The 113963-nt window shown below is 58.1% G+C and carries 112 protein-coding genes, 5 tRNA genes, 1 pseudogene and 1 riboswitch (1 of these 119 only partly in view); of the genes and pseudogenes, 68 read left to right on the forward strand and 50 right to left on the reverse strand.

All coding sequences use genetic code 11. From position 1 onward, the window contains the following. The 4 genes from recO to mfd all read right to left on the reverse strand — a co-directional run. A protein-coding gene (gene recO / locus BMZ24_RS11570; protein WP_092192439.1) for a DNA repair protein RecO crosses the window boundary here: on the reverse strand, positions 1–486 show its 5' portion. It extends 258 nt beyond the left edge of the window; only the first 486 of its 744 coding nucleotides appear in the window; it begins with the start codon at positions 484–486; its stop codon lies off the left edge, out of view. Between the two features lie 30 nt (positions 487–516). Further along, entirely contained in the window at positions 517–1452 is a 936-nt protein-coding gene (locus BMZ24_RS11575) for a helix-turn-helix domain-containing protein (RefSeq protein ID WP_092192441.1), read from the reverse strand. Positions 1453–1491: 39 nt separating this feature from the next. Beyond that, positions 1492–2409: a peptidylprolyl isomerase gene (locus BMZ24_RS11580; RefSeq protein ID WP_092192443.1), complete on the reverse strand. Its 918-nt coding sequence runs from the start codon at positions 2407–2409 to the stop codon at positions 1492–1494. A gap of 195 nt (positions 2410–2604) precedes the next feature. Continuing rightward, complete coding sequence (gene mfd, locus BMZ24_RS11585) at positions 2605–6045, reverse strand: transcription-repair coupling factor (RefSeq protein ID WP_092192445.1); 3441 nt, start codon at positions 6043–6045, stop codon at positions 2605–2607. 278 nt (positions 6046–6323) lie between these two features. On the opposite strand from mfd, the gene BMZ24_RS11590 reads away from it, so the two are divergent. Next, complete coding sequence (locus BMZ24_RS11590; RefSeq protein WP_092192447.1) at positions 6324–6533, forward strand: hypothetical protein; 210 nt, start codon at positions 6324–6326, stop codon at positions 6531–6533. Between the two features lie 104 nt (positions 6534–6637). On the opposite strand, the gene BMZ24_RS11595 is transcribed toward BMZ24_RS11590, so the two are convergent. The 6 genes from BMZ24_RS11595 to BMZ24_RS11620 form a co-directional block, all read right to left on the reverse strand. Then, positions 6638–6712 (reverse strand) — tRNA-Gly (locus BMZ24_RS11595). Between the two features lie 7 nt (positions 6713–6719). After that, positions 6720–6794: transfer RNA gene (locus BMZ24_RS11600), tRNA-Cys, on the reverse strand. A gap of 9 nt (positions 6795–6803) precedes the next feature. Then, positions 6804–6879 (reverse strand) — tRNA-Gly (locus BMZ24_RS11605). 206 nt (positions 6880–7085) lie between these two features. Next, the gene (locus BMZ24_RS11610) at positions 7086–9020 is read right to left on the reverse strand and encodes a molybdopterin biosynthesis protein (RefSeq protein WP_092192449.1); all 1935 of its coding nucleotides are present in this window, start codon (positions 9018–9020) and stop codon (positions 7086–7088) included. 14 nt (positions 9021–9034) lie between these two features. Beyond that, on the reverse strand, positions 9035–10273 hold the full coding sequence (locus tag BMZ24_RS11615; protein ID WP_092192451.1) for a molybdopterin molybdotransferase MoeA: 1239 nt from the start codon (positions 10271–10273) through the stop codon (positions 9035–9037). A gap of 2 nt (positions 10274–10275) precedes the next feature. After that, complete coding sequence (locus BMZ24_RS11620) at positions 10276–10689, reverse strand: winged helix-turn-helix domain-containing protein (RefSeq protein WP_092192453.1); 414 nt, start codon at positions 10687–10689, stop codon at positions 10276–10278. Between the two features lie 162 nt (positions 10690–10851). Here BMZ24_RS11620 and BMZ24_RS11625 point away from each other — a divergent pair, with 162 nt between their 5' ends. Next, positions 10852–11736: a formate dehydrogenase accessory protein FdhE gene (locus BMZ24_RS11625; RefSeq protein WP_161949137.1), complete on the forward strand. Its 885-nt coding sequence runs from the start codon at positions 10852–10854 to the stop codon at positions 11734–11736. A gap of 437 nt (positions 11737–12173) precedes the next feature. Continuing rightward, entirely contained in the window at positions 12174–12743 is a 570-nt protein-coding gene (locus tag BMZ24_RS11630; RefSeq protein ID WP_092192659.1) for a molybdenum cofactor guanylyltransferase, read from the forward strand. A gap of 6 nt (positions 12744–12749) precedes the next feature. Here the strand turns inward: BMZ24_RS11630 and BMZ24_RS11635 are convergent, their stop codons facing one another. Genes BMZ24_RS11635 through BMZ24_RS11665 form a run of 7 tightly spaced genes read right to left on the reverse strand, consistent with a single transcriptional unit; the run spans position 12750 to position 19728 of the window. Further along, positions 12750–13064 carry a hypothetical protein gene (locus BMZ24_RS11635; RefSeq protein WP_092192457.1) on the reverse strand — a complete coding sequence of 105 codons (315 nt, stop codon included), beginning with the start codon at positions 13062–13064 and terminating at the stop codon, positions 12750–12752. Continuing rightward, the gene (locus BMZ24_RS11640; RefSeq protein WP_092192459.1) at positions 13061–13540 is read right to left on the reverse strand and encodes a MauE/DoxX family redox-associated membrane protein; all 480 of its coding nucleotides are present in this window, start codon (positions 13538–13540) and stop codon (positions 13061–13063) included. Before BMZ24_RS11640 ends, BMZ24_RS11635 begins: the two co-directional genes overlap by 4 nt. Beyond that, entirely contained in the window at positions 13537–15150 is a 1614-nt protein-coding gene (locus BMZ24_RS11645) for a rhodanese-like domain-containing protein (RefSeq protein ID WP_092192461.1), read from the reverse strand. Before BMZ24_RS11645 ends, BMZ24_RS11640 begins: the two co-directional genes overlap by 4 nt. A gap of 14 nt (positions 15151–15164) precedes the next feature. Next, positions 15165–15707, reverse strand: coding sequence for a TlpA family protein disulfide reductase (locus BMZ24_RS11650; RefSeq protein WP_092192463.1), 543 nt, complete (start codon positions 15705–15707; stop codon positions 15165–15167). Positions 15708–15740: 33 nt separating this feature from the next. Further along, positions 15741–16454 (reverse strand): response regulator, encoded by a 714-nt coding sequence (locus BMZ24_RS11655; RefSeq protein ID WP_092192465.1) that lies wholly within the window; start codon positions 16452–16454, stop codon positions 15741–15743. Then, positions 16451–18505 carry an ATP-binding protein gene (locus BMZ24_RS11660; protein ID WP_092192467.1) on the reverse strand — a complete coding sequence of 685 codons (2055 nt, stop codon included), beginning with the start codon at positions 18503–18505 and terminating at the stop codon, positions 16451–16453. The genes BMZ24_RS11655 and BMZ24_RS11660 overlap by 4 nt, the downstream gene beginning before the upstream one ends. After that, positions 18502–19728 (reverse strand): ABC transporter substrate-binding protein, encoded by a 1227-nt coding sequence (locus BMZ24_RS11665; RefSeq protein WP_092192469.1) that lies wholly within the window; start codon positions 19726–19728, stop codon positions 18502–18504. Before BMZ24_RS11665 ends, BMZ24_RS11660 begins: the two co-directional genes overlap by 4 nt. Before the next feature lie 260 nt (positions 19729–19988). On the opposite strand from BMZ24_RS11665, the pseudogene BMZ24_RS20505 reads away from it, so the two are divergent. The 5 genes and pseudogenes from BMZ24_RS20505 to BMZ24_RS11680 all read left to right on the forward strand — a co-directional run. Next, positions 19989–20096: pseudogene (locus tag BMZ24_RS20505) on the forward strand (transposase); the annotation flags it as partial. Positions 20097–20258: 162 nt separating this feature from the next. Beyond that, positions 20259–20849, forward strand: a complete 591-nt coding sequence (locus tag BMZ24_RS11670; protein WP_225940324.1) for a transposase — start codon at positions 20259–20261, stop codon at positions 20847–20849. Between the two features lie 45 nt (positions 20850–20894). Further along, on the forward strand, positions 20895–21146 hold the full coding sequence (locus BMZ24_RS19480; RefSeq protein ID WP_143077895.1) for a hypothetical protein: 252 nt from the start codon (positions 20895–20897) through the stop codon (positions 21144–21146). Positions 21147–21175: 29 nt separating this feature from the next. Next, positions 21176–24211 carry a formate dehydrogenase-N subunit alpha gene (fdnG, locus tag BMZ24_RS11675; protein WP_092192473.1) on the forward strand — a complete coding sequence of 1012 codons (3036 nt, stop codon included), beginning with the start codon at positions 21176–21178 and terminating at the stop codon, positions 24209–24211. Positions 24212–24220: 9 nt separating this feature from the next. Continuing rightward, positions 24221–24955 carry a 4Fe-4S dicluster domain-containing protein gene (locus tag BMZ24_RS11680; protein ID WP_092192475.1) on the forward strand — a complete coding sequence of 245 codons (735 nt, stop codon included), beginning with the start codon at positions 24221–24223 and terminating at the stop codon, positions 24953–24955. Positions 24956–25075: 120 nt separating this feature from the next. Here the strand turns inward: BMZ24_RS11680 and map are convergent, their stop codons facing one another. Beyond that, entirely contained in the window at positions 25076–25855 is a 780-nt protein-coding gene (gene map / locus BMZ24_RS11685; protein WP_244150347.1) for a type I methionyl aminopeptidase, read from the reverse strand. A 176-nt stretch (positions 25856–26031) separates the two neighbouring features. Here map and BMZ24_RS11690 point away from each other — a divergent pair, with 176 nt between their 5' ends. From BMZ24_RS11690 to BMZ24_RS11700, 3 genes are read left to right on the forward strand one after another with little or no spacing between them, the layout of a single operon-like run. Further along, positions 26032–26232 carry a heavy-metal-associated domain-containing protein gene (locus BMZ24_RS11690; protein WP_092192479.1) on the forward strand — a complete coding sequence of 67 codons (201 nt, stop codon included), beginning with the start codon at positions 26032–26034 and terminating at the stop codon, positions 26230–26232. A gap of 3 nt (positions 26233–26235) precedes the next feature. Further along, the gene (locus BMZ24_RS11695; RefSeq protein WP_092192481.1) at positions 26236–26736 is read left to right on the forward strand and encodes a DUF3592 domain-containing protein; all 501 of its coding nucleotides are present in this window, start codon (positions 26236–26238) and stop codon (positions 26734–26736) included. Beyond that, complete coding sequence (locus BMZ24_RS11700) at positions 26733–27038, forward strand: putative quinol monooxygenase (protein WP_092192483.1); 306 nt, start codon at positions 26733–26735, stop codon at positions 27036–27038. Before BMZ24_RS11695 ends, BMZ24_RS11700 begins: the two co-directional genes overlap by 4 nt. A 134-nt stretch (positions 27039–27172) precedes the next feature. Here BMZ24_RS11700 and BMZ24_RS11705 read toward each other — a convergent pair whose 3' ends face one another. After that, on the reverse strand, positions 27173–27814 hold the full coding sequence (locus BMZ24_RS11705) for a precorrin-8X methylmutase (protein ID WP_092192485.1): 642 nt from the start codon (positions 27812–27814) through the stop codon (positions 27173–27175). 65 nt (positions 27815–27879) lie between these two features. Beyond that, positions 27880–28530 (reverse strand): AMIN domain-containing protein, encoded by a 651-nt coding sequence (locus tag BMZ24_RS11710; protein WP_143077896.1) that lies wholly within the window; start codon positions 28528–28530, stop codon positions 27880–27882. A gap of 299 nt (positions 28531–28829) precedes the next feature. On the opposite strand from BMZ24_RS11710, the gene BMZ24_RS11715 reads away from it, so the two are divergent. After that, positions 28830–31106, forward strand: coding sequence for a hybrid sensor histidine kinase/response regulator (locus BMZ24_RS11715; protein ID WP_092192489.1), 2277 nt, complete (start codon positions 28830–28832; stop codon positions 31104–31106). A 10-nt stretch (positions 31107–31116) separates the two neighbouring features. Further along, on the forward strand, positions 31117–31809 hold the full coding sequence (locus BMZ24_RS11720; protein ID WP_092192491.1) for a metal-dependent hydrolase: 693 nt from the start codon (positions 31117–31119) through the stop codon (positions 31807–31809). Between the two features lie 18 nt (positions 31810–31827). Here the strand turns inward: BMZ24_RS11720 and BMZ24_RS19815 are convergent, their stop codons facing one another. Further along, positions 31828–32382, reverse strand: coding sequence for a sensor histidine kinase (locus BMZ24_RS19815; protein ID WP_161949139.1), 555 nt, complete (start codon positions 32380–32382; stop codon positions 31828–31830). On the opposite strand from BMZ24_RS19815, the gene BMZ24_RS19820 reads away from it, so the two are divergent. Then, positions 32371–33048: a hypothetical protein gene (locus tag BMZ24_RS19820; protein WP_161949140.1), complete on the forward strand. Its 678-nt coding sequence runs from the start codon at positions 32371–32373 to the stop codon at positions 33046–33048. The genes BMZ24_RS19815 and BMZ24_RS19820 overlap by 12 nt on opposite strands. Before the next feature lie 118 nt (positions 33049–33166). On the opposite strand, the gene trpB is transcribed toward BMZ24_RS19820, so the two are convergent. Next, positions 33167–34375, reverse strand: coding sequence for a tryptophan synthase subunit beta (trpB, locus tag BMZ24_RS11730; RefSeq protein WP_092192495.1), 1209 nt, complete (start codon positions 34373–34375; stop codon positions 33167–33169). 255 nt (positions 34376–34630) lie between these two features. Between trpB and BMZ24_RS11735 the strand changes: the two genes are divergently transcribed. Next, complete coding sequence (locus BMZ24_RS11735; RefSeq protein ID WP_092192497.1) at positions 34631–34978, forward strand: cupin domain-containing protein; 348 nt, start codon at positions 34631–34633, stop codon at positions 34976–34978. Further along, on the forward strand, positions 34978–35817 hold the full coding sequence (locus BMZ24_RS11740; protein WP_092192499.1) for an RluA family pseudouridine synthase: 840 nt from the start codon (positions 34978–34980) through the stop codon (positions 35815–35817). Before BMZ24_RS11735 ends, BMZ24_RS11740 begins: the two co-directional genes overlap by 1 nt. A 356-nt stretch (positions 35818–36173) precedes the next feature. On the opposite strand, the gene BMZ24_RS11745 is transcribed toward BMZ24_RS11740, so the two are convergent. Next, positions 36174–36590, reverse strand: a complete 417-nt coding sequence (locus tag BMZ24_RS11745; RefSeq protein ID WP_092192501.1) for a rhodanese-like domain-containing protein — start codon at positions 36588–36590, stop codon at positions 36174–36176. A gap of 260 nt (positions 36591–36850) precedes the next feature. Here BMZ24_RS11745 and BMZ24_RS11750 point away from each other — a divergent pair, with 260 nt between their 5' ends. The 7 genes from BMZ24_RS11750 (at position 36851) to BMZ24_RS11780 (ending at position 41732) form a co-directional block, all read left to right on the forward strand. Further along, on the forward strand, positions 36851–37267 hold the full coding sequence (locus BMZ24_RS11750; protein ID WP_092192503.1) for a 6-pyruvoyl trahydropterin synthase family protein: 417 nt from the start codon (positions 36851–36853) through the stop codon (positions 37265–37267). Next, the gene (locus tag BMZ24_RS11755) at positions 37260–37883 is read left to right on the forward strand and encodes a 7-carboxy-7-deazaguanine synthase QueE (protein ID WP_208599842.1); all 624 of its coding nucleotides are present in this window, start codon (positions 37260–37262) and stop codon (positions 37881–37883) included. The genes BMZ24_RS11750 and BMZ24_RS11755 overlap by 8 nt, the downstream gene beginning before the upstream one ends. Further along, positions 37883–38539 carry a 7-cyano-7-deazaguanine synthase QueC gene (gene queC, locus BMZ24_RS11760; protein ID WP_208599843.1) on the forward strand — a complete coding sequence of 219 codons (657 nt, stop codon included), beginning with the start codon at positions 37883–37885 and terminating at the stop codon, positions 38537–38539. The genes BMZ24_RS11755 and queC overlap by 1 nt, the downstream gene beginning before the upstream one ends. A gap of 13 nt (positions 38540–38552) precedes the next feature. Continuing rightward, positions 38553–39374, forward strand: coding sequence for an NADPH-dependent 7-cyano-7-deazaguanine reductase QueF (gene queF, locus BMZ24_RS11765; protein ID WP_092192509.1), 822 nt, complete (start codon positions 38553–38555; stop codon positions 39372–39374). Between the two features lie 306 nt (positions 39375–39680). Beyond that, positions 39681–40067 carry a hypothetical protein gene (locus tag BMZ24_RS11770; RefSeq protein ID WP_092192511.1) on the forward strand — a complete coding sequence of 129 codons (387 nt, stop codon included), beginning with the start codon at positions 39681–39683 and terminating at the stop codon, positions 40065–40067. A gap of 104 nt (positions 40068–40171) precedes the next feature. After that, on the forward strand, positions 40172–41029 hold the full coding sequence (locus tag BMZ24_RS11775; protein ID WP_092192513.1) for a pirin family protein: 858 nt from the start codon (positions 40172–40174) through the stop codon (positions 41027–41029). A 280-nt stretch (positions 41030–41309) separates the two neighbouring features. Then, entirely contained in the window at positions 41310–41732 is a 423-nt protein-coding gene (locus BMZ24_RS11780) for a universal stress protein (protein ID WP_092192515.1), read from the forward strand. A 121-nt stretch (positions 41733–41853) separates the two neighbouring features. Here BMZ24_RS11780 and dxs read toward each other — a convergent pair whose 3' ends face one another. The 15 genes from dxs to ispG all read right to left on the reverse strand — a co-directional run bounded on the left by dxs (position 41854) and on the right by ispG (position 56872). After that, positions 41854–43761 carry a 1-deoxy-D-xylulose-5-phosphate synthase gene (gene dxs / locus BMZ24_RS11785; RefSeq protein ID WP_092192518.1) on the reverse strand — a complete coding sequence of 636 codons (1908 nt, stop codon included), beginning with the start codon at positions 43759–43761 and terminating at the stop codon, positions 41854–41856. 8 nt (positions 43762–43769) lie between these two features. Then, complete coding sequence (locus BMZ24_RS11790; protein ID WP_092192520.1) at positions 43770–44657, reverse strand: polyprenyl synthetase family protein; 888 nt, start codon at positions 44655–44657, stop codon at positions 43770–43772. Beyond that, positions 44654–44881, reverse strand: coding sequence for an exodeoxyribonuclease VII small subunit (gene xseB, locus BMZ24_RS11795; RefSeq protein WP_092192522.1), 228 nt, complete (start codon positions 44879–44881; stop codon positions 44654–44656). The genes BMZ24_RS11790 and xseB overlap by 4 nt, the downstream gene beginning before the upstream one ends. A gap of 11 nt (positions 44882–44892) precedes the next feature. Continuing rightward, positions 44893–45768, reverse strand: a complete 876-nt coding sequence (locus BMZ24_RS11800; protein WP_092192524.1) for a M23 family metallopeptidase — start codon at positions 45766–45768, stop codon at positions 44893–44895. Next, positions 45765–47135, reverse strand: coding sequence for an exodeoxyribonuclease VII large subunit (gene xseA / locus BMZ24_RS11805; protein ID WP_092192526.1), 1371 nt, complete (start codon positions 47133–47135; stop codon positions 45765–45767). The genes BMZ24_RS11800 and xseA overlap by 4 nt, the downstream gene beginning before the upstream one ends. 165 nt (positions 47136–47300) lie before the next feature. After that, positions 47301–47528 (reverse strand): hypothetical protein, encoded by a 228-nt coding sequence (locus BMZ24_RS11810; protein ID WP_092192528.1) that lies wholly within the window; start codon positions 47526–47528, stop codon positions 47301–47303. A gap of 19 nt (positions 47529–47547) precedes the next feature. Continuing rightward, complete coding sequence (locus tag BMZ24_RS11815; RefSeq protein ID WP_092192530.1) at positions 47548–47778, reverse strand: hypothetical protein; 231 nt, start codon at positions 47776–47778, stop codon at positions 47548–47550. 46 nt (positions 47779–47824) lie between these two features. Continuing rightward, positions 47825–48565 carry a PaeR7I family type II restriction endonuclease gene (locus tag BMZ24_RS11820; protein ID WP_092192532.1) on the reverse strand — a complete coding sequence of 247 codons (741 nt, stop codon included), beginning with the start codon at positions 48563–48565 and terminating at the stop codon, positions 47825–47827. Beyond that, positions 48566–50299, reverse strand: a complete 1734-nt coding sequence (locus BMZ24_RS11825) for an Eco57I restriction-modification methylase domain-containing protein (RefSeq protein ID WP_244150348.1) — start codon at positions 50297–50299, stop codon at positions 48566–48568. Between the two features lie 299 nt (positions 50300–50598). Beyond that, positions 50599–50811, reverse strand: coding sequence for a hypothetical protein (locus tag BMZ24_RS19485; protein WP_143077897.1), 213 nt, complete (start codon positions 50809–50811; stop codon positions 50599–50601). Between the two features lie 68 nt (positions 50812–50879). After that, positions 50880–51569, reverse strand: coding sequence for a toll/interleukin-1 receptor domain-containing protein (locus BMZ24_RS11830; protein ID WP_161949141.1), 690 nt, complete (start codon positions 51567–51569; stop codon positions 50880–50882). Positions 51570–51643: 74 nt separating this feature from the next. Then, on the reverse strand, positions 51644–53386 hold the full coding sequence (locus BMZ24_RS11835) for a proline--tRNA ligase (protein WP_092192536.1): 1743 nt from the start codon (positions 53384–53386) through the stop codon (positions 51644–51646). A gap of 67 nt (positions 53387–53453) precedes the next feature. Continuing rightward, the gene (locus BMZ24_RS11840) at positions 53454–54593 is read right to left on the reverse strand and encodes a PDDEXK nuclease domain-containing protein (protein ID WP_092192538.1); all 1140 of its coding nucleotides are present in this window, start codon (positions 54591–54593) and stop codon (positions 53454–53456) included. Then, positions 54590–55678: an ADP-ribosylglycohydrolase family protein gene (locus BMZ24_RS11845; protein ID WP_092192540.1), complete on the reverse strand. Its 1089-nt coding sequence runs from the start codon at positions 55676–55678 to the stop codon at positions 54590–54592. Before BMZ24_RS11845 ends, BMZ24_RS11840 begins: the two co-directional genes overlap by 4 nt. A 54-nt stretch (positions 55679–55732) precedes the next feature. After that, positions 55733–56872 (reverse strand): flavodoxin-dependent (E)-4-hydroxy-3-methylbut-2-enyl-diphosphate synthase, encoded by a 1140-nt coding sequence (gene ispG / locus BMZ24_RS11850; protein WP_244150349.1) that lies wholly within the window; start codon positions 56870–56872, stop codon positions 55733–55735. Positions 56873–57070: 198 nt separating this feature from the next. Between ispG and cooS the strand changes: the two genes are divergently transcribed. The 3 genes from cooS to BMZ24_RS11865 all read left to right on the forward strand — a co-directional run bounded on the left by cooS (position 57071) and on the right by BMZ24_RS11865 (position 60621). After that, on the forward strand, positions 57071–58957 hold the full coding sequence (gene cooS / locus BMZ24_RS11855) for an anaerobic carbon-monoxide dehydrogenase catalytic subunit (RefSeq protein WP_092192544.1): 1887 nt from the start codon (positions 57071–57073) through the stop codon (positions 58955–58957). A 70-nt stretch (positions 58958–59027) separates the two neighbouring features. Then, positions 59028–59804, forward strand: a complete 777-nt coding sequence (locus BMZ24_RS11860) for an ATP-binding protein (RefSeq protein WP_092192546.1) — start codon at positions 59028–59030, stop codon at positions 59802–59804. Between the two features lie 139 nt (positions 59805–59943). Beyond that, entirely contained in the window at positions 59944–60621 is a 678-nt protein-coding gene (locus BMZ24_RS11865; protein ID WP_092192548.1) for a Crp/Fnr family transcriptional regulator, read from the forward strand. 790 nt (positions 60622–61411) lie between these two features. Here the strand turns inward: BMZ24_RS11865 and BMZ24_RS11870 are convergent. Genes BMZ24_RS11870 through BMZ24_RS11880 form a run of 3 tightly spaced genes read right to left on the reverse strand, consistent with a single transcriptional unit; the run spans position 61412 to position 65671 of the window. Further along, complete coding sequence (locus BMZ24_RS11870) at positions 61412–62074, reverse strand: phosphoadenosine phosphosulfate reductase family protein (RefSeq protein WP_092192663.1); 663 nt, start codon at positions 62072–62074, stop codon at positions 61412–61414. Between the two features lie 55 nt (positions 62075–62129). After that, the gene (locus BMZ24_RS11875; protein ID WP_092192550.1) at positions 62130–64445 is read right to left on the reverse strand and encodes a PAS domain S-box protein; all 2316 of its coding nucleotides are present in this window, start codon (positions 64443–64445) and stop codon (positions 62130–62132) included. After that, positions 64442–65671 carry an ABC transporter substrate-binding protein gene (locus BMZ24_RS11880; RefSeq protein WP_092192552.1) on the reverse strand — a complete coding sequence of 410 codons (1230 nt, stop codon included), beginning with the start codon at positions 65669–65671 and terminating at the stop codon, positions 64442–64444. Before BMZ24_RS11880 ends, BMZ24_RS11875 begins: the two co-directional genes overlap by 4 nt. A gap of 260 nt (positions 65672–65931) precedes the next feature. Here BMZ24_RS11880 and siaA point away from each other — a divergent pair, with 260 nt between their 5' ends. The 10 genes from siaA (at position 65932) to BMZ24_RS11930 (ending at position 75064) form a co-directional block, all read left to right on the forward strand. Beyond that, complete coding sequence (siaA, locus tag BMZ24_RS11885) at positions 65932–67992, forward strand: biofilm regulation protein phosphatase SiaA (RefSeq protein ID WP_092192554.1); 2061 nt, start codon at positions 65932–65934, stop codon at positions 67990–67992. Then, the gene (siaB, locus tag BMZ24_RS11890; RefSeq protein ID WP_092192556.1) at positions 67989–68525 is read left to right on the forward strand and encodes a biofilm regulation protein kinase SiaB; all 537 of its coding nucleotides are present in this window, start codon (positions 67989–67991) and stop codon (positions 68523–68525) included. The genes siaA and siaB overlap by 4 nt, the downstream gene beginning before the upstream one ends. A 27-nt stretch (positions 68526–68552) precedes the next feature. Next, positions 68553–68930, forward strand: a complete 378-nt coding sequence (gene siaC / locus BMZ24_RS11895) for a biofilm regulation phosphoprotein SiaC (RefSeq protein ID WP_092192558.1) — start codon at positions 68553–68555, stop codon at positions 68928–68930. Further along, positions 68927–69721: a biofilm regulation diguanylate cyclase SiaD gene (gene siaD / locus BMZ24_RS11900; RefSeq protein WP_208599844.1), complete on the forward strand. Its 795-nt coding sequence runs from the start codon at positions 68927–68929 to the stop codon at positions 69719–69721. The genes siaC and siaD overlap by 4 nt, the downstream gene beginning before the upstream one ends. A 37-nt stretch (positions 69722–69758) precedes the next feature. Continuing rightward, positions 69759–69850: riboswitch (TPP riboswitch) on the forward strand. 67 nt (positions 69851–69917) lie between these two features. Next, the gene (thiM, locus tag BMZ24_RS11905) at positions 69918–70733 is read left to right on the forward strand and encodes a hydroxyethylthiazole kinase (RefSeq protein WP_092192560.1); all 816 of its coding nucleotides are present in this window, start codon (positions 69918–69920) and stop codon (positions 70731–70733) included. Next, on the forward strand, positions 70726–71361 hold the full coding sequence (thiE, locus tag BMZ24_RS11910) for a thiamine phosphate synthase (RefSeq protein WP_092192562.1): 636 nt from the start codon (positions 70726–70728) through the stop codon (positions 71359–71361). The genes thiM and thiE overlap by 8 nt, the downstream gene beginning before the upstream one ends. Beyond that, positions 71358–72173, forward strand: coding sequence for a bifunctional hydroxymethylpyrimidine kinase/phosphomethylpyrimidine kinase (thiD, locus tag BMZ24_RS11915; protein ID WP_092192564.1), 816 nt, complete (start codon positions 71358–71360; stop codon positions 72171–72173). Before thiE ends, thiD begins: the two co-directional genes overlap by 4 nt. Before the next feature lie 2 nt (positions 72174–72175). Further along, positions 72176–72937 carry an ABC transporter ATP-binding protein gene (locus BMZ24_RS11920; RefSeq protein WP_092192566.1) on the forward strand — a complete coding sequence of 254 codons (762 nt, stop codon included), beginning with the start codon at positions 72176–72178 and terminating at the stop codon, positions 72935–72937. Continuing rightward, complete coding sequence (locus tag BMZ24_RS11925) at positions 72934–73683, forward strand: ABC transporter permease (RefSeq protein WP_092192568.1); 750 nt, start codon at positions 72934–72936, stop codon at positions 73681–73683. The genes BMZ24_RS11920 and BMZ24_RS11925 overlap by 4 nt, the downstream gene beginning before the upstream one ends. Positions 73684–74128: 445 nt before the next feature. Beyond that, the gene (locus tag BMZ24_RS11930; protein ID WP_092192570.1) at positions 74129–75064 is read left to right on the forward strand and encodes an ABC transporter substrate-binding protein; all 936 of its coding nucleotides are present in this window, start codon (positions 74129–74131) and stop codon (positions 75062–75064) included. Positions 75065–75169: 105 nt separating this feature from the next. Here BMZ24_RS11930 and BMZ24_RS11935 read toward each other — a convergent pair whose 3' ends face one another. Next, positions 75170–76519 (reverse strand): APC family permease, encoded by a 1350-nt coding sequence (locus tag BMZ24_RS11935; protein WP_092192572.1) that lies wholly within the window; start codon positions 76517–76519, stop codon positions 75170–75172. Between the two features lie 435 nt (positions 76520–76954). Here BMZ24_RS11935 and BMZ24_RS11940 point away from each other — a divergent pair, with 435 nt between their 5' ends. Next, positions 76955–77863 (forward strand): hypothetical protein, encoded by a 909-nt coding sequence (locus BMZ24_RS11940; RefSeq protein ID WP_092192574.1) that lies wholly within the window; start codon positions 76955–76957, stop codon positions 77861–77863. Between the two features lie 293 nt (positions 77864–78156). Beyond that, on the forward strand, positions 78157–78483 hold the full coding sequence (locus tag BMZ24_RS11945) for a hypothetical protein (RefSeq protein ID WP_092192575.1): 327 nt from the start codon (positions 78157–78159) through the stop codon (positions 78481–78483). Between the two features lie 260 nt (positions 78484–78743). On the opposite strand, the gene BMZ24_RS11950 is transcribed toward BMZ24_RS11945, so the two are convergent. Beyond that, positions 78744–79211 (reverse strand): hypothetical protein, encoded by a 468-nt coding sequence (locus BMZ24_RS11950; protein WP_092192577.1) that lies wholly within the window; start codon positions 79209–79211, stop codon positions 78744–78746. 172 nt (positions 79212–79383) lie between these two features. On the opposite strand from BMZ24_RS11950, the gene BMZ24_RS11955 reads away from it, so the two are divergent. After that, positions 79384–80556 (forward strand): multidrug effflux MFS transporter, encoded by a 1173-nt coding sequence (locus BMZ24_RS11955; protein WP_092192579.1) that lies wholly within the window; start codon positions 79384–79386, stop codon positions 80554–80556. A 54-nt stretch (positions 80557–80610) separates the two neighbouring features. Here BMZ24_RS11955 and BMZ24_RS20435 read toward each other — a convergent pair whose 3' ends face one another. From BMZ24_RS20435 to BMZ24_RS11980, 6 genes are all read right to left on the reverse strand, one after another. After that, entirely contained in the window at positions 80611–80787 is a 177-nt protein-coding gene (locus BMZ24_RS20435) for a Fic family protein (RefSeq protein WP_341864729.1), read from the reverse strand. Continuing rightward, entirely contained in the window at positions 80705–81619 is a 915-nt protein-coding gene (locus tag BMZ24_RS11960) for a Fic family protein (protein ID WP_244150350.1), read from the reverse strand. Before BMZ24_RS11960 ends, BMZ24_RS20435 begins: the two co-directional genes overlap by 83 nt. A gap of 56 nt (positions 81620–81675) precedes the next feature. Then, complete coding sequence (locus tag BMZ24_RS11965; protein WP_092192581.1) at positions 81676–85272, reverse strand: PIN domain-containing protein; 3597 nt, start codon at positions 85270–85272, stop codon at positions 81676–81678. A 78-nt stretch (positions 85273–85350) separates the two neighbouring features. Beyond that, entirely contained in the window at positions 85351–85818 is a 468-nt protein-coding gene (locus BMZ24_RS19995; RefSeq protein ID WP_208599845.1) for a hypothetical protein, read from the reverse strand. 410 nt (positions 85819–86228) lie between these two features. Next, positions 86229–86304, reverse strand: a tRNA-Lys gene (locus BMZ24_RS11975). Between the two features lie 293 nt (positions 86305–86597). Then, complete coding sequence (locus tag BMZ24_RS11980) at positions 86598–86852, reverse strand: HP0495 family protein (RefSeq protein ID WP_161949142.1); 255 nt, start codon at positions 86850–86852, stop codon at positions 86598–86600. A gap of 122 nt (positions 86853–86974) precedes the next feature. Here BMZ24_RS11980 and BMZ24_RS11985 point away from each other — a divergent pair, with 122 nt between their 5' ends. The 7 genes from BMZ24_RS11985 to BMZ24_RS12015 all read left to right on the forward strand — a co-directional run bounded on the left by BMZ24_RS11985 (position 86975) and on the right by BMZ24_RS12015 (position 93115). Beyond that, positions 86975–88195, forward strand: a complete 1221-nt coding sequence (locus BMZ24_RS11985; RefSeq protein ID WP_092192585.1) for an L-serine ammonia-lyase — start codon at positions 86975–86977, stop codon at positions 88193–88195. Beyond that, positions 88192–89130, forward strand: a complete 939-nt coding sequence (locus tag BMZ24_RS11990) for a hypothetical protein (RefSeq protein WP_092192587.1) — start codon at positions 88192–88194, stop codon at positions 89128–89130. Before BMZ24_RS11985 ends, BMZ24_RS11990 begins: the two co-directional genes overlap by 4 nt. A 128-nt stretch (positions 89131–89258) precedes the next feature. After that, a complete protein-coding gene (locus BMZ24_RS11995; RefSeq protein ID WP_092192589.1) occupies positions 89259–89729 on the forward strand; it encodes an outer membrane lipoprotein in 471 nt (156 codons plus the stop codon). Positions 89730–89910: 181 nt separating this feature from the next. Beyond that, positions 89911–90393: an adenosine-specific kinase gene (locus tag BMZ24_RS12000; RefSeq protein ID WP_092192591.1), complete on the forward strand. Its 483-nt coding sequence runs from the start codon at positions 89911–89913 to the stop codon at positions 90391–90393. A gap of 1 nt (position 90394) precedes the next feature. Beyond that, positions 90395–92029, forward strand: a complete 1635-nt coding sequence (locus tag BMZ24_RS12005; RefSeq protein ID WP_092192593.1) for a response regulator — start codon at positions 90395–90397, stop codon at positions 92027–92029. Between the two features lie 64 nt (positions 92030–92093). Next, positions 92094–93011: an NAD(P)/FAD-dependent oxidoreductase gene (locus BMZ24_RS12010; protein WP_092192595.1), complete on the forward strand. Its 918-nt coding sequence runs from the start codon at positions 92094–92096 to the stop codon at positions 93009–93011. Between the two features lie 28 nt (positions 93012–93039). After that, positions 93040–93115, forward strand: a tRNA-Ile gene (locus BMZ24_RS12015). Between the two features lie 252 nt (positions 93116–93367). Here the strand turns inward: BMZ24_RS12015 and BMZ24_RS19490 are convergent. Then, positions 93368–93661, reverse strand: a complete 294-nt coding sequence (locus tag BMZ24_RS19490) for a hypothetical protein (protein WP_143077898.1) — start codon at positions 93659–93661, stop codon at positions 93368–93370. Between the two features lie 517 nt (positions 93662–94178). Between BMZ24_RS19490 and fabG the strand changes: the two genes are divergently transcribed. From fabG to BMZ24_RS12125, 22 genes are all read left to right on the forward strand, one after another. Beyond that, positions 94179–94907 carry a 3-oxoacyl-ACP reductase FabG gene (fabG, locus tag BMZ24_RS12020; protein ID WP_092192597.1) on the forward strand — a complete coding sequence of 243 codons (729 nt, stop codon included), beginning with the start codon at positions 94179–94181 and terminating at the stop codon, positions 94905–94907. Between the two features lie 20 nt (positions 94908–94927). Further along, positions 94928–96145 carry a beta-ketoacyl-[acyl-carrier-protein] synthase family protein gene (locus tag BMZ24_RS12025; protein WP_092192599.1) on the forward strand — a complete coding sequence of 406 codons (1218 nt, stop codon included), beginning with the start codon at positions 94928–94930 and terminating at the stop codon, positions 96143–96145. Next, complete coding sequence (locus BMZ24_RS12030; RefSeq protein ID WP_092192601.1) at positions 96145–97614, forward strand: phytoene desaturase family protein; 1470 nt, start codon at positions 96145–96147, stop codon at positions 97612–97614. Before BMZ24_RS12025 ends, BMZ24_RS12030 begins: the two co-directional genes overlap by 1 nt. Continuing rightward, positions 97605–98837: a beta-ketoacyl-[acyl-carrier-protein] synthase family protein gene (locus BMZ24_RS12035; RefSeq protein ID WP_092192603.1), complete on the forward strand. Its 1233-nt coding sequence runs from the start codon at positions 97605–97607 to the stop codon at positions 98835–98837. Before BMZ24_RS12030 ends, BMZ24_RS12035 begins: the two co-directional genes overlap by 10 nt. Further along, the gene (locus tag BMZ24_RS12040) at positions 98834–99091 is read left to right on the forward strand and encodes an acyl carrier protein (protein ID WP_092192606.1); all 258 of its coding nucleotides are present in this window, start codon (positions 98834–98836) and stop codon (positions 99089–99091) included. The genes BMZ24_RS12035 and BMZ24_RS12040 overlap by 4 nt, the downstream gene beginning before the upstream one ends. Before the next feature lie 6 nt (positions 99092–99097). Continuing rightward, positions 99098–99919: a lysophospholipid acyltransferase family protein gene (locus BMZ24_RS12045; RefSeq protein WP_092192608.1), complete on the forward strand. Its 822-nt coding sequence runs from the start codon at positions 99098–99100 to the stop codon at positions 99917–99919. Further along, positions 99916–100335 carry a hypothetical protein gene (locus tag BMZ24_RS12050; protein WP_092192610.1) on the forward strand — a complete coding sequence of 140 codons (420 nt, stop codon included), beginning with the start codon at positions 99916–99918 and terminating at the stop codon, positions 100333–100335. Before BMZ24_RS12045 ends, BMZ24_RS12050 begins: the two co-directional genes overlap by 4 nt. A 59-nt stretch (positions 100336–100394) precedes the next feature. Then, a complete protein-coding gene (locus BMZ24_RS12055; RefSeq protein WP_092192612.1) occupies positions 100395–101438 on the forward strand; it encodes a radical SAM/SPASM domain-containing protein in 1044 nt (347 codons plus the stop codon). Between the two features lie 12 nt (positions 101439–101450). Then, positions 101451–101909 carry a hotdog family protein gene (locus tag BMZ24_RS12060; RefSeq protein ID WP_092192614.1) on the forward strand — a complete coding sequence of 153 codons (459 nt, stop codon included), beginning with the start codon at positions 101451–101453 and terminating at the stop codon, positions 101907–101909. Continuing rightward, a complete protein-coding gene (locus tag BMZ24_RS12065; RefSeq protein ID WP_092192616.1) occupies positions 101909–102544 on the forward strand; it encodes a LolA family protein in 636 nt (211 codons plus the stop codon). Before BMZ24_RS12060 ends, BMZ24_RS12065 begins: the two co-directional genes overlap by 1 nt. A gap of 6 nt (positions 102545–102550) precedes the next feature. Further along, positions 102551–104914: an MMPL family transporter gene (locus BMZ24_RS12070; protein WP_092192618.1), complete on the forward strand. Its 2364-nt coding sequence runs from the start codon at positions 102551–102553 to the stop codon at positions 104912–104914. Continuing rightward, positions 104911–105567 (forward strand): DUF3261 domain-containing protein, encoded by a 657-nt coding sequence (locus BMZ24_RS12075; RefSeq protein WP_092192620.1) that lies wholly within the window; start codon positions 104911–104913, stop codon positions 105565–105567. The genes BMZ24_RS12070 and BMZ24_RS12075 overlap by 4 nt, the downstream gene beginning before the upstream one ends. A gap of 71 nt (positions 105568–105638) precedes the next feature. After that, a complete protein-coding gene (locus BMZ24_RS12080) occupies positions 105639–105941 on the forward strand; it encodes an ApeI family dehydratase (RefSeq protein ID WP_092192622.1) in 303 nt (100 codons plus the stop codon). After that, positions 105938–106396 (forward strand): acyl-CoA thioesterase, encoded by a 459-nt coding sequence (locus tag BMZ24_RS12085; RefSeq protein ID WP_092192624.1) that lies wholly within the window; start codon positions 105938–105940, stop codon positions 106394–106396. Before BMZ24_RS12080 ends, BMZ24_RS12085 begins: the two co-directional genes overlap by 4 nt. A 3-nt stretch (positions 106397–106399) precedes the next feature. Next, on the forward strand, positions 106400–107782 hold the full coding sequence (locus tag BMZ24_RS12090; RefSeq protein WP_092192626.1) for a lipid biosynthesis B12-binding/radical SAM protein: 1383 nt from the start codon (positions 106400–106402) through the stop codon (positions 107780–107782). Positions 107783–107804: 22 nt separating this feature from the next. Then, on the forward strand, positions 107805–108968 hold the full coding sequence (locus BMZ24_RS12095) for a DUF2062 domain-containing protein (RefSeq protein WP_244150352.1): 1164 nt from the start codon (positions 107805–107807) through the stop codon (positions 108966–108968). Next, a complete protein-coding gene (locus tag BMZ24_RS12100) occupies positions 108965–109861 on the forward strand; it encodes a lysophospholipid acyltransferase family protein (RefSeq protein ID WP_092192630.1) in 897 nt (298 codons plus the stop codon). Before BMZ24_RS12095 ends, BMZ24_RS12100 begins: the two co-directional genes overlap by 4 nt. 9 nt (positions 109862–109870) lie before the next feature. Continuing rightward, on the forward strand, positions 109871–110122 hold the full coding sequence (locus BMZ24_RS12105) for a phosphopantetheine-binding protein (protein ID WP_092192632.1): 252 nt from the start codon (positions 109871–109873) through the stop codon (positions 110120–110122). A gap of 1 nt (position 110123) precedes the next feature. Then, on the forward strand, positions 110124–111323 hold the full coding sequence (locus tag BMZ24_RS12110) for a beta-ketoacyl-[acyl-carrier-protein] synthase family protein (RefSeq protein WP_208599846.1): 1200 nt from the start codon (positions 110124–110126) through the stop codon (positions 111321–111323). A gap of 5 nt (positions 111324–111328) precedes the next feature. Next, complete coding sequence (locus BMZ24_RS12115; RefSeq protein ID WP_161949143.1) at positions 111329–112285, forward strand: beta-ketoacyl synthase N-terminal-like domain-containing protein; 957 nt, start codon at positions 111329–111331, stop codon at positions 112283–112285. Continuing rightward, positions 112282–113496, forward strand: a complete 1215-nt coding sequence (locus tag BMZ24_RS12120) for an AMP-binding protein (RefSeq protein WP_161949144.1) — start codon at positions 112282–112284, stop codon at positions 113494–113496. The genes BMZ24_RS12115 and BMZ24_RS12120 overlap by 4 nt, the downstream gene beginning before the upstream one ends. A 50-nt stretch (positions 113497–113546) precedes the next feature. After that, positions 113547–113810: an acyl carrier protein gene (locus BMZ24_RS12125; RefSeq protein ID WP_092192636.1), complete on the forward strand. Its 264-nt coding sequence runs from the start codon at positions 113547–113549 to the stop codon at positions 113808–113810. Positions 113811–113963 lie beyond the last annotated feature (153 nt).

Below are 113963 nucleotides of genomic sequence, written 5' to 3' on the forward strand. Positions count from 1 at the left end.
GTCAAGAGGCCCTCCGCACTGACGGCACCGCTGCAGATCCGGCTGATAGCCCTGGGAGAAGGCCATCTTGGCGCGGAACATGAGCGGGATGAACCATGATCCCGGCCGCTCCTCGTCCAGGGCTTCGAGAGTCTCAAGCAAAAGCTCGTGAGCCGGGGCGTAGCCGTCCGGACTGAATGGCAGGGATTCGAAAAAACGCACGCAGTTGCTGACCATGCCGAGCTTCTTGAGGTCGCGCTTGAGCTCCCCGAAGCCGTTGATGAGCGTGCCCTCCTGCAGACACAAATACTCCTGCCGGCCCTGGCTGACACGAAAATGGACCAGACTGAGCTGATCCAGGCAGCCGCAGAAACGCTTGCGGCTACGGCGTCCGCCAAAGGCGAAAGCGGTCAGGAGGCCGTGCGTGGGAGAAAAAAAACGGACCCAGCAGTCCGCTTCTCGAAAAGTGCCCACCCGCAGCACCAGGACCTTTTCAGAAAATTCCATGTACCATCCCCGGTCCCACGCCTGCCGCGCCTACTCCACAACCAGGGTCTTGACCTCGCCAAGCGCCCCCTCGAAGGGATAGGGCTGGCCGTCGAGCTCAAGCTTGACCCCGCCCGCGTTGCCGAACTTGATGCTCAGGGACTTGCTGAAATTGATGGTGGCCGTTTCGCCCTTGCGCAGGAAATAATCCAGGATCTTGTCGTCGGGCCGCGCCTGCAGCCAACTCGCGGAATGAGCCACGATGCGCAGGTTGCGCTCCCTGACGGGCTCGGCAGCGGCGGGCTGTTCCGTCTTGGCTTCCTGCACCTCTTCGACGACCGTTTCCTTTACGGCAGCCTGCAGCGGCTCCGGGGCGACCTCTTGCTCGGCAGGGGGGGGCGTCTCGGCGGTGGCATTCAGCGCTTCACCAGAGGTGGCGACCGTGTCCGCAGCGGACTCTTCCGCCGGTGTGGCCGCCACTTCCTGCATCTGGGTCATGGGAGCGGGCAGGGAACCCGACGGCAAGACTTCCGCCGGAGGAGCGGGCGGGGTCAGTTCTTCTTCAACCGGGGCGGGAGCCTCGGGAACCTGGGAACGATAGTGATCGAAAACATACCAGCCCAAGGCCCCGAGGAGCAGGATGCCCAGAATCGCGGCGATGCGCACGGTGGTCACGACGCTGCCCGAATCGTGCATCTTTACGTGAATATGGGGCGCATGGGATTCCGACTGGTCGTTGTCCTTGGGCACGGGGTATTCACGACTGAAATGAGCGCACAATTCCTGCGCGTCCAATCCCAGCAGCAAGGCGTAACTCCGCACGAAACCCCTGGCATAGACTGCGTGAGGAAACCTGGCGCTGTTGCCTTCTTCAAGGGCGATAATGACGGAAGGGGCGATCTTGGTCTTCTCTTCGACCGCCTCGACTGTCAGCCCTTTTTGTTCCCGGCCTTCGCGCAGTGCCGTTCCGATCTCAATCAAATCCATATTCTGGAAACTCCATGCATGGTTTGTCGAAACGCAGACCTAAAGCTTCTTCTGGATGATGGCCTTGCCGCGCAAGCCATTCATGTATTCCTTGAAGCGCTCTTCGAGTTTGGGACGCATGATGGCTTCCCGCACCTCTTCATCCATGGCCGCCTGTTCCTGACGCGCCCCGTCCCGACGATTCAGCAGTTTCAGGATGACCCATTTGTCCTCGATCAGAAATGGCTTGCCCATCTCGCCCGCATCCAGATCCCGCAGGCCTTCGCGCCATGGTTCGGCCAATTCCCGCCAGCGCACATCGCTCATGACGCCATTGTCGACCTTGGGGCCGATGGAATATTGCGCCACGGCCTCATCCAGGCTGATTTCTCCGGCGCTGAGCGACTTCCAAAGAGAATTGGCGCGCTCCTCGTCCACGAGCACGAGCATCTGCACGTCCACGATGCGTTCGGTGGTCAGCTCAGCGCTGTTCCGGGCCTTGTAGGCGTCAATCTCTTCCTGGGTGACCACGACCTTGCGGCGCACCATGTAGCCGAGCATCTTGTGCTTGATGATGTCTTCGCGACTGCGCTCCTTGAACTGTTCGGGGGTCAGGCCCTGAAGACGCAACGTGCGCTCGAAATCCTCTTCAGTCAAACGGCGCCTGGCCTTGAACTGGCGGATTTCGTTCTCCACCTCGGAATCGGAGACCTCGATCTTGAGCCGCTGCGCTTCCTGACGCAGGATGATCCCGTCGATCATGTCGTCGAGCACCTGGGGAGCGATTTTTCCGGCCGTTTCGGGATCTGGGGTCTGCCCTATGACAAGACGGATCTGCTGCTGCAAGTCCTGAAAGGTGATGATCTCGCCATTGACCACGGCCACGATGCGATCGACCAGCTGCGCGGCCTGTCCGAGGCCCGCGAGGACAAAGAGAAGAGAAAGCACCAAAACAGCACGAATACCGCATTTTTTCATAAATCAGGTCTCATTTTATTATTTTTGAGGAACATCGCAAGCCCCCATGCCCCGCGCATCATTATCCGGGCCTGTTAAGAAGGCGCCCGAAAAACCGTCCGGCTGCTCGCGACAAAGTTGACAATGCGCCCAACGTACTACCCTTCAGTCCTGACCGAGTCCAGTTCAAACTTGGGAAGCCCCCGGCACGGCCCTTCACAGCTTAATCCGCTCCCTGAGCACCAGCAGCATGTCCTTGAGCGAATGCATGGCCAGGGTCGGCGAGGACCCGGCGACAAGGCGCAGCTCCAGCTTGGCCGGCGGCAGAATCCGGGCGCAGGAGGCATTTTCGCCCACCCAGTCCATGAGCTTGGAGAGGTCCACGTTATGCCGGGTTTCGTCCCAATGGATGAGCGCCCGCTCCTCGAACAGGTCCACCCGCACCGCGCCCAGCCTACGCGCATCGATCTTGATCATGAGCACGGCCACGAAGGTTTTCAGCGCCTCGGGCAGGGAGCCGAAGCGGTCGCGCATGTCGTCCACGATTTCTACGATGGCCCCCTCGTCGTGACAGGAGGACAAAGCCTTGTAGTAATGCAACCGTTCCTTGCCGTCGGCCACGTATTCCTCGGGGATGAGGGCCTGGAAGCCGAGGTTGAGCTCGGGTTCGATCTCCGTCTCGACCTTGCCGCCGCGCAGCCTGGTGACCTCCTCTTCGAGCATCTCCAAAAAGAGGTCCAGACCCACCTTGCCGATGGTCCCGGACTGGGCTTCGCCGAGGATGTTCCCGGCTCCGCGCAGACGCAGGTCCTCCATGGCCACCTTGAATCCGGCCCCGAGGTAATCCATGTCGAGAATGATCTTGAGCCGTTTGCGCGAGGTCTCCTGCAGGCGGTCCAGATCGGGAATGATGAAATAGGCGTAGGCCTGCTCGCTGGAACGCCCCACCCGGCCGCGCAGCTGGTAAAGCTGCCCCAGTCCGAAAAGCTGGGCCTGGTCGACGATGAGGGTGTTGGCGCGGGGAAAATCCAGCCCCGACTCGATGATGGCCGTGCACACGAGCACGTCGAGTTCGCCGTGCCAGAACCTGTGCATGGTTTCTTCAAGGTCCTGGGCCTTCATCTGCCCATGCCCCATGCCGACCCGGGCCCCGGGGACCAGCGACGACACGAACTCCACCACCCGCTCCAGGCCCTGCACCCTGTTGTAAACCCAGAAAACCTGGCCGCCCCGGGCCAGTTCGCGCTCCAGAATGGCCTTGAGCTGGGCCGGATCGCGCTCCAGCAGGGAAGTCTCCACGGGCTTGCGGTCGCGCGGCGGAGTCTCGATGACGCTGAGGCCGCGAATGCCGGACAGGGAGAGCTGCAGGGTACGCGGGATGGGCGTGGCGGTCAGGGTCAGGACGTCGATGGTCGAACGCATCTTCTTGATGCGCTCCTTGTGCTTGACGCCGAAGCGCTGTTCCTCGTCGAGGATCAGCAGGGCCAGGTTGGAGAACTCCACGTCCTTGGAGAGCATGCGGTGGGTGCCGATCAGGACGTCCACCTGCCCGCGCCGCACGGCTTCCAGGGTCCGTTTCTGTCCGGCCGCGGGCACGAAGCGGCTCAGCAGCCCCACGGTGATGGAGAACGGCTCCATGCGCTGCCGGAAGGTCTGGTAGTGCTGCTCGGCCAGGACGGTGGTCGGACAGAGCAAGGCCACCTGCTTGCCGTCCAGGACCGCCCTGAAGGCCGCGCGCAGGGCCACCTCGGTCTTGCCGAAACCCACATCGCCGCAGACCAGCCGGTCCATGGGTTCGGGTTTTTCCATGTCGGCGAGGACATCGGCGATGGCCTTTTCCTGATCGCGGGTCTCCTCGAATCCAAAGCTGGCCTCGAATTCCCAGTAGAGTTCCGAGATGGGATTATACTGAAATCCCTTGGTAATCTTGCGGAAAGCGTACATCTCTACCAGATCGCGCGCGATCTTGGCGATGGACTGGCGGGTGCGCTCGCGAGCCTTGCTCCAGGCCGAACTGCCCAGACGGTCCAGGGCCGGAGCCGCGCCATCGGGCCCCTTGTAGCGCTGCACCTGCCCCAGGCGGTCCACGGGCAGATAGAGCCGATCCTCGCCATCATACTGCAACAGCAGGTAGTCGTTGGCTACATCCCCGAACTTGATGCGGTGCAAGCCTCCAAACCGGCACAGGCCGTAGTCGCGATGGACCAGAAGGTCTCCGCTTTCAAGCTCGTCGAAGGCATCGAGACCCTTGAATGCCTTGCCCGCGCTGCGTTGCGCCTTGGGAGCGCCCGGCTGGAGCACGGACTCTGGCAGGATCTGAATCTCGGCCCAGGGCAGGCGCATGCCGTGTCCCAGGGAGCCGACCAACGCGAAGATCCCCCTGCCCGCAGCCTCGTACTCGGTTTTGAGCACATGATCGTCCTGGGCCGCGAGCTGCAGAAATTTCTTGCGGGACTGCTCGGTATGGAAACAGAAGATGGTCTGGGCGTAGGTTTTGCGCCAGACGGCAAGCTCCTGCATCAGCGCCCGCCATGGCCGGGAGCGGCTTTCCGGAGTCCAGAAAAGATCCTCGAAGGAGTTCACCCCCTCTTCGGGCAGGTCCAGTCCATCCTCGCGCACGCCCATGACCAGGCTTTCGCAGAGGATCTGGCGGTTGTCCTCCCAGGTCTTGCGCACATCGCCAGGGGTCTGGATCAGGCCGTGACGGGGCCATTGCCGCTCGTCGTCGCGAAAAAAATTCTGCCAGGCCCAGCTTGTCTCGTCGAGCTTGGTCCGCAGGTCCTGGGCCTCGGCCATGACAAACACGCTTCCTTCGGGCAGCCAGGCCTCAAGGCCCACGGTCCGGGGATAGTACATGCTCGGCGGCAGGTGCGGATGGACCTGCATAAGCTCCTTTTCAAGTTCCGCCCGCACAGGCTTTGAGATCTCTCCCAGGCGCAGCCATCCGTCGAACATGCTCCGGGCCTCTTCCCTGTAGGTATCGGCGCCAATGCATCCGGCCACGGGCAGGATGGTCAGGGATTTGAGATCGGCGCGCGATCGCTGGGACATGGGTTCAAAGAGCCTGATCCGTTCCAGGGTGTCGCCGAAAAACTCCAGCCGCAGCGGATGGTCATATCCGGGGCAGAAGATATCCATGATATCGCCACGCAGGGAGGTCTCGCCCACGGCGGTGACCATGGAAACGCGCGCATATCCCCAATTGACCAGCGTCTCCAGGAGATCCTCCTGGGAAATCTCCTCGCCCTCCGACAGCTCCAGATGCTCGCGCTGCAGGAGTTCGGGATGCGGCCATTTCTGGATCAGATTTTCAAGCGGCAGCAGCACTCCGCGCCCACGCCTTTTCCGGGCCAGGGCAAAAAGGGCCCGCCATCGTTCCGGCCAGGGAGACCGGCGCGGGTCCTCCACGGTATAATGAGGAAAGCGCAGCCAGCGCCTTTCCCAGAAGGGAAGGTTCCTGTCCTCGGGCGAAAAGAGGCGCGCCAGGGAATCGTAAAGGGGCAGATCCGCGCTCGGCGGCAGCACCAGCACGACATTGTGACCCTTTTCGAGCAGCGCCTGGGCCAGATACATCTGCGAGGCGGGACCGCTCTTGAAGATTCTGGTTTGACGCTCTGCTCCGTCGATAAGCTTCTGCAAGGCTTGGGGAATGATCACGTGACGACCGGTCCGGATTGAAAGCAACGGGGAAAAGCCGCCCCCGGGAAGGAGCGGCTTGGAGCCATGGCCATGTGCGAACAGGCGCTTGACCTCTTTGCACAGAATCGTTTTACGTTGCCCAAAAGAGAGGCAAGGTCAAGCACTTGCGCGCGACGCGGACAGCCTCCCGCAAAGAGTACCGCCAATGCCGGACATTTTGGTGGACAGGTCTGAAGCGGGTGCGTATTGGTCGATCCGTACCTAACCGTTCACCATTCACGTCCAAGGAGCAGTTCATGGCACGATTCCTTCCCAATGAGGATCCCTTCACCCTGGAAGACCAGCTCAAGATCCTCGGCAACGACGAGTTGCTCGATTTCTGGGAAGAAAGCCAGATGCTCGACCGCTATCTCGAACCCACGGAACACGAAGAGCCGCCGTCAATGCACTACGAAAACGCCATCCTGAACGAACTCAGGTTGCGCCACTCCATGGGCGAAATATAAAGTTCCTGCCTTCTGCGCTCCAAAGCTCCCTTCCGGGAGCTTTTTTTTGGCCCCGGACATATTTTGGGCAAAAGAAAGGCCGGTCAGGGACCGGCCGAAAAATCTGGAGCGGGAAACGAGATTTGAACTCGCGACTTCAACCTTGGCAAGGTTGCACTCTACCACTGAGTTACTCCCGCAGGTGCTTGGAGGCGGCATCCAGATTTGAACTGGAGAATGGAGGTTTTGCAGACCTCTGCCTTACCACTTGGCTATGCCGCCATTTTCTCGTGGAGCGGGAAACGGGACTCGAACCCGCAACCCTCAGCTTGGAAGGCTGATGCTCTAGCCATTGAGCTACTCCCGCCCGCGAGGATCATGCAGCTACTTCAACCGCACATGGCCGTCAAGGAAAAAGAAGGGGTTATCAGGTCTACCCCAACCGTCAATCTGCTTCGTCGCTACGTAAAACACTGATCATCGCCATTTCAACTACGTCTGGGACCCGGGTTTTCCCTGTTCCCCGCAGCCCACCATCCCGGAACAGTCCGGTCATTCGTCATTTTTGACCGGTTACCCAAGTCCCTGGCCGGGCTCCATGATGCGGCCGGTCAGGGCAGTCTCGTACCCGCCCAGTTTCTCGATGCGCTCCTTGAAGGATGCCGAGCGAATCAGTTCCAGCGCCACCTCGGTCTTCCAGTCCGCATGTTCGGGCAGGAAGGCCAGATCGTAGCGCTCCCGCGCCAGGGGCACGAAATCCAGACCCAGGGCGCTCGCGGCCGCAAAAATGCCCAGCCCGCAGGAGGCCGTCCCGGTGAGCACGTTGACCGCCACCGCCATGTGCGTGAAATCCTCCTTGTCGTACCCATTCACCTGCTCCGGACTGATCCCGGCCTGCCGCAGGTGATAATCGAGCAGGATGCGCGTCCCGGCCCCTCGCTGGCGGTTGATGAAGCGCACCTCGGGCCGGGCGAGATCCTCCACTTTGCTTATGCCCAGCGGATTGCCCTTGGCCACGATCAGCCCCTGATGCCGGATGGCCAGATTGACGCACGCGACGTTGAGGCCGGACAGATACTTGAGGAAAAAGGGAAAGTTGAAGTCACCGCTCAGCTCGTCGAAGAGATGAGTCCCGGCCATGAGCGCCGAACGGTTCTTGAGGGCCGTGAGTCCACCCATGGAGCCCACATGGCTGGAGGCGATGCGCACCGGCCGGGTCAGGCCCATGAGTTCGTTGCCAAGCACATCGAGGATGTTGTCGTGACTGCCGACCACGACCAGGGTCTGGTCCAGCTCCGCCGCCGGGACAAGCAGCTCGGCCCGGACCTTCGAGGCGGCCTCGGCGCCCTCGCTGTCCACCGGAATGCGGGTCACGCCCTGAGCCCGGATGAGCGTGGTCAGCATGCCCGCGCCGCGTCCCAGAGGCGTGGCCACCAGCTTCTCCCCAACCCGGCCGATGGCCAGTCGGACCAGCTCTTCCGTGCCGAGCTTGGAAGGAACCTTGCGCGCCAGTTCCACGTCCACCACCGGCCGAACCGGAGGCGTCTTGCGGGACAGCCAGGACAAAAGCGGGATGAGCAGCTCCTCGAAGCAGACCACGGCCGAGACCGGATATCCCGGAGCCCCGACGATCAGCTTGCCGTCCACGATGCCGAGGATGGAGGGCTTGCCGGGCATCAGGTCGATGCCATGAACCAGCACCTGGCCCAGGCTGTCGATGATGGAGCGGGAAAAATCCTTGGAGCCGGCCGAGGACCCGGCGCCGATGACGACCACATGGTTTGGTCCGTTCACGGCCTCGCGCACCGCCGCGGTCAGGGCTTCCTCGTTGTCCGGCACGGGATCGACACGGGTGAAGAGGCAGCCCTGGGCGGCCGCCAGACCGGCGAAGACCTGCGAATTGCTCTCGATGACCTGCCCCGGACGCGGACTTGGGCGCTTGGTGAAATCAAGGACCTCATCGCCGGTGGGGATGAAGGTCATGCGCAGCTGTTCCCAGACCGGCACTTCCCAGATCCCGGCGCTCAGGAGGCCGCCCACGTCATAGGGAGAGAGCAGCCTGTTCTGGGGCAGAAGAAGCTCCGTGGCCACGATGTCCTCACCGATGCGGCGCACGTGCTGCATGGGGAAGACCGGGGTTTCTAGCTCGATGAAATCGTCGGTGTCGCGCACGGCCTTCTCGATCATGAGCACCCCGTCCATGCCCTCGGGCAGAGGGTGTCCGGTGTTCACGGGCGCGCATTGGCTGCCCTTGGCCAGCCGCACGGGCCGCCCTTCGCGGGCGGCGAAAGTGGACTCGGCTTTCAGGGCATAGCCGTCCATGGCCGCACTGTGAAACGTCGGGGAGGAACACACCGCATGCACCGCCTGCGCCGTGACCCGGCCACAGGCCTGGTGCGCGGGGATCGTCTCCCTGCCGACCAGGCGGTCCCGGTCAAGGGCGTCCATGGCCAGACGCAGGGCTTCGGCCACGGGCACGGTCTTCAGATATATGTTTCGTTTTTTCATTGATTTTTCGCAGGTTAGAATATCCAGACATCCACGTCCTGTCCGGCCCTCATGCCTTCTAGGGACGCGGGAAGCCGCACCAGGCCGTCGGCATCGAGCATGGTCCGCAGCAGGCCCGACTTGCCGAGCCTCGGCATGGCCACGCACTGCCCATCCTGTTCTTCAAGCCGCACCCGAACATAGTCCTCGCGGCCGGGTTTGGATGACAGGTTGGCCCCGAGCTTGGCCGGACGCATGAGCAGGCGTCCGGGATCAAAGGCCCCCGCATCACCCCCCAGATGCACCAGAAGCGGCTGCCCGAAGACAAGCATGACGATCTGGGCGGAGGTGACTTGACCGGGAAGCCCGAGCACCGGCTTGCCCCCGACGCGCGCAAGGATGGTCGGCTTGCCGGGACTGATGGACACGCCGTGGGCCAGAATTTCGCTGTCCGCGAAGGATTCCAGAACCTCGATGGTCAGATCCCGGGTCCCGATGGAGCTGCCGCCGGAAATGAAGACCACGTCGTTCTCCTCCAGGCAGCGGACCAGGGCTCCCTGCAGGGCTTCACGCACATCGGGGACCAATCCGTGGGCGCGCACCAGGGCCCCGGACTGCCGGGCCATGCAGGCCAGCGTATGGGAGTTGACGTCCCGTATCTGCCCGGGCCTGGGCACGGAATCGACAGGGACAAGTTCATCGCCCGTTGATACGACACCGCAGCGAGGCCGGCGATAAACCCTTGCGGAGGTGCAGCCGATGGCGGCCATGAGCCCCACATCCTGCGGACGCAGACGCCTTCCGGCGGGCACGGCCACCTGCCCCTGCCCCACGTCCTCGCCCTTGAGCATGACATTCTCGCCCGGGGTTACGGTCTTGCGGATCTCGACTGTCGCATCCCCGAGCATCTGGGTATGCTCGACCATGATCACGGCGTCCGCGCCGGGCGGCAGGCTTCCGCCCGTGGCGATGCCCATGCATTCCCCGGAATGGAGGGGACGGCTGACGACCTCATCGATGGCCGCGCTGCGGGCAAGCTCTACATAGGCAGGATTGCCCTCGCTAGCGCCGAAGGTGTCAGCCGCGCGCACGGCGTAGCCGTCCATGCAGGATCGGTCGAGGGCCGGGATGTCCTCCCCGGACAGGATGTCTTCGGCCAGAACGCGGCCAAGACAATCCTCCAGGGGCATAAGCTCGGAATCCACGGGCGCGAAACCACGCAACAACTCGCAAAACCGGGCCGGGGAGATGACCCGGAAAAAACCATGATCCATTCCTAATCCGCCTTGAAGGATGAAAGTTTGGTTTCCGGATAGGCATCGGCGTAGTACTGCACTTCCTCGCCGAAAATATCCTGGGCCTTGCCCTTGGCGTAGGTCTCGATGTCGCTTTGCAGCTGCAGAAACTGCCGAGCCAGCTGACGCCCGACGGGAGTAAGCTCATAGCGCTGGCCCTTGCCCTTGATCTTCTGGACCAGAGGCTTGCCAATGCTTTCCTCGGCGGCCTTGAGCTTGCCCCAGGCGGCCCGATACGACATCTTCATGTCCGTGGCCGCCTGTCTGAGCGACCCGCACTCCTCGATTTTTTCGAGCAGAAGGGCCCGGCCGATGCCCAGAAAAATCTTCTCGTCGCGTTCGAACCAGACATGCAGACGCAAGGTCAAGGTGCCCTCGGTTTTGGATTCGGTCATGGATTCCTCCTCCCGGCTTGAGGATGATGTGATTAAAATTCAAACACATATTTTGCTAAATCAAAGCCAGACACAAAACAAGCATTGTGATGTATCAAAAGACACGTTAGGAACGGACCCGGCCCGGATTCACACCTCGCCCTTCACCAACGGAGAATGCCCATGATCGAAGCTGAAAAAGCCCTGGAATTGCTTGCCAAGAAAATCGACGCGTGCAGAAAACGGGGTTTTCTACCCGTGGAACTGATCGATCTGGTCGAAAAGATCTACACCCGTCAACTCAAGGCCCGGGACAAGGCCCAGGTTCCTGCCGCAGCCACGATCGAAATCGCCGATCCGCTGCAGCACAGCCAGGGAGCTCCTCTGGTCGAAAGAACCAATTTTCCCTTTGACAAAGACCAGAGCATTGAACTTTTCAACGAATTTCTGGAGCTGGCGAAATCGGTCAATCCGGCCCTCGGCGAAGCCGCTGCCGCCATTTCGGCTGCCATAGCGGACAAATCCCTGGACCTGGACCTGGTCATGCAGGCGCATTTGAACGGCGACGAAGGTTTTTTCTCCACCTGGACAGCCGTCACCCCTTCCGCACCGCGCATCCTGCCCATGCTCGCGCAGGCCGCCATGACTCCGTCCCTTGAACGCGCCGCCATCGCGCTGGAAGCCCGGACCGATCTTTCGAATTCCTGGGAACATGGGCACTGCCCCCTGTGCGGCAGCATGCCGATCATGTCCGATTTGCGTGAAAAGGAAGGATTCAGATACAACATCTGCGGATTCTGCCACGCGGAATATCATGCGCCTAGATTGCAGTGTCCCTTCTGTCTTGAAAAGGACGTGGCGAAGCTGGAATACTACGAAGCCGATGAAGAGCCCGGAGTACGCATCAACGCCTGCAAGACCTGCAATCTTTACATCAAGCTCACGGATTTCAGAAACCTCGATCGCAGAACCCTGCCCTTGGTGGACGATCTTGAATCCCTGAGCCTCGATGTGGCGGCCCGGGAAAAGAAATACAAGCGCCCCACCCTTTCAGCCTGGGGATTTTAAAGAATAAAAACTGCCTCCAGACAGGACCGATTGTTGCCATCCATATGACCAAGGGGATGGATTCCCGCCTTCGCGGGAATGACTCGGAGGCGGGAATGACTCGGAGGCGAATGCGAAAATTGCGCATTTCTCCCTGCGGGTGGAATCAGTCAACAGCCTTGCCCCGGCCAGCGCCCGTTCCCAGCGTTCCGGGTCGATCCGGGGTGGGGGCGGCAACTGCCTGACTGAGCCAGGAATCGTTTGTTTTTCCGTCGCCCCTCGCCCGGAGCGCAGACATCTGTTTGGCAGCAACGACGGAAAAACAGCACGAGGCCGGAGAAGGAGTTTTGGCGGCCGCGCCCCGGATCGTCCCGGAATGCGGCCGCACTGAGACGCCTGCAAACCAAAAATACCGTGCCCGCTGCCTTTCGGCTGCGGATCGCGGCACAGGGAAAATCATGATTGGATTGGTGCTTGCCGGAGGAAAATCATCCCGGCTCGGACAAGACAAGACGCGTGTCGTGCACGAGGGACAGACCCTGCTCACGCGCACGGCCACGCTGTTGCAACGCCATCTCGACAAGGTCTATGTCTCCTGCCGGCAGACCCTCGACGTGGGCGGACCCTGGCCCGTCATCACCGACGAGACGGAGCGCATCGGTCCCGCCGGCGGCATCATCACCGCGCTGCGCAAATTCAAGGAGCCAATCTTCGTCCTCGCCTGCGACCTGCCTTTCATGGAGGACGGCATCATCGAAAGACTCATGGCCGCGCGGGAAGAACGCCCGCGGCATTGCGTGCTGACCACCTGGCAACTCAAGGATTCGGGATTCATCGAGAACCTGGTCGCGATCTACGAACCGCAGGCCCTGCCCTTGCTGGAGGCAGGCGTGTCCCAGGGGCTCTTCAAGCTCAGTCGGCTCATCCCGGCCGAACTGCGCCACACGGTGACCTACACGGAAGACGAAAGGCGCATCTTCTTCAACGTCAACTACCCGACCGATCTGGAGCAGCTGCAAGGCCGCTAGAAAAAGCTATTTCCCGCGAACGAAATCAAGCGCGCCGACTCCCGGCACGTCCAGACGGACATTCACGCCCTCGATCACGCCTTCGACCACAGCCCCGTCACGGGTGTGCACGTTGAGCGCACCCTCGCGCACGACCCATGAAAACGGCAGAACCTCCCCCCCTATCTCCCATTTGCCGCTGCCGTCCTCGGCCAGCGTCATGACCGCGTTCACCGGCCCGCTTGGGCCCGTGTGCGACGCCTCGTAGCGTCCGGCAAGATCGGGCCGGGAGGAGCATGACAGACACAGCAGCAGAAGCAGAAGCGGCAGTAATTTGATCACAGCCCAAGTTCCTCCGGTTTGAGCATGAAGAGCCGGTCCAGATGGATCAGCCGGTCATTAAAATAAACATGGGCGGCCATGGCCAGCCAGGCCAGATCCCTGAGCACAGTCCACCAGGAAATGGGTTCGCCCACGGTCTGGAAGCAGCCGCAACCGATGGGCGTATCCTGAATCAGGGCCACCAGCACCGCCACGGTGAACATGGCCAGCATCCCGCCGATCAGCAAAGTCGCCGCCCGTACCCTGACGCCGGCCAGAAGAAAGAGGCCGCAGACCAGTTCCAGCCAGGGCATGAACACGGCCAACGGATTGATCAGCCAATACGGGACGATGAGATAGCCCGCGATGTTGTCCGCGAACTCGGCCGGAAAATTGATCTTGTGCAGACTGGCGTAGATGAAGATCCCGGCCAGATAGAGGCGCAGGATCAGGGCGAGAAGAGGATGGGTCAGGATGAGCTTCAGGCGCGGGATCATGGCATGCCTCCGTCCAGGGCCAGGGGCGGGACGTCCTTGACGATATAGACCCGCTCATGATCCCTGCCCAGAAATTTAGCGGCCACGGTCAGGTCGTAGCGGCGGCTCACGCTACGCCCGAAAACAACGATGGGCCGCTCGGGGTCCTCGGCGGTCATTTGCATCATGTAGACCAGATCGAAAAGCTGAGCCGGAACATTGACCGCTCTTTGCGCATGCTCGCGCTCAAAGAACTCGCGCGGGCGGGCATCGACAAGAAGCGCATCCTCGTTTTCGATGAGCGCTAACGCCTGCTCCAGGGTCACCAATGGAACCTCGGGCCCGGGAGCTTCGATCAGGGGTATCCCGCGCGGGTTTTGCGCGTTGAACGCCAGCGCCATGCCCAGACTGAGCGCGATGATGAGAAAGAAATCGACCAGGCGCACCCGAGTCAGGCTCAACGCCTTGCTGTGCACGATGCCGGCGATGCGTCTGCCCGCGGCCTCCAGCATGCTGATTTGGTCCCTGGCCCGCGTCAGTTCGTCGATGGTGCGGAGCAGCTCCTCGTTCTGCCTGGCCAGATCATCGTTCAGGGCCATGATGGTTCTGAAGGAATCGGCATTCTTGAGATGCAAGACTCCCTGCGAAACAAAGGCCTGCAACAGGCCGTCCTCGGCGGGAACCGTCGGGCCGAGACTCTGCCCCAGAAGCAGCACCCCGTACATGTTCTCGCGCAGCATGAAGAGGTAGCCCCGGTCGGGCGTAAAACCCAACTCGATCCCCGCAGCGCCGCTCATGTCCTCGACAGGTTCGACCTGCAGGGGTTGCAGATGCTTTTCGCGGACACCGGCCAGACACAGGAAAAACAGCCGCTCCACCTTCTGGTCGGTGAGTTCGGGCTTTACCGGCAGGCCGCTGGAAATTTCATGGATTTGTCCCGAGGTGCGGTCGTGCAGCACGAGGAGGCCCTGGGGCCGGGCAAAATGCCCTAGCAGGGTCAAAAGAAAGGTGGACATGACCTCGGCCATGTCCACGCGCAGAATTTCTCCAGAGAGGTCGCGCAAGGCGCTCAGATGATAAATCTGGCGGTCGAGGGTGTCGTTTTGCTTGGTCAACTCGGCGTTGAGCAGTTCGACACGGGTGGCATAGAGCGAGAACCGAAGGCTGGTCTGGAACAGGGTGCCAAGGCCCGCCACAAGCTGCCTGTCGTTTTCGTCATAGGGGCGGCCTGCCAGGCTTTCTTCCAGACCGAGCACTCCATCCCTACCGTCATCGAGAGGGCAGACCAGGAGCAACTCGCATTTTCCGGGGCAGAGTTCGCCCTGCAGGGAAGGCACGAAAAAAGAGGATTTGCGCTCTTCGCCGAGGGCGTCCAGATGTTCGCGCAGCACCCGCGCATATTCCGGAGTCAGGCTTTTGGAGAGGCTAGAGCGGGTCATGAGCTGAAACCCGTCCTGTCCCAGAACGGCCGCAAAACCGCCCCGGGCGCCAATTCCACCCTGGGCCGAGAGCAGAAAAGCTTCCAGTATCCTGTGCGGATAACGCGCCCCGCTCAGCTCCGCGGCCGTATCGAACAGAATCTGAAACTGGTATCTGGCGCGATCGGCATCGCTTTCGGTTTGAGGCGTCATCTGCCGCTCCGCGATCAGTCGAGCAGTGTCTTTATGTGCTGGTAGAGCGCGTCAATGTCCTGAACCACGCCGAGGTGGTCGTAAACCACGCTCCCGTCCGGCCTGCAGACGATTGTGTAGGGAGTGAGCGGCTCGCCCAGCACCTTGTGCAGCACGTAGTCGGGGTCGCTCAGGACCGGAAAAAGGTACTGGCCGGTGCCCAGCAACTGCTTGACCTCGGCGTCCGTTCCTCCGGCGGCCAGCCCGAACATGGCCACTCGCCCCTTGAGCTTGCCCCTGTTCAGGCGGTTGAAAAGGGTCTTGAAACCCGGGGACTGCTTGACGCACTGCGGACAATACACGCCTATGACCTCTATGAAAATGAGATCGGCGCCAAGATCCGCAAGAGTGAAGGTCGTTTTCCCCTGCACGCCAAGCATCTCCTGTCCGGCCGGATCGAAGGGAACGGGCAGAATCAGTTCGGGCATGGCGTCGCCGGTGGCGGGCGGCGCGGCCATGACAGGCTGGGCCACGCAAAAGAGAAAGAGACAAAATGCGATACGAGTGAAAACCGTCATGAACACTCCTTGGCCCCGGGCCGAAAAAAAAACCTAGGTGCAGGCCTCATCCAGACCGTCGAAAATCTGAACCATGCGGGTCAGCCCCACTATACCGAAAACCTTGCGAAAATTCTCGGAAAGACCGGCCATGACAATCTCGACTCCGTCCTTTTCGCTCTCCAGCACCAGTTGCGTCAAAATGGCGATGCCTGCCCCGTTCACGGAGGTGTTGGGATCGAAATGCAGCACAATGCGCTGCACCCCCGCTTCCTGGGCCTTTGAGTAGGCTTCGCGCAGATACGGTTCGCTGTGGGAACTGACGCTGCCCTGAATCTCAATGACCAGCGCCCGGCCCTGCCGGCTGACGCTGACTTCGTTCTGCCGACTCTTGGCCAGCTTGAGCCGCTCCCTGGCCCGTGCCAGGCCCTGTTCAAGGCTCTGCCGCTGGATGGGCTTGTTTATGAAATCGGCGGCATCCAGATTCAGGGCCTGAATGGCCAGGTCCATGTCGCCATGTCCGGTGATGACGATGACCTCCGTGGCGGGCGACCGTTTCTTGATCTGCTGCAGAACCTCGATTCCGTCCATGCCGGGCATCTTGATGTCGGTCAGGACGATGTCGGGTTTTTCCCTGTCGAAAACTTCCAGCCCCTCTTCTCCGGATTCGGCCGTGAGGATGTCGAATCCGTACACGTCCAGAAAAAGCCGGAACATTTTCAGGGTCGCCTTCTCGTCGTCGATGACCAGGATTTTTTCTTGCGTCATAGGGATATCTCGCTGGGTTGTGCCGATTTTTTGTCCACTCGGCCTGCATTGTGCTCAAGCGCCGGATGGCTCTCGGCGCTCGGGAAACTCAAAATGAATGTTGTCCCCTGACCCGGTTGACTGTCAATAGTAATGGTTCCGCCATAATCGCGAACAATCCCGTATGTTATGGCCAGGCCGAGCCCCATGCCCTTTCCGGTCTGTTTGGTGGTGAAAAAGGGCTCGAAGATCTTGTTGCGCACCGAATCAGCTATGCCGGGGCCGTTGTCGGCGAAGGATGCGAAAACCCGGCCTTCCATGGCGTAGGTGCGCACCAGGATGTCTCCCCACATGCCGGGTTCACTCTCCATTTTTTCCTGAATGGCGTCCCGCGCGTTGTTGAGCAGATTGAAAAAGACCTGCTGCAGCCGGTTGTTGTGTCCCTTGATGTACGGCAGATTCTCGCCCAGTTCCAGGCGGATGGTGATGCGCTGGATGGAGAACTGACGGCCGATGATGGACAGCACGCCGCGGATGGGCTCGTTCATGTCCACCCGTTCCATGACCAGGCCCGACTTTTTGCCGAAGGCGCGCAGATTGTTGATGATGTCCGTGGCCCGGTCCACCTGCTGGCTGATCTCCGTAGCCATGTCCCGGATCTGGGTTTCGGTCACCTCGCGGTTCTGCTCAATGAGCAGATTGAGATACTCGCTGCCCATCTTGATGGCGTTGAGCGGCTGGTTGATCTCGTGGGCGATGCCCGCGCTCATTTCGCCAAGGGTCTTCATCTTGGCCGCCTGCACGAGCTGCGCGTCCTTCTCCATCATCTCGGTGATGTCGGTCACGGCCACGATCATGGCATGGGTGCCGCCGTAACTGATGGGACAGGCGTGCATGTTGACGTAAAAGGGCCGCTCGCCCTTCTTGTAATGGAGCACCTTGGGATAATAGACGCAGCCGCTGTTCGTGTTCGCCTCATTGAGAGAGGTCAGACATTCCCGAACCTGGTCGTGACCGAGCACCATGAAGGACACGCCCAGCAATTCGCCCTTGGAATATTCGTAGAGTTCCTCGGCCCTGGGGTTGGCGTCGAGGATCAGGTCCGTGTTGCAGTCCACGACAAAAATGGGATCGGGACCCGAGTCGAACAGGGACCGGTATTTCATCTCCGATTCCTGGAGACGCTTGCGGTAGAGCCGGATGGACCAGACCATGCTCATGAACGAATCGGCCAGCTGGATGACCTCGTCTCCTCCGCGCTTGCGGTAGAAGAGGCAGGTCGAGCAGACCTGACCGGTCTTGCCCTCGGACTTGCGGGACTTGCGTCCCTGTTCGTCAAAATGCCAGCAGGGCATGTTGGTGTCCTTGTAGGCCGGACAGTTGGTCACCGCCCAGTCCAGGCCCTCGCCAAGATCCAGATGCACATCGAAATTCCCTCGGCTGAGCTCGTCCGAAATGTTCGTCAGGCGCGAAATCGGGCTGGTGATATATCGCGAAATACGATGACTGACATAGAAGATAATGATGATGACCGCCGAGATGAATCCCAGGAACATGAAGCGCAGCTTGGCCACCAGCTTGTCGATGTGTTCCTTGCTCAATCCCACGTGCACCGTTCCGATGCGGTACAGGCCCTCGTTCATGGACACCGCGATGTCGTAGGAGGTCTGCGCGCCCACCGCGACAAGGCGCACGCTGTGCATGTTCCCCTCGAGGACAGGGTTGGCGGTGCTCAAGGGACCGGGAAAAGGCACGGTGAAGGTGTGGGAGAGGACCTTTTCACTGCGATCGAGCACATATATGTAATTGATCATGTGCTGACGCTCCCGCAATCGGGCCTCCTCGAAGATGAGACTCAGGAGCTCCGAGTAGTTCTTGTCGAGGACAAACCCGCCGCCGCGCTCGGCAATGGAGTGGGCCACGGCGATGCCGCGCAGCTCAAGCTCCTTGGTCAATCCGGAGATGAGAATCCAGCGGGCCAGGAGCGCGATGGTCACGCTGATCAAGAGGATGACGGCCAGGATGGAGATGAAAATCTTGTTTTTGAGCGATATGCGCGCGTAGGGTTTCATTGGCCCTCCTCCCGGCGCAGCTGTGCCCAGTCATCAAGGAGGATGAAACGGCCTTCCTGCAGACGGGTGAAGTAGACCTTGTCCATGCCCTGATGATCCTGAGGGCCGAACGTCAGTCCGACATCACCGCCCAGAGAAAAGTTTGTCATGGCGGTGATGGCCTCAAGAAAGGATTTGCGGCTCAAATTTCGTCCTGCCCGCCGAAGCCCCTCCACAAGCACCTTGGCGTTGATGTAGCCCTCGAAACCCACGAAATTGGGTTCCTCGCCCGGAAAATACTTTTCCAGCAGCCGGACGAATTCCTGGGCGCTTTCGGCCACGGTTCCGTCACTGCTGACGGGCGGGGGCACGACCTGGGACATGACCACGTCCAAACGATCCGTGTCCGACTGCAGAAGGTTGCGCGACAACTCCTTGGCGCCCACGAAGGAGACCATGTAAAAAATGGGCGAGTAGTCATTTTCCAGGGATTTGCGGATGAAATTCGCGCACGGGTCCGAAGTGCCGATCATGACCACGGCCTCGGCGCCGGATTCGCGGATGCGCTCAAGGCCTTCGCTTATGTCATGCGTGCCGCGCACGTAGCTTCCTCTGGCCACGGGTTCCAGCCCGAAGCGTTTGAGCGCCAGTTCCGTGCCGGTCAGTCCGTCGAAGCCGAAGGCGTCATATTGATAAAAAACCGCGATGCGGGTCAGCTTGAGATCCTTGACCAGGTGCTCCACGGCGGCGTTGGTTTCCTGATAGTACGAGGCGCGCACATTTATGAGGTAAGGCATGAACGGCTCGCGCAGCGCATTGGCCCCGGTGAACATGCCCAGGAGCGGAACCTGGGCCTCTTCCACCAGGGGCAGGATCTTGACCGTGGTCGGGGTGCCCACATAGCAGAACAGCCCGAAGACCTGGTCCTCGATGAGAAAACGCTGGGTGTTGTCCAGACATTTCGGAGGATCGTAGGAATCGTCGCGGGTGATGACCCGGATGGCCCGGCCGTGCACTCCGCCCTGTTCGTTGACGTACTGCAAATAGCTCATGGCTCCGCGCAACGTTTCCTGACCCAGATAACCGGCGTGCCCCTGCAATGCCAGGGAAGACCCGAAGGTGACTTCGGTGTCGGTCACTCCGAGCCCTGCCGGAGCGAGAGGAATCTGGACTTCGGCGTCCTGGCAGGATGCCAGCCACAACGCAAACACCACCAAGAGAAGTACCCGCAAACCTCCGCGCACATCAGCCTCCACTGGGAAATCGTTGCATGCCCAAATGACGAGTAGCTGAAAAAGACATCCTGCGCCACTTAAACTCCGACCCTTGCCCTCCCGGAGCAAGGGCTGTATCTTGTGCAAAAATGTGAGTTTGCCCCCTATGGGAAGCGCGTATTATGTCTTTCATGACAGAATACAACCTAGACATATATTCTCTAAATAAGATGTTTGGAAAAAAGCACAGAAACGCTATTACCCACAATTTTGCACAGGATTTTTTATAAATGAATTTTCAAGAATTTGAAAATATTGTAAAAAATGAAAATTCAGCAAAAAAATTTTTGTTGCAATTTTGCTGGAAAAACCATCAACGTTTTTGCCCCAAATGCCGCAGCCGGAAACTCTATGCCCTGCGGGGAGGAAAGCGGCGCTGCTCCCGCTGTTCGTACACCTTCCATGACTTCAGCCAGCGTTTCATAAACAACGGCAATCTTTGTGCCCAGCAATGGCTGCGCCTCATCAAGCTATTCGAACTGGAGGTGCCGACGGGCCGCATGGCGGAGCAACTTGGCGTCACCTACAACACCGCCTACAAGGCCGTGACCACCCTGCGCATGGCCATACTGACCCACTCGCTGGACGCACGCCTGATCATCCGCTCCATCGAAGGGCTCGATTTCTCGAAATCCGGCAAGTTCCACATGGACATGAGCACCAGAAGCGGGACGCGCATGCCTGTGTTCGGCATCGTGGAGCGAGGCCCGCACGTTTTCGCCGACCTCATTCCCGAGCTTGACGGCGACAGCATCATCCATTTCAAAATGAACTTTCATCTGAAGACCGCCAGCCTGGGCAAGATCATCTACACCGACCGCTTCAAACAATACGCCGCACTTCTGGTCGGAGGAAGCCACCTGTCCGCGCTCTACAACATCCGCCACAACGACAAGGGACTTTTCATCGACTCGTCCAAGGGCTTCTGGTCCTTTTCCAAGGACTGGTTCCGGCGTCTCAAGGGCATCTCGCCCAGAAATTTCCCGCTTTACATCAAGGAACTTGAATTCCGCTACAATCACAGAAACGACGACATCTTCCCCATCCTGGCGGAATATCTCTGCGCCATGGTGCCAGACTTTGAGGATTAAAGATCTCCTTGCATAACCTTCTTTTTTTCATGCATAGCGTTGAGCATGAAAAAATCGGAAAACGTATCGAAAACCCCCATAGCTTTCTCGCAAAAATCAGAGTCATCCGGAATGCAAGGCATGTTGCCTTTTTCCGGCCTCGGCTTTGACCTGCGTCCGGTCCTGACCAGACGCATCAGCGTGAAACTCATTGGACGCGAAGAGGCTCGGCCTGCCGAGTCAGCGCAGGTTGATTTCGTTCTCCCGTCGGGCCGTCGGCTGCAATTGCGCCTCGGCCAAGAAATTCGTGGAAGGTAAACACCAGAAACATTGTCAGGAGGATCTGCATGAAACTGGGAAGAAGAGAATTCGTCAAACTCACGGCCGCGGCTACAGCGGTCACGGCCTTTGGAGGCCTGGGGTTTGACCTGGCACCCACCAAGGCCCACGCACAGCTCCTTAGCTTGCGCAAAGGCAAGGAAACCACCTCGGTCTGCTGTTACTGTTCGGTAGGCTGCGGGCTCATCGTCACCACCGACGAGAAAACCAAACGCGCCATCAACATCGAAGGCGACCCGGATCATCCCATCAATGAAGGCGCTCTCTGCGCCAAAGGCGCGGCCATCTATCAGCTGGCCGAAAACCCCCAGCGCATCACCAAGGTCCAGTACCGGGCTCCCGGCAGCGACAAATGGCAAGAGAAGAGCTGGGACTGGGCCCTCACGGAAATCGCCAAGCGAGTCAAAAAAGTCCGTGACGATTCCTTCACCACCAAAAACGCCAAGGGCGAAGTCGTCAACCGTACCGAAGGGCTCGCCTCCGTCGGTTCGGCCGCCTTGGACAACGAGGAGTGCTGGATCTACCAGGCTTTCCTGCGTAGCCTCGGCCTGACGTACATAGAGCACCAAGCACGTATTTGACACAGCGCAACTGTTGCGGCTCTGGCAGAGTCGTTCGGACGCGGCGCGATGACCAACCACTGGATCGACTTCAAGAACAGTGATTGCATTTTGATAATGGGCAGCAACGCTGCCGAAAACCACCCTATCTGTTGGAAATGGGTCACCAGGGCGCAGGAAGCAGGCGCGACGGTAATTCACGTCGATCCCCGCTACACCCGCACCTCCTCCAAGGCGGACATGTACGTTCCCCTGCGTTCAGGCTCCGATATCGGCGTCCTGGGCGGCATGATCAAGTACATCCTGGACAATGACCTGACTCAGAAGGAATACGTTCTCCATTATACCAACGCTCCTTTCATCGTCTCCAAGGACTTTGACTTCAAAGACGGCCTGTTCTCCGGTTTCGACGAAGCCGGGCGCAAGTACGACAAGAAGTCCTGGAGCTTCGAAATGGACGAGAACGGCGTACCCAAGCGGGACATGACCCTGAAGGATCCCCGCTGCGTGTACCAGATCCTGAAAAAACACTACGATCGTTACGACTCCAAGAAAGTTTCCTCCATTTCCGGTTCACCCGAAGACCAGCTGCTGGCCTTCTACAAGGCCTACACCGCCACGGGCAAACCGGACAAGGCCGGCACCATCCTTTATGCCATGGGCTGGACCCAGCACACCGTCGGCGTGCAGAACATCCGCGCCATGAGCATCATCCAGCTGCTGCTGGGCAACATGGGCGTGGCCGGCGGCGGCGTGAACGCGCTGCGCGGCGAATCCAACGTTCAGGGCTCCACGGACCAGGCCCTGCTCTTCCACATCATCCCCGGTTACATGGCGACCCCTCGCTCCAACTGGGCGACCCTGGAAGACTACAACAAGGCCAACACTCCGGTCAGCAAGGACCCCAAGAGCGTCAACTGGTGGCAGCACAAACCCAAGTACTTCGCCAGCCTGCTTAAGTCCTTCTACAAGGAAGCCGACCTGCCCACAGCCTACAGCTGGATGCCCAAGCTCGATGCCGGGCAGAACGCCTCCTGGCTGGTGCTCTTCGACAAGATGCTCAAAGGCCAGTTCAAGGGCTTCTTCTCCTGGGGCATGAACCCTGCCGCCAGCGGCGCGGACTCTAACAAGACCCGCGAAGCCCTGTCCAAGCTGGACTGGATGGTCAACGTCAACATGTTCGAGAACGAGACCGGCTCCTTCTGGAAGGGCCCGGGCGTCGATCCCAAGAAGGTCAAGACCGAAGTCTTCTTCCTCCCCTGCGCGGTCTCCGTCGAGAAGGAAGGTTCCATCACCAACTCAGGCCGCTGGATGCAGTGGCGCTACGCAGGCCCGAGCCCCATGGGCGAATCGAAGCCGGACGGCGACATCATCTATGAACTCGCTCTCAAGATTCGCGAACTGTACAAAAAGGACAAGGGCGCGTTCCCGGATCCGATCCTCGGCCTCAACGTCGACGACTGGGGCGATGGCCATGTCTTCGATCCGCACAAGGTCGCCAAGCTGATCAACGGCTACTACCTCAAGGACACAGTCCTCAAGGCTCCAGACGGCACGGAAACGGTCATGAAAGCCGGCACCCAGGTGGCATCTTTCGCTCACCTGAAAGACGACGGATCGACCTGTTCCGGCAACTGGATCTACACAGCGTCCTACACCGAGAAAGGCAACATGTCCGCACGCCGCGACAAGACCCAGACTCCGGAACAGGCCAAGGTCGGCCTCTATCCCAACTGGACCTGGTCTTGGCCGGTCAACCGCCGCGTCATCTACAACCGGGCTTCCGTCGACATGAACGGCAAACCCTGGGCACCCCAGAAGCCTGTTCTGGCGTGGGACGAAGCGGGCAAGAAATGGCTCATCGACGTGGTCGACGGCGGCGGCGCTCCCGGAGCCAAGCATCCCTTCATCATGCGCAAGCATGGCGTGGGACAGATCTACGGTCCGGGCCTGAACGACGGTCCGCTGCCTGAATACTACGAACCGCTGGAATGCCCGGTCACCGAGCATCCCTTCTCCACGCAGCTCAACAGCCCCACGGCTCTCATGTTTGCCGAGGACGCTCACAAGCGCACCACCTGCGACCCGCGCTTCCCGTTCGTGTGTACGTCCTACCGCGTCACCGAGCACTGGCAGACGGGCGTATTGACCCGCTGGCTGCCCTGGCTCACGGAAGCTCAGCCGCAGATGTTCTGCGAAATGAGCGAGGAACTGGCGGAACTCAAGGGGATCAAGAACGGCGAAAAGGTCATCCTGGAGAACCCGCGCGGACAGCTCTGGGCCATCGCCATCGTCACCAAGCGCTTGAAGCCTTTTGACGTCATGGGCAACCCTGTCCATGTCGTGGGTATTCCCTGGCACTACGGTTGGGTCTGGCCCAAGGATGGTGGGGATGCAGCCAACCTGCTGACTCCTGCCGTTGGCGATCCGAACACCGGCATCCCGGAAACCAAGGCCTTCATGGTCAACGTGAAGAAAGCGTAAGGAGCCAATATGTCAGGAAAATCATTCTTCGTCGATCTGACCAAATGTACGGCCTGCCGCGGTTGTCAGATCGCATGCAAGCAGTGGAACAAACTCCCGGCCGAGCAGACCAGAAACCATGGGTCGCATCAGAACCCCATGGATGTTTCGGCCATCACCTACAAGACCGTGCACATGAAGGAAGTCGCCGACGACAAGGGCTTCATGGCCGCCTGGCTCTTCTTTCCCGAGCAGTGCCGCCATTGCACCGAACCGCCTTGCAAAATGACCGCCGACGCCTATGACGACACGGCCATTCTGCAGGACGAAGTCACCGGCGCCATCACCTTCACGGAAAAAACCAAGGATTTGCCGGATTTCGATGAAATCCGCGAAGCCTGCCCCTACAACATCCCGCGTCAGGATGCGGCCACCAAGGTCATGACCAAGTGCACCATGTGCCTGGACAGGGTCCAGAATGGCCTCAAACCCGCCTGCGTGCAGGCCTGTCCGACCGGGACAATGAACTTTGGGGATCGGGACGAGATGTTGGCTTTGGCTGAAAAACGCCTGGCCGAGGTGCAGAAGAAATTCCCTGACGCGGTGTTGGGCGACGCCGATTCGACCAGGGTCATCTACCTCTACCAGATGGATCCGCAGAAGTTTCACGACTTCGCGGTGGCCGCAGCCACCACGCCTGGGCTCATGAACCGCAAGGCCATGTTCGCCAAGCTCTTCGGCTCGACTTCCAGAAGCAAGGCCTAGTCCATCAGGCCCTCCTCCATCGGCCGGCCGGGAAGACGTCTTCCCGGCCTCTCTAAAAAAACAAAGGCCCGCGCTTCGGACATCCGAAAACGCGGGCCTTTTTTCGCCAAAAATACGACCTCAGAGCGGATACGGCGTCAAACTGCGCACCCCTTTCTCGGTAACCAGCAGGGTCTGTTCGAACTGGGCCGAAAGGGACCCGTCGGCCGTGACCACGGTCCAGCCGTCATCAAGCCTGTTTATGGCCAGGCCGCCCTGGTTGATCATGGGCTCGATGGTGAAGACCATGCCCGGAACGAGCACGACGCCAAGGCCGGGACGCCCGGTGTGATTGACCTGCGGCTGTTCATGAAAGGCATGCCCCACGCCGTGCCCGACCAGTTCACGCACCACGGAATACCCCGAACCTTCCGCATGACTCTGGATGGCGTGCCCCACATCCCCGAGCGTCGCACCCGGACGGACGGCCGCGATGCCCCGGGCCAGGCACTGGGCCGTCACCTCCACCAGTCTTGCGGCCTCGGCGGAAACCTTGCCGACGAAAAACGTGCGGTTGGCGTCGGCGAACCAGCCATCCTTGATGCTGGTCACATCGACGTTGACGATATCACCCTCGCGCAGTTCGCGCGGCCCGGGGATGCCGTGGCAGATTTCGTCGTTGACCGACACGCAAGTACTCTTGGGAAATCCCCGGTAGCCGAGGGGAGCAGGCACGGCCCCATGCTCCAGAGTGAAGTCATGGACCAGGGTGTTGAGGGCATCGGTCGTGATTCCCGGAGCAATATGAGCCCCGATCATGTCCAGCGTGCGCACCACGAGTTCTCCGGCCTTGGCGATGCCGTCCACGGCCGCCTTGTCCTTCAATTTGATGCGATACCTCTTCCAATATTCTTCCGCCACGGAGGCGCTCAGGCTCCGGCGGGTCAATCGTAATTTCGAGTTGCGAAAAAGCATGACGTACCTTTGTTTGATGTTTTTTCATATCACTTGTCCCAGAACGCACCGTTCTGTCCAGTGTCCGCCAACATTGCCTTCCATGAGTCTTTCGGCCATGGTCGCAAAAAAAGGAGGCACCCATGCCAGTTATCAAAATCTCAGGAATGTCATGCGCCCACTGCACGGGCTCCGTGACCAAAATTTTACAGGCAACGCCCGGCATCTCCAACATTTCCGTGACCCTTGACCCCGGTCAGGCCAGCTTCGACGCCGCTCCCGAGGTCAATCTCGATCAGGTCAAGGACGCCATCCGCAAGATCGGCTTTGACCCACAGGACTAGGGCATGTTTCCAACCTTGCGCAAGCTGATCCTGCTCGTTCTGGGCATCCCGTTCGTGATCCTCGGCACCCGCTTCCTGCTGGACGCGGGTCAAAGCGCCCTGGTCCATTTCGCCGCCGAATCCTGGAAACCGATCACGGTCGAGGTCCTTTCCGTGGAGCATTTCTCGGGCGCGGACCAGGCGCTGGGAAACCAGACCGTGGTCCGTTACCAGTACGAATTCGAAGGCCAGGCCCTTGAGGGGCAATTTTCGTGCATCGGCGACGAATGTCCGCAAACGGACCTGCATCTGTCTCTGCGCGCGGCCCAGGACGAAAAACGGCCCGTGGCGGCCCTGGTCAATCCGGACGACCCCGCGCAATCCCTGCTCTACCGGCACCTTTACATGCCCCTCTTCCTGCTCAAGGCAGGGGTCGGACTTTTCTGCTTCCTGACCGGCAGCGTGTCCGTCATCTTCGGCGTCTATCTGCTGAGCGGCGCAGGCGCCGCCAAGGGAGGCAAATGATCCACGTCGTGGCGCACGTCACCCTCAAACGCAAAACTGCTCCGCTCTTTCTGCGCGAATTCCGCGACCTGGCCGTCCTGGTCCGCCAGGAACCGGGCTGCGTGGACTATTTTCCGGCCCAGGATATCGACATGGCCCTTGAGAACCAGCATCTTGGCCCGGATTCGGTCACGGTGCTTGAAAAATGGGCCAGCCGCAAAGCTCTTGAGAGCCACCTGCGCTCCGGCCACATGCGCGGGTTTCAGGAGAGAATAAAAGACATCGTACTCGACACGCGACTGATCATCGTCGAAGAGGTCTAGAAAGAAACAGGGCAAGACAGCTCTGAAATCAAGGGCGCGCCGCCTGCCCGCGTTCCCGATGGCCGACAACAAGAAAGCCCCTGCCGAAATCATTCGCGCAGGGGCTTTCTTATTTCACAAGCGGACAGGTGCCCTCAGGAGCCGCGGGGCTCCCGCGCCAGCTTGAGCAGGGCGTTGATCACGCAGGCAGCGAGGCTTGAGCCGCCCTTGCGGCCAACGATGGTGATATAGGGGATGGCGTCCTGGGCCAGGAGCAACTCCTTGGATTCCGCCGCGTTCACAAACCCGACCGGCATGCCCACGATGAGCCTTGGCGGACGAGCGCCGCGCTCCATCCAGTCCAGGAGGCGATAGAGAGCCGTCGGCGCATTGCCGATGACGAATATGTCCGCCCCGCCATGGGCCATGACCTCGTCCACGGCGGCCCAGGCCCGGGTGACGCCTTCGCTTTTGGCGCGCTTGGCCACCGCCGGATCATCGATCAGGCAGCGCACGCTGCATCCGAGAGGCTCAAGCCTCCGGACCGGGATGCCGGACAATGCCATGCGCGTGTCGGTCACGATGTCGGCTCCGGCCAAAAGCGCATCCTTGCCTGCCTGGATGGCGTCGGGATGAAAGCGGATGTGCGAGAGCAGATCAAAATCGGCTGTGGTGTGGATCATGCGGCGGGCGACGGCCCACTGGTCCCCTGCGAAGGGCCGGGGTTCGGGGACCTCTGCGTCGATAATGGCCAGGGAGCGGGATTCGATCTCCATGGGGGGGACGGAAACGTACATGAGATATCCTTATGAAGAGGCGCCGGACAAAATGCCAAGGGGTTTCGCGGCGCGGAATCAAAACCTCATTTGGGGGAGTCTTCAAAGACCGTGAGCATGAAAAGGCTTTCCTGCTCGAAAAATTCCTGCTCGATGCGGGCGATCAGAGGTTCCACGACGTCGAGCACGATTCTGGCGCGCTTGAAGGGCTTGTCCTCGTGACCGACTCTGATTTTGCGCACCATGCGCCCATCACAGGGGATTTCCCTGATCAGGTCGGACTTGGGCAGCGCGCCGTCGAAGTCGCACACCACCCGCACCGGAAGCGCGGTCTTCAACGTGAACACGTCGGGCAACACGGGACCGTCCAGATAAACGCGCACCCGCTCGACGGAGCCCATGGATTCAAATTCGACGCGCACTATGCGCTGTTCCTCGAAAAGGAGGCAGGCCTTGCCCGAATTTTCCTTGAACACGGGCACGGAGACATTCGTACCGGGAGCCAGAAGCGCGGAATGAAAAATTCCGGGGTTGAGGTTGGCGAAAACATCCCGGACCTTAGCGTACTCGCCCATGGAGGTCACGCAGCCGTACTTCAGCAAAAGCTGGCGGATGCTGTCCCCCTCGACGACACGGTGCACGCGCACCGAATGCTCTTCGGCATGAAGAAGCCCCTGTGGGCAGAATGCGAAAAGAATCCATAACATCAGATAGAAAAAACGGATTGATCTTGTCATGACCGGCAAACATCCATCATTTTAAAACGTCCGTATTTGACAACCCCGACACTACCCAAGAAAGAAGAAAAAGAAAATCAATTCCATGCCATGATTTTTCACCGTAAGGCCCGCTCTTTTCCGCGCCTCCCCCCGTCCCTTCCCTCGATTCGCCCCTGCCGGATCGGCAGGCAGTGAGCGCTTGGACACGGAAACGAATTCTGGTAGTCAAAAAAAGTCGTCTTACGGCGCGCTCGGCGCGAAATCCGACAGAAAATCAAGCATCTCCCGAACGACCCACCAAGGGGAACACGAACTTCATGAGCATCCGCAACAATTCCAGCACACAGGATCCTGAATCCAAACTTGGCGCGTGCAGGCAAGAGCTTCGTGACCTCAAAGGCCGCCACCAGGAGCAAAGCCTTGCCCGGGACCCGCTGCACGAAGACGCGGCAAGGCTGACGCAACTGGTCGCGGAGCTGGACAAGGCCAAGCGGCAGGCCGAATCCGCAAGTCGCATGAAGTCCCAGTTTCTGGCCAACTTCAGCCATGAAATCCGTACCCCCATGAACGCCATCATCGGCATGACGGACGTCGTGCTGGGCACGAAGGTCACCCCCGAGCAGCACCGCGCCCTGACCATCGTCAAGAACGCCTCCGAGTCGCTGCTCAATCTCATAAACGGTGTCCTTGATCTCTCCAAGATCGAGGCCGGGCAGTTCGCGCTGGAAATTCGCCCCTTCGATCTGCGCGCCGAGGTCGAAAGAACCGTCAGCACCCTTGGGCTCACGGCCGCAGAAAAAGGACTGGAGCTGATCTGCCGCCTGCCCCCGGACATGCCACGCGAAATGCGCGGCGACCCCATCCGCCTGCGCCAGGTGCTCATGAACCTGCTCGGCAATGCGCTCAAGTTCACCCCCTCGGGCCATGTCTGCTGCTCCTGCGCGGTGGAACCAGACCAGGCAGGCGACTGCGTGGTCCAATTCAGGATCGAGGACACCGGAATCGGCATTGCAAAGGACAAGCAGGCCGGAATCTTCGAGGATTTCACCCAGGTGGACAGCTCCTCCACCCGCGTCTACGGCGGAACCGGCCTTGGGCTGTCCATCTCGCGCAAGCTGGTCCAGCTCATGGGCGGCGACATCTCGGTGCACAGCATCCCCGGACAGGGTAGCACATTCGAATTTCATGCCCGCATGAGCCGGCCCAGCGCCCCGGACACGGCAAACGCCGGAGTCTTCGATCACGCGGCCACTGTTCTGGTCGTGGCCAACAACCCGCTGATCCGAGCCCATGTCGTGGAACTGCTCGCCTTCTGGGGCCTTGATGCCGAAACCACCGACTGCATGGAATGCATGGGCCTTGACGGAAAAAGCGTGGACCTTGCGATCATGGACACGGACTTCGGCGACTTTGCCTGCATGGAACTCACGCTCTCGGGCGGAACCCTGCATGATGTGCCGAGTATCGTGCTGACCCAGATGGGCGACAAATCCATCGCGGCCGGCGAGGGGCAGATACGCGCCGTGCTGACCAAGCCCCTGCTCCAGGACGAATTGCTGCGCGCCCTGGCCCAGGTTTTCAACCTGCGCCTGCACCTGCCGGACAATCAGCCTACGGAACGCAGCCTGCCCCGGCTGCGTCCACTCGAAATCCTGCTGGTCGACGACGTGGCCACCAACAGGGAACTGGCCGGACTGCTGCTGGGCAAGATGGGGCACTCGGTACACGAGGCGAGTGACGGCCTGGACGTGCTGACCATGATCAGCAGGCACGCCTACGACCTCATCTTCATGGATCTGCAGATGCCGGTCATGGACGGGTTCACGGCAACGGGCATCATCCGCGCCTGCGAGCAGGGCCTGCCCGCCCCCACGGACATGGACGACAGCTTTCTGGTCCGGGCAGTGCGCGAAAAGGTTCAGGGCACCCATACGCCCATCGTGGCCATGACCGCCCACGCCCTGCTCGAAGACAAGGAGCGCTGCCTGGCCATCGGCATGGACGGCTATCTGACCAAACCCTTGCGACTGGACGAGGTGCACGCGGTGCTCAGCGGCTTCAGCGAAATCCTGGAATTCTCTCCGGCGCATCCCCCGAAGGCACATGAAGACGCTCCGGAAATCCCGTTTCAGCCAGCCCCCGAGGCCAAGCCCGAAACCTCGTTCAAAGCCGCATCCCAAGCCCTGCTTGAATCTTCCCCGGCATCGCTTGCGCCGCTGCCGTTGTCCGAACCGGCCCAAGGCTATATCGAGCGCATGCTGGACTCCCTGAACGCCCAATACGAACTCGATCGCGAAGAGGCCATGCCGCTGATCCAGAGCCTGGCCGAGACGCTGACTGCTCACGACCAGGAGTTGCGAACCAGCCAAGAGGCGGCCGGGCCGGACAAGCTCATGCACCATGCCCATGGCATCAAGGGCCTGCTCATGAACATGGGTCTGACCGAGGAAGGTCTGGCGGCAAAAAAACTGGAGGATTCGGCCCGCGCGGGGTCCGCACCCGAAGACCTGCGCCGGGAGACCGAGAACCTGCTGCTGACGACCGAAAACATTCTTGCGGAACTCCGCATCGCCCTTGGCGGCGAAAACACCTGAAGGAGGCTTCATGAACACCCTGACCTGGCACGGCCACTCGGCCTTTGCCATCAACAGCCAAAATCTCTCGATTCTGATCGACCCCTGGTTCGACGGCAATCCGTCGGCCAAGGCCACGGCCGAAAGCATAAACGCCGACCTCGTCCTGGTCACCCACGACCACGGCGACCATGTGGGCCAGGCCCTTGAAATCTGCAAACGCACCGGTGCCACGCTGGGCTGCATCGTGGAGCTTGCCGCCAAGCTCAAAAGCCAGGGCCTGCCAGACAGCCAGATCCTGAACGGCATCGGTTTCAACATCGGCGGCACCGTGACCCACCAGGGTATCGCGGTGACCATGGTCCAGGCCACCCACTCCTGCGAATCGGGCGTACCGACGGGCTTCATCATCCGCCTGCCGGACGGCTACACCATCTACCATTCCGGCGACACGGGCATTTTTTCGTCCATGGCCATGTGGGGCAAACTGTACAAGATTGACCTGGCCCTGCTGCCCATCGGCGGCGTCTTCACCATGGACGGGGCCCAGGCGGCCTATGCGACCATGATGCTCAGATGCAAGAAGGTCATCCCCATGCACTGGGGCACCTTCCCGGCCCTGGCCCAGAATGTGGACGCATTCAAGAAGGAACTGGACAAACTGGACCTGGGCGACGCCCTGATGCAGGTCGAAGTGGGAGTGCCGGTCGGACTGGTGGACTGACCCGCCCGGCAAGGTCGATCACTTCGAAGAAGGCGCGGAGTTCGGCAGATAAAGACTGAAGCGGGTGATTCCCGGAAGTGGTTCGTACGCCAAGCGTCCTCCCAGATGGTCTTCGGCAAAAACTTTGGCCATGTACAGACCAAGACCGCGATCTTCGCCCTTGGTTGAAACATAGCGCTTGAAAAGCTGCAGGGCCACTTCCGGAGCCATGCTTCCGGTGTTGTCGACATCAAGCCGCAAACCGGACGGCTCCACTTCCCAGCTCACCCGGACCGCCGAGCCTAACGGAGAGGCTTCCAGGGCGTTCACGATCAGATTGGAAAGTACGTGCCGCAAAAGCTTGGCGTCAGTGGAAACACGGATCTCGGGACCATCCGCCAGGAGCTTTCTGCCGCGCGAAACGGGATGCTCACGCAGCTGCTCGACCAGCCTCGTCACAACCCGGAAAACGTCGTGCACGGCAACCTGCACAGCCAATTTGCCGTTCTCCACTGCCGCGACATCATATTGATAAAGCACCTCCTGCAGCATGGTCAGAGCGCTCTGGCGCAGCAGCGGAACATGCCTGTTCAATTCATCATCCTCGTTGTCGGAGAGCATGGAAAGCATGTTTTCCATGCCTCCGGCGGCGTTGATCATGTTATGCAGAAAATTGCGGTTCAAAACCGCAAGGCGCCGCTCATGACTGATATCGACCGCAATGTTGAGACTGTAAATACGATCGTCGTGGATAAAGGGCCTGGACAGAATCTGGACATCGATGGCATGCAGCCCCAAGGAATCCTTCGTCAGTATGTGACACTCCCTGCAATCTTCGATACCTCGCAAGCTTTTCAAAATGGCCTGCACCGCTCCGCAGTGACGGCAATACGCCGAGCAACCGCAACCCGCCTCCATTTCCTGCGCAAAGATGCAGCCCAGGGCTTCACCTGGCCGCAAACCTACGAGACCATTTTGCACGGACGGCTTGGCGGCACGAACAAATGGCGGATTTCCATACACGATCTGTCTGTGCGAATCGGCCAGAAAAATCATGAGCGGCATTCGCTCCAACCATTTCACATGATCCAGTTGGACAAGTTGCTCTCTAAGGTCTGCGAGACACGCGACGGGCAAGCGCTCTGCCGGGGCGAAAAGAGTAGTCATGGCGGTGTTTGTCATTTTCGCATTCTTACATGCTTTTTTTTATTTTTCAAATGCAGAGCACATGAACGGCGCAACAAAATATCCTATCAATAAACCGACAACCCATCATGAATCACAATTGAAATGGCCCGGCCGAAAAAATCGGCCGGGCCATTCATCCGGTCAAATCCAATAAACGTTCATTCCCTCGCGGAAAAATCGTTCCGCCTGCCTATAGTGTCGGAGGCACGACCTCGCCGCTTTCGACCATGCGTTCGATCTGGTCCACGTCCTTGTCTCCGCGTCCCGAGAGGTTGACGATGATGATCGCATCAGACGGCAATGTAGGGGCGAGGCGCAGGGCATGGGCCAGGGCGTGGGAGGATTCCAGGGCCGGGATGATGCCCTCGGTGCGCGAAAGCAGGAAGAAGGCGTCGAGGGCTTCGTGATCGCTGGCGTGCACGTACTCGGCCCGCCCCAGATCCTTGAGATGCGCGTGCTCGGGGCCGACGCTCGGGTAATCGAGGCCCGCCGAAATGGAATAGACTTCCGCGGGCTCCCCGGCCGGATCTTTCAGCATGTAGGAATTGAACCCGTGCATGACCCCGGGTTCGCCCAGGCAGAGCGTGGCCGCGTGTTCGCCATAGCCAAGCCCTCTGCCGGCGGGCTCGACTCCGACGAGCCTGACTTCCTCGTGGGGAATGAACTCGGAAAAAAGTCCCATGGCGTTGGAACCGCCGCCCACGCAGGCGATGCAGTAATCGGGCAGGCGGCCTTCGGCTTCCAGGATCTGTGCCTTGGCCTCCCGGCCGACGATGGACTGGAATTCGCGCACCATGACCGGATACGGATGCGGCCCCACCGCCGATCCGAGCAGGTAGAATGTATTTTCGGCATCCTGGACCCAGGCCATGAGCGCCTCGTCCACGGCCTCCTTCAGGGTCTTCTGACCACTCTCGGCGGGAACGACCTTGGCTCCCATCATCTGCATGCGAAAAACGTTGAGCTTCTGACGCTCCACATCCACCGCGCCCATGTGGATGGTGCACTCCATGCCCATGAGAGCCGCCGTTGCCGCGGTGGCCACACCGTGCTGACCCGCGCCGGTTTCGGCGATGATCTTCTTCTTGCCCATGCGCTTGGCGAGCAGAATCTGGCCAATGGTGTTGTTGACCTTGTGCGCACCCAGATGATTCAGGTCCTCACGCTTGAGATAGATCTTCGCGCCGCCGCAGCGCTCGGTAAGGTTAGCGCAAAAATAGAGCGGATTGGGACGGCCGGTGAACTGCTTCTGGTAGTACTCGTATTCCTTGATGAAATCCGGATCGTTGCGATAGCGTTCAAAAGCCTCGGCCAGTTCATTGAGGATGTCCTTGATCGGTTCGGGAACGAACTGTCCGCCGTAGGTGCCAAAAAAACCGTCGGCTGTGGGCATGGTCATGAGGAGTCTCCTTGGGGTTCGAATAAAAAAAAACCGCGGACAGTCTGCACTGCCGCGGTTGGTATTTTGCTTATCCTTTGACGGATTTCAGGCCAAGACGCATCCCACGGCATGTATTTCATGCCGCCACCAAAGAAGGGAAACGCTGCTGGCCTTGGTATTCATGGAGAAAATGACTGCCCGTGCACTGAACGTTTGTCAAGCCATAATCGATCGGATACACAAATGCGTCACGATCACCAAAGGAGCACCCGCATGATCACCAAAAATGAAGACGCCGTCTGGCATGAGCTCATCCCGGGCATCAGTGTCAGCACCCTGGTCCATGGAGACAAGACCCTCATGGCCCGTTTTGAACTCAAGGAACACTCATACCTCCCCATCCACTCGCACATGCACGAACAGACCGGCTATCTGGTTTCGGGGCACATGACCATGACCATCGACGGAGAGGAGCACCACTTCGGTCCGGGCGACAGCTGGTGCATCGCCCCGGGAGTCGAGCACGGCGCGGTCATCCACGAAACCTGCCTGGCCATCGAAGTCTTCTCCCCCGTGCGCGAGGACTACATGCCCTATCTGCCGAAGGGAAAAACATATTGATGCACGCCTACACATTTTCCCGCACCTTCACCGTGGAAGAGACAGCCTCCGCCTGCGACACGCTGGCCGGCCTGACCGGACTGCCCAAGGCCCGCATCAAGGATTGCATGGCCAAAGGCGGCGTGTGGTGGTCCCGCCCGGGGCGCTCGACCACGCGACTGCGCCGCGCGTCCACTGAAGTGAAACCCGGCGAACGCCTGGAGATCAACTACGATCCAGCACTCCTGGCCCTGGTCCCGGCCCAGCCGGAACTCATCGCCAAGGCCAAACACTATTCGATCTGGAACAAACCGGCGGCCGTTCTGTCCCAGGGCACCCGCTTCGCGGACCACTGCACCCTGCCCCGTCTGGCCCAGGCCAGCCTTGGGTCCAGAAACGAGCTGCACCCGGTTCATCGCCTTGACCGCGAAGCCCGGGGGATCATACTCCTGGCCCATGACGGCAAGGCCGCCGCGAAGCTCGGGGAGCTCTTTCGTCAGGGCACGGTAGTCAAGGAATACGCGGCCATCGTGCGCGGCATTCCGGATTGGACGGACCTTGAGGTCAACGAACCCCTGGACGGCAAAGAGGCCCGGTCACGCTTTCACGTCATCCAGAGCGACCCCGCCTCCGACATGACCCTCCTGCTCGCCCGCATCGACACAGGACGCAAACATCAGATTCGCCGCCATCTGCACGGCCTGGGACACCCCGTCATGGGCGATCCCCGCTACGGCCGTGGCAACAAGCTGGTGGAAGGATTGCAACTCGTAGCCAGAAGCCTGGCCTTCACCTGCCCGTTCACCAACACTCCCAAGCAATGGGCCGTGCCGGATCTTCCATTCCCCCTTGTGGACTAATCCCCGTTTGAGACCACGCCCAGACACGATGCAATTTGACATCGCAGCCTTTCCAGCAAAAAAGACCTCACTTGAAAAAAACGTGTTTTCAAGTGAGGTCTGATCTACACTCAATTCTCTGGATTCATGCTGAACATGACCGCATCGACACCATTTCACGCCACCACCTCAAGGTCCTAGGGCCTCAAGGCCATGGCGACCCTGGACCGCGTACCGCACACGACAATCAATCTTTCCTGTTTTTCTTCCAGAAAAAAAATGACATGAATTCACAGCAAAAAAAGTCGTCATCTCCTTCTTCAAGGCAATGACGACTTTTTGCAAAAAACATCCTGACGTTTATTCAACAGATCCTTTTAAAATGAAGAATACTCTGTTGGCAGTCCAGCATTGATCCATTCATCAAATCCGCCATCCAGAATATACATGTCTGTAAACCTCAGCTTATCCAAAGCCCTCAAAGCAAGAGGAGATTGCCTGCCTTTCTGGCAATAAAGAAGAATCTTAGATCCTCTGTCCAATTGAGAAATGATTCTCTTGAAATTCGTGGCATAATAATGAACCCACTTTGCACCTTCGATATGTCCTTCATCGAATTCTTTTTTCGACCGTAAATCAATAATTACGAATTTCGGATTATCCTTATTTTCGTCAATCAATTTCTGCGCTTCCAATGGCGGCAACAGATGATCGCTTGCGACGGCAATTCCCGGCAAAACGAAAACGATCCAGAAAACGAGCGCGAGCACTCCATGAAATCTTGAATTACTCATAATTTATCCGTTTGCTAAAGCGTAACTGAGCGTATGTAGCTAAAAATTCGACATAACCATCATCTATGTTTTTTTGCCCCACCACGCAACCGCCAGGCCTTCGAATCAGGAGAAGGGCATCGCGCGGCCTGTAACACGCCTTGACTTGCCGTCCATTTTCATTCAGCAGCCCTGATTCAAGGCAGCGGACAAGTGGCAACCCGCTTTAGAAATTCTCCCTCACCCCCGGCACGAAGCTGCCGGGCTCATAGGTGGCTCATATGCTCACTATCACCAAAGAATTCTCCTTTCATGCGGCCCACCGGCTGCATCTTCGCGACCTCTCCGAGTCAGACAACCTGCGCATCTACGGCAACTGCGCCCGCCTCCACGGCCACACTTACCGGCTACAGGTCCAGCTTGCCGGACGGCCGGACGAAACGGGCATGATCCTGCATTTCGGGGAACTCAAGGGCATTGTCCAGCGGAAGGTGCTGAGCCGCTACGACCATGCCGACCTGAGCGACCTTCCCGAATATCACGACCTGCCTGCCACGGCCGAAAACATGGCCGAGCATATCTTCAGGACCCTTGACTGCGCCCTGGTTTCCGACCGTTTCCGGCTTGAGCAGGTCACGGTTTACGAAACCCAGACCGCCTGGGCGACCCGGTCCCGGGATGGAGGCGAACATGCTTGAGGTGAGCGAAATATTCGTCTCCCTGCAGGGCGAAGGGCCGTTTGCGGGCCGCCCTGCCGTCTTTGTCCGCCTGGCAGGCTGCGTGCCGCCCTTCTGCGAGTGGTGCGACACTCCGCAAGCCCTCGGCAGCGGCCGCCGCATGCGCGTGGATGACATCGAAGACGAAATTGCCCGGCATCCTCGGGCACTTGTGGTCATCACCGGGGGTGAACCCTTTCTGCAGTGGGACACTGGGCTTGCGCGACTGGTCCGCGCGCTTGGCGATTCCAGCCGTCAGGTGCAGTACGAAACCAGCGGCAAGGCGGGCATCCCGGCGGATCACGGAGGTTTCGTGGTCTGTTCGCCCAAGCCACTCCACGCACCTGTGCTTGATCCGGATGCCGTATCCCGGGCGGACGCCTTCAAATTCGTGGTCGAGGAGGACATCACCCCTGTGCTCGACTTCATCGCCGCTCATGGCATCGATGCCCGCAAGGTCTGGCTCATGCCTCTTGGGGCCGTCCGGCAGGACCAGATGCGGCGCATGCCCCCTGTCTGGGAGTTGTGCGTGCGCCACGGCTTCAATTTCTCTGCGCGCCTGCATGTTCTGACATTCAACGACAAAAGAGGTGTTTGATGGATGCGGTGATCGTCCTCTCCGGCGGCATGGATTCCGCCGTCCTTCTGGCCCATGAAATTTCCATGGGAACGCGGGTCGCGGCGCTGAGTTTCGACTACGGTTCCAAGCACAATCCGCGCGAACTGCCCATGGCGCGGGAGATCTGCGCACGCCTGAACGTGGGGCACAAGGTCGTCGGGCTGCCGTTCATCAATGAACTGTTCGCCTCGTCCCTGCTTCAGTCCGGCGAAGCCATTCCGGAAGGCGCCTACGACGCGGACTCGATGAAGAGCACCGTGGTCCCGTTCCGCAACGGCATCCTCATCGCCATCGCCGTGGGCTACGCCGAATCCGTCGGAGCCTCCCGCGTGCTCATCGGGTCACATTCAGGGGATCATCACATTTATCCCGACTGCCGTCCCGAGTTCAACGCAGCCATCGATGAGGCCGCAAGGCTGGGGACGGACGACGCGGTGCGTGTGGCATTCCCGTTTGCATCGATGGACAAACGCGAAATCGGCGACCTGGGACGAACCCTGGGCGTAGATTTCGCCCGGACCTGGACCTGTTACAAGGGCGGGGAACTGCACTGCGGGACCTGCGGCGCCTGCGATGAACGCAAATTCGCCCTGCGTCACGACCAGGGCCTCGATCCGACGCGATACCTGAAATAAGGAAGAGACAATAATGCCACATTCAAGCCGCATGGTTCTCGGCAGGCAGGTGGATTACAGCCGGCACTACGACCCGGACCAGCTCTGCCCCATCCCCCGCTCCCTCGGGCGCGGGGCCGCCGGCATCGAAGGCGCGGAAACTTTCGGCCATGGCGAGGACATATGGAACATCTTCGAGCTCTCCTGGCTGAACGCGTCAGGGAAGCCGCTGGTGGCCATGGCCGAAGTGCGGGTGCCGTGGAATTCGCCCTGCCTGATCGAATCGAAATCACTCAAGCTCTATTGCAACTCATTCAACATGACCGCCCTTGAAAGCGCTGACGAACTTCGCCGGACCATGACACGCGACCTCTCGCGGGCCGCCGGGGCGGATGTGACGGTGCGGATCATCGCCGCTGAAGAGTTCTCGCAATGCACGCTGGCCGAGCCCGAAGGGACATGCATCGACGGGCTGGACATCACGGGCTTCACCTATGAACCCGACGCGGCCCTGCTCGGAACCGCGTCAGACCCTGCGCGCGAAACCCTCTTCACCCGGCTGTTCCGCTCCTGCTGCCCGGTGACCGGCCAGCCCGACTGGGCCACGCTGCGCATCACCTATGCCGGTCCGCGCATCCTGCACGACGGCCTGCTGCGCTACCTGGTCTCGTACCGGGAACATCAGGGGTTTCACGAAGCCTGCGTGGAGAAGATTCATACCGACATCCACCGACGCTGCGGCGCGCAGGAGCTTGAGGTCAGCGCGCGCTTCACCCGGCGCGGCGGACTGGACATAAATCCCGTCCGTTCGACCCACCCCGGCCCGTGGCCGAATCCGCGCGATCCGAGGCAATAAAAGACGCCCGTGCCAGACACCGGCTTTTCATCCGATCCCGAAATCATTGCACACTGCCTGATCCGCGAATCGACCCTCGCGGATCAGGCCCCCTAACCCGCCGAAAGTTCAGAGTTTGCGGCACATTTGGGCCCGGCATTGCCAAATATTCCCCCCCGCGCTATGGTTTCGTAAACCAGCAAATTCCAATTACATCACCACGCGCAGCCACATTTCCGCACCGCCCTTTTGCTCATCCCTTTGCGCAAGCCTGGTTGCAGGCAGTTTTTCTCACTGGTCCTTCCACTTTTTTTCACGGAGGTCGGCATGACACGACAATTGTCTTTCAAAGCGCAGCAGCGTGAGGTGGAGCCGCATTTTCGAAGCCAGATCGACGCGGCCGAGTCAACGGAAGACGTGAAGAAATTTTATGAACGAACAATCTTTGATTTCCTGAACAAGGCCGTCGGGGATCAGATTGAAATCAAACCCGGTGATGTGGTGCTCGATCCTGAAGAAAAACAGGGCTATCAGGTCAGCCAAAGATTGCGGGAAGACGATGGCTTCAAAAGACTGCACGAGGAATCCGATTTACCCGCCATCATGCTGCTGTTGACCGAGAGGGCCCTGAACCGGCACAAACATCTGGTCACCAAGCAACCGGACAAGACCGAACTAAAAATATTCCAGGTTCCGGGGCCGCGCAGAAACTGATCGCCATGACGATCCGTGCGAACCGAACCGCAAGCGCCGTAGATGTCAGGCGCTCTTTCCTTGAACCGGCGTTACAAGCGGACACGCCATAACCGGGAGCGATCATGCGACGAGCGATCAAAACCATTTACAAGGGAGAACCCGTGACCGAAGGAGCGGGAGTCAAGCTGCGACGGGTTTTCGGCTATTACGAAGCCCCCGATTTCGACCCCTTCCTCATGTTCGACGACTTCAGGTCCGACAGGCCCGAGGATTTCAAACGCGGTTTCCCCTGGCATCCGCACCGGGGCATCGAGACCATCACCTATGTCATCAAGGGAGATGTCGAACACGGAGACAGCATGGGAAACACGGGCGTGATCTCCAGCGGCGACGTGCAATGGATGACCGCGGGCTCCGGCATTGTCCATCAGGAGATGCCCAAAGGCGACGCAAACGGCTCCATGCACGGCTTTCAACTCTGGGCCAATCTGCCGGCGGCCGAAAAAATGATGGTTCCGCGCTACCGTGGACTGACCGCCGCGCAGATCCCCCAGACCACCCTTGACGACGGCACGCTGGTCAAGGTGATCGCTGGCCACGTCGAGGGCGTGCACGGCCCCATGGACGACATAGTCATCCAGCCAAAGTATCTGGATTGCTCCGTTCCCGCCGGAATCGGATTCACCCACGCTCTGCCCGGCGACCACACCGCCTTCATTTACGTCATCGAAGGCGCGGGCGCGGTGGAAGGCCAAGCGGTGACCAACCGCGACCTGGTCCTCTTCGGGCCCGGGGACTCGCTGGCCGTCAAGGCAGGCCCGGAAGGCATCCGTTTCCTGCTGATCAGCGGGCGCCCTTTGGGCGAACCCATCGCCTGGCGCGGTCCCATCGTCATGAACACCAAGGCCGAACTCGACCTTGCCTTCAAGGAATACCACGAAGGCACCTTCATCAAGCACCCCGTCAACCAGCCCCTCTAAAAAGCGTGCGGGCCCGGAAAGTACGGGTCTGCACGTTTTTTATCACCCGCATTGATGCGCCTCTGCCTGTTGATTTCCGAAGCAGTCGACCTGAAGCGATTCATTTTTGCTCAAACGTTGCCAAAGGACGCCCGGAGAGTTATGTTTTTACCAAACATCGCCTGATCAACTTCCGACAGTTCAATCCGCGATACCACCACTTTTCCTCGCTTGATACAGACGATGTGATTTTGCCTTGCATGGAGGACAAAAGAAACCTGTATAAAAGGAGGATGAAAGCATGAAGATCCTGGCGGCTCTCGATCAATCGACCTACGCAACTCTGGTGCTCAAGAAGGCAATGGAAACCGCGGCCAAGGAAAACGCGGAACTTACGACCCTGACCATTTCCACCGCGCCCTTCAACAACCTGTATCTTGGAGAAATTTCAGGGGAATTTCAGGAAAAGATTCGCCAAGGCGTTCAGGAAACCGTGCAGCGTATCAAGGATCAGGCCAAGGCCGCCGACGCCAAGGTGAATGTCGTGGTGCAGGAGAGCCCGTCTCCGGCCGACGCCATCGTCGAATATGCCGAGAAGAACGGAATCGACCTCATAATCATCGGCAACAAGGGCGCGGGAGCGGTTGAACGGTTCCTCATCGGCAGCGTCTCAAGCAAGGTTGTTTCGCATTCCCCATGCTCGGTCATGGTGATCAAGAAGTAAGCAGGACATGCGTGACCCCGGGCGCAGACCGGAACGTCACCACGTCAAAAAGCCCGATCAGATCGGGCTTTTTGACGTGTACCGGCGCTTGCTGCGCCGAATCGGAAAGGGATGCTGAAAATCAACGCACCAGGGCATGCAATGCCTTCAAGATACCGTCCCGATTGATGCCCAGTCTGGCCCGCAGTTCCTTCTGACTGCCATGCTCGACGAAACGGTCGGGAACGCCAAGGCGTCTCACGCGCAGGTTTGAAAGCGCGTCGTGATCGGCCAAAAGCTCAAGCACGGCGGAACCGAATCCTCCGGGCAAGGCGTTCTCCTCGACCAGAAGCATGAAAGGCTGCGATGCGGCCAAGGCCAGAAGTTGCTCTGCGGGCAGGGGTTTGACGAAGCGGGCGTTGAACACGGCCACGTCCTTGCCCGTCTCCTCGCACAGCATGCGCGCCGCTTCCAGCGCGGGGCTGACGCGGCTGCCGAGCGCCACGACGACTCCGTCCGTGCCCTCGCGCAGCAGCTCCCCCTGTCCGATGGGCAGGATCGTCGGCGTCTGTGCCAGAGGCGCGCCTTCGCCCACTCCGCGCGGGTAACGCAGGGCCACGGGGCCGTCAAAAGCCAGGGCCGTGGCCAGCATGTGCTGCAGTTCGGGTTCATTGCGCGGGGCCATGACCACCAGGTTGGGGATGTGACGCAAGAAGGACAGATCGTAAACACCGTGATGGGTGGCTCCGTCCTCCCCCACCAGACCGCCCCGGTCCAGGCAAAGGGTCACGTTCAGATTTTGCAGACAGACGTCGTGCACGATCTGATCGTAGGAGCGCTGCATGAAGGTCGAATAGATGGCGACCACAGGCTTCATGCCTTGGGAGGCGAGGCCGGCGGCAAAGGTCACGGCGTGCTGTTCGCAGATGCCGACGTCGAAAAAGCGTTCCGGATATTTATCCGCGAAGCAGCTCACTCCGGTGCCTTCAGGCATGGCGGCGGTGATGGCCACGACGCGCTCGTCCTCCTCGGCCAGCGTGCACAGCGTGGAACCGAAAACCTCGGTGTAGCTCGGCAGTGCGCAGGCATCGAACTTTCGGGCCGCGCCGGTCTCGGGCTCGAAACAGCCCACGCCGTGATAAAAGGTCGGGTTGGTTTCGGCAGGCGCGTAGCCCTTGCCCTTTTTGGTCAGGACATGAACCAGAATCGGTCCCTCAAGCTCCCTGGTCTGCTGGAACACGTTGGTCAGCATGCGCATGTCGTGCCCCTGCAAGGGACCGATATACGTGAAGCGAAAAGCCTCGAAAAGCATGCCCGGCGTAAAGAAGCTCTTCAGGGAATCCTCGCTGCGACGGGCGTATTCGGCGATATCGTCGCCAATCTTCGGGATCTGGCGCATGATGCTCTCGGCTTCCTTTTTGAACCGCTGCACCCAGCGCTTGGACAGCTTCCGACTGAGGAATGACGACAGCGCCCCGACATTGCGCGAAATGGACATCTCGTTGTCGTTCAGCACCACCACCAGATCCTTGCCCAGTCCGCCGGCCTGATTGAGGCCTTCGTAAGCGAGCCCGGCGGTCATGGAGCCGTCGCCGATGACGGCCACGACCTTGTGGTCCTGATGAGCCAGGTCGCGGGCTGCGGCCATACCCAGGGCGGCGGAGATGGAGGTCGAGGAGTGGCCCACGCCGAAGTGGTCGTAAGGGCTTTCGCAGGTGCGGGGAAAACCGCTGATGCCGTCCAACTGGCGCAGGGTGTGGAAACGATCCAGGCGGCCGGTCAGGAGTTTGTAGGCATAGGCCTGATGACCCACGTCCCAGACGATGCGATCGCGGGCGGGGTTGAAGACGCGCAAAAGCGCCATGGTCAGTTCCACCACGCCAAGGGACGGGGCCAGATGCCCACCCGTGGCGGACACAGTCTGAATGATCATGCGGCGAATCTCTTCGCCAAGCCTGGTCAGTTCCTTTTCATCCAGGGTCTGCACATCGCCGGGACTCTTGATGGCGGCCAGAGTGGGAAAAAGTTCCTGCAGGATTTGCTCAGTCATTTATGCTCCTAATGCGTTCGATCCAAAATATAGAGGCCGACGGCCCGCAGAAAATCGGCGCGGGGGTGTGAAAACCCGGACAGCGCGGCCAAGGCCTGATCCACGCTCTGCCTAGCCAGAACCCGGCTCTGGTCGATGCCGAGCAGGGCCGGATAGGTCGACTTGCCCTGGGCCTCATCGCTGCCCACGGGCTTGCCGAGGGCAGCCTCGTCCCCGATCACGTCCAGAATGTCGTCCGTAACCTGAAAAGCCAGCCCGATGGCCCGGCCGTATTCCGAGGCCAAGGCCTGATCGGAATCGCCTCCGCCGCCGAGAATGCAGCCCGTGACACAGGAAGTCTCGATCAGCGCCCCGGTCTTCTTGGCATGCATCTCGCGCAATTGCGGCAGGCTTGCAGATTTGCCGGTCAGGCCCATGTCCAAAACCTGGCCGCCGACCATGCCACGCGGACCGGCAGCAGTCGAGAGGTGAAAAATGGCCTTGAGAATCCTGTCCGGTTGCAGCTCAAGCGACGAGGCCAGGGTGAAGGCCTCGGTCAGCAGGCCGTCTCCGGCCAGGATGGCCGTGGCTTCGTCGAACTGCTTGTGGTTGGAGGGCTTGCCCCGACGCAGGTCATCGTCGTCCATGGCCGGCAGGTCGTCATGAATGAGGGAATAGGTGTGGATGCACTCGATGGCGCAGGCGAAATCAAGCACCTTGTCCGCGCGGCCCCCGACCAGTTCCGCCCAGGCCAGACAGAGCACGGGACGCAAACGCTTGCCCCCGGCCATGAGCGAATAGTCCATGGAGGCGGCCAGACGCTCGGGAGTCAGACCGTCGCTGAAAATCGTGGCCAGGCGGGATTCCACCAAGGCGCCCAGGGCCCCCAGTTCGACCTTCATTTCTCGCGAATTCATGCCTCGTCTCCCGGAACACCGGACTCAGCCGGGGGCTCCTGGCCGGCGCTCTCCACGATGATGCGGGCCTGCTCAAGTTCCGCGCCGCACTCCCTGGAGAGACGCACGCCTTCCTGAAAGAGCTTCACCCCCTGCTCAAGAGGCAGGTCTCCGCCTTCAAGCAGCGCCGTGATCTCCTTGACCCGCTCCAGCCGCTTTTCGAAAGATTGCTGTGTCTTAGCCATGTCTTGCCTTATTATTGGACAGAATTTGCGAAAAAAAGAGCCGCCGGGTCCATTGCCAGATCGAGCACATAAAGCCCCAGGTGCAGATGCGGCCCGGTGACCCGGCCGGTCTGACCCGCCAGCCCGACGACATCCCCGGCCTCGACCATGTCGCCCTGCCTGACCTTGAACTCGTCCAGATGCATGTAGACCGTGAACACGCCCAGACCGTGATCAAGAAAAACAGAACGCCCGCCATAATAATGATCCGCGGCCAGCACGATCCGCCCGGGCGCGGCGGCCCGCACGGGGTCTCCCAGCGCGGCCCGCAGATCGAGGCCACGGTGAGGATTGCGCTCCAGATCGTTGAAGAATCGCTTCAGGCCGTAGGCGCTGCTGACTTCGCCCGGAACGGGACGCATGAACGGCAGGACCAGATGGTTGTCCGGCGAAACCGTGCCAAGGATCGCACGCACCTCGGCATTTTCCCGCGCGATGCGCTCCTGCACCGCCGCCGGAGGGCTGGCCATTTCCGTCGGCACGGTCAGGCGCTGCTCGGGAAATTCACGATCCTCGATCAGAATCGAAGTCTGTACGGCCAGAGGATCGTGCCCCAGCTTGAGAATGCGCAGAGTCTCGGTGCCGGGTTTGGACTTCAGGACATCCGTGCCGAGCAGGAATTCCACGCTCGACTTCCCGGCCCCCGGTACTTGCAGCGTCTTCCCGGCCCACTCCACGCGGAGCCTGTCCAAAGGCGCGTCGGACTCGACCCTGACCACGAACGGCAGGCCGATGCCGATGACCTCCGGGCATTCCAGACGAAGCTGCGCGGCGTGCAGGGCGCCACCCTGCAGGACCGGAAAGGTCATGAACGCAAGCATGAAAAAAAGAACGCGTCGCAACATCATGGCAGCACCTCCGCTGAAAATTCCCCGTCCGCGACCTGTACGCGGATTTGATCCCCCGCCCGCACATCCTCCCGCGAACGCACAAAACCGCCCGATCCCCGAACCAGAGCGTAGCCTCGCGCCAGCGGAGCAGCCGGGTCAAGAGCGGCGAGACGGCCCTCAAACCCGCGCAGGGCCTCCAGGCGGATGCGCACAAAACGTGCTCCGGCCTGCTCCAGGGCCGCGTCGGCGCGATCCAGATCGGAACGCAGGGACAGCATCGCGGCCGGACCAAAAGAACGATGCAAGCGATCCTCCAGACGCGCCAGGGTCGTGGCGCGACTTTCGAGCTGTGTCCGGGCGGCCTGGCGCAGGCGGTCCTGAAGCCGTTCCAGCTCAAAGCCCCAGCGCTCGATGCGCCTGGCCGGAGAATGCCAGTTCAGCCCCTGCGTCTGCTGTTGCAGGTTCCGCTCGCGCACGTCCAGCAAACGGCCCATGCCACGGGTCAAGGCCAGAAAAATCTCGTCGGCCTGCTGACGCAGTACGCCGCGCTCCGTCCACAAAAGCTGCGCCGCGTGAGAGGGCGTAGCCGCGCGCTGATCCGCCACCATGTCCGCGATGGTCGTGTCCACCTCATGCCCGACCCCGCAGACCACGGGCAGGCGCGAGCGGAAGATGGCCTCGGCCACGGGTTCGGTGTTGAAGGCCCACAGATCCTCAAGAGAGCCGCCGCCGCGAATGAGCACGATGACCTCGGCCCAGCCGTCACGGTCGGCGCGGTCCAGGGCCGCGGAAATCTGGGCCGAAGCGCTCTCGCCCTGCACCAGGCTAGGATACACCCGAATGGTGGCGCCGTACCCCCGCTCACCGGCTATACGCAAAAAATCCTGCAAGGCCGCGCCCTGGGGAGCCGTGACCACGGCGACCCGACGCGGGTTGCGCGGCGGGCTCATCTTGCGGTCCGGATCGAAATACCCCTTGGCTGCCAGCTTGGCCTTCATGGCCTCGAAGGCCACGGCCAGCTCACCCAGACCCTGCCCCTGCACAAGCTCCGCCACCAGCTGATAGGCCCCGCGCGGCGGATAGACGTTCATGCGCCCGGCCACGAGCACTTCCTGCCCATCGCCAAGCTGAAAAGGCTCCCCGCTCTCAACCTCTCCGGTGACAGGATTGACCCGCTCACCGCCATCAGCGACACCCTTGGGCTGAGCCCCCTTGAACCAGACCACGCTCAAGGTGGCGTCATCGTCCTTCAAGGAAAAATACACATGCCCGGACGGAGGCCTGGAAAGGTTCGAAACCTGCCCACGCACCCAAACGAACGGAAATTCGCCCTCAAGGACATCCTTGACGGCTTGGGTGAGGGTACGGACGGAGAATATGTGCATGGACGGCTTCTTTTATTCGCTATGCCGCGCCTGCGCGGCCTGAGTTTCTCGATCCAGCTCCCGGCGCAGTTCCTCTTCGCTGAAAAACACCAACCGACAATGTCTCCAACTCAATTCGGAACGCACTGCGTCCCAATTTGGGTAAGACATCCTTGATGGCCTGAGTCAGGATACGGAAGAATAAAATGTGCATGGAGCTTCGTGCATCGATACAATTGGTTGCGAGCATAGTTCGTGAGCGGGAATCCGCAGCAGCTTTCCGTCCTTAACCAGCACAAGATGGGTACCCGTCCGAATGGCCGTTTCACGGGCCAGCATGGAAGCGCGCCGCAACGCGTTGAATGACGCGCGCAAAACCTCATCCTTGGCTTCAGTAATATCAGGTGTTGTCATTCGTTTTCTTCTCATGCAATCACGACAGACTCGGCTCCCAAATTATCAAAGTTGACCCAAGAGCAGACCCTTTTTTATGAATTTCCTCAAAATTGCGGAGACCCGCGGCAAAACGATTCCGAATCGCCAGTTCGGAAACGTTTTGATCATTTGCTGCGTAAAAGATGATGGTTTTGAGCATCCAAGGCAATTCTCTCACCAACGCCGAGAGATTATCGCCATCGTAATACGTTTCATAAAACTTCATCATACGCCAAGGTTCTTATCAGCAAAATTTTATGATTTAGTTTCAGAGGTTATCCAAGTCTCGCGCTTGCCGCTGCCACGTGTCCCGCCAAAGATGTGACAAAAGTCTTAAGTCCTGTCATTTCCGAAAGTTCAACAAATTCGCCGGAGCTTGCGGCATGACACGCAGAAGCGAGCACCGTGGCGGTGGTGTACAATTGCTCCCGCACCAATTTTCCACACAGCAAGTTATAACGATCAAGATACGATGTGTGTTTGAATTCCTCAAACACGGAAAAATGCGGAGAACTGTCCTTAACTAATGATCGAGATCCCGTGACATCCTCAACCATCATCATCCAACCGACGAACGGGCGCGGCTGGTTTCCGAAAGCACCTTCCCTGTAGGCCGTCCAAAAATCATGAGCGGTTCCGATAGCTTCCTCGGCTCGATTGTTGAAATTGTTACCAAAGGACGGCCCAACTTGGCTTTTCAGTTCAATGGCGGCGATCAATTCGTCTTTATAAATAACCAGGAGATCCCAAAGTTTTGTTGGCCTGAAGTATCCCGGCAACGTCAGCATGGCCCGGTTCTGGTGAATCTCAGCGTGAGAGAGACCGTTTGCCTTGATGATGTCGAGCACCAACGCCAAAAACCCGTCCATGTTCTTGCCGGCGGTAACGCAAGCTCTCTCACCTTGATCGACTTTTCCGGTCTGAATCTGTTTTAATTTCGCGGCTTCCCGCGAGCCCCAAAAAGCCTTTACAGCCTCACCAGCTTTGCGCTCGTAATCAACAAGATCAAGTGTCATTCAATCTCCATTGCCACCGAGGGCGGATCGTTCTTCAGTGTTCAAACCGTACAGCCTGAAGACGGCCTTATCACATGCCGAAATATCACGCTTAATGGCGGCATTTTTGAGTTCGTCACGCAATGAATCTGAAACATCTGCCCACATGGGAATACGAATACGTCGCAGATACTGAGCCTGAAATCTCAGGTAACCACCTCGCATTTTCGTTGAATAGGTAGCAACGAAAAGGCGGGTCAGCGATGAAAGAAGCACCGCTTGCAAGGCTCGCAAATCCCACTCCTCCGAGGTCACAAAATAAAGATTGTGATGCGGGTAGAATTTGCCTCCTTCGAAAACAATATGTGCCTCCCCCTTGATGTCTGGGACAAGAAGTTTCGGTTTGGATGCCAATGCGGGTATGATACGGTCAATGGTTCGGTACCAGTTCTGGGGAGCCTTCTGAGCACAATGGCGCTTGGCGATCAGCTCTTTTCGGTCTTCAAGATATTTCCGCAATCGAGGGAAGTCTCTTAGCTTAACCAGGCCTCCGCTCTCCTTGAAAGGGTTGATGACTCCCTGACCGCGCCACTTCACTTCCCCAGTGACGATGTCCTTGGTCATTACCAGAGGAAGTTTGCGATCCGGTTCAACGTCCAAGGATTCAAAGTCACCGATGAACGCCTTGTCCGCTCCCGTAGCCACGCCAATGCCCACAACGCAACCAGCCTCTTCCAGCGTCGGAAAACGTTTTTCAAGACGCCGAATCAAGGCCATCTGGTCCGAAGATTCCAGCAACCAGGGCTCAGCCCCATTCGTCACCCGCGCCAGCTCACGCACGGTCTGCGACCCTTTTACAAGCGTCTGCGCTTTCAATTCATCGGCCAGCATGTGGAGCACTGCGGGGTTGATGGCCGGACGATGCGCTATCCGCGTCGGACCGGGAACCTCCCGACTGATGACGGTTATGGCAGGATACGCAATCACCTCGGAGTGGAATGCCGGAGTGTCCACCATGTCCACGTACATTTTGAGATGGAAGTGTCCGGCGACAAAACTGCGCAACGGGCCGCCGTAACGGTTTTTCATCCAGCGGTCGGAACAGATGAACCCAAGATGCCCTTTTGGGGCGAGCAAGGACAGGGACCGTTCTATAAAAGGAATGTAAAGGTCGGCCCGGTCGTACATGGTGTGATACCGATTACGGTACTGGCTCAGAAGCGCGGCGGGAATCAGTTCCTGCCGAACATAGGGAGGGTTACCGACAACATAATCGAACCGACCATCCAAAGAAGTCAGCAAAAAATCATCCTGCACAAGCCACGAATTCGCCAGTTCAGTTGCGGCCTTAGCAGTGATGCCTTCCCTCGCAAGAAAAGACACGACAGCGGCATGAGTTGAAATAAAAGTATGTCGATGCAACTCAACGGCGCGTATGGCGTCACGTAAATCCTCAACCGGCGAACCCGAAACGTTCAAGTTTCTCCACGAATCAAGAAGCCGACCAATGGCGGGCAACAAAAAATCTCCCGCTCCAAAAGAAGGCTCCAAAAGCCGCTTCGAGTAAAGCGGCTGATCTTCGGTATAGCCCGCCAAGTCGAGGACAAAATCAACGACCTCGGAACGCGTGAATACGGCGCCACGCGAGTCGATGCATGCAGCGGTAGACATGTGCTCAATGGCGGCATTGACACCAATAGAATGGGGAACGCGCAGATCGTTCAGCAAGTCAAAAGCTAGTTGCCGTGTCGCCAAGTGGATAATCCCTTACAATTATGGGTGTACGTTAGACACATGCACTCGCCGTCAAGGACATCCTTGACGGCCTGGGTGAGGGTGCGGACGGAAAAGATGTGCATAAGATTCAAAATTTATTTATTTGCGAACTGAGTTCATCGATAGGAATCCGCAACAACTCTCAATCCTTTGCCAACACCATAAATTTGCCCTTTTGAATAACGATATCAGGAGGCAATCGGAAAGCTCGCTGCAACGCGAGGAGCGGCGAACTAATAAGCACATCCTTGACTTCGCTAATATCCGCGACTGAAAAATCAATAAATATTATCTTCTTCAAACTCAGATTTATCATAATTCAATTCAAGACTTGAAAAATCTAATCGATCAAGAGCAAATCTTCTACACGTAGGGCAACATAATCTTCCGAAAGACTCAAACATTTTAGCAAGAACATCTGTACAATTACCATACCCATCAACAGTGTTATCATACCACTTAACGGTAATAACCTTCATTTTTTTTGACATATAATTTTCATTTTCTTTGTCATCAATCTGTATTTCAAAACCTAAACATTCAATATTAGAGAGTAATACTAATATTTTTTTAATGAAAACCCTGCTATTTTTTGAATATATTTTGCATTTATATGAATATTATCAGGAAATTCACCTGGGCATCCATTTAAAAAAACATCATACAATAATCTTCTTTCTTCCAATGTTGTCATCTTTAGCGATTCAAAAATTTGAGATGCGATACTGCATACTACATTTTTTTCATAACTGCTATTTGCTTCCAGTTCGCTATATAAAACATTTGGATTGACTGGAAAGTAGCTAACTTTAACTGGACAAACTATTTTCTCTATAATCAAGTAAGCAAATTCTTCGGGAGTCTTTTTTTTAAGGTCAATGTATCCAATAGTATCTCTTAATCCTGGTATTTCAGTATTATCAAAGCGCGCTGGCAATATATACTCAGAATTTTCACGAAATGCACGTTCCTGCGCGTTTCTTCGCTCGTGATTTGTCCACAATCTCTCTGAATAACTTTTTGATATAAATATCACACAATAGCGAGAAGATTTACTATAAATATTGGCAAAATGCTCGTACAAATCCTTTCCCCATAAACCAGCTTCTGCGAACTCATCATAAAAAATCCGAACACCACTATTCTTTAGTAAATTAGCAACATTCTGAACATAACCACGCTCATTCCCTGAAAATGAAAAACATACATCATATTGATACTGATGTTTGTTCAGAGAGTCATTATTCATATTATTATCCATTTAACAAGGAATCAGCCCAGACCAACTGTTATTGATTGGACTGATTCCTTAAACTCAGTTCGTTAACTCAGTCCCCACTCCTTCATCACTTCCTTGCGCCACTCCAGAACCGCATTCCTCCAGTCCGCCACGGGCAGTTCCCTCTTCTCGCCGGTCTTGCGGTTCTTGGCCTCGAGCACGCCCCGCTCCAGGCCCTTGCCGCCGATGACGATCTGCATGGGGGAACCCAGCAGGTCGGCCTCGTTGAACTTCACGCCAGGGCGTTCGTCGCGGTCGTCGAACAGGGTGTCGATGCCCTGGCCCTCCAGCCAATCGTGGATTTCGCGGCCCATGGTCATGACCTTTTCGTCCTTGGTGGACATGGCCAGGATATTGACTTCAAAGGGGGCGATGGACGGCGGGAAGATCATGCCGTTCGCGTCGTTGTTCTGTTCGATGCTGGCGGCCACCACGCGGCTCACGCCGATGCCGTAGCAACCCATGATGAGGACCTGCTCCTTGCCGTTCTCGTCCAGGAAGGTCGCATTCATGGACTTGGAATACTTGGTCCCGAGCTTGAAGACATGGCCGACCTCGATGCCCTTGGGCATGGTCAGGGAGCCGCCGCAGGCCGGGCAGGGGTCGTCCAGGGTGATGGAGCGCAGGTCCGCGTAGCCCATGGGCGCGGCGTCCGTGGACAGGGTGATGTCGCGACGCGGGTCAACGTGAACGAGGTGCGCGTCGGCGGCGTTAGCCCCGCAGACGAAATCCGTGCCCGCCGCGATCTCGTGGTCCGCGTAGATGGCGTCGACTTTCAGGCCCACAGGTCCGGCAAAGCCCACGGGCGCGCCGGTCCAGGCCACGACCTGTTCCGGGGTGGCCAGCTCGACGCTGGTCGCGCCGAGGAAGTTTTTCAGCTTCACGTCGTTGACCTCGCGGTCCCCGCGCAGCAGCACGGCCACGGACTTGCCGTCCACGTCAAAAAGCAGGGTCTTCATGACCTGGGTCGTGGCCACGGCCAGGAAACCGGCCACCTCTTCCACCGTGTGCTTGCCCGGAGTGGCCACCTGCTCATACGCGGCGCAGGTCTGCGTGCACATGGGCAGGGGCTTCGTTTCGGCCTTCTCAAGGTTGGCGGCGTAGGAACAGGACGTGCACACGGCCAAGGTGTCCTCGCCCGTGTCGGCCAGGACCATGAACTCGTGCGAAAAACTGCCGCCGATGGCGCCCGAGTCGGCGCTAACGGCGCGGAACTCCAGGCCCAGTCGGGTGAAGATGCGCTCGTAGGCGTCGTACATGGCCTGGTAGCTCGCGTTCACGCCCTCGTCGTCCTTGTCGAAGGAGTAGGCGTCCTTCATGATAAACTCGCGGCCGCGCATGAGGCCGAAGCGCGGGCGGATCTCGTCACGGAACTTGGTCTGGATCTGGTACAGGTTGATGGGCAGCTGCCGGTAGGAGCGGACCTCGCCGCGGACCAGGTCGGTGATGACCTCTTCGTGCGTGGGTCCGAGGCAGTAGTCGCGGCCGTGACGGTCTTTCAGGCGCAGGAGCTCCTTACCGTAGAAATCCCAGCGCCCGCTCTCCTGCCACAGGTCTGCCGGCTGCACCATGGGCATGGAGATCTCCTGGGCCCCGGCCCGGTTCATCTCCTCGCGCACAATGTTCGCGACCTTGTTGATGGCGCGAAGGCCCAGCGGCATGTAGGTGTAGATGCCGCTGGTCAGCTTGCGGATCATGCCCGCGCGCAGCAGAAGCTTGTGGCTGACGACCTCGGCCTCGGCCGGGGTTTCCTTGAGGGTGGGGGCGTAGAATTTACTGAACAGCATGAAATGTCTCCTCGATGGAATATGAGTAAATTAATGAATTACTGAATAGAATATGGTCTGTTTCGACTCAGATTCCTTGCCCACTGCCAAGCCCGTCCAATTCCGCTTCAATCTCTTCCACGGTAGGCAATGCGGACTTGAAGTTCTCCGGCAATGACCGAGTCAATTCGTATTCGGAAATACCAATAGGCTTGTGCATGTCGCGCAACGTGTATTCCGCCAGGATCCTGTCTTTGGTCTGACACAGAATCAAGCCAATGGTTAGGTTGTCGCTTTCGTTTCTGAGTTGGTCATCTACCACGGAACAATAAAAATTCATTTTCCCGGCGTACTCGGGTTTGAAGTCGCCCTTCTTCAGTTCAATCACGATGAAGCAACGCAGCTTCAAGTGGTAAAACAGCAGATCAAGATAAAAATCCCGGTTGCTTATCGCCAAATGATACTGGCGTCCGACAAACGCAAAACCCGCCCCCAGTTCAAGAAGAAATTTCTCCAGATGCCGGACAAGACTGGTTTCCAGTTCCCGTTCGTGAAACGGTTCCTCGATAGTCAAAAAATCGAAGAGGTAAGGATCCTTGAGAAGTCGCTGCGCCAGATCAGCATGGATGGCCGGCAAGGTCGCGGTGAAGTTTGTGACTGCGCTGCCCTGACGCTTGTGTGCCTGCCCCCTGATCTGGGCCATAAGCGCATCCCGACTCCAGCCCTGCTCCAGTGCCCGCCACGCATACCATGCCCGAACGGACGGATCCTTGACCTTCTCCAAGAGGGTTATGTGATGAAACCACGGCAGCCCCAATATGACGGCAAGGGGCATTTCCGATTGTGCAGCAACCTGCTGCACAATCGGTCCTCGATCATCGCCCTCTGCGAAAAGTGCAGCAGGCTGCTGCACAATTGCCAGCGAAGAAAGAAAGCCATCCTCCAAATCCGTACCATATTCTCGAGCGAAACGAATCATGTACTTCAAATTTCGTTCAGAAAATCCCTTAACTTCGGGTAGTTCATTTTTCAAATCCGCAGCAAGCCGAGGAATGACGCCAGCCCCCCACCCCTCTTCAACTTGACGATTATGGATCATCCGCCCGATGTCCCAATACATGGCTATCATCTCCGCGTTAGCCGAAAGCGCCGCTTTCGCCTGCGCCGAGCGGATGCGAGACTTGATCTTTCCCAAAAGGGAACCGTATTCGACAAGTCTGGTACTCAACGGCCCTCCCCCACCGCCTGCTCCGCAAGCCTCTCCGCAAGCTCCAGCAAGCCGGTGCCGCGCACGAGGCCGTCGGTGAAGCGCCAGGGAATGCCGGAAAAGCCGGTCTGGGCTCCGGCCAGGGCGCCCGTCAGGATGGCGCGGGCCTGATTCTGCCCGCCGCCGTTCACGGCGTGCAGCACGGCGGATTCGAAATCGTCACGGAAGCGCGCCGCCAGATAGTACGCCGCGGGCAACTGATGGTAGATGGCGCAGGGCATGCCATAGATCAGCGAGACCTTCCAGGCCGGTTCGATGCGCACGTCCGGGTCCGCGGCCGCGGCGGCCATGTAGGCCGGGGACAGGAGCGCGTCCGGCGAGGCGAAACGCCCGGCGCGTGGCGGGTCGGGGTCGCCGGGCCGTGGGGGCTGGAGGTTCTCGCGGGTCACGGCGTGGAACGGCAGCGCCCCGCTCTTGACCAGCTTCATGAGCCGGTCCGAAATGTTCGCGTCCAGGGCATGCCCCTGCACCAGTTGCCCGAGCACGGCGCCGTAAGCCACGGTCAGGGACAGGACCAGGTCGTCGGCCTGGGTCAGGGCGGCGTTGCCGGCCACGGCCGTGGCGAGCTGCGCGGGATCGAGGGCGTAGCGCACGGCGATGGCCAGGGTGCGCTCGATGGCCTCGGTGGTGTCGGCCTGCCCCGCGGTCTGCCCCCATGGCAGCTTCTGCCTGACCCGCCGTCGCCAGGCTTCGCGGATGGACTGGCTGGTGTAGCCCCCCGGGCCGCTCACGGGCGTGCCGTCGAGCAGGGGAAAGAGCTCGTTGTCCATGCGCTGGCAGAAATCCTCGGCATCGTAGCCGCCGCGCTCCACCAGGGACGCCAGGGTCAGTTCGAGGATGAACCCCGCCTGGGACTGCTCGCCGGCCCGCAAACCGTCGTGATAGCGGCCGGGTCTGGGCTCGGTGTAGCCGTCGATCCAGTCTCCGTAGTCGCGCCGCAGGTCGTCCAGATTGTAGTACCAGTGCGGGCCGAGGGCCAGGGCGTCTCCGATGAAAGCCCCCATGACGGCCCCGATGGCACGGTCCTGAAAATCCTTACCAGGCATGTCTCACCTCCGAAAAGCAGGTAGTTGCACCAGTCGGCATAAGCGGGCACGCGTTCATGCTCCTGCCCGCCGCTCATCCAGAAATTTCTCCAGTTCCTCCATGAAGGCGGGCAGCAGTTCCGCCCTGCCCTTCACCTTGCGCACGACCTCGCCCTTGCGGAAGATGAGGCCCGAGTCCCGTCCTCCGGCCACTCCGATGTCGGCCTCGCGTGCCTCGCCGGGGCCGTTGACCACGCAGCCCATGACCGCAACGGTAAAGACTTCCTCCACTCCGCGCAGACGGTCCTCGACGGCGGAGGCCAACTCCATGAGCCCGATCTCGGTGCGGCCGCAGGTCGGACAGGACACGATCTCCGGCCCCCTGGCCCGCAGGCCCAGGGCGCGCAGGATCTCCCAGGCCACCAGCATCTCCTCCACCGGATCGGCGGTGAGCGACACCCGAAGCGTATCGCCGATACCCTCGGCCAGCAGAATCCCCAGCCCCACCGACGATTTGACCGCCCCGCGCATGGCCGTCCCGGCCTCGGTCACCCCGATGTGCAGCGGATAGTCCACTGTTTTGGCCATGAGACGATACGCGGCCACCGTGCCCAGCACACTTGATGATTTGAGCGAAATTTTGATAGCGTCAAATCCTCTCTCTTCAAGCAGGCGCACATGCTCAAGGGCGCTCTCGACCATGGCCGCCGGAGTCGGTCCACCGTATTTACGCAGCAGATCCTTGTCCACGGAACCGCTGTTCACGCCGATGCGGATGGGCACTCCGGCCGCGCGGGCCGCGTCCACCACGCGATCGACCTTGTTCGCGCCGCCGATGTTGCCGGGATTGATGCGTAGCCCCCGCACCCCCGCTTCCACGGCCTGCACGGCCAGGCGGGAGTCGAAGTGGATGTCCGCGATGAGCGGCACGGGCGTGGCGGCGCAGATTTTTTTCAGCGCCATGGATGCTTCAAGATCCAGCACGGCCAAGCGCACAATCTCACAACCGGCCGAGGCCAGGGCCGAAATCTGGGTCAGGGTCGCGTCCACGTCCCGGGTGTCCGTGTTGGTCATGGACTGCACGCGAACGGGATTGCCGCCGCCGATGCCCACGTCGCCCACAAACAGGCTGCGGGTCCTGGCGCGTGGGGCCGGGAGGGGCGTATCAGCAAAATGATCCGGACAATGATGCAAGGAGGGTTCTGGGGTTGTCATGGCCGGGAAGCGTAATGAATTTGACTCTCAAAGCCAAGGACGGGAAATCCGAAAATATCCCCCCGCTGTCAGCTAGGCGACAGACAGAAAATCGTGCAATGGTCTAGCATGCCCCAAGTGAACTGCCAAAGGATGGCATGACGGATTCCATCACCCCAAAGTCCGGCGAAAGGCCGCGAAACCACAAGGAGGACACGCATGGCCAAGGAAAGGGAAATCCAGGATTTGAGCCCCTGGGAAGACGCTCAGAAAATGATCGCCAAGGCCGGACGCGAGGGGGTAAACCTCATCTGGGACCGGCTGAAAGACCAGACGCCCCACTGCACCTTCTGCGAACAGGGCCTGACCTGCAGCAAATGCGTCATGGGCCCGTGCCGCATCAATCCCAACGGCGGGCCCAAGAAGAAATACGGCGTGTGCGGCGCCGACGGCGACCTGACCGTGGCCCGCAACTTCGGGCGTTTCGTGGCCGCCGGCGCGGCAGCGCACTCGGACCACGGACGCGACCTGCTGGAGACGCTGGCCGCCATCGGCGACGGCAAGACCACGGACTACGGCATCCGCGACGAGGCCAAGCTCGAACGCATCTGCACGGAACTGGGCATCGAGGTCGAAGGGCTTTCGGTGCGCGAACGGGCCAAGGCCCTGGCCGACCTTTTCTTCGAGGACTACGGCTGCCGCTCCCACAACGTGGCCTTCGGCGGCCGCGCCCCGCAGAAGCGCAAGGACATCTGGAAGCGCTTCGGCTGCACACCGCGCGGCATCGACCGCGAATGCGTGGAGATGCTCCACCGCACGCACATGGGCGTGGACTGCGACCCGGTCTCCATCTGCCTGCACGCCAGCCGCACGGCCCTGGCCGACGGCTGGGGCGGCTCCATGATCGCCACCGAGGTCTCGGACATCATCTTCGGCACGCCCAAACCCGTCAAATCCATGGTCAACCTGGGCGTCCTCAAGGAAGACCAGGTCAACATCCTGGTCCACGGCCACAGCCCCATCGTCTCGGAAATGATCCTGGCCGCGGCGCGCGAGCCCGAAATCCTGGCCAAGGCCAAAGAGGCAGGCGCGACCGGCATCAACATCGCGGGCCTGTGCTGCACGGGCAACGAACTGCTCATGCGCCAGGGCGTGCCCATGGCCGGCAACCACCTCATGACCGAGCTGGCCATCGTCACCGGCGCGGTGGAGATGGTCATCGTGGATTACCAGTGCATCATGCCGAGTCTGGTCAACGTGGCCGGCTGCTACCACACCAAATTCGTCTCCACCTCGGACAAGGCCAAGTTCCCCGGCGGCATCCACATGGAATTCCACTACAACAACGCCCGCGAAAAGGCGCGCGAGGCCGTGCTCATGGCCGTGGAGGCCTTCACCCGGCGCGACCCGGCCAAGGTCGAGATTCCGTCGAAGCCCATGTCCATCACATCGGGCTTCTCCAACGAGGCCATCTTGGGCGCCCTGGGCGGCACTCCCGAGCCGCTGATCCAGGCCCTGCAGGCCGGGAAGGTGCGCGGCGTGGTCGGCATCGTGGGCTGCAACAACCCCAAGCTCAAGCACGACCATGTGCACGTGAACCTGGCCCGGGAACTCATGAAACGCGATATCCTCGTACTGGCCACGGGCTGCGCCACGGTGGCCATGGGCAAGGCCGGGTTCCTGGAGCCCGAAGCGGCCTCGCAGGCCGGGGCGGGCTTGGCGGAAGTCTGCCGGGCGCTGGGCATCCCGCCGGTGCTGCACGTCGGCAGCTGCGTGGACAACTCCCGCATCCTGCATCTCTGCGCGGTGCTGGCCAACTACGCAGGCCTGGACATCAGCGACCTGCCCGTGGCGGCCAGCGCGCCCGAATGGTACTCCGAGAAGGCGGCGGCCATCGGCCTCTACGCCGTGGCCAGCGGCGTCTACACCCATCTGGGTCTGCCCCCGCACATCCTGGGCAGCTCCATGATCACGTCCCTGGCCCTGAAGGGGCTCGACGACGTCTTCGGCGCGTGCTTCGCCGTGGAATCCGGCCCCCTGCAGGCCGCGGAGCTGATCGACGAGCGCATCAAGGCCAAGCGCCTGGCGCTTGGCTGGTCGGCCTAGCACGGCAGCAACTGTCTCAAACGCACGCAAACGGGGGAGCTCTTGCTCCCCCATCCTCAAGGAGAATCGCATGAAAATCGCATTCGCGGGCAAGGGCGGCGTGGGCAAGACCACGCTCTGCGCCTGGCTGGGGGATTATCTGGCGAGGCAGGGGCACGACGTGCTGCTGGTGGACGCGGATACGGCGCTCAGCCTGGGTCAGGCCTGCGGACTTGAGGCCGAAGACCTGCCCGTGCCCCTATACGCACGCGAGGATCTGATCCGCGAGCGCATCGGCAGCGGCTACCTGAGCCTCAACCCCGACGTCTCCGATCTGCCCGAGGAACTGAGCGTGGATCTGCCGGTGCACAATGTCGGCGGGCCGCGTCCGGGCCGCAAGCGCCTTTTGACCATGGGCTCCATCACCGGCGCCGGGGACGGCTGCGCCTGTGCGGCCAACGCTCTGCTGAAATCCGTGCTGGCCCATCTGGTGCTGCAGGAGGAAAACTTCGTGCTGGTGGATCTGGAGGCCGGTGTGGAACATCTGGGGCGTGGCACCGTGGCCGGGGTCGATGCTCTGGTGGTGGTGAGCGAACCGAGTCGACGTTCCCTCGAAACGGCGGCCAGGGTTGGAGCGCTGGCCGGGGACCTGGGCCTTGCGCGGCAGGTGCTGGCGGTCAATCGCGGTATCGGCGAACCCGAGTTGCCCGCCATGACGGGGCTGCCAAAAAATGTGGTGCATCTGCCGATCCTGCCGAGCCTGGTCGACAGGCAACTGACCCAGGCCAGCGTCCTGAATCTGCCCGACGGAGCCCTTGTCGATGCCGTGTGCGCCCGGTTGCTCGCCGCAATGACTCAAGATACCTGAACGGCACATCCGGGCCCAGGCCCAAGGCGCTGGACACATGAACCGCAAACCAGCATGAATCCTTGACAAGCGAGGAGCATCCAGGCCGCATCCTTCGCCTGGATTCCCCTTTATCATGGATCAAAAGCCGGAGCCGCCCATGCGCCTGACCGAAATCACGCTGCTGCAAGACCTCCATCGCCCGGAGATGGCTCCCGTTCGCAAGCTCTTCAGCTCCCGGAAGTTTGCACGGGGGGCCCTGGTTTTCGAGCCCAGGGCCGGAGACCAGATCTTCATCGTGACCTCCGGGCGGGCCCGGGTGTACCTTGCCTACCGCGACAAGGAATTCACCATGGCCATGCTCGACGCCGGGGATGTCTACGCGACCCACACCCGGGCCTATGTGCAGGCCCTGGACGATCTGGAGATTCTCATTGCCAGCGTGTCCGAGGTCCGTCGCTATCTCGGCTCCATGCCGAGCTTCAACTCCGCCATGATCCACGTGCTGGGAGACCTTCTGTCCCACGCCATCTCCGTCATCGACACCCTGGCCTTCAAGGACGTTCGCAACCGGCTCATCGAATTTCTGGTCTACGAGGCGAGGCGTCTGCCGCGCTGCCGGGAGTGCCGCCACTGCGGCCAATGCGAGGATGGAGGTATGGTCTCCCTGGGTCTGAACACGGAGCAGATGGCGACCATCATCGGCTCCTCCCGCCAGACAGTGTCTTCACTGCTCAACGCCCTGGCCAAGGATGGCGTCATCCAGCTCAAGGGTCGCGGCGTCATCTGCATCCCCGACATCGCGGTGCTCGAGGCCTGTGCGGCGCTGGAGAACTGAGGCCCGGACATTCCGGTCCCCGTCCGGGGCGAACCGGGACGCGGCCGTCCTGCCGCACCCCGTCCCTCATGAAAAAGCCATGGATTCCCGCCTGCGCGGGAATGACATCGAGATGGCTCGAAGGGTCACACCCTAAAGTAACAACAGTCTCCTTCAGAGTGTTTCTTTTCCGCTCACCTGCCCAGCGCACAAGACCGAGCGTCCCGGTTCGTCCCGGGCGGGGTCGTCGACTGTCTGACTGAGCCAGGCATCGTTGGCTCAGGCGTTGCCCAGTGCGTTATCGCGGACTTCCGCATCACCACGCAACGCTTGAGCCGTACGAGGCCCGCGAAGGAGTTTCGACGGTCCCCGTCCGGGGCGAACCGGGACGCGGCCGCCCTGCCTCACCCCGCCCTTCATGAAAAAGCCATGGATTCCCGCCTGCGCGGGGATGACATCGAAATGGCTCGAAGGGTCACACCCTAAAGTAACAACAGTCTCCTTCAGAGTGTTTCTTTTCCGCTCACCTGCCCAGCGCACAAGACCGAGCGTCCCGGTTCGTCCCGGGCGGGGTCGTCGACTGTCTGACTGAGCCAGGCATCGTTGGCTCAGGCGTTGCCCAGTGCGTTATCGCGGACTTCCGCATCACCACGCAACGCTTGAGCCGTACGAGGCCCGCGAAGGAGTTTCGACGGTCCCCGTCCGGGGCGAACCGGGACGCGGCCGCCCTGCCGCACCCCGTCCCTCATGAAAAAGCCAGGGATTCCCGCCTGCGCGGGGATGACATCGAGATGGCTTGGAAGGTCACACCCTAAAAATATCCCAGGCTCCTGAGCTGCCCCATTCTCTCCTCCTTGGCCGAATCCCGCCCCGAGCGCTCCCCTCGGCCCGAGCGGACGGTGCAGGGCATGCAGCCCAGGGAGCGGTAGCCCTGGTCGTAGAGGCTGCACCACGGGACGGACTCGCGCACCATGAAGGTCCAGACATCAAGCTCCGTCCATTCCAGGATGGGCAGGGCCCGGACGTGATCGCCGTGATCCTCCAGCCATGGCCGGTCGGCCCGGTCCGGATTCTCATCGGCGCGCACACCCGTCAGCAGGGCCGGAATTCCGAGCCGCGTGACGGCGTCGTTCAGGGGACGGATCTTCAGGTCGCCGCAGCATTGCACCGGATCCACCGCAAGCGGATAGCGGACCAGATCGACATCGGGCCGCACGATATGCAGCTCGATGCCCCATTCGCCCGCCAACCGATCACGAAAAGCCAACACTTCCGGAAACTTGCAGCCCGTATCCAGATTCAGAGCCCGCACCGGCGCTACAGCGGCATGTTCGCGCAGCACCTCCCGCCACAGGGCCAGCACCACGGTTGAATCCTTGCCTCCGGTCCAGCCCACGGCCGTGCCGGGACCGAAGCGTTCCAGCACCTCGATCATGCGAGCCTTGGCGAGGGCCATTTTTTCGGAGAGAATCATGCCCCGTCCCGCCCCGGGCCAATCATGCCCCGTGCGCATTCCAAAAATGAACGCATCATTCCTGCTCTTGCTTTTTGAACGGAAGTTCAATGATGAAACGCGTCCCCAGGCCAGGCTCGGATTCGACCTCCATGGTGCCGCCGTGCCCCTTGGTGACGATGAAATAGGACACCGAAAGACCCAGGCCCGTACCCTGGCCAGGCGGCTTGGTGGTGAAGAAAGGCTCGAAGATGCGACGGCTGATTTCCGCACTCATGCCGGGACCGTTGTCTTCGATCTCGATCCTGACCCGATTGCCGATTCTGCGTGCCCGAATCTCCAGGCGCGGATTCTCGACGGTAGGGGTGGCCTCGGCCATGGCCTGGGCCGCGTTGCGCAGGATGTTCAGAAACACCTGCTCGATCTCCGTTTCGGTGCAGGCCAGCTTGCCCAGCCCCTCCTCGACGGAGATGCGCAAATCCATTTTCTTGAAATCGTAGAACTTCTTCAGGTCGTAATCATTCCTGGCCAGAGTCAGGGAGTGTTCGATGAGGGTCTGCAGATCGCACTGGGAGCGCCCCGATTCAGCCAGTCTGCTGAAATCGAGCATGCGCCGGATGATCCCCGCCGCCCGCGTGGCCGCTTCCTGAATGTCCGTGATGAAAAGGTCGAGCTTGCGGGCGCGCATGTACCGGGCCATGAGCTCCATATCCAGCCCGATGGTCTCGGCAACCTGGGTGTTCTTGGAAAAATCTGGCCGCGTGCGGCGCACCAGGTTGTGCGAGGCCTGAAGGATGATGCCCAGAGGATTGTTGATCTCGTGGGCGATGCCCGCGGCCATGCCCCCCACCGAACGCATCTTTTCACTCTGGATCATGACTTCCCGCAGCTTCTTCATCTGCGTCATGTCGCGCAGCACGGCCAGCAGGTGGGGCACTCCGTCGAGCTCCAGGGTCTGGCAGGTCATGGCGCTGACCACGGTGGAACCGTCCTTGTGCAGGGCTTCGAATTCAAAGTCGCGCAGAAAGCCGTCACGGGCAAGACGCCTGTAAATTTCATCGCGCTCACCCGGATTTCGGTAAATGCCCAGTTCCAGAAGCGTCTTGCCCAGGGCCTCTTCACGGCTGAAGCCGGAGATGCTCGTGAAGGAGTCATTGACGTCGACGAGGCGTCCGCTCTCGACGTTGAGCAGCACGATGGCATCGGGCGAGAGGCGGAAAAGCTGGGAGAACTTTTCTTCGGACTGACGGAGCCGCTCCTCGGCCAGACGCCGCTCGGTGACATCGGTGTGCGTCCCGCTCACAAGCAGGGGCCTGCCGTCGGCGTCGCGCTCGATGACATCGCCGCGGCCCAGAATCCATCTCCACTCCCCGTCCCTTGTGCGCATGCGGAACTCGGAGTTGTACGATTTGCCTCCGTTGGAGTTCACGACGACCTGAATCCGCTCGTAAGCCTGCTGAAAATCCTCGGGATGACAAAGATCCTTCCAGGTCTGAAAGGTCATGGGTAGTTCCTGATCCTCGTAGCCGAGCATCTCGTACCAGCGCGGGCTGAAATAGGCCTGCCCGGTGTCGAAGGACCATTCCCAGATGCCGTCGGAACTTGCCAGAATGGCGCGTGAAAGCCGGCGCTCGCTGCGGGCCAGGGCCTGATGCGCCTCATCGAGGTCGCGGTAGGAGCTGTTCAGACGTTCCAGCAGCTCCTGGAATGACTGGCCCAGGGTCGCGATTTCCTCGTCGGCCTTGAGCGCAGGTCCGTTGAAGGTACGAGTCTCGGTGTTCATTTCCCGCATGGACGCTCCGAGCCTTTGCAGCGGATTAACCACCGACTTGCGCAAACGGCGACGCAGCAGCAGCTGCGTACAAAGCAGGGTCATGACCAGGATACTGAACATATAGGCGAGAAAACTGAGCGTCTGTTTGCGCAAAAGAGACAGATCGTAGTCGAGGCGCAGCCACCCGATGGTTTCTCCCGCCGCGATGATCGGCCGAATGAAACGCAGAGCCGAGAAGTCATGGTCGAAGGCATAGCCCTGGGCATGGTCCCAGCCCTCGATGTCGATCGGCTTCGAAACCTGCGTCGCCGCACCCCGCGAGGCGGCGGCCAGGGGAAGCCCCCGTGCATGGTACAGTTCGACCCGCAACACCTCCTCGACCATGCTGATCTCGGCCAGACGCATGTCCAGAGCCCGGATGCGCCGCTCGAAGAGCTCGTTGGCCAGATTGTCCTGTTCCCTGGCGACCAGGGTGTCGAGAATGCGGCAGACGATGTGGATGTTGTCGTCCTTCCATCGAACCAGCATGAAACTGCCCAGGACGACAAAAAGAACCGCGATCACGGCGAAGGTGATCAGGATGTCCTGGTTCATGCGCTGGGAAATGCTTTTGTTCATCGATCGGCATCCACGCTCTTGACGAATTCGACCTTGTCGGGGGTGATGCGCAGAACGACCAGGGATTTCTGGGGATCGCGCGAGTTCTTGAAGGTGATGAGCCCCGTCACGCCCGGATATTTTTCGGTGGCGGCCAGGGCGTCCCGAATGGCGGCCGGAGAATCGCCTTCGGCACGCAGGATCGCGTCGGCCACCAGACCCATGGCGTCATAGGCGTTGGCGTTGCCGGCGTCGATCATCTGCAGGGCATTCGGCCCGAACTCCTGATAAAGCAGAGCCAGAAATTTTTGGCCGCCTTCCGACCCCGAATCGGGGTGCCAGTGGGACACATAATAGTTTTCCCCCTTCGCCGGGTCGAGATACGGATAGTGCTCCAGAGCAGTCCATCCATCGCCGCCCAGAACAGGCATGTCCAGACCCGCACTGCGAGCCTGCTTGAGGAACAAACCCGAATCACGGGTGAAACCGGCCACCAGGATCAGATCCGGAGATTTCTCGCCGATGACGCGGACCTGCTCATCAAAGTTCATGGCGTTCTGAAGATAGCGCAACTGCGATTCGACCTTGCCTCCGCGCGCGGTGAAACGCTCGATGAAACCCGAGCTCAGCCCTTCGCTGTAGACGTCTCCGGCGATGGTCACGACGATGGCACTTCGAGCTTTCAGGTCGTCATAAGCAAAGGCGGCCAGCGCCTTGGCCTGCAACGAGTCGGTATAGCAGACCCGGAAAATGTAATCCCCGATTTCGGTGACCTCCGAAGCGGTCGTGGTTGCGCCGAGCATGGGAATGCCCGCCTGCTGAAGCACGGGCCCCATGGCCATGGCCTGCGAACTCCAGGAAGGGCCGATGACGGCCGAAACCTTGGCCTTGACGGCGGCCTCGGCGGCCTGTCGCGCTCCAAGGGCCGTACTCCCGGTATCGAATTCGATCACCTCGACAGGGCGCCCCAGAAGACCTCCCGCAGCATTGATCTGACCTGCCGCGAGCGTGACCATGCGGTAGTTGGGAGAATTTTCCTCCGCGCCCGGGCCGGTCTTGGCAAAAATGCTTCCGATCCTGATCGGTTCGACGGGCTGTGCGTGGCAGACGGCGGACATCCACAACAGCAAAACCGCCACGCTCATGGCGCCGATCATGAATGCCTTGGCTCCGGGGCATGCATCAATAAAACAGACCTCTGAAAACATGAAGGAAAACAATCCATTTTTGCGCACACTGATCATCATGATTATCCTCCGCACTGCCTACAGGTCCCCAGCGTCCCGACACACATGGCACAAGGCCGGACAAAACTCCATCCGGTTGTCATACATGAAAATACGGTACAAGCACCAACAAGCACAAGACCCGGGTTCGAACAAAAACACGTATCCCGCGCCCCGGGGCTTCCTGCGTTGACACCAGCTCATTGTCATTGCAATGTGCTGAAAATTTAGCAAAAACTCCATCAGTCCAAATTGCTCGGCAAACCCCGCAGGCAGGCGTCATGAACACCCCACCCCCCATCACCCCACTCCCCTCCGATCAGCGCGCCTCCGGGCTGCGCCGCAAGGTCGGGACCCTGCTGCTGTTCATATCGGCGGCCGTGCTGCTGCTCTCCGTCGCGGTGGGTCAGCGGATTCTGAGCGATCTGACCACGGACCTGAGCCGCAGACTGGCCGTTGCCGAAGCGCAGCTCACCCGTGAGAAAATCCAGGCCCTGGTCGGCCGCGAGCTGGCCATCGCCCAGCGTTTCGCGGATCTCAGCGCCCTGAAGGACTGGCTGCTGAAAGAACAGGAAGCGCCTGCCCGATCCCGCTTTCTGGCCGAAGCGGCAGGATTTCGCCAGGCCTTCGCCGACCAGACCTATTTTGTCATACACCACCGCACCCTGGCCTACTATTACGCCGATCCCAAAAGCCCAAGCGCCAGATACCGTTACACGCTGGATACGGGCAAGGCGACCGACGCATGGTACTTTTCGACCATGGACGTGCCGGTTCCCTACACCCTGAACGTCAACCCCGACGCCACCCTGAAGGTGACCAATCTGTGGATCAACGTACAGGTGCGCAACGCGGCGGGAATGCCACTCGGGCTGGTCGGAACCGGCATGCAGCTGGACAGGTTCCTGAAGACCATGCTCGCCCCGCGCTCGGCCGGGGCCATGAGCTTCATCATCGACGGGCAGGGCCGCATCGTGGCCCATCCGGATCCGGACAGGATCGAATATGGAGCCGTGGGCAAGCAGGACACCTCCCGGACCGTTTTCGCCGAACTGAGCGAACACAGCGATCAGGAGACCTTCGCCCGCACCCTGGCCGAGACCGGCCGCAGGGACACGCAGGCGCTTCCGCTTCAGGTCGAAACCGAACAGGGCACGCGCATGATGGCCCTGGCGCATCTTCCGGAACTCGGCTGGACCGTGGTCAGCAGCGTCAATCCGGCGGCCGAGGGCATTCTGTCCTCGAACATCATTCACCTGGCCCTGGCCGGAGGCGCGGTGATTCTGCTGCTGGTCATCCTGACCCTGACGTTGGGCTTTGACCGTCTCGTTCTGCACCCGCTGCTGGTCCTGACCGACTCGGCCCGCAGGATCGCCGCAGGGCGTTACGACACCCGGCTGCAATCGAACCGGAACGACGAACTCGGAGCCTTGTCGCGCGCCTTCGACAGCATGGCTTCCCAGGTCCAGGCGCACACCAGGGAGCTGGAACAGCGGGTGGCCGAACGCACGGCCCAGCTGGAGGCGACCCATGCACGGCTGAAGGACACGCATCGCCAGCTGACGGAGAGCATCCGCTACGCGAGCCTCATCCAGCGGGTCATTCTCCCGGACCGGCAGCTTTGCGAACACCTGCGCGGACAGTATTTCGTGGTCTGGCATCCGCGCGACGTTGTCGGCGGCGATTTCTATCTGTACCGGGAACGGGCCGAGGGCTGCCTGTTCGGAGTCATCGACTGTGCCGGTCACGGAGTGCCGGGAGCCTTCATGACCATGATCGCTCACGCGGCCCTGGAACGCGCCACCATGGAACAGAGCTGGAATAACCCGGCCGCGCTGCTTGAGAGTGCGGACAAGGCCGTGCGCGCCATGATGCCGGACACCAAACGCCTGGAGCGCCTGGCCACGTCCATGGACATCGGGCTGTGCTTCGTTGAATGGGAAACCCGCAAGGTTCATTTCGCCGGAGCCCACATCGACCTCTTCACGGCCAGGGGAGCACAGGTCGAGCATTACCGGGGTGACCGGGGCGGAATCAACGACCGCCGATCCAGAAACTTCACCTGCCGAACTCTGGACCTTGAACCGGACACTGTTTTTTATCTTGTCACGGACGGAATTCTGGACCAATCCGGGGGACAAAGAGGCTTGCCTTTCGGGCGAAGCGGCTTCGTGAACTGGCTTGAGGCCCACTCGGGCCTTGCGCTTGCAGCCCAGGAAAAGGCCCTGACCACCGCCCTGCAAGAATACCGTGGAGACAACCCGCAACGCGACGACATCACCGTGCTGGCCTTTCGTTTCGACCAAACGCCGGCTGATTCCTCCAAGGAGATCGCTTCATGAGCACACCCGACCTTTACGACCTGCGCGAAATCTTTGACCGTCAACAGATCATGGTCTGCTTCAACGGCCCCATCAACGCCGCCCTGATCGAGGAGATCGGCCGCGCCCTGCGCGACTACCTCAACCATCAGCAGGAAGCGCCCAGCGCCGTGGCCGACATTTTTTCCGTTTATATAGAAATGACCCAGAACATCCGTCGCTACGCGGACCAGCACCCGAAGCTGACAGGCGCGGCCAGCGCGGCCATCGTCGTGTCCCGCGAGGATGAACACTATGTGATCAGCGCGGGCAATGTCGTCACCCGCGAGGACGGAATCACCCTGAAGGAACGCGTGGACGGCCTGGCGGTCCTGGACCGTGCCGCGCTCAAGGCCCTCTTCAAGACCCAGCTGCGCCAGCCGCGCGAGGGATTGAACGGCAGCGCGGGTCTGGGGATCATCGACATGGCCCGCAAGGCCTCACGCCCCCTGGCTGTCACGGTGCGCGACATCGACGAGACGCGAAGCTTCCTGAGCCTGCGCGTCGTACTGTAGAAAGACTCAAAAAAGTACGAGAAGAACATGAACAATCTAGATATCGCCCAAACACCCAGCACTCCGATGGTCCGCGCCGACAACGAGCAGGGACGTGTCTTCATGGCCGGAGATTCATACCCCGAGAATCCCTTTGAATTCTTTCAGCCGATCATCGACTGGATCGACGATTTTCTGAAGAATGACGACCGCCCCCTCGCCTTCGACCTGGAGCTGATCTATCTCAACACCAGCAGCATCCGGGCCATGATGGACATCTTCGACCGCCTGGAGGAATCCCACCAGAGCGGGCGACCGGTCAGCGTCGCATGGAACTATGATCCGGACAACGAACGCGTCGGCGAACTGGCCGAGGAATTCAAGGAAGACTGCACCTTTCCCTTCACCATCGCCCCGAGGTCATGATCATGCCGCAGTGTCCGCCTGAAGACAGTCTAGAGCGGAGCATCGAGGCCATTCTTGGCGCTGAAACGCCTCCGGAAGGATGGAAGGAAGCGCTTGGCATGCTCTTTGAGCGCTACCTCGACCAGCAGCGCCTGCTGGACCGGCTGACCCACATCGCGGACCGTTTTCAGGCCGCCGAACGCGAGCGCAGCCAGGGCTATCTGGCCAGTTACGAAAAGAAAGTCCGGCAGCTGGAAAAAATCGTGCGCATCAGCGACCAGTACCAGACCATGCTGCATCAGCTCAAGGAGCGTCTGGAGCACGCCTCCAACTATGACTCCCTGACAGGCCTGCCCAACCGCCGCTACATGACCGTGCGCCTGGACGAGGCCGCTTCCCGGGCAACGCGAAAACCAGAAGGCGGATTCGCCGTCATGATCGCCGACCTCGACCATTTCAAGGAGGTAAACGACAACTTCGGACACGCCGCCGGGGATCAGCTGCTGCAGGCCGTGGCCCGGGCCCTGGAACTTTCCCTGCGTGAATACGACATGTGCGCGCGCTGGGGCGGAGAGGAATTTCTGTTCCTCTTCCCGGCCTGCGACGCAGTCAGCGCCCCGGTCGTGGCGGAACGACTGCGCCAGGCCGTGACCGGAGCACAAAGAATCCGCGACGAAATTCCCGCCCCGACGGTCAGCATCGGCTTCACGATTCACAGGCCCGGCGAACCCGTGGACACGACCCTGCTGCGCGCGGACCAGGCCCTTTACAAGGCCAAGGACGCCGGGCGGAACTGCGTCGCCGGGGAGTGAGCTTGACAGCCAAACGCGCTTGTCCTAGCCAGAAATCAGTTTTTGCAGGGGTGGCGAGGAGCCTGAGATGATACCCGTTGAACCTGATCTGGATCATGCCAGCGAAGGGAATTGCAAGACTTGAGGCCATGACCGGCCAATCCCCCCATTCCTCGCCCCTGCTGCCCCAAATATCAACAGCAGTGCGAGGTGCACCGTGTCCGATCCAGCCCGCAAGGCCGCAGACAACCTGCGCGCCCTTAGACAAAACAAACCGCTTGTTCACAACATCACCAATTTCGTGGTCATGAACTACACCGCCAACGCCCTTCTGGCCTGCGGCGCGTCTCCGGTCATGGCCCACGCCGAAAACGAAGTCGAAGAGATGGTCGCCTACGCCGGGGCGCTGGTACTGAACATAGGCACGCTGACCGATGTCTGGGTGGCGGCCATGCTCAAGGCTGGACGCAGGGCCACGGCGCTCGGCAAGCCCATCATCCTCGACCCGGTGGGGTCTGGAGCGACGACCCTGCGCACCGAGGCCGCGAAATCCATCCTGGCCTGGACAAAGGTCAGCGTGGTGCGCGGCAACGCCTCCGAGATCCTGTCCCTGGCTGGACAGAACGCAACCACCAAGGGCGTTGACTCCACGGACTCCATCGAGGACGCAGCCAAGGCCGCCGGGGCCCTGGCCCGCGAACTGGGCACCACCCTGGCCATCACCGGGCCCACCGATCTGGTCACCGACGGACGGCGCACGCTGGTCATCGAGGGCGGGCACTCGCTCATGCCCTGCGTCACGGGCACGGGCTGCTCGGCCACGGCCCTGGTCGGCGCCTTCCACGCGGTGGACCCCGATCCCGTCTCCGCCGCCGCCTCTGCCCTGGCCTTCCTGGGACTGGCCGGAGAGAGGGCGGGCACGCAGGCCTCCGGCCCCGGCTCCTTTCAGATCCATCTCCTGGACGCTCTCTTCAATCTGACGCCCGAGGACCTGGCCAAGGAATGCCGCATCCACGAGGAACACCATGCCTGATCTGTCCCTGTACCTGGTCACGGACAGGAGGCTGTCCCTTGGCCGCTCCACCGCGGACATCGTCCGCGCCGCCGTGACCGGGGGAGTGACCTGCGTGCAGCTGCGGGAAAAGCGCTGCGCGACCCGCGAATTCGTGGCCGAAGCGCGGGCCGTGCGTGAATTGCTGGCCGGAACCGGCGTCCCGCTCATCATCAACGACCGCATCGACGTGGCCCTGGCCGTGGGCGCCGACGGCGTGCACCTGGGCCAGACCGACATGCTCATCGCCGACGCCCGGCGCCTGACGGGTCCGGGCATGCTCATCGGCATCTCGGCCGAGTGCGTGGAGGACGCCCTGCGCGCCGAAGCCGAGGGTGCGGACTACGTGGGCGTGAGCCCCGTCTTCTCCACCCCGACCAAGACCGACACGGCCCCGGCGCTGGGCCTTGAGGGCGTGGCCGCCATCCGCGCGGCCGTGTCCCTGCCCCTGGTCGGCATCGGCGGCATCGGCCCGGGCAACGCGGCCGAGGTCATCCGGGCAGGGTGTGACGGCATCGCCGTGGTCTCGGCCATCGTCTCGGCCCCAGATCCAAGAGAGGCTGCCTCCCGCCTCAGAACCATCATCCGTGCAGCCAAGGAGCTTTCATGAACCAGCGCAAATATCACCGCGTACTGACCATCGCCGGGTCCGACAGCGGGGGCGGGGCCGGAATCCAGGCCGACCTCAAGACCATCGCGGCCCACGGCTGCTATGGGGCCAGCGTCATCACCGCCCTGACCGCCCAGAACACCCTGGGCGTGACCGGCATCCACGCCGTGCCCGTCGAATTCGTGGCCGCGCAGATGGACGCGGTGCTTGGCGACATCGGGGCTGACGCGGTCAAGATCGGCATGCTCTTCTCCCCGGAACTGATCCGCACCGTGGCCAGGGGGCTGGCCAGACACGGGGTGGGGATCATCGTGCTCGACCCGGTCATGGTCGCCCAGAGCGGGGACAAGCTTTTGCAGGACGAAGCCATCGACGCCCTGAAATCGGAGCTCATCCCCATGGCCACGCTCATCACACCCAACCTGCCCGAAGCCTCGGTGCTGCTCGGCCGGGACATAGCCACGCAGGCGGCGGCCATGGAAGCGCTGACGGACCTCGCGGCCATGGGCCGGGGGAGCGTGCTGGTCAAGGGTGGGCATCTGGAGTCGGGCGACAGCGACGACATCCTGTACATCGGCCATGAAAAGCGCGTCGTGACCCTGCCGGGCGTGCGCATCCAGACCCGCAACAACCACGGCACGGGCTGTACCCTGTCCTCGGCCATCGCCTCGAACCTGGCCAGGGGCGAAGACATGGAAACGGCCGTGCGCAACGCCAAGGAATACATCAGCGAAGCCATCCGGGCCGGAGCCGCCTACGTCATCGGCCAGGGACACGGGCCGGTGCATCACTTCCACCGGTTCTTCGTATAGCCGTGTACGCTCCCGCCACCGCGCAGGCCGCACCAGGCATCGCCCTTGAAGGCATCTCCCTCGATTTCGAGGGCCGACCGCTGTTCGCGGACCTGAGCCTGACCCTCGGGGGCGGACGGACGACCTGCATCCTGGGGCCGAGCGGATGCGGCAAATCGACCCTCCTGAAGCTCATGGCCGGTGCTCCAAACCTCGACTTCTCCGGGCAGGTCCGTTTTGGCTCCGGCGGGACAGGCTCGACACAGGTGGCCTGGATGAGCCAGAACGACCTGCTCCTGCCCTGGCTGACCCTGCGGGACAACGTCCTGCTCGGAGCCAGGCTCCGGGGCGAACTCTCGCCCGAAAAGCGGGCCAGGGCCCTGGAACTGATCCACGAGGCGGGCCTGGCCGGATACGAGGACAAGCTGCCCGAGGCCCTGTCCGGAGGCATGCGTCAGCGCGGGGCGCTCCTGCGCACCCTCATGGAAGAGCGCCCCGTCATCCTCATGGACGAGCCCTTCTCCGCCCTGGACGCCCTGACCCGCGTGCGGCTGCAGAACCTTTCAGCGCGCCTGACCAAGGGCGCGACCGTGGTGCTGGTCACCCATGATCCCATGGAGGCCCTGCGCCTGGGCCACGACATCATCGTGCTCGGGGGCACGCCGGTGCGGGTGCTCGAAACCATTGAGCCCGCCGGTCCGCCCCCGCGCGAGGCCGGAAGTTCCGAAGTGACCGGCCTGTACGCGGGGCTGCTGAGAAGGCTGATGAACGGGGAGGCGGCATGAACTTCTTGCGTCCCTTCATTCTTGCCGTCGGCTTTGTGATCATGTGGCAGGTTCTGGTCATCCTGACCGGTGCTCCGACGTACATCCTGCCCGGCCCCCTGCCTGTCGCCACGGCCCTGATCGAAAAGTTTCCGCTGCTCCTCTCGCATCTGGGCACGACCCTGGCCGAGATCCTGCTTGGTCTGGCCCTGGGCACGGTCCTTGGAAGCAGCGCGGCCCTGGTCATGATCCTCTCGCCGCTGCTGAAGCGCTGGATGCTGCCCGTCCTGGTGATCAGCCAGGCCATCCCGGTCTTCGCCCTGGCTCCCATCCTGGTGCTGTGGCTCGGCTACGGCATGGCCTCCAAGGTAGCCATGGCGGTGCTGATCATCTTCTTCCCGGTGGCGTCGTCCTTTTACTCGGGCATGCAGCGCACCGAACCCGACCTGCTGGAGATGGCCCGCATCATGGGCGCAAGGCCCCTGGCCGTGCTGCGCACCATCATCATCCCCTCGGCCCTGCCCGCCTTCGCGGCCGGGCTGCGCGTGGCAACGGCCGTGGCGCCCATCGGAGCCGTGGTCGGGGAATGGGTCGGGTCCAGCGCGGGCCTTGGCTTCTACATGCTCCACGCCAACGCCCGCATGCAGATCGACGTCATGTTCGCGGCCCTGACCGTTCTGGCGGGCACGTCCTTGACGCTCTATTTCATAATCGACCGGCTGCTGGCCAGGCTGGTTTTCTGGCAGCCAAGACATGGGATGCAATGAAGACAAATGCTCACGCATGGGACATCCCCGCGCAGGCGGGGATTTGTGCCTTCCTGGCCCTGGTGAAGATGGATTCCCGCCTGCGCGGGAATGACCCTGATAAGGGCGCAAAACCTTGGTGCCGTAGCATGAAAACAAAAAATCCGCCGTGTTTTGCTCCCACCGCTGCCCAGCGAGTCGGATCGCTCCGGGCGGGGGCCGGCAACTGTCTGACTGAGCCAGGCATCGTTTGTTTTCCCGTCGCGGCCGCCCAAAGCGCTGTCCGATGTCCGGCAGGAGCGACGGGAAAACATTACGAGGCCAGCGAAGGAGTTTTGGCGGCCCCCGCCCGGAGCGATCCGACTCGCGTGCGCACTGCTACCAACCCTCCCCGACCATGACAATCCGACTCAAATCCGCATTACCGCAAACCTTTTCACATTCTCCAAACCATAAGGATACCCACATGAAAAAAATCGCCTTTATCCTCGTAACCCTCCTCCTCTGCGCCACCCAGGCCCAGGCCGAAAAGCTGACCGTGCTGCTGGACTGGTTCGTCAACCCCGACCACGCGCCCCTTTACGTGGCCCTGGAGAAAGGCTTCTTCAAGGAACACGGCCTTGAAGTGGAAATCATCGCCCCTTCCAACCCCAACGACCCACCCAAGCTCGTGGCCGCCGGGAAGGCCGACATTGCCGTATCCTACCAGCATCAGCACCAGATGCAGGTGGCGGAAGGTCTGCCCCTGACACGCATCGCCACTCTGGTGGCCACGCCGCTCAATTCCCTGGTCGTGCTTGAGGACGGCCCCATCAAGTCCATCGCCGACCTGAAGGGCAAGACCGTCGGCTATTCCGTGGGCGGGTTCGAGACCGCGCTTTTGAAAGTGATGCTCGAAAAGGAAGGTCTGACCATGGCCGACGTCAAGCTGGTCAACGTCAATTTCTCCCTGTCCCCGTCGCTGTTCACGGGTCAGACCGACGCGGTCATCGGCGCGTTCCGCAACTTCGAGCTGAACCAGATGGATATCGAAGGACGCCCTGGACGGGCCTTTTTCGTGGAGGAATACGGGGTTCCGGCCTATGATGAACTGATCCTCGTGGCGGCCGCCGCGAAGGTGGCGGACCCCAAGCTGCGCGCCTTTGTCGATGCCTTGGAGGAAGGGGTGCAGTACCTGATCAATCATCCCGAGGAGAGCTGGAAGCTCTTCGTCTCCGGCGAGCGTTCCAGCCTGGACGACGAACTGAACCGCCGCGCCTGGCGGGACACCCTGCCCCGCTTCGCCCTGCGCCCTGGAGCTCTCGACAACAAGCGCTACACACGTTTCGCGGAGTTTCTGATGCGCGAAGAGATCGTGACCAATGTGCCCGAGCTTGACACATGGGCGGTGGAATTGCGCTAAGCGAACCGACAAGCCCTATCCCGAATAAACGAAGCCGGGCGGCAGCTTGATCGCTGCCGCCCGGCTTCGTTTATTGACAGGGCAGGAAAATCCCGGACAAGGCGTCTAAAACTCGCGCTCCCGCGAAAAGAAAGCACCGCCCAGCATGATCACGCCGAAGATGACAAGGTACGCCACAACGGCCATGCCGTGCGAGAAGCAGGCGGCGAACATCATGAACAGACTGCCGAATACGGCCAGAGAGGGCATGATGTAGCGCTTGAACACCGAAAGATCGGCTTCCTTTTTCATGAACACCAGGAAAATCGGGATATAAAGGGCATAGATCGTGACGATCGGAAGTTCCGAGGGATCAAAGCAGAAAAATCCGAACCACGGTTTGGTGAGGTTCGCACCGTAGAAATACACCAGCCAGAATGCGGACAGCAGCACCCCCAGCACGGCGGAGTTGGTGGGCATGTTCGTGGCGTTGTCGATCTGCCTGTACATGAACGGGCGCGGGCCCTGGTTTCTGGCGGAGATGGAGTAGATACCGCGGGTACATCCGAGCATCAGGCCATTCAAGGTGCCAAGGCAGGAAATGATGACGAAGACGAAGATGAGCGTTCCGCCAAGGCTTGAAAAGACGGTTTCAAAGGCCAGCTTCGCGCCTTCCTGACCGCCTTCCATGAGGGTCTGGTTGGTGACCGCGCCCGCCAGGCCGACGTAGTACAGTATGTACACGACCATGACCGTGAAGGTGCCCACCATCAGGGCCAGGGGGAGATTCCTTTTGGAATCCCTGAGTTCCGCGTTGATGCTGGTGGCGATGATCCAGCCTTCGTAGGCAAAGGACGTGGCCACGACGGCGGTGAACACCGCGATGACCGGATCGACTTCAACCACGGAAGTGGTGAAATTCTGCATTATCATGCCGTTGTCCAGACCGAAGACGGTGCCGACCACCGCCATGAGCAAAAGCGGGATGAGCTTGATCACGGTCGTGGTGACCTGGAATTTTCCGGCCAGGACGGGCGACAGGGCGTTCAGGGCGTAGCTTGCCACCAGAAAGAAGCCGGAGATGGTCATACACTCGCCTCCGGTGATGTCCCATCCAAAAAGGACGGCCGTGTAGCGGGCCGAGACCCAGGCCAGGACAGCGGTCAGGGTCGGATAGTAGATGAGGGCCATGAACCAGCCGACGTAATAGCCGTATTTCTTGCCCATGGCGGCTTCGGCGTAGTCGACGATGCCGTTCACACGCTCATACTTGGTGGCCATGAGAGAGAATGTGTAGGCGCAAGAAATCATGATGAATCCGCCGATGATCCAGGCAAGAATCCCCAGGGGCAGATTGCCGCCGGTGGCGGTGAGAATTTTTTCCGCCTTGAAAAAAACGCCGCTGCCGATGACAATGCCTACGACCATCGCAATCGCGGTAAAAAGGCCGAACTTCTTGTTCAACTCAGATCCCATTGTCCGATTCTCCTTATCGTTTCAGAATCAATGTTTCCACAATATAATATATTATCGAAAAAATATTGCCTGTCAGTTCATGCAACGTCTTTTTAAGACACTGCAAACGCTTCATGGATAAAATCAGATAGCCGAATTTTCCGAACGTCGTGCTTCCGTGGAAACAATTCTCAAAGTCTGAAGCTATCTATTGGGCAAAAGATGCAGAGGGGCCGTACCCGATGAAGGAGATATTGTAAACGCGGATAATGCATAAAAATATTTCGATGCCGCAACCTCTCGATTTCAAAAAATTTAAAAGGACCGGACTCGTGCCGCATGGAGAAAAAACTTCCCGAGCATGACCTTTGCAACCGCAGAAGTCTGATGGGTAAAGAATTCTCGCCTCACGGCCGATAAGAAGAAAAATGGGTAATTTTCCAAGGAGCGAAGATCATGAACGTGCAAGGCGCTGGAAATCAGCAGGCATGGATGAAGGTCAACCATGTCGAACTCAAGGATAGCGCCACGGAAAAGCCGGTCAAAGCAGCCGAAACGGAGATCACCCCGCCGCCCGCCAGCGGCGACGAACAAGGGAGCAAAGGGGTCATTCGCCTGTTGCAGGCCGGACACTTCCAGGGAGTGGCTGACGTGCGACTGCGCATCAATTTCCACGACGAGCTCCAGCAGGTGGCCGCGCAAAATGCAGCCAACGACTTCGAAGGCGCAAGCACGGGGCTTTTTGACGAGCTGACCGCGAAACTCGGCGCCCTCGGAGAAGAGCACGGCCTGTCCGGGCAGGCAGAGGAGCTGGCAGGAGACTTCTCGGACGATATCAAGCAATTGCTCGAAGAGGCGAAGGCCGAACAGACGCCGCTGTCCACCACCCTTTCGGACATAAACTCCAGGTTTTCTGAGCTGCTTGAATCGCTGCAAGGAGCCTTTGCCGGACTGGCTGCGGCTGCCGTGCCGCAGGAACAGGACGCCACCGATCCGGAGCTGGCCGAACTGCTTGATGATGAAGGCGCGCTCGCTTCCGAGGAACAGGAGCCTGCGCTGGTAGCCGCAGATCTGGAGGAAGCGCCGACGGAGGAAACGGGGGAGGAAATTGCCGAAACCGAGGACCCCGGCCTTACGGCCTTCAAGACCGACATGCAGGAACTTGAGGCCTGGTTCACGCAAAGCCTGACCTCGCTGCACGGCGATGTGACAGCCGCCGCCGAGTTGCCGCCGCTGAGCGAACCCCGGGGCAACGGCGCGGCCTACGCCAAATTTCTGGAGATATACAGGAACATGAACACTGTCGCAGAAAGCACCGCAGCTCAATCCGAGGCTCCTCTTGATGAGCTGAACGCGGAGGTCTAGACGAGGTCTGGCTCACGCCTCATGCAAGGGCGACCGCGCGTCTTTCACGATGCACGGTCGCCCTTTATTTTTATCAAATGCCCGGCACAAATCAGCGCCAACGCGCCGCTCTCTTGCCCTGGCGCTGTTCCGGAAGCTGCGCGGCCAATGTCTGACAACATGTTGGCATTGTGATAAAAAACGCATATGTGTCTGAAAAAAAAACAACGCCTTTTCAGGAAGTTGCCATCACGCGTTGCCAGACAGCGCCGTGCAAGCAACCTTACGCCAATTATCCACACGCGGAGCTCAACATGTCTGAAAACAGAAAATACAACAGAACCGCAAGCCTCCAGCGCTGCGCCGTCGTTTCCCCATCCCTGGACACCCCCTGCCCGGCCAGGATCATCAATCAAAGCCCGGATGGCCTGCTGCTTGAAATGGATTGCTCGCTGCCCGTCGATGATGTGCCTGTGAACATCTATCTCGCCGATGAATTGCGGGGAACCGTGGACTACGAGAGCAGCACCTTTCTGACAGGTTTCATCCGCTGGTGCAAAAAAGAGGAAGGGGGATGGTCCGGCTTTTTTCAGGCGGGCGTGCAGCTTGTGACCACTGCGCCGCGAAAGGACTGGAGATAGATACGCGCCTCGGAGATATCCGGGGCAGCTCAACACTTCCGAAAAGCAGGCATCGGATCAACAAATCTTCGGCCCATGCCCGGCCAACGCAGTGAACGCGGCGCCGGGCCATCCGGCCATTGCCTTTTCCACGTCTGATGCCCATCATTGCCCTGACTCTTCAAATCATTGCAGCCCACGGCCGCACATTCAGCAAGAACACAAATTAAACCCATGGCCGACAGACGCGGACAATCGGAAAACCGGAAAACCTTGCCGGGTCAGACCCTGATCGAGGTCACGCCCTTTGATCCGGCCTGCAGGCGCGAAAGGATGTCCAGCACGCGCTCGTCCTGAGCCACGGAGGAGCTGTCGCCATCGGCCTTGTGCTTGGCCAGGCGGGCCTGAAACTCGGCCATCCAGTCCACGCGCCCCGATCCGTCGGCCGCCGTAAGCAGGTTCGAGGAACCCGCGAAGCTGGGATCAAAACTCATGGTCGCATGGTCGCGCAGGCTGATCAGGCCGTTGTCGTAGAGCATGGACGAGACCTTGGCCAGCTCGTCCCTGGTCATGGAACATGGGTCCACTTCCTTGCCGATCTGATGCCACAGGGACTCCTGCGCCGGAGCCGCGGTCATGGCGGACCCGGTGGATTCGGAACTGGGACGCTTCATTGCGTCGGCCAGGGAGCCTATGATCGAAAAGGCCGTCTTGGCGATGCCGAGGGCGGCCAGGGGTGCGATACTCATGTTATACCTCCGGAAAAATCTTCCTGCACGATTACCAAGATGCAGAGATTGTTCCACCGATAGGCTCGTCGTTCCCAGCTCGCATGAGATCAGAAAAAATGCCCCAGAGTTTTTTGCTTGCCTGCCCCACACGCGCAGAGTAGGCGAAGCCCTCAAACCATCAAAAAATACCATGACAATACCAGCCCCACTCAAAATACGCGCCCTGCTCATTCTGGCCCTGCTCGCGGCATTTCCGCCGCTGTCCACGGACATGTATCTGCCAGCCCTGCCCACTATGGTCGAGACCTGGCAGACCACGGAAGCGGTCATCAACCTGACCCTGGTCGGCTTTTTCATCAGCTTCAGCCTGGCGCTGCTCTTCTACGGCCCCCTCTCGGACCGCTATGGGCGAAAGCCGGTGCTCCTGGGCGGCATATCCCTCTATGTCCTTTCCTGTCTGGTCTGCGCCCAGGCCCAGAGCCCCACGGCCCTGATCGTGGGGCGCATCCTGCAGGGCATGGGCGCGGCCTCGGCGGCAACCCTGTCCCTGGCCATGACCAAGGACTATTTCGTGGGCGCGGAACGCGAGCGGGCCCTGGCACACATGGCCGTCATAGTTTCCCTGGCCCCCATGCTCGCGCCCGTGCTCGGCGGCATCATGCTCACCTTCGCCGACTGGTCGGTCATCTTCCTCGCCCAGATGGTCCTTGGCGTCGTGGCCATCTGCGGTGTCTGGAGACTCAAGGAGCCGGCCCCGGCCACGACCCGCACCCTGGCCCAGGTCATGGGCGGCTACCTGCGGCTCATGTGTAACCTGCGCTTCATGACGCAATGCACCCTCATCGCCTTGGGCATGACACCGCTTTTCTGTTTCATTGGCGGATCTTCCTTCATCTTCGTGACCTATTTCGGTCTGAGCGAGCAGGAATACAGCTATTTCTTCGCCTTCAACTCGGCCGCGCTCATGCTCGGATTCTGGATCTGCGGCAGGCTGCTGAAACGCATGCCCGGATTTCGCATCATCCTGCTCGGCTATGCCGGAATACTGGTCAGCTCGGCGGTCCTGGCCCTGTGCTCGGGCCTCGGCCCCTGGGGCATGGCCCTGCCCATGGCCTGCCTGACCCTGAGCCTTGGCATGTCCCGCCCGCCGAGCAGCAACTTCTTGCTCGAACAGGTCAAGCAGGACGCCGGCTCGGCGGCTTCGCTGATCATGTTCACGTATTTCGTGGGCGGCGCCACGGCCATGTGGTTCATCGCCCTGCCCTGGGACAACAAGATCCTTACCCTGGCCCTGGTCGGCATGGCCACGAGCGCCCTTGTCCTGGTATTGCTGCCGAGGCTGGAACGGACGAAGCAGGAGTGATGTTTTTTAAGTTGATGCGGGGCTGCCGAGATATTCGGGGATGATCTTCAGAGGTTATTTATTGGCTTGATCCGCCAAAAACTGTCGCCCCTTTTCCCTCAGACGGTACTTCTGCAAGCGGCTGTTGGGCTTGGATGGGAGAGTCATTTCAATCAGGCCAGCGGCCAACGCAGGCCCCAGATACCGCTCGCGGAACGATTTGCGATCCTTGAGCCCCAGGGCGGACTGCAGGGCTTCGCGGCTCATTTCCGTGCGGAGCGCCGCAAGCAGCTCGCCGACTTGGGGGGTGACTTGGGGGGCGACTTGGGGGGGGGACGGAAGGAATCGTCTCCAGAATCATCTGCAGCATGAAGGTGATGAACGGAGCGGAGTCAGCCTGCGCGGTGCTCTCCTGCAAGGCCTGATAATAGTCGCGCTGATGGTCGAAAACGAGGCTTTCCACCGGCATGTCCGCGAACAGCGGATGCCAGTTTGCCAGAATCAGGTTCTGCCACATGCGTCCCATGCGGCCGTTGCCGTCGGCAAAGGGATGGATGAGCTCGAACTCGTAATGAAAGACCGAACCGACGATGAGCGGGTGGGCGTCCGTTGCCGCCAGCCACTGGAACAGATCGCCCATCAGCTGCGGCACACGACTCGCCGGGGGCGCCATGTGGACCACCCGCTGGCCCGTCATCACCCCCACTCCGCCGCTCCTGTATCTGCCCGCGTCGTCGATCAGGCCGGACATCAGGACACGATGCGCTTCGAGCAGGTCCGGCTCGCTTTCCGGCCGCCAGGTTCCGAAGAGATCGTAAGCGGCCAACGCGTTTTTAACCTCCTGCACCTCCCGGGGCGGGGCAATGACCCGCTTGCCCTCCAAAATCGCTGTGATCTGCGCTTCACTTAGGGTATTCCCCTCTATGGCGAGTGAACCACGAATGGTGCGGACACGGTTGATGCGCCGCAGCCGCGAGGAGCCGGCCTTTTCCGAGAGCGCGGTCAACCGGCCGACAGCCTCGCTGATCCCGGCGACCAGGTTCAGAATCTGCGGAGTTATGGAAAAGGGTGGAAGGTAGGTCATGCTCAATCCCCTTGCTCGTGAACGCGCTGGCGCGATAACTTGAAAAAGACTTACCTTCAATCCAAATTCAAAAATTCAAATCTACCCCGTCTCAAAAGGTTTTCTCTGGCACGCTCTGCATTTGTTCGAATCTCGGCATCCTCTGAACTCAAGCCAGCCACAAGAATTGGCATAACCTCTTCGACAAGCATGAAGAGGTGTTTTTCTTGATCCAAGAAATCTGTAATCTTCGCAAAACACTCAACTACTAAAGCAGTATGATCTTGAAGAAGGCTGGATAAAGATTTAAATTCCATATAATTCCCTTCATCAGTTACTTTTACGACAGAAATGACCTTCGAGAAAGAGCGCAGGCGCCATTCCGGATCCAGACATTCTGCTTCCAGCCAAAAGGTGAACTCCTGAAGTTCTTGCGGCTCGGCTGCCTCTAAACGCCAATCAAAGTAGGCAACCGCACGGTCGGTCAGTTCCTTGTCCAAACGTTTGCCACTGTTGTTCAGTGAACGTCCAACATGGTCAAAAAGTTGCGCCCAGCGCTGTCGATCCTCATTGGTTTTATTGTAATAACGTTCCAACAAGCTATCCGCGCCGGTAAGCGGAAAAACTTCCCACATGTAATAGGTAAAAAGATGTTGGCCAAGCCTATCGACGACTTCTTTGCCTTCGTCGTTAGCAGCTGCCAATCGGTCAATATTCTCAAGGGCGAATTCGAAATCACTCCGTAAAATTTCATATGTCTTCTTAAACGGATTATTGTATAAAATGAAGTTTCCAAACGCATCACGCCAAACATCCCAATTTTCTTGAGGGAAAATCACCTGTTTTTGTTCAACAGACCAGTCATGACTAAGAAAGCACAATCTGCCAAAGTGCAATCCCAGCAGCGCTCTTTCGGGTCGTCTTAACGGGCAGTCAGCATCTTCGGCAATTCGGTTGGAAAGTATGGCCGTCAATTCAATAACAGGATCTTCGGGCAGTTGGCGCCGAACCCAGAATCCAAAATTAATGAGAGATTCAAGCGCCCTGCTGCGAGTATTATTAATGGCCTCGGTAATTGGATCATCCCGGTTGAGCAGTACGGGTCGGTCTTGATCAAGCCTCCAGTCAAACTGACTACACACTAGCCGAAGCAATTTAGCGAGACCATCTCTTGCTGAGATAGGTGCTTCCGTATCCTTGTTTACACATGCGTCGATGAAATCAACCACGGCCCGGCGTGAGCTTCCCCAGTCTGGATGATCACGTGATTCGTCCTGCGGCTCAGGTTGACCATCCTTTCGCATTGAGTCTGGATGTGACAAAACCCATGTACAAAATTTCAACCATCTGTCTAGGTTGTCAAAATTCTTTTCCTTGATGAGTTCAAGCATGGCCTTGAGCATTGCGGCGACATAGATTGGCCGTTCAATTTTTTCACAGTTCGTCAACCAATAGGTCAGACGTGCTTCATCTCGCGAAATTTTTTCTTTGAAGAAAGTTTGAAAAACGCCTGCAAGTGCTGAGAAATTAGTCTCTACCAACCAATTGTCCTGGTCATGATGCTTATCATCCCATTCATTCAAATAGCTCAGGATCTCCTCATCAGAGAAGCTTTCAAAGTCTTCGATGGACTTTGGACTGCGATAACTGACGGTGCCACAGGTCACCTTCTCATAACGCGAGTAACTTTCATCGCTAATGGCTTTCCCGCCTTCTTGGCTTTCCAGTTCATCATAATAATGTCGCACCTCTCCGCTTAATAAACTAGCAAAAGGTCGAAGCTGCATGCGATGAAAATGGCGTTGACGCCGCCGAAATGCTTCTTCGCTGTAGCTCTCACCCATCCATTCACGAAAATCCTCTTTCGAAGGTCCGCTGAGAATGGCATCAAAAATATCCTTTTGTTCGTCCGCGCTGAGCAAACGATGCCCAAAGTGTTCACTGGCCTTACGGATCATCAATTGGAATTCGTAATGATAGTTCGAGTTGGGATAGTCATCGTGACCGAGGATTTGCTCGCGTATCCAGGGGAGGGTTTGATCATTCGGATGTGATGCGTAAAGATGCTGTCGAAGACGCTTGAAAATCTTCCAACGATGATTTCGCAATGCCTGATCCAATGCATCTATGGATGCAGGGGTATTGTCATAGACCTGTTCGCATGCATAGGTCAGCGTCTGCACTAGGAGTTCTTTCACATCCTGATGTTCGCGATCCGGCCTATCCAACTTCCGGCACCAGATTTCCGAATAGTCCTGGCCATCGCCTTTTTCAAAATCTTCCGGGTGTATTCCTAACCGAATCATGCTTGCCACCGCGTCAATGAGGACGCGGGAAACCTGATAGGGTTCATGCTCGCCTAAGGGGCGAACACCCTTCGTTAGGATTTGCTGATATTGCCAATGATCGAAACGCGGGATCGGTTCTAACGAAGTACTCCAAGCTTCTGGATTTTCTTTGCGCAGTGACCGCTTTTCCTGTTCACGGGGATCTTTTCGAAATTCAACAATCTTTAGTAATAAGGCGGGTGTAAATTCGAAAAGATGCGCATCAAAAATAAATGGCTTTTTCAGCAAACTAATAATGAGTTCGTGGCCCCATCGGCAGTTTTCAATAAAGGCCGTGATAAATCGAGAGAAACGCAAAATCGCTTCGGCCGAATCGGCTTTTAACACGATCTTCAAGATACCTTCCAAGACTCGAAAATTATTCGTAATTGGAAGAGATGAAACTATGTCCATCACCTCTGCAGAGGCGGTATCAACAATGCGAATCAAATATTCTAGGGGAGGCCACGATGGGACAACATAACGCCCATCGGAGGTCTGTTCTGCATCGGGGGGATTAAGAAAATACCCTCTTTCCGAAAGATGCTTTAACCAAACAGCATCGCCAGCGTTTTGGAAAAAGTACTCGTGATTGGTCCCTCTGCTCTCCAGCAACTGCAGAACTCGCTCAATTTCAATTGGAGTCACCTGGTTCCCGCGAGCAAGTATGGCTTTAAGTTCCGTCAGATCTTCCGTGGCGATGGGTTTCATAGGATCAACGTCACCGAGCAGTTTTTCTTTTCCTGACAATTCCGGTTGAAATGCTGCGATGTACTTTTCCAGATCAGAAAAATGCCAAATATAGCGCCGTCTATTTGCGCATGCTTGACTAAAATCACCATCGGAACTGATAACCGCTATATTTGCATGGTGTTGTTTGTGATATTGATCGAGCACACTCATAATAAATGCGTCTGGAAATTCTTTCTGCTTACCATTCTTATCTGAAAACGGTGGACGGACTTCAAAATACCAGTCAACGACATCCTCGAGGTTGCCGACAATCGGCAAGTTCTCAACCACAAAATGTTCTTTGAAGGAGGCCCATTGCCGGACCATCTCCTCAATGCATTTCGTTTTCAGCTCCTCTGGAGGAAGAAGCTCAGCAAGAGCTAAGTTGTTAACAGGATATGTCTTATGAGCGTTTATCACTGCATTGGAGGCCTTTTCAGCTTCCTTGGCAAAATGGCGGAGTAACTCTCGCTCCATAATCTTCGGTACGAGCAGACGAAGACCGCCTTTGGCAAATGTGGCGGTGAAGGCTTTGAAAGCCTTTGTGTCAAACCGGAGCCCTTGCCTTTTGAAGAACTCCGTATCGATATAGAGAGAGGTCGGAATATGTCTCATTTTCAACCACTCTTGAGCTTGGATCCTTCAATGGATCCGGTGGGAAATGGATAGTCCAAAACAAAGTTCATCACCGCCTCACTCCGCCAGCCTAGCCAACGCCTCGGAGACAATCCGTCCCTGCCGTTCAATGTTCGCGATGATCTCCTGTTGCGTGCGGTCGTCCACTCTGATCACGGCGTTCGGATTAACCGCCGTCAGGTCAAACACGGCGGCGCTGTGCACGGCCTTGGTCTCCAGATCCTTGACGGCCTTTTCCTTCTCACGGATTTGTTCATACAATGATATATCAGGCAGTTCCCGCCTGGCCCCTGAACCGATTGCGACCATTTCGAGGATATCCTCGAAATGGTCTTCAGGAACTCGACCGCTGTTCAGACAGGCCTGACGCGCCCGCTCAATCACGGGCAAAAAATGACGATATTCCGAATACTCAAGGATCCTGGCCAACTGACGGGCCAGCCAGAATTCATTGCCGTCCTCGTCAAAATGACGCAGGCCGTCAAAGGTGGCGTGGTGTTGTTCGGTGATGCGTTTTTCTGTCACAGGTGTTTTCTCGGGATATTATTGTAAGGCTCGGGTCAGGATTTTTTGGGGCAGGAGGTTGAGTTCCCGCAACTGCGCCTCCGCCGCCTGGCGAGCCTTCCCCACCTCGACCAGCTGGGCCTTTAGGCGGGCGGCGATTTGGCCTTGTTTTTCGATGGGGATTTACGGAATTTTGAAATTACCAATAACCTCGGCTATCAATCATTGAACGGGACAAAAAAAACAACCACTAAAGTACATTACCCGTCATAGAATGCGCAAGCCCTTATTCAGCAAGGATTTCCATCACCACCTAAACACCCATAGACGTTGCCGGAGGTACGTATGAAAATATGTAGTCTTCTGAGTTGAAAACGAAACAAGAAAACCCGTCAAAGACGCTGTGTCCTTGACGGGTTTGTTGCTGCAGCTGGTGGGCCAACAAGGAATCGAACCTTGAACCTGCTGATTAAGAGTCAGATGCTCTACCAATTGAGCTATTGGCCCAGCTTGTTGAATCGGAATATGCAAATCATGTCAAAGCATTAGCCCTAAAACCTGCTTTGCGCCGACAACGAAAAGGCTTCTACGGTTTTCCAGGTTACCCGTCAAGGGGAAAATTAGTGAATGGTGAATTGTGATTGGTAATTGGAGAAGAAAGAAAGAGATTTCTAACACAACATTTCGAAATTAAAGGCAATTTCACAATACTCTGGACTGTTCGGACCCGAAGACCACCCTGAGCGGCCGCCACCCCGCCTTTGTCCATTCACAATTCACCATCCACAATTCACCAACAATCAAAGCAGATACTTTACGCCCTCGCAGCCCGCCAGGGCGGCGCCGAGGCTGTCGAGGATTTCACGGCTTTCGATGTGCATGCGTACGGTATAGGTCACGTAGGAACCGTTGCGGGAGACGTTGCTGGCGCGGGGAGTTTCGGTGAAGCCATGATTTTTCATGACATCGAGGATGGCGGCGAAGGCCTCGTCGCTGCGCACGGCTATGATTTTGTACTCCCAGTGCAGGGGAAACTCGAGTTCCGGCTTATTCATGGGGGCTCCTTGTTGACGGATGTGTGCGGTACAGCTAGTCCAAGGACCAGCGTCCGTGACGGACTCCATGGCCCAAGCTTTTTCGGACAGTCAATACCAAATTTCCACATGGCGAGGTGCGGATGGAATCCATCCGGGAAATATATCGAATTGGCGCAGGTCCTTCCAGCAGCCACACCATGGGCCCCAAGCTCGCCGCCGAGCAATTTCGGGCCCGCGTCAAGGGGGCGGCCTCCTTTCAGGTAGTCTTGTACGAGAGCCTTGCCGCCACCGGCAAGGGGCATCTCACCGACAAGGCCATCCGGGAAGCCCTGGCTCCCTTCCCCGTCGAAATTCTCTGGGCACAGGACCGGCAGCAGCCCGAACATCCCAACGCCATGGACTTCGCGGCCCTGGACGAAAACGGCCGGGTCCTGGACAGCTGGACTGTTTTCAGCATCGGCGGCGGCGCCCTGCGCGACAGGGGCTCGACCTTCGCCACGCCCCAGATCTATCCGTTGCAGAGTCTCACGGAAATCATGGAGCTTTGCGGCGAGGAAGGCATCACCTACTGGGAATTCGTGGCCCGTCACGAAGGCGAGGACATCTGGAACTTCCTTGAAGAGATCCGGGCCGCCATGAAAAGCTGCGTGGAACGGGGCCTGACCACCGAGGGCGTGCTGCCCGGCGGCCTGGGACTGGCCCGCAAGGCCAGCTCGTACCACCAGAAGACCCTGCTTGGCGGAGCCGAGATGCGCCGGACCGGACTTCTGGCCGCGTATGCCCTTGCGGTGTCCGAAGAAAACGCCTCCGGAGGGACCGTCGTCACCGCGCCGACCTGCGGCGCGAGCGGCGTCTTGCCCTCCGTGCTGCGCTACCTGAAGGAAAACATGAAGGCCAGACCCAGATCCATCCTGCAGGCGCTGGCCACGGCCGGACTGATCGGACTGATCATCAAGAACAACGCGTCCATCTCAGGAGCCGAGGTCGGCTGTCAGGGCGAAGTCGGTTCGGCCTGCGCCATGGCCGCCGCGGCCGCGGCCCAGCTCATGGGCGGCACCATCCGCCAGATCGAATATGCCGCCGAGATGGGACTTGAGCATCACCTGGGCCTGACCTGCGACCCCGTCGGAGGGCTGGTCCAGATACCCTGCATAGAACGCAACGCCATGGCCGCCTCCAAGGCGATCAGCATCGCGCACATGGCGCTTTTATCGGACGGCTCGCACTGCATCCCCTTTGACGAAGTGGTGCGAGTCATGAAAGAAACAGGACACGACCTGCCAAGCCTCTACCGGGAAACATCCCACGGGGGCCTGGCCAAAGCATATGGCGAACGCAAGGAAAAACGAGGATCCGCATGAAGAGAGATGAAGAAGATTTCGAAGAGCTGCCTACCACCAGGGAATCAGAAGAACCGACCAGCCGTGGCAAGGAACTCAAACTCTTCACGATGTGCCTGAAGAAATTCATAAAGAAGATCTTTCAGCACATGGTCGCGACCCGTTTCGCTTCCTGGAAGGAACTGGCCATCCACGACCAGGACGGCCTGGCCTACCCCATATACAACTACGTCATCGACGCGTCCGACCCCCGGTTGCGTCAGACCTACGCCGATTACGGCCTTGAAATCGACGGCGGAACGCTCCTGGCCGACCTGTCGGTGTCTGCCATCCTGGAAGAGGAAGGGGCCATCGGGCTTGAGTTCTATCTCTACGAGACCACGTCCATCGTGCCCTATGTGTGCGACGATTTCGAAGCCGTGGAAAACGAGCGGCCGGACATGTCCCATTTCCGCAGGATCAACCACGCCGACTTCGAAACCCTCTATGACGAACTCAAGAAGAACAACATCTTCGAGGACATCTATTACGAGCTGAACAAGTCCATCCTGCTCATCGAGCTTTCCGAACGCGAAGCCCTGGCCCAGATGAAAAAGGACAGCCTGCGCATCATCTCCGGCATCTTTGCCCGCGCCAAGTCCATCTCGAACCTGAACACCATCACCAACACCGACATCAAGGAATTCAAGCTGGATTTCGAAATCGAGGGACGCAAATTTTCTCTCGTGGTGCTGAACGGCCACGACGCGGACAATCTGCCGGTCTATTCTTCCGTGCTGACCATGCCTGAGTACAAATCCGTGGCGCAGTACGTGGATCTGGACACTCTCTATGAAAAATTTCTGAAGGTGCTGCGTGCCAAAAACATCGCCGACCCCGAGGCGGTCCTTCTTGAAGCGCTCAAGCCCCATGATCGCACCGCACAAAGCGCGACACAGGCAATGCCCACTCCATGAACCGACTGCAAGCGGCGCGGCGACTCCTTGACCACCATCGCCAAACCACTATAGGTTGTTTTCATGACTTTTTTCCCATGCGTGGACTAGAAACACCCGCGCCTCAAATTGCAACCCGGGAGCTTCGTATGCGCCATAACAAAACATTGCTCATTCTTTGCCTCTTCCTGATCGCAAGCACAGGCCTGCTCACCTCCTGCGCCTCCAGCCGTTCGGCCCAGGTGTATTCCCGTGACCAGGCCATGCAGGAAATGCGGGTCAATTACGGGACCGTGCAATCTGTACGCGCAGTGCAGCTCGAAGGCACCAAGAGCGGAATCGGCGCGGTGGGCGGTGGCGTGACCGGCGGCGTGCTCGGCAGCATGGTCGGCGGCGGCCGGGGCCAGGTGCTCGGCGCGGTAGTCGGTGCCCTGGGCGGTGCGGCCGTAGGCGCCATGGCCGAAGAGGGCGTGACCAGAAAGAACGCGCTTGAAATCACGGTGGAACTGGATACCGGCGAGATCGTGAGCGTGGTTCAGGAAGCCGACCTGGAATTCTATGCCGGTGAAAGGGTGCGCGTGCTGCGCGCCAACGACGGCTCGTCCAGGGTCCAGAAGTAACTTTCCCGAACGCTTTTGGCAGACTGCTCAATAATACAAAATTCACAGGCCGTTCAAAAATGGTAAGATGCAAGGAAGCGAAAAAATCCAGGGCGCGCAGTGTATTAAGCTGATGCGCGGTCTGGTTTTTTTCGCTGACGCAGCTGATTGCCGTTTTTGAGCGGCCTGTCAGGAGATGAAGATGGAGCTCTCGCTCGTACCCATCAAGAATCCGCACGCCCTCAATCTGATCCTGGGGATGTCCCACTTCATCAAGACCGTGGAAGACGTGCATGAAGCCATGGTCAACACCGTGCCCGGGGCAAAGTTTGGACTGGCCTTCTGCGAAGCCTCGGATGTCTGCCTGATCCGGACCACGGGCACGGACCCCGAACTGATCGAACTGGCCACGGAAAACGCCAAGGCGCTCTCCGCAGGGCACAGCTTCATCCTGTTCATGCGCGACATGTTCCCGGTCAACGTGGTCAACACCATACAGAACGTCCCCGAAGTGGTGCGCCTCTTTTGCGCCACGGCCAACCCGGTCCAGGTCATCGTGGCCCAGACGGACCAGGGCCGGGGCATCCTCGGCGTGGTCGACGGATTTGCTTCCAAGGGAGTCGAGACCGAGGAAGACAAGGAGAAGCGCACGAAATTCCTGCGTATGATCGGCTACAAGTTCTGACATGTCGGCGGCCCAGCCCAAACGCGCCAAAACCGTTCTGGTGGTGGACGACGATCCGTTCATCCGCGCCACCACCGGAGCGAGCCTGCGCTCCCGGAGTTTCAAAATCCTGGAGGCGGGCAACGGTCAGGAAGGCCTGGACATGTTTCAGGCCCACGGACCCGATCTGCTCATCGTCGACCTGAAGATGCCGGTCATGAGCGGCCTGGAGCTTTTGGCCAGGCTGTCCGGCGAAACCCCGCGCACCCCGGTGCTGGTGGTTTCCGGCGAGGGCGGCCTGGACGAAGCGGTGGAGGCCCTGCGCCTTGGGGCCTGGGACTATCTGGTCAAACCCATCGTCTCGCCCACGGTCCTGCTGCATGCCGTGGACAAGGCCCTGGAACGGGCGGCCCTGATCCGCGAAAACGAGGATTACAGGCTCAACCTCGAACGCCAGGTCCAGCAGCGCACCCTGGAGCTGCAAAAGGCCAACCGCGAACTTGAGCAGCAGTTCATAAAGCAGCAGAAGCTGGGCATCATCGGCACCCTGGCCGGAGGCATGGCCCACGACTTCAACAACATCCTCTCCTCCATAGTATTCTCCACGGAACTCATCCGCGGCTCCGTCGGGGCGTGCGAGACCCCGGACCCGGAAGACCTGGAGCGCATCCTGCGCGTCTGCCAGCGCGGCACCTCGCTCATCCGCAGCGTGCTGCATTTCACCGGCAAGATGCACGAGGAATTCACCCATTTTTCCGTGCGCGACACCATTCTTGAAACGCTGGACATCATCCGGGGCACCACGAATTCGCGCATCGAGGTCAAGACCCGGGTGGACCATCATCTGGGCACGCTTTTCGGCGACCCTGTCCATATGCAGCAGATTCTCATGAATCTGACCAACAACGCAATCCATGCCCTCGCGGACACGGAAGAGCCGTGCATCGAAATCTCGGCCGTCGGGTACGACGAGCCGCAGACGGACATCATGATCACCGATCCCGAGAGCATGCTCGTGGTCATCAGCGTGAGCGACAACGGGCCCGGCGTACCGGAAGAGGATCTGCCCAAACTGTGCGAGCCTTTCTTCACCACCAAGCCCAGGGACGAAGGGACCGGGCTTGGACTCTTTGTCACCCAGAAGATCGTGAAGACGCTACGCGGCAAACTGCTCTTCTCCCGGAACCAGTCAGGCGGCACCACTGCGCGGGTCTGCCTGCCCGCCAACCGGGGGCGGATTCCGGACTGCGTCGAATGCCTGACCATCCCGGACATCCGGGGCAATGCCGAGCGCATCCTGGTCATCGAATCACACCCCGAGGTACGCGCCTCCATCAGCTCCTGCCTGACCAGACTCGGCTATCAGGTCCGCCAGGCCGAAACTCTGGCGCAGGGCTGCGGCATCGTGCAGGAGGAGCCCCTGGGTTTTGACCTCATCCTGACCGACGACGGCCCCCCAAACAGCCTCGACGACCTCTGCGCGACCGTACGGCAGCTCAACCCGGCCATCCGCATCATGCTGGTCACGGCCTCGCCCTTGGGCAGCATCGCCTGCTCGCACCATGCCGTCTGCCGGATCCTTCCCAAGCCGGTGAACATGATCGCGCTCGGCCAGGCCATGCACCACTGCCTGACCGAGTGCCACTGCAAAATTTGAAAAACGCATTGCCTCACGCTCCATCCGTCCTTATCTGACCTGCCACAAGCAAAGGAGAATCATCATGGAAAGCGTCGACATCCTCATCATAGGCCAAGGTCCCGCCGGTCTCTCGTCCGCCATCTACACGGCACGGGCAGGCATGCGCACCCTGATTCTGGGTTGCGCCCCCAAGGTGGCCGGCGATTATGAAATAGACAATTACTTCGGCTTCACCGAAACCATAACCGGAAAGGAATTGATCGAACGGGGCAAGGCCCAGGCCGCAAAATTCGGGGCCGACATCCGCTGCGACCGCGTGCTCGGCATCCATCAGGATGACGCGGGCGCTTTCGTGGCCAAGACCGAGGACAAGCAAATCAAAGCCGCGTCCATCATCCTGGCCACCGGCGTGTCCCGCATCAGGCCCGGCATCTCCAACCTGGCCGACTATGAAGGCAAGGGCGTGTCCTACTGCGTGAGCTGCGACGGCTTCTTCATGCGCGGCAAGCCGGTCATGGTCGTCGGAGAGGGAAACTTCGCCGCCAACCAGGCCCTGGAACTCCTGCAATACACCCCGGACGTGAAAGTCTGCTCACAGGGCAAGGAGCTGTCCATCAGCGAGGAATTCCTCTACCGCCTGGAAGAAAGCAATATTCCCGTGCTTGAAGGCAAGATCGCCACCCTGGCCGGGGATAACGGACTTGAAAAGGTTCACCTTGAATCCGGCGAGCAGATCGACGCCCAGGGCCTCTTCGTAGCCATGGGACAGGCCTCCTCCAGCGACTTCGCCTACAGCCTGGGCCTCGTACGCAACGGTCAGTTCATCGAAACGGACCGGGATCAGCGAACCAACGTCCCCGGCATCTTCGCGGCCGGAGACTGCGTGGGCCGCTTCCTGCAGATCAGCGTGGCCGTGGGCGAAGGCGCCCTGGCCGGACGCGCGGCCATCAGCCACGTCAAGGAGAGACGCCGCACACTTCTTGACAAAGAAGCGAAGTAGGACTTAACAACCGTTGCTCCTCACGAGAGGGCCAATAGCTCAGTTGGTAGAGCCCCCGGCTCATAACCGGATGGTCCCAGGTTCGACCCCTGGTTGGCCCACCATTCAAATAAAAACAGCCCGGATTTCCGGGCTTTTTTATTTCTGTGGCGGGCTCGAGCAGTCCCCGCAGTCAGTGTGAACACGTTACCCTCAAAGTCTCCGTAAGGACCAAAAAAAACGCACATCCCTGCGCTGTCATACGCTTTAAAATAATTGACTTTTTTTAAAAGAAACATCAAAAGTTCCTGTCAAAAATTGTCATATCTCGCTTTCAGATATTTTGCGATTACAATAATAAAGGATGCACCGCGGAGCTAATTATTCATATTATTTTTATTTTTTTCTGAAGAGTAGCCGTCATTGTAACCATCTATGACGGCATCGGTCTTTCTTTCAATCTTGGCCTGCGCCTTGCCAACAGACCGGCCTACCCATTCGCATCCAGATGCAAGTAGACATGTACACAGTAAGATAAAAACAAAAATGCGAACCATAATTCCTCCATATAAAAATATTTTTTGAAAATTTATCCTTATGGCCATAATCCCTAAATTTTTCCATGTATGCAAGTACTTATTTTTTAAGCATACAAAATAAATTGTACTCATAAAATCTCAAAATTTTATCATTATTACGTAAAAATTAATTATATAAAGTCTATTAAAAATACGAAAGAACTCCACCTCACAGCGCTAAAAATAATAGTTATAACTACAGTTAATCGAGTTATAACCTATATTGATTTTTTTCAATATTCTGTATTCGTCGTCGTTATCGAACAAAAAAAAATATAAAATCAATTGTATATACATATGCGAATAATTAAAAACAATCCTATAACATTCTGGTTTTACATTTTTATCCTTGCAATTTCTTCCTGCGCCGCAAACAGACGCATACTAACTATTGATCCAAATATAAATATCTCGTCATAGTCTCTGAATAAATGCTTCCTCGTCGTTTCAAGTGAGCAAAAATCTTGAACCCATGGCCGAAATAGACTCAGCATGGAAAGAAACAATAGATCGTATTCTCCAAAGCTACAAAAAAGCACAGAAATTGAACTTGAATTTTTAACTGTGCATAAATAGCTCCAACTTTTTTCATTTTTTTTAAGGGCTAGTCGTGAATCCTCAAGGAATATCTCTTGTCACAGGTGCCAGCAAAGGAATTGGCGAAGCTGTCGCTATCCGTCTTGCCGAAGCAGGGTTTGACATTTGGCTTAACTATCTAAGTGATCATGAAAACGCTCGTCGAATACAAGGTCAAATTGAAGAATTAGGAAAAAAATGCACACTTGTCCCATTTGATGTTTGTGATTTTAAAGAATGTCAAAAAACACTTGCGCCGCTTCTAGAGAAAGACACGCCGTTTTCAATTGTAAACAACGCTGGAATCACAAAAGATTCTCTTCTGATATGGATGGAAGAAAACGACTGGAACAAAGTTATCAACGTACATTTGTCCGGTTTTTTCAATATCACACGCACAGTACTTCCCTTCATGCTTAGAAAAAGAAAAGGGCGCATCATAAATATTTCATCCACATCTGGAGAAACTGGAGTTGCAGGGCAAGTAAATTACTCTGCTGCGAAGTCCGGACTCATTGGCGCAACACGCTCACTTGCTGTAGAAGTTGCAAAACGAAACATTCTCGTCAATGCTGTCTCCCCGGGATTCATTGATACTGACATGCTTAAGGAACTCCCAATTGAAGAAATATCCAAGAATATTCCATTAGGCCGCATTGGTACCGCTCAAGAGGTCGCAGAAGTTGTTACCTTTCTTTGTTCTCCAGGATCTTCCTACATAACGGGACAAGTAATCTCCGTTAACGGTGGAATTTACACTTAATTTTTTTTACTTTTATAAAAATGAATAAAGTTGCAATTACTGGGATTGGAATTATCTCTACATTGGGAATCAATACTGAAACAGTTTCCAATGCTCTTTATCAGGGAAAATCTGGAATTTTTTTAGATCCTGAACGATCATCACTAGGTTTCTCTTCACCGCTTACTGGATCTATCAAAGGGTTTAACGCAAAATATTTACTTAATCGCAAGCAATTAAAAACCATGCCAGATTTTGCTGTTTGGGCATATGCTGCGGTGATGGAGGCCATTGGGCTTTCGGGCCTGGATCCCGTCGACCTTAAAAACGAGAGAACCGGCATTATTTTTGGTTGCGATTCAAGCTGTATCGCAGCGCTTGAGCAGGTTGAACTTCTTCAAAAACGTGGCGAAACAGCCCTCATTGGAAGTGGTCTTGTCTTCAGATCAATGACGTCCTGTATTACCATGAACTTGAACACACTCCTTGGAACCAAAGGAGCGTGCTGGACCCTGAGCGCGGCATGCTCCAGTTCCGGCCATGCCATTGGCCAAGCAGCGGATCTGATCGCTCTTGGCCGTCAAGACCGAGTGATTTGTGGCGGAGCGCAGGAGATCAACTGGCAATCCATCTGCAGCTTTGATGGTCTGGGCGCTTTCTCCACTCGCGTCACGACGCCCGAATCTGCCAGCAGGCCCTTTGACCGTAATCGCGACGGACTTGTTCCCAGCGGAGGCGCCGCGGCCATTCTTCTGGAAAATTGGGACATGGCTGTCGCGCGTGGCGCCAATATCCTTGGAGAGCTGGCCGGCTATGGCTTTTCCTCCGATGGCAGCAATCTCTCTGTTCCAAGTGCAGACGGCTTGGCCCGATCTATGAACGGCGCACTGACAGCTGCGAGTGTGACCCCTGGCGACGTCGATTACATTTGCGCGCACGCGACTTCCACTCCTGCGGGAGATGGCGTCGAAGCGAAAAATATCGCTACTGTTTTTAAAGATTATCGCCCCATAACAACCTCGACAAAATCCATGACCGGTCATGAACTCTGGATGTCCGGAGCATCACAGGTTGTTTATTCGACGCTCATGGCCAGGGATGGCTACATCGCGCCGAACATCAATTTCGAGGAGCCAGATGAAGCCACTTCAAAGCTCAACATCGCAACTGAAACGATTCATCGCCCTCCCCGCATGGTCCTCTGCAACGCGGCTGGATTCGGAGGAACTAACTCTTCACTCATCCTGCGTTACACGTAATGCGACAAGACTTTGTAATCATCGGCTCCGGCATTTCTGGCATGACGGCAGCACTGCTTCTCGCGCGTCAAGGGTACAAAGTCACCCTGGTAGAAAAATTTCAATCTGCATCTCCAACAGTGCGTGGCTTTTCTAGACAAGGTGTTTATTTCGACACTGGACTGCATTATACTGGAAGCTTCGCACCAGGTGAAATCCTGGACGTATATTTCAAATATCTTGGCCTCAAGGGTATTGTGCGTGCGCCTTTCGATCCTCATTGTTTCGACAGATTGCGGTATCCCAAACAGAAGGTGGAATTCCAACTCCCTGTCGGCTACGAACAGATTCAAGTAAGACTTTGCGAAAATTTCCCTCGGGAAGCAAAGGCGATTCGTACTTACCTTGCTGATGTTCGCAAAAATTTCGAACATTCACCATTCCTGAATCTGGAGCACAAAGTTTCGGTTGATACTCTTGAAAGCCCCGTCACGCTGGAAACCTATCTTAACGAATTGACCAATGACAGGCTCCTTAAATCAGTACTTGGCATACACGCCCTGCTTTACGGCGTACCTCCGCAGGAAATTGCCTTTTCGGACCATGCAAAAATCGCGGGCTCCTATTACCAATCAGTTCACGGCATCGTCGGTGGTGGCCTGAGCGTAGTACGAGCTTTTGAAGCCGCCCTTGAAGATTCAAAAATTGAAGTCCGTTACGGGAATGGCGCGAAACAGGTGCAACTGACTCCTGCGGGAAAAATATGCGGGTTAATTCTTGATGACAATGAAATCATCGAAACAGATCAAATTCTAAGCACAATTCATCCCGCCAAACTCCTCGAACTCGTTCCGGATGGTGCATTTCGCCCGACCTTCAGCCGCCGCCTTCGCGAACTTGTCGACACCCCTTCTGCCTATATGCTTTTCGGAATTTCCGAAAAACCTCTGCCAATACTTGAGCGAAGCAATCTTTTTGTATGCCCGGAAACAGATGTCGACAATTTTTTCCAACCAAACCGCCTACCTGAGCAGGGCCCGTGGTACCTGGCGTCCACCAAGCAAGACAGTGAAAAACGCGGCGTTGTCGTTATAGCCCCCGGCTCAATACAAGACGTGGCCGCCTGGAAATCATCAAAACTCGGAAAACGCTCCTTTGAGTACCGCGCACACAAACAAAAGCGCCTTGATCATATGCGAACCGCTCTGCTTAAACACGTTCCTGAACTTGAATCTGTTCGTTTTGTCGAAGGGGCGACTCCACTTACGCTTCGAGACTACATGAACACGCCCACCGGCAGCCTGTATGGAATTCGCCACACTGTGAATCAATTCAATCCTGCTCCCGCCACAAGAATTCCGGGCCTCTTGCTCGCAGGACAATCCATTGTCGCCCCTGGCCTTCTTGGGGCAGTGATCTCCGCATTTCTCACCTGCGGATTTATCATCGGTCACAACAAACTTCGCAAGGAATTGAGAGCATGCAACTGAGACGGGTTGTGATCACGGGCGTGGGTGCGGTCTCCCCCTTCGGACAAGGTGCCGAGCGACTCTTCCAAGCTCTGGTGAATGGAGAAAGTGCCATCCGATACATTGCTGACCTGGAAAAAGTTCAAGGACTCGGTCCGCACGTGGCTGGCCTGGTTCAAGGCATAGACATCAAGGATATCCCACGCAAAATTCGACGCACCATGTCACCCATGTCGGTGTATGCATTGCTCGCCTCGCAGGAGGCCCTGGATCAAGCCCACGTTGACCAAGATCTCCGCACCGGAGGACGATTGGGGATCGCTCTGGGCTCCACTGTAGGAAGCGTGGACGTCATGGAAGATTTTTTTGAAGACTTTTTGAAAAACAGAAGCATCGAAGGCATCAAGTCCATGCTGTTTTTCAAGATCATGGGGCATTCCTGCGCGACAAACGTTGCGCAGACCCTCGGCATCGCTGGGCGCACGCTTGCACCCTCTGCCGCCTGCGCTACTGGTTGTCAGGCAGTGGGTCTGGCTTATGAAGCCATTGCCTTGGGCAAACAAGACCTCATGCTTTGCGGAGGCGCTGACGAATTCCATCCATTAACAGCCGCAACCTTCGACATCATCCAGGCAGCTTCAACACAATACAACGACCGACCGCAATGCACGCCAAGACCATTTGACCGAGATCGCGACGGCATTGTGTGCTCCGAAGGCGCTGGACTCCTCCTGCTGGAATCCTTGGATTCCGCTCAAACTCGCGGGGCGAATATTCTGGCTGAAATTTCAGGATTTGCATCCACTTCCGACACGTCAAGCATTGCCAATCCCGACCCCGAACCCGTTCGGCTTTGCATGGAACTGGCGCTTGCGGAAGCAGGGCTGAACGCTGCCGAAATCGACTACGTCAACGCCCATGCCACAGGCACAGTGCAGGGAGACGAAGCCGAGAGTCGTGCCATCGGAGATCTTTTTGGAGCACACACGCCCGTTTCAAGCCTGAAGGGTCACATGGGTCACGCCATGGCCGCCAGTGGCGCGCTTGAACTCATCGCCTGCGTAAAAATGTTGCGCACCGGCCAAATCATCCCGACCCGCAATCTTGACAACCCTGCCGTGGAATGTTCTGCCGTCGCACTGCCACGCCAGATAGAAAACAAGGTGTTACAAACAATTATAAAAAACAACTTTGCACTGGGCGGAGTAAATTGCGCTATCGTGCTAAGGAGATTTTTCGAATGACGAATGATGAAATCATTGAGCGTACCAATGCCGCAATCGCAGAAGAATTCGAATTGGACATGAACGACTTGGTACCCTCGGCCTCATTCAAGGACGATTTGGGACTCGACAGTCTGGATGCCGTCGACATGGTCATTGTTTTGGAGCAAGAGTTCGGAATTAAAATAGGGAAGGATCCCAAAATATTGAAGATCAGACAACTTTGCGATTTGCATTCCTATGTGATCGACAAAAAAAATGCATTTTTAAACTGAGTAAATATGGCTACATCACAAAATCCATATACGCTAAGATCTATTTTAAGAAATATTGGATTTTATTGTGGCTTTCTAATATTAAATTTATTCATTTTTATAATTTCTCCATTCTTATATTTAATCCTTCGAACAGCAAAAAAACATAGTCAAGGCCAAGCTGTTCGTCGCATAATATGGATTTATGGGAGAATGTGGGTAATACTAACATCTTTATTTGTAGAAATAAAAATAGATACAAAAAAAGCAGCAGATTATCCAAAGCCAAGCATTATTCTTGTCAATCATCAATCTTTTTTTGATGCTTTTTGCATGGGCGCTCTTCCGATTTACGATATAATTTTTTTAGTCCGAGAATGGCCATTTCGAATTCCATTTTATGGCCACTACATGCGACAAGCTAAATATATCAACAGTGAAAATATGTCCTGTGAAGAATTTGTTTGCGAAGCCAAAGAAAAGCTAAACCGGGGAATATCGATAATAATCTTCCCCGAAGGAACTCGCAGTAAAAATGGACAACTGGGCCGATTCTATTCCGGAGCCTTCAAACTGGCCACGGAATCTAAACACCCCATAGTGCCTGTTTGTATCGATGGCTCTGGAAAGTTCCTGCCCAAAGGAAAATTTCTAATAACAGCAAACCCGATCTCAATTAGAACGCTACCTACCATTGACCCAAACGAATTTAAGAAATTTGGCCAAAGAGCTCACATAGAACTAAGGAAAAATGTCAAAAAAATGTTCTTAAAAGATCTTGAGCAGTCTTTTTTGCATTATGACCCTATTTTACAAGTACAAACCTGTAGCCCGAGGGAAACACAATGAAAAAGAATTCAGCCTTCCTGCGCATCTTGAGCCTTATGCTTGTGGCAATTGCCATGCTGTTGATTTCGGGATGCCGCACAGTTCCCGTTCGCAATATTGAAAACGCTCCCATCGTAACAACAAGCCAAGCCCATCCCGATATGCAAAAAATCGGTGATGCCATAATCAAAGCTGGAACAAGCCTCGGCTGGAAAATGTCCCAAAAAGAGCCCGGACAGATCATAGGCAAACTCTATGTTCGCACTCACAGAGCTGAGGTCAAAATTATTTATAACCACAAAAATTACAATATTCTTTACGAGAACAGCAGCAATCTTAAGTATAATCCAGAAAAATCAACAATTCACAGACAATACAACAACTGGGTTAAAAATCTCGAATTAGCAATACAACGCGAGATGGTAACAATTCAATAGATATACCCCATCTACGATTTTAAATTTAATATTGAAATTTTTAAAGGACAATATCTATAATGACTCGATTAAGATGGGGTGTTTCTTTCAGCCAAGAAGAAATAGAAAATTGCAAGAAAAAAAATGGATTGCTCTCCATGGAGCTTGAGCTTTCAAGAGAGTGCAATCTTCGCTGTATTTATTGCTATGCAGAATCAGGAAATCCCATTGCTGACGAGCTTTCATACGAAGAAATTCTCTCTGCCATAGACCAGGCGGTGGAACTTGGGGCTCAAAAAATAGTCGTTCTTGGCGGTGGAGAGCCACTCTGCTACCCTGGAATATTTGACGTACTAAATTATATACATGCCAAAAGCGTTGAAATAGAGCTATTTACAAACGGGATGCTCATCACCAAAGATGCTGCGCAGACATTTATACGCCTAGGTGTCAAACCAGTAATCAAAATGAACAGCTTTCGCCCTGAAATACAAGACATTCTGGCAGGCCAAAAGGGAGCATTCACGGCAATACGCAACGGGCTTACGCTGCTCATGGAGGCCGGATATCCCACCAGGGACTTGGCCCTCGGCGCACAAACCGTGATCTGTCGGCACAATCTGGAAGAACTGCCTGCGATGTGGATCTGGCTTAGGGAACACGGAATAATCCCATATTTCGAGATGCTGACGCTGCAAGGCAGAGCCAGGCGACATCCCGATCTTGAACTGAACCCCGAAGAACTTCAGCGCATCTTTGAAACACTTGCCGACATCGACGCCCAAAGGTTTGGTAATTTTTGGGAACCGCATCCCTCCGTGGCCGCCTTTTGCTGTGACAGGCACGAATACTCATGCACTGTGAGCGTAACCGGAGATATCTACCCCTGTCCGGGAGTGGACATTCCCGCAGGAAACATCCGTCAAGCCCCGCTCTCGGACATTCTGCGCACAAGTCCGCTCATTCATGATTTGCGCAACATCCGCAGCAACATCAAAGGCATGTGCGCCCAGTGCGATCTGAAGGCGCAGTGCTATGGCTGCCGGGGAATGGCTTACCAGGCCACCGGAGACTACCTCGCCGCCGACCCTCTATGTTGGCGCAATAAAACGTACCATGCCTAGGGAGAACAGATCATGAACACCTTATCCCTCCCTGCGAAAGCGGATCTTTTTCTTCCGCATGATTTCCCGATGGTCTTTATCGACCGCCTGCTGGAAGCGGATGGTGAACGCGGGCTGTGCGAACTTCTACTTACTTCCGCACATATTTTTGTGGATGCCCAAGGGCGCATGGACCGGGCGTGTTATGTGGAAATCGCAGCCCAGAGTTTTGCCGCTGTGAAGGGCTGGAAACTCGCCTGCCAAGGAGCACTTTTCTCCAGTGGCTTTCTGGTTGGAGTTCAGGCTTTCGAATGTCTGGACGATGCAAGAACAGGTGACCTGCTGCAGATCGAAACCATCGAACTCGGTGGCTTCGACGGATATACAGTGGTGCGTGCCACGATCAACCGTGGCGGCGAGACTATCGCCGGGGGCAAGATCAAACTTTATGTGCCTGCGTCCGAAATTCAGAATCCGGGAGCAGATGCATAATGGGCCGCTGCCGCACCCTTGCTTTTCATTTCATCCTGACCATCGGCCTCGGCATCATTTTTTCCGCCCATGCCTTGGCCGAAATCCGGGACATTGACGCTGTCCTCCAAAAACTTCGAACACAGGCGACTGCCGTCGAAAGTATTTCCAGCGAGTTTTCGCAGGAAAATCGCCTCTCGGTTTTCGAAGAAACCATTGTTTCAAGCGGTCGCTTTCTTTTCCGTAAACCTGACAGTCTCCGCTGGGAATATCTGAGTCCCATTACGGAAGGCTTTGCCCTGCAAGGAAATCAAGGGGTACGCTGGACGGAAACGACCAGGATGTCTTTTTCCTTGCGCAACGACCCGCTCATGAATGTTGTCGCCAGGCAATTGTTGGCCTGGGCCACCTTTGATCTTGCCTGGCTTTCCGCTGAATACGACATCACGTTGGAGGCGGATTCTCCTGTTTTACTAAAACTTGTTCCCAAGAGTTCTGACACCGCACAAGTGCTAAAACATCTTCTCATCGAGTTTTCCTTGTCGTCAAATACAGTCCAAAGAGTGGAGCTTCACGATCAAAGCGGTGATCTCACGCGTATTCTTTTTAAAAATCCACAAGTGAACACCCCTCTCGACGACGGAATGTTCAGGTAAGGCGGCATGTTTCACCTGTTTGGCCGCGCCTATGCTTTTCTCGCTCCCCGACGGGGTTTTTTGCTGGTACTCTGCGCACTTGCCTGTTTCGCCTGCTCTCTCTTTGTTTCAAGGCTGGTTGTCCGTGAAGATATCAGCACCATGCTTCCGGACGACTCCGGCCGAATTGCGTCCGACTTTGCCCTGTTGCGTTTGGCGCCATTTGCCCAGCGACTGACCATTACAGTCAGTCATGCCGGCGCAAATCCCACCCAGGCCGCCGAAGCCCTGGCAACCGCCTTGCGCCGGGAAAGCGTTTTCACTCGCGTACTGACCGGTCCGCCGAGCAACATTTCCCTGACGTTTCTCACCAAGCTGTTACCCTTGGCTCCGGCCCTGCTGACCGAACAGGACACAAAAACACTCTACGCATTGACCGACCCGGAGCATGTGCAAACCGCACTGGAGCAAAACAGACGCGACCTGCTTTCACCTGGCGCAGTAGCCCTGAAAAAGGTCATCCGCCAAGATCCCCTGGGAATACGGAAGATTGTTCTGCCCAAACTGGCAGCGCCGTCGCGCCTGGCCGATGTAAGGATTGAAAACGGTCATTTCGTAAGCCGTGACGGCAATCACGCCTTGATCTTGGTTGACACGGACATCCCGATGACCGACTCGCTCGGCGCGGCCAAGGTCATGAGCAGCTATGAAAAAGCGGTCGCAGCACTGCCCGAAGGCGCGCAGGCCATGCTTGTCGGCGGGCATCGCCACACGCATGTCAACGCGCAGGCCATCAAGGATGATCTGGCAATCATTCTGCCTTCCGCCTTCATCCTGCTGGCCCTGATTTTCCTGCTTTTCATGCGTAACCGACAAAGCCTTTACGTTTTCCTGGTTCCGGTCTGCGTGGTCGGTGTCGCCGGGACAGCCACCGCTCTTGTCTACGGCTCCATTTCCGGCATTGTCCTTGGATTTGGTGCCGTGCTCCTGGGTATTTCCGTAGACTACGCCCTGCACGTCTACTTTGCGTTGCAGAATTCAAGCGCCGATGAAAATCATAACCCTGCGCATACGCTTACACAAATATCTCCTGCCATTACCTTTGGCGCCTTGACCTCATGCACCGCCCTCGCCGCCCTTCTCGTGTCGGACATCCCAGGCATCCGCCAGCTGGCCGTTTTTTCCCTTTTCGGCATCATTGCGTCCTTTTTCATGTCGCTGCTCATCCTGCCACACTTCATCACCGCGAAGACAGGCAGAGGAACCTCCACCATTCCGCACAACACTCGTAAATCTTTTGGCGCAGCGCCTCTCATAACGCTTTGGATCGCCGTCCTGAGTGCCGGAATCTGGTTCGGCCAGCACACACGCATAAACGGCGACCTGCGGGCAATGAGCTTTACTCCCACAGAGATCCAGGCGGAAGAAGATGCCACCAGAACAATCTGGGGAAGCATGCGTGATCTCGCCCTGATCTTTGTTCGCGCTCGGACATTCGACGACGCTCTCGAAAAAAACGACCGCGTTTGGAGTTTTCTGCAGACTCATAATGCCACAAGTCCAATAATCAGCCTGGCCCCACTCCTTCCCGCCATGCAGACACAACTGCAAAACATTTCGCGCTGGAAAGCCTTTTGGCAGGTCAACGGACAATCAGCTTTTACCCGTCTGGAAACCGAGCAAAAGGCCTTGGGATTTTCCCGTTCCGCATTCAGCCCGTTTGCCGAATTCATCAGTGCCTCGCCCGAAACTATTTCAAGCGAGTCACTGCATGAACTAGGTATCCAGGAATTTGTGGACGTGCTGGCCATGCGCGATGGCGATGACTTCCTTGTCCTCACCCTGCTTCCGGACACAATGAAAAATGCCGCTTTGCTAAGCGATTACACCGAGCGGGAGCTAGGAGCCCAATTTGTTTCCGGATCCCGGTTCCGGGAACTGCTTGGGGGCGCAATGCGCATTGATGTCTTGCGCTTCAGTGGCTCGGCCCTGGCCGGAGTGGTGCTGCTCAATGCGATACTCTTTCGCAACCCGCGCAAAACACTGCTCGCCCTTTTGCCCATAGGCATGGGCGTGACCACGGTGCTCGCGGTCATGTACAGCTTCGGACAAGCCTTGAACCTCTTCCACATCGTCTCTCTCCCGCTCATCATCGGTCTTGGCGCTGACTACGGAATATTCATGGTTTGCCGCTCGGAACAATCCGCGCATCATCAGACAGCACGCGCCGTGCTCTTTTCCGGATTGACCACGCTGTGCGGGTTTGGGGTGCTCGTGCTGGCTCGACACCCGGCCTTGCACTCCATCGGCATAACAGTCTTGACCGGAGTGGGCACGGCAATGATCACGGCCCTTTGGATAGTACCCGCATTGAACGGAGACCGGCGATGAAATGGCTCGTAACCGCTGTGCTTCTGGTCAACCTGGGGTGTGCGGGCATGGCAAATCAGCAGCCTCGATCGGAACTGCCGAACCCGCATCTGGCCGCTACTCTGTCGCAATACCGAGGTCCCGCTCGAAACGGACTGCTGCTGCGACATTCAGTGCGACTGCGAATCCCTGGGCGCAGTCTGGACCAGACTTTCAGCGGAATCATGCGGTTTGATCATAACGGACAATCGGTACGGCTTGTGGGCATGGCCGGTTTTGGAATGAAGATTTTTGATCTGAGCATCAGTCAGGAAACCGTTGAAACACATTTCATTTCACCGGGTTTAAATCGCATCAACAATTTATCGGAGCATATCGCCTTCTGCGTGCGGCGGATCTGGCTGGCTCCCCAGCCAGAAATTGGCAACGGGTTCCGCCGGATTGAAGACACCGCTTACATGTACGGAATCCACGACGGCCAACACGTTGAGCACGAGTATCTGAAAGAAACACTCACGGCGACCCGATCCCTTGGTCCAGACGAATACTGGGAAATTCATTATTCGGAACGCATGGCCGACACACAGGAACCGTCTCGTATCATCTTCAAAGACAGCCACGGGCGCTATTCACTCGATGTGCGCCTCATCGAACAAAGGATGACATCATCATGAGCAGACTCCTTCAAGAGGTTCGGTCCTGTGCAACTCGCCCCGCCCACACCGACGAGCACGGATTCCGAACAATGGAGTTCATCTTCCCGCCCACTTTTGTGGGATTTGACGGCCACTTTCCGGATCGCCCCATCCTGCCCGGCATCGTTCAAGTCCTGGCCGGCATGCTCACAGCGAGCGATGATTCCATGACGCTTCATAAAGTCGCCAAGGCTAAATTCTCACGTGTAATCACCCCAGGGGAACTCATGCTCGTCAGGGCAGAGACCCAAAAAAAAGATGGCAATATTCTGGCTACCATTATCATCAGCGTAGGCGGGGACACGGCCGCGACCATGGCTCTGGCACTGCATCCAAAGGAATTCGCGGAATGAAAAAGCCATATTTCAAAACAGCACCCGGCAGTCCTGTCCCGTTGCGCATTGATGTTGAACGCCGCATTCGGTTCCAAGAGGTAGATACGCTGGGCATTGTCTGGCACGGGCACTATCCAAGCTATTTCGAAGACGCGCGCGTGGCTTTGGGCAATCGTTACGGTGTCGGCTACCTCGACTTCCACCGGGAAAATGTCATCACGCCCATCAAGCAACTCTGGATCGATTATATCGCGCCACTGCGTTTCGGTGAAGACTGCACGATCACCGCCATCTTGCACTGGACAGAAGCCGCCCGCATCAATTTTGAGTTTGAAATTCGCAACCAGGTCGGCACGCTGGCAACCACTGGCTTCACGGTACAGCTCTTCCTGGACAGCGACGGAAACATCCTTACATATCCACCTGATTTTTATCAAAAATTCCTTGCATCATGGAAGAAGGGAGAACTCTAGAAGATGCGGATTCTGCTCATCGCCACGAATACTGAAATCGAGCCGTATCCTGTCTTCCCCCTGGGAATGGCCGTCCTTGCGAGCGCGCTTTTGTCCTCCGGGCATGACGTTCGTCAGCTCGACTGCCTGGCTCTCGGTGGCGACAAAGAGATAATCCGCAGCGTCTGCACCGAATATCGTCCACAGGTCATAGGTTTTTCCCTTCGCAACGTAGACAACGTGGACTCGCTGACATCGCACACGCATTGGGCACTGCGCGAGGTGCGTGAACTGATCGCCTTTATCCGCTCTTTTTGCGATGCACCTTTGATGATGGGGGGCCCTGGCTTTTCGCTCATGCCTGAACAAATCCTGGACTACACGGGGGCCGACTTTGGCATTGTCGGCGAAGGCGAGGAGGCCTGTCGCAATGTTCTCGAACAACTCGCGCAGGGCCAGACACCCCCACGAATCACCAAAGGAACAAAACGGTTGCAGGACAAGGAAATGCACGGCGCATCTCCCTGCCCCGAGATCATGGACTTCTATCTGCGTGAAAGTGGGGTCGCCAGCATCCAGACCAAACGCGGATGTCCGCATACATGTATCTACTGCACCTACCCCGCCCTTGAAGGGACGAAAATCCGAGCGCGAGAGCCCGGCGACGTGGTTGACGAAATCATACGACTGAAACGTGACTACAGTATTTCCGAACTTTTTTTCACTGACTCGGTCTTCAACGATGGCCTGGGCCATTGGTTGGCACTGGCCGAAGAAATGATCAGGCGCGAGGTGAACATCTCCTGGAGCGGATTTTTCCAGCCAATCGGCATTACCCAGGACGCATTGCGCCTCTGCCGCCGAGCCGGGCTCAAGGCCATGGAACTTGGCACGGACGCGGCATCGGACGCCACCCTGCAAGGTTTACGCAAAGGTTTTGATTTCAAGACGGTTGAAAAAATCAATGCCTTGTGTGTGGAAGAACGGATCCCATGTGCCCACTTCATCATCTTCGGTGGTCCGGGAGAAACCGAACTAACCGTGCGGGAAGGCATTGAAAACATAGGCCGGCTGCAGCATTGCGTGGTCTGCGCTTTCCTGGGAATCCGCATCTATCCGAACACAGCGCTGGTGCGGCACGCCATTGAAGAGGGCTCTCTTGATCCGGCTGCATCCTGCTTGGAACCCACCTATTATTTTTCACCGCACATTGACCCCGCAAAGGTTGAAACCCAGCTCACCCAAGCCTTCAAGGGGCGACGAGACCGACTGTTCCCACCATCCAAAGGGCAGGAGCAGATGGCCGTCATGCGCAAGTTCGGCTACCGGGGCATTCTTTGGGACTCTCTTATCCGTTATCCCGCATCCAACGAAAAGGAGCCGTCTATATATGCCTGCCAAGCCTGACACAGCCCTGGATAGTCGCGTGATGGTAGTCATCCCGGTCTACAATCACGGAGCAACGCTACGCTCCGTGGTGGAGGGGGTGCTGAGCAGGCATGTGCACGTCCTGGTCGTGGATGACGGCAGCGACGACATCCCGCCGCACGCCCTGGACGATCTGCCTGTAAGGATTGTCCGCCATGAGCAGAACCGTGGCAAAGGCGCGGCCATCCGAACAGGTGCAAATGTGGCGCGCTCCTTGGGAATGTCCCACATTGTCACCATTGACGCGGACGGGCAGCATGATCCGGCCGATCTGCCATTGCTCCTGGACGCCATCGCCCGGGACGAAAATGCCATCATCGTTGGAGCCCGTGACTTCAACACCGCGAATGTGCCCGGCTCTTCTCGCTTCGGGCGAAAATTTTCCAATTTCTGGCTCAGAGTCCAAACCGGCATCGCCATTTCAGATGTGCAAAGCGGTTTTCGGGCCTATCCGCTGGCGGTTCTTGAAAAGCTGCGATTTACTGAAAATCACTACAGCTTCGAGGTCGAAATTCTGGTTCGTGCCGCCTGGGCCGGCTTCCGATTGTCCGAGGTCGACATTGCCGTGTATTATCCGCCCAAAGGCGAACGGGTGTCGCATTTCAGAGCCTTCATGGACAATCTGCGTCTTTCCCTCCTGAATACCAGGCTGACCGTAAGGGCCATCGTACCCATTCCGCATCGAACCTTCAGCCAAGACGAAACAGGCGCCATATCAGCCATTCATCCGCTGAAATCCCTGCGCATTCTTCTGGCCAGCGAGGCCACGCCAAGAGAACTGGCCATGGCCGCCGCGATGGGCATGTTTCTGGGAACCATCCCGCTTATCGGGCTGCACAGCATTACCATTCTCCTGGTGGCCGGGTGGTTTCGAATGAACAAAGTTGTCGGCCTCGCAGTAAGCCAGCTCTGCATGCCTCCATTTGTGCCGGCCCTGTGCATTGAAGCCGGGCATTTCATGCGCCATGGAAGTTTTCTGACAGAAATATCCCTGCAGACCCTTGGTTACGAAGCGCTGCAACGAATCTGGGAATGGCTTCTGGGATCCCTTCTGCTGGCTCCGATACTGTCGCTTCTCATCGGTGGCATCGTCTTTGTCATGGCCAAGGGGATTTCAATGGGCCTTAACGGTCGTTCAGAAAACGAACCGCAGGTCAGGCCATGACACACCAACGCTGGACAAGCCGAAGTATCGGGTCACGCCTTCAACATGGAATTTTTTACCTGCTGATCCGGACGCTGGGCAGAAGACCCGCCTATGTCCTGCTTTTTTTTGTCGTGCTCTGGTACACCCTGCGCCCCATGACCAGGGCCCGCTCAGCGCCTTATCTTGCGCGTCGCTTTCCCAAAACGGGAAGGCTGCAACGCCTGCGGCATTGTTTCCTGCTGAACTGGAATTTTGGGCTCACCCTGATCGACCGCGCGGCTTCCGGCATCCTCGGCCAGTTTTCCATCACAGCCAGCCAGGACGATGAACAGACCCTCAAAACGCTGCTGAGCGAAGGACGGGGCCTCATCCTGCTGACCGGACATTTCGGCTGCTGGCAAACATCCAGCACTGGCCTCGACGGCATTGAGACACCCGTACACGTGCTTATGCATCGCGCGCCTGACGATATTGACCGACAGCATTTCGAACACGCTGGAACTGACGCGCCTTTTCGCATCATCGACCCCTGCGGGTATTTGGGCGGAAGCCTTGAAATGCTCGATGCGCTTACCAAAGGGCATATTCTCGGAATCATGGGCGACCGTACGTTCGGCAATGATCGCAACACGGTGAGCGTCCCCTTTCTCGGTGGCAGTGTGCGCCTGCCTTTCAGCGCCTACAGGCTGGCCTCGGTCACGGGCGCTCCGATTCTCGTTTTCTTTTCCAGCAGGATCGGTCCCGGCCAAGCAAGACACGAAATCGCCCGGATTATCCGCGTTCCGCGGGGCCTGGGACGATCCAGGGAAAATTACATCCCTTACGCACGGCAATTCGCGCTGGCCCTGGAAGAAATGGTCAAAGCGAACCCTTATCAATTCTTCAACTTTTACGACATGTGGGAAAATTAGGATTTATACATGGATATTAAAAAACAACTCAAGCAGACCCTGATAAGCGAACTCAATCTCGAAGATCTGGTCCCGGATGATATCGACGACGGAGCCCCGCTGTTTGGCGACGGCCTCGGTCTTGACTCCCTTGACGCAGTGGAGATCGTGGTTCTTGTGCAACGCCTTTACGGGGTGGAAATCAAGGACATGGACGAAGGCCGAAGAGCTTTCCAATCCATCAACGCCTTGGCCGAGTTCATTACAGAGCGCCGGAGTTAGCATGCTGCGCATGGAACCTGTCAGCGTTACCGGAATGGGTTGCGTCTGCGCCGCCGGCACGAATCTGAAAGATATCCTGCGTGCTCTGGAGGCCGGACAACGCGCTCCCCTCCCCCCATCGCGTTTCAAAAGTGGACACACCAGAACCTACCCTGTCTTCGAAGTGCCTGAACACGTCCGTTGCGAACAAAAAAACGGTCCTGATCTGTCCATGACCGCACATTTTGCACTGCATGCCGTAAAAGAGGCTCTCCTGCAGGCCGGTCTTGCAATTTCCGATCTTGATACGAGTAGGGTTGGAGTCTGTATCGGTACTTCCGTGGGGGCATCTCTCAACCTTCTGGACTTCTATCGGGGCACACGAGCGGGGCAGACACCCGACCTTGAACCCGTGCACCGATATCTCAACTCCAATCCGGCCGTGACTTTGGCCCATGCCTTGGGCACCACCGGCCCTGTCCAGACCGTTGTCAACGCGTGCTCGTCCGGCGCCGACGCCATCGGCTTGGCCGCATCCTGGATAGCCCAGGGAATATGCGATATCGTTATCGCTGGCGGTGCGGACGAAATGTCCGAAGTGACCTACAATGGATTCATCCGGCTGATGATCTCGGATCAATCGCCCTGCCGCCCATTCGACAAGTCACGAGGCGGGCTGAACCTGGGCGAGGGGGCGGGGATCGTCATCCTGGAAGCCTCAGCCAGCCGTGAAAAGCGAAATGCCGGTGAGCTTGCGACAATCCTCGGCTACGGTACAGCTGCCGACGCCCATCACCTGACCGCCCCGCATCCGCAAGGAGTGGGACTCAAGCTGGCCATATCGGACGCGCTCGACGCAGCAGGCCTCACGACCGCGGACATCTCCTTCATCAATGCCCACGGCACGGGAACCGCTAACAACGACACTGTCGAGGCTACCGTGCTCAATGAACTTTTTCCGCAAACTCCGTTCATCTCCACGAAAGGCATGACCGGGCACACTCTTGGAGCGGCAGGAGCCATCGAGGCAATCTTTACCATGGGCCATCTGGCGGCTGGCGGCATTCCAGCCAGCGCGGGATTTTCCGAAGAAGATCCGGCCCTGAGTGCAAGCCCTGCCCGGAGGCATACCCCTGTACATGGAAAGGCGGCCATATCTCAGTCACTGGCCTTTGGCGGCAACAATACGGTACTTGTCATCGGCAAAGGGAGGGCGATCTGATGCGCATGGCCGTAGAAGGAATGGGAATCGTGAGCGCCGTGGGCAATGGTCTCCAGGATCTGGCCCAGGCCGCACGGCATATGTTGCGGGAAGAAAGCCAGACCATCGAGTTCTCGAAGATCGACACAAGCAATCTCGTCCGACATGCGTCCTCCCGGGCATTGCGCAGAGTAGATCATTTCACCCGAATGGCGCTCCTGGCGGCATATTCAGCACTTGAAGATGCGGGGCTTGATGCCGCAGAACTCGAACACACCGGGATTGTTCTGGCCACGGGCTACGGACCGGTCAAGCTGACCTTCGACTTTCTTGACTCCATCATCGACTTCGGCCCGGAAATGGCCTCGCCTCAGGCGTTCGCGCATTCCGTCCACAACATTCCCGCCGCCACCGTCGCGTTGATGATGACTTTGCGCGGGCCGTGTTTCAGTATCTGCCAACTCGACACGGCCGTTGCGGCGGCGACCCTGACAGCTCAAACTTGGCTGGCTGAAAAACGCGTGACGCGCGTTCTGCTCGGCGCCGTGGACGAGCATACAGCCCTGCTTGAAATAAATGCCCAGCGCATTGCCGAAAATCTGTCTGCCGAAATCTCTGGTGGGCGGCGCGGGCTTGCCCCCGGAGAGGGGGCCGTCTTTTTCTGCCTGCACGCCGACCCAGAGCATGCACGCCACGGCTTCATCGAAAATGCTTCCCTCTCAAAAACGTATCCCGATGCCCCGATCTTTTTCTCCGGGTCCGCAAGCCCGGCGCAACGAAACACCCTTCCTCCGATGCATGACTTCTCCCCGCTTTACGGCAACATACCCATCGGTATGGCCTTCGATGCGACCGTGGCTCTGCTCACAGTGCAGGGACGGCTGGGGCCGGTCATGGACGAATGCCCTGCCGTGCATTGTCTGAGCAGGAATCGATTCGGCATGACTGGCAGCATTCTCGTAACATCCCGAGAATACGCATGAAATCGGATCTCGAACTCACAGCGTCCGACCTGCGGGCTTTGCTGGCCAGTCTGATACGCGGCTCCGGGTTACACGCCAGCAAGGCACATTACCTCCTGGCCAACAGCCTGGACATGGATGCTCTCGCGTCGATGCAACCCTCGCAATCAGGTCTGCAGGAATCCGAACTGCGCAGCGTGGCTCACGCCTTTGCTGAAATGCTGTGCATTCCAGGCACTGCCGTAGACCAGCTCATGAGTTGTTCGAGCATGGACGAGTGGGCCCAATGCGCGCTCGGGTTCTGGCGCGCCAATCCTGCCGAACTTGTTTTCAAGACATCCGGCAGCACAGGCACCCCCAACGCCTGCAAGCAATCTTTCGCCCTCTTGGAACAGGAAATTCAGGCTCAGGCGGAAATTTTCAAGGAGCACACGCGCATCGTCACTTTGGTTCCCAGGCATCATATTTATGGATTCCTTTTTTCCATTCTCCTGCCCAAGGCCTTGGGAACTCCGGTCCTTGATCTCCCCCTTGTCCCTTCGCGAAACCAGATGAAACAATTGCGGCCTGGCGACCTGGTCGTAGCCTTTCCCATGTTCTGGAAATCCTTGGCAGTGCTTGCGCCCGCCTTTCCGCCCGAAGTCTGCGGCGTGACATCAACAGGCCCCTGCCCAGCGGATGTCATCCATGGCCTGCTGAACCTGGGACTATGCCGTATAACGGAAGTTTATGGTTCCTCGGAAACCGGAGGCATCGGCACGCGCCATCATCCGGATCAAGCCTACACGCTGCTTCCGTTTTGGGAACCGCTCACCATACAGCCAGACCATCCAACAATACTCACGCGCCGACTTCCGAACGGAGAAACCGCAGGAGCCTTCGAACTGCCCGATCTCGTCCACTGGGAGACAGCCCGAACCTTCCGGCCGCTGAAACGTCAGGACAAGTGTGTCCAGGTAGCTGGTGTCAACGTGTATCCGGAAAAAGTGGCCGACTGCCTCCGCGGCCATGCCATGGTACGCTCGTGCGCGGTGCGTCTCATGCGTCCGGATGAAGGGCAAAGGCTCAAGGCCTTCGTCGTCCTCAAGGATGAGAGCCGGATCGACGCGTTTCGACGCGACATCCGTACGTGGTTGGTCCAGAGACTGTCCGCGAGCGAAATCCCAAAATCCCTGACCTTTGGGACCGCGCTGCCTACCAACGACATGGGCAAGGACGCTGACTGGGATTGATCGCTCCTCATGATTTTTTTCTTGAACACAGTTTGATTAAGGATAGCTTCATGAATTTAGAAGAGATTTCTCCAGACTCAACCTTCAGCTGGCTCAAAAAAACCACGCAAGACCTTCTCGGTATCCCGCCCGAAAAATTGAACCCTGCATCCACTTTGGCAGATCTTGGCATCGACTCATTGGCCCAACTGCAACTCATCGTCATGGCAGAAAATGAATTAGGTGCAAACATTCCCGACTCGGCACTGACCGAGATCAATCTGCACAGCCTGGAAACTTTGTCCGCGACCATCGACACGTATCGCAACCAGTGACCATGAACCCTGCCCGTCTTCAAGGTCCGGATCATTTCCTGGACATTCTTGATCATGACATGCGCCGACACGGTTTGCCAGGCAACATCGCACAGCTCCAGTTGCACCTGTCTGCTCCGCCCGACCCGCACCAATTCGAGGAACGCTTCCAAG

The organism is Desulfomicrobium norvegicum (assembly GCF_900114595.1).
GTDB classification, from domain to species: Bacteria; Desulfobacterota; Desulfovibrionia; order Desulfovibrionales; family Desulfomicrobiaceae; genus Desulfomicrobium; species Desulfomicrobium macestii.

Coding starts and splice junctions, on each gene's coding strand:
- BMZ24_RS11575 (WP_092192441.1), bottom strand. CDS start 1,452: ATGGATTTGATTGAGATCGGAACGGCACTGCGCGAAGGCCGGGAACAA.
- BMZ24_RS11580 (WP_092192443.1), bottom strand. CDS start 2,409: ATGAAAAAATGCGGTATTCGTGCTGTTTTGGTGCTTTCTCTTCTCTTT.
- BMZ24_RS11590 (WP_092192447.1), top strand. CDS start 6,324: ATGGCACGATTCCTTCCCAATGAGGATCCCTTCACCCTGGAAGACCAG.
- BMZ24_RS11610 (WP_092192449.1), bottom strand. CDS start 9,020: ATGAAAAAACGAAACATATATCTGAAGACCGTGCCCGTGGCCGAAGCC.
- BMZ24_RS11615 (WP_092192451.1), bottom strand. CDS start 10,273: ATGGATCATGGTTTTTTCCGGGTCATCTCCCCGGCCCGGTTTTGCGAG.
- BMZ24_RS11620 (WP_092192453.1), bottom strand. CDS start 10,689: ATGACCGAATCCAAAACCGAGGGCACCTTGACCTTGCGTCTGCATGTC.
- BMZ24_RS11625 (WP_161949137.1), top strand. CDS start 10,852: ATGATCGAAGCTGAAAAAGCCCTGGAATTGCTTGCCAAGAAAATCGAC.
- BMZ24_RS11630 (WP_092192659.1), top strand. CDS start 12,174: ATGATTGGATTGGTGCTTGCCGGAGGAAAATCATCCCGGCTCGGACAA.
- BMZ24_RS11640 (WP_092192459.1), bottom strand. CDS start 13,540: ATGATCCCGCGCCTGAAGCTCATCCTGACCCATCCTCTTCTCGCCCTG.
- BMZ24_RS11645 (WP_092192461.1), bottom strand. CDS start 15,150: ATGACGCCTCAAACCGAAAGCGATGCCGATCGCGCCAGATACCAGTTT.
- BMZ24_RS11650 (WP_092192463.1), bottom strand. CDS start 15,707: ATGACGGTTTTCACTCGTATCGCATTTTGTCTCTTTCTCTTTTGCGTG.
- BMZ24_RS11655 (WP_092192465.1), bottom strand. CDS start 16,454: ATGACGCAAGAAAAAATCCTGGTCATCGACGACGAGAAGGCGACCCTG.
- BMZ24_RS11660 (WP_092192467.1), bottom strand. CDS start 18,505: ATGAAACCCTACGCGCGCATATCGCTCAAAAACAAGATTTTCATCTCC.
- BMZ24_RS11670 (WP_225940324.1), top strand. CDS start 20,259: ATGGCGGAGCAACTTGGCGTCACCTACAACACCGCCTACAAGGCCGTG.
- BMZ24_RS19480 (WP_143077895.1), top strand. CDS start 20,895: ATGAAAAAATCGGAAAACGTATCGAAAACCCCCATAGCTTTCTCGCAA.
- BMZ24_RS11680 (WP_092192475.1), top strand. CDS start 24,221: ATGTCAGGAAAATCATTCTTCGTCGATCTGACCAAATGTACGGCCTGC.
- BMZ24_RS11690 (WP_092192479.1), top strand. CDS start 26,032: ATGCCAGTTATCAAAATCTCAGGAATGTCATGCGCCCACTGCACGGGC.
- BMZ24_RS11695 (WP_092192481.1), top strand. CDS start 26,236: ATGTTTCCAACCTTGCGCAAGCTGATCCTGCTCGTTCTGGGCATCCCG.
- BMZ24_RS11700 (WP_092192483.1), top strand. CDS start 26,733: ATGATCCACGTCGTGGCGCACGTCACCCTCAAACGCAAAACTGCTCCG.
- BMZ24_RS11705 (WP_092192485.1), bottom strand. CDS start 27,814: ATGTACGTTTCCGTCCCCCCCATGGAGATCGAATCCCGCTCCCTGGCC.
- BMZ24_RS11710 (WP_143077896.1), bottom strand. CDS start 28,530: ATGACAAGATCAATCCGTTTTTTCTATCTGATGTTATGGATTCTTTTC.
- BMZ24_RS11715 (WP_092192489.1), top strand. CDS start 28,830: ATGAGCATCCGCAACAATTCCAGCACACAGGATCCTGAATCCAAACTT.
- BMZ24_RS11720 (WP_092192491.1), top strand. CDS start 31,117: ATGAACACCCTGACCTGGCACGGCCACTCGGCCTTTGCCATCAACAGC.
- BMZ24_RS19820 (WP_161949140.1), top strand. CDS start 32,371: ATGCCTGTTCAATTCATCATCCTCGTTGTCGGAGAGCATGGAAAGCAT.
- trpB (WP_092192495.1), bottom strand. CDS start 34,375: ATGACCATGCCCACAGCCGACGGTTTTTTTGGCACCTACGGCGGACAG.
- BMZ24_RS11735 (WP_092192497.1), top strand. CDS start 34,631: ATGATCACCAAAAATGAAGACGCCGTCTGGCATGAGCTCATCCCGGGC.
- BMZ24_RS11740 (WP_092192499.1), top strand. CDS start 34,978: ATGCACGCCTACACATTTTCCCGCACCTTCACCGTGGAAGAGACAGCC.
- BMZ24_RS11745 (WP_092192501.1), bottom strand. CDS start 36,590: ATGAGTAATTCAAGATTTCATGGAGTGCTCGCGCTCGTTTTCTGGATC.
- BMZ24_RS11750 (WP_092192503.1), top strand. CDS start 36,851: ATGCTCACTATCACCAAAGAATTCTCCTTTCATGCGGCCCACCGGCTG.
- BMZ24_RS11755 (WP_208599842.1), top strand. CDS start 37,260: ATGCTTGAGGTGAGCGAAATATTCGTCTCCCTGCAGGGCGAAGGGCCG.
- queC (WP_208599843.1), top strand. CDS start 37,883: ATGGATGCGGTGATCGTCCTCTCCGGCGGCATGGATTCCGCCGTCCTT.
- queF (WP_092192509.1), top strand. CDS start 38,553: ATGCCACATTCAAGCCGCATGGTTCTCGGCAGGCAGGTGGATTACAGC.
- BMZ24_RS11770 (WP_092192511.1), top strand. CDS start 39,681: ATGACACGACAATTGTCTTTCAAAGCGCAGCAGCGTGAGGTGGAGCCG.
- BMZ24_RS11775 (WP_092192513.1), top strand. CDS start 40,172: ATGCGACGAGCGATCAAAACCATTTACAAGGGAGAACCCGTGACCGAA.
- BMZ24_RS11780 (WP_092192515.1), top strand. CDS start 41,310: ATGAAGATCCTGGCGGCTCTCGATCAATCGACCTACGCAACTCTGGTG.
- dxs (WP_092192518.1), bottom strand. CDS start 43,761: ATGACTGAGCAAATCCTGCAGGAACTTTTTCCCACTCTGGCCGCCATC.
- BMZ24_RS11790 (WP_092192520.1), bottom strand. CDS start 44,657: ATGAATTCGCGAGAAATGAAGGTCGAACTGGGGGCCCTGGGCGCCTTG.
- xseB (WP_092192522.1), bottom strand. CDS start 44,881: ATGGCTAAGACACAGCAATCTTTCGAAAAGCGGCTGGAGCGGGTCAAG.
- BMZ24_RS11800 (WP_092192524.1), bottom strand. CDS start 45,768: ATGATGTTGCGACGCGTTCTTTTTTTCATGCTTGCGTTCATGACCTTT.
- xseA (WP_092192526.1), bottom strand. CDS start 47,135: ATGCACATATTCTCCGTCCGTACCCTCACCCAAGCCGTCAAGGATGTC.
- BMZ24_RS11810 (WP_092192528.1), bottom strand. CDS start 47,528: ATGACAACACCTGATATTACTGAAGCCAAGGATGAGGTTTTGCGCGCG.
- BMZ24_RS11815 (WP_092192530.1), bottom strand. CDS start 47,778: ATGATGAAGTTTTATGAAACGTATTACGATGGCGATAATCTCTCGGCG.
- BMZ24_RS11820 (WP_092192532.1), bottom strand. CDS start 48,565: ATGACACTTGATCTTGTTGATTACGAGCGCAAAGCTGGTGAGGCTGTA.
- BMZ24_RS19485 (WP_143077897.1), bottom strand. CDS start 50,811: ATGTCAAAAAAAATGAAGGTTATTACCGTTAAGTGGTATGATAACACT.
- BMZ24_RS11830 (WP_161949141.1), bottom strand. CDS start 51,569: ATGAATAATGACTCTCTGAACAAACATCAGTATCAATATGATGTATGT.
- BMZ24_RS11835 (WP_092192536.1), bottom strand. CDS start 53,386: ATGCTGTTCAGTAAATTCTACGCCCCCACCCTCAAGGAAACCCCGGCC.
- BMZ24_RS11845 (WP_092192540.1), bottom strand. CDS start 55,678: ATGCCTGGTAAGGATTTTCAGGACCGTGCCATCGGGGCCGTCATGGGG.
- ispG (WP_244150349.1), bottom strand. CDS start 56,872: ATGACAACCCCAGAACCCTCCTTGCATCATTGTCCGGATCATTTTGCT.
- cooS (WP_092192544.1), top strand. CDS start 57,071: ATGGCCAAGGAAAGGGAAATCCAGGATTTGAGCCCCTGGGAAGACGCT.
- BMZ24_RS11860 (WP_092192546.1), top strand. CDS start 59,028: ATGAAAATCGCATTCGCGGGCAAGGGCGGCGTGGGCAAGACCACGCTC.
- BMZ24_RS11865 (WP_092192548.1), top strand. CDS start 59,944: ATGCGCCTGACCGAAATCACGCTGCTGCAAGACCTCCATCGCCCGGAG.
- BMZ24_RS11870 (WP_092192663.1), bottom strand. CDS start 62,074: ATGATTCTCTCCGAAAAAATGGCCCTCGCCAAGGCTCGCATGATCGAG.
- BMZ24_RS11875 (WP_092192550.1), bottom strand. CDS start 64,445: ATGAACAAAAGCATTTCCCAGCGCATGAACCAGGACATCCTGATCACC.
- BMZ24_RS11880 (WP_092192552.1), bottom strand. CDS start 65,671: ATGATGATCAGTGTGCGCAAAAATGGATTGTTTTCCTTCATGTTTTCA.
- siaA (WP_092192554.1), top strand. CDS start 65,932: ATGAACACCCCACCCCCCATCACCCCACTCCCCTCCGATCAGCGCGCC.
- siaB (WP_092192556.1), top strand. CDS start 67,989: ATGAGCACACCCGACCTTTACGACCTGCGCGAAATCTTTGACCGTCAA.
- siaC (WP_092192558.1), top strand. CDS start 68,553: ATGAACAATCTAGATATCGCCCAAACACCCAGCACTCCGATGGTCCGC.
- siaD (WP_208599844.1), top strand. CDS start 68,927: ATGATCATGCCGCAGTGTCCGCCTGAAGACAGTCTAGAGCGGAGCATC.
- thiE (WP_092192562.1), top strand. CDS start 70,726: ATGCCTGATCTGTCCCTGTACCTGGTCACGGACAGGAGGCTGTCCCTT.
- thiD (WP_092192564.1), top strand. CDS start 71,358: ATGAACCAGCGCAAATATCACCGCGTACTGACCATCGCCGGGTCCGAC.
- BMZ24_RS11925 (WP_092192568.1), top strand. CDS start 72,934: ATGAACTTCTTGCGTCCCTTCATTCTTGCCGTCGGCTTTGTGATCATG.
- BMZ24_RS11930 (WP_092192570.1), top strand. CDS start 74,129: ATGAAAAAAATCGCCTTTATCCTCGTAACCCTCCTCCTCTGCGCCACC.
- BMZ24_RS11935 (WP_092192572.1), bottom strand. CDS start 76,519: ATGGGATCTGAGTTGAACAAGAAGTTCGGCCTTTTTACCGCGATTGCG.
- BMZ24_RS11940 (WP_092192574.1), top strand. CDS start 76,955: ATGAACGTGCAAGGCGCTGGAAATCAGCAGGCATGGATGAAGGTCAAC.
- BMZ24_RS11945 (WP_092192575.1), top strand. CDS start 78,157: ATGTCTGAAAACAGAAAATACAACAGAACCGCAAGCCTCCAGCGCTGC.
- BMZ24_RS11950 (WP_092192577.1), bottom strand. CDS start 79,211: ATGAGTATCGCACCCCTGGCCGCCCTCGGCATCGCCAAGACGGCCTTT.
- BMZ24_RS11955 (WP_092192579.1), top strand. CDS start 79,384: ATGACAATACCAGCCCCACTCAAAATACGCGCCCTGCTCATTCTGGCC.
- BMZ24_RS11960 (WP_244150350.1), bottom strand. CDS start 81,619: ATGACCTACCTTCCACCCTTTTCCATAACTCCGCAGATTCTGAACCTG.
- BMZ24_RS11965 (WP_092192581.1), bottom strand. CDS start 85,272: ATGAGACATATTCCGACCTCTCTCTATATCGATACGGAGTTCTTCAAA.
- BMZ24_RS11980 (WP_161949142.1), bottom strand. CDS start 86,852: ATGAATAAGCCGGAACTCGAGTTTCCCCTGCACTGGGAGTACAAAATC.
- BMZ24_RS11985 (WP_092192585.1), top strand. CDS start 86,975: ATGGAATCCATCCGGGAAATATATCGAATTGGCGCAGGTCCTTCCAGC.
- BMZ24_RS11990 (WP_092192587.1), top strand. CDS start 88,192: ATGAAGAGAGATGAAGAAGATTTCGAAGAGCTGCCTACCACCAGGGAA.
- BMZ24_RS11995 (WP_092192589.1), top strand. CDS start 89,259: ATGCGCCATAACAAAACATTGCTCATTCTTTGCCTCTTCCTGATCGCA.
- BMZ24_RS12000 (WP_092192591.1), top strand. CDS start 89,911: ATGGAGCTCTCGCTCGTACCCATCAAGAATCCGCACGCCCTCAATCTG.
- BMZ24_RS12005 (WP_092192593.1), top strand. CDS start 90,395: ATGTCGGCGGCCCAGCCCAAACGCGCCAAAACCGTTCTGGTGGTGGAC.
- BMZ24_RS12010 (WP_092192595.1), top strand. CDS start 92,094: ATGGAAAGCGTCGACATCCTCATCATAGGCCAAGGTCCCGCCGGTCTC.
- BMZ24_RS19490 (WP_143077898.1), bottom strand. CDS start 93,661: ATGAGTACAATTTATTTTGTATGCTTAAAAAATAAGTACTTGCATACA.
- BMZ24_RS12025 (WP_092192599.1), top strand. CDS start 94,928: ATGAATAAAGTTGCAATTACTGGGATTGGAATTATCTCTACATTGGGA.
- BMZ24_RS12030 (WP_092192601.1), top strand. CDS start 96,145: ATGCGACAAGACTTTGTAATCATCGGCTCCGGCATTTCTGGCATGACG.
- BMZ24_RS12035 (WP_092192603.1), top strand. CDS start 97,605: ATGCAACTGAGACGGGTTGTGATCACGGGCGTGGGTGCGGTCTCCCCC.
- BMZ24_RS12040 (WP_092192606.1), top strand. CDS start 98,834: ATGACGAATGATGAAATCATTGAGCGTACCAATGCCGCAATCGCAGAA.
- BMZ24_RS12045 (WP_092192608.1), top strand. CDS start 99,098: ATGGCTACATCACAAAATCCATATACGCTAAGATCTATTTTAAGAAAT.
- BMZ24_RS12050 (WP_092192610.1), top strand. CDS start 99,916: ATGAAAAAGAATTCAGCCTTCCTGCGCATCTTGAGCCTTATGCTTGTG.
- BMZ24_RS12055 (WP_092192612.1), top strand. CDS start 100,395: ATGACTCGATTAAGATGGGGTGTTTCTTTCAGCCAAGAAGAAATAGAA.
- BMZ24_RS12060 (WP_092192614.1), top strand. CDS start 101,451: ATGAACACCTTATCCCTCCCTGCGAAAGCGGATCTTTTTCTTCCGCAT.
- BMZ24_RS12065 (WP_092192616.1), top strand. CDS start 101,909: ATGGGCCGCTGCCGCACCCTTGCTTTTCATTTCATCCTGACCATCGGC.
- BMZ24_RS12070 (WP_092192618.1), top strand. CDS start 102,551: ATGTTTCACCTGTTTGGCCGCGCCTATGCTTTTCTCGCTCCCCGACGG.
- BMZ24_RS12075 (WP_092192620.1), top strand. CDS start 104,911: ATGAAATGGCTCGTAACCGCTGTGCTTCTGGTCAACCTGGGGTGTGCG.
- BMZ24_RS12080 (WP_092192622.1), top strand. CDS start 105,639: ATGGAGTTCATCTTCCCGCCCACTTTTGTGGGATTTGACGGCCACTTT.
- BMZ24_RS12085 (WP_092192624.1), top strand. CDS start 105,938: ATGAAAAAGCCATATTTCAAAACAGCACCCGGCAGTCCTGTCCCGTTG.
- BMZ24_RS12090 (WP_092192626.1), top strand. CDS start 106,400: ATGCGGATTCTGCTCATCGCCACGAATACTGAAATCGAGCCGTATCCT.
- BMZ24_RS12095 (WP_244150352.1), top strand. CDS start 107,805: ATGGTAGTCATCCCGGTCTACAATCACGGAGCAACGCTACGCTCCGTG.
- BMZ24_RS12100 (WP_092192630.1), top strand. CDS start 108,965: ATGACACACCAACGCTGGACAAGCCGAAGTATCGGGTCACGCCTTCAA.
- BMZ24_RS12105 (WP_092192632.1), top strand. CDS start 109,871: ATGGATATTAAAAAACAACTCAAGCAGACCCTGATAAGCGAACTCAAT.
- BMZ24_RS12110 (WP_208599846.1), top strand. CDS start 110,124: ATGCTGCGCATGGAACCTGTCAGCGTTACCGGAATGGGTTGCGTCTGC.
- BMZ24_RS12115 (WP_161949143.1), top strand. CDS start 111,329: ATGGCCGTAGAAGGAATGGGAATCGTGAGCGCCGTGGGCAATGGTCTC.
- BMZ24_RS12120 (WP_161949144.1), top strand. CDS start 112,282: ATGAAATCGGATCTCGAACTCACAGCGTCCGACCTGCGGGCTTTGCTG.
- BMZ24_RS12125 (WP_092192636.1), top strand. CDS start 113,547: ATGAATTTAGAAGAGATTTCTCCAGACTCAACCTTCAGCTGGCTCAAA.